Below are 104,284 nucleotides of genomic sequence, written 5' to 3'. Positions count from 1 at the left end.
GCAGGAAGATCTGAAACTGTTGCTGTGTTTCCAACTTCTACATTAGCATTGTTTTTCCATGAATAAGTTAATGTTCCTACAGCATTAGTTACCGTTCCTGCTGTTACAGAACCAGTACTTGTACCAAAGCAGGAAACATCTGTTTTAGAAGAATCCGCAAGAGCTAGAGCTGCGTTTGGTTGAGTTATTGTTACAGAATTAGATACAGAAGAGCAGGAATCTGTCACTGTCAAAGTATAAGTTCCGGCAGGAAGATCTGAAACTGTTGCTGTGTTTCCAACTTCTACATCAGCATTGTTTTTCCATGAATAGGTTAGTGTTCCTACAGCATTAGTTACCGTTCCTGCTGTTACAGAACCGGTACTTGTACCAAAACAGAAAACATCTGTTTTAGAAGAATCCGTAAGAGCTAAAGCTGCGTTTGGTTGTGTTATTGTTACAGAATTAGATACAGAAGAGCAGGAATCTGTCACTGTCAAAGTATAAGTTCCGGCAGGAAGATCTGAAACTGTTGCTGTGTTTCCAACTTCTACATTAGTATTGTTTTTCCATGAATAAGTTAATGTTCCTACAGCATTAGTTACCATTCCTGCTGTTACAGAACCGGTACTTGTACCAAAGCAGGAAACATCTGTTTTAGAAGAATCTGTCAGAGTTAAAGGTGCACTTGGCTGTAAAACACTAATAGTTAATGTTCCCTGGCAGCCATTTGCATCTGTTGCAGTGACCTCATAGTTTCCAAAACCTAAATCATTTAATGTTTGAGAAGTACCAGCGTAAACAGTACCATTCTTTTTCCATGAATAAGTATAAGGTGCAATTCCTCCGGAGGCATTATTTACAGTAATTGATCCTGTAGACTGATTGAAGCATTTTACATCTACATGTGAATCTGTTAATTCAGTTATTGTAATTGTACTTTTCGTCACAACTACAGGTTTTATATCATAGCAATTAGAAACATTTGTTCCTTTGATGTAATACGTACCAGGAATGGCAGTGTTAAAATTTGGATATGGACTTGTTGCAGCCGCATCTGTCCAATAAGTATAAGTTAATCCCGTTGCACTTCCGTCAGTAATGCCTGAAGCACTTAAATCTACTGAGGTTGCCGGTGCACAAATAGGAAGAGGATTAGTTATTGTAAGTGTTGGTTTTGAGTTTACATTTACTACAATTGCTTTTTTAGGACCAATACACGCGTTTGTTTTTCCTTCAGCTACATAATAAGTAAATTGTCCAGCTGTTGCAGTGGAAGGAATTATAGATTGTTGCGCTGTTGAAGTCATTGTTTGGTAGTAATACAATGTGTATTCCGGTTTAGTTGGTACGGCTGTTAAAGCAAGTGCAGTTTCGCCTACACAATAATTTAAAGGACTTGTAACCGAAGGAGTACTGGCAATACTTTCAATAGTTATGGTAAATTGAAAATAACATCCACCGGTTGCTCCGGGAGGAATTGCGTAATAAGTAGATGTTCCTTCTGTAGCAGGGAATGGATTGTTAATTGAATATTCAGTTGTTGTTCCTGCTACTACCGGATAAGCATTATAAAATGTAGATCCTGTAGGGAATGAACCGGTTACATCTGTAACGGGAATTGAAGATGATCCGTTACAAAAAGTAAAAGCAATCGTAGGAGAAGTAGCTGTACAATTCGTGTTCGTATAATTAGTTGAATTTATTGTTGTCTGAAGCGGTGCAGAAATGGCCGTTCCTGTACAGCTTCCGGATAAATTATATCCTAAGATTAAAGATTTATCACTTATTGATACGCCGGAATTAGCACCTTTTCCAGTTAGTGAACCATTGACCTGAATGACATTGCTACAGTTCGTATTTTTAAGCAGGGCACAGTTTTCAGTTGATTTCAATTTGAATGTTAATTCTGCTAAAACAATACTTGGGTCAGAAGGTAATGGTAAAGTACCAAGATCCCAAACAATCGATCCGTTTGCACCCATTGTAGGTTCGTACGTCAAAGCATTTGGAGAAGGAAGCGGACTAAAACTTACTGTTTTTGCTAAACTTCCATCTACAAATGTAGCATTGTAAGGAATTGGAATAACCAGCTTGCTATTTTGTATAGGTTCAGATCCTTTATTTTTTATTTGCACTTTGTAGCCAAGTTCCTGACCAGGTAAGACAGTATATGGCCCTGCTCCAGCCGGATTACCGTTAATGGTAGTGGCTGTAAGAACACCCTCAATCTCCGGAACATAAGCATCAACGGCCATTACAATAGAAAAAATTGTATAGCTGTCAATTGAAGACCCATATCTGAAAACGGTAGAAGTCTGATTGTTTCCAATGATATCTTTATTTTCATTGGGCAGATTAAACATACTAATATCAATTCCTGTATTGTTAACCAAATTAGGATTTCGGGCATTTCCCCCCGTACTGATAGATGAATTAAAGAAATTGGTAATAGTGTTTCCAGGATGGCTTAAACTTAAAAACTGGTTAGAATCTAATTTTTGAATCTGAAAATAATCTCCGTCATAATTAACGTCTCCTTCACCAGCCATAACGCCAAGTTTAATTCCAACTGGTCCTGAAGGCACAGAATTAAAACCGGAAACAAGAAAACCATAAGTAACATTAACCTGATTTTTTACAAAGGCATGACCGTCAAAAACGGTAATATCTCTGTTTTTCATATTAGAATTTTCATAAATCACTACAAGTCCCCATCCGGCATATTTTCCTATTGATCCGCCATTCGAACCTTCAGTTGCCGCAATATCAGCTGCAAAATATTCTCCAACACCATTTGTTCGAACATAGTCAGTTACTTCAGTGTAAGCAGTAAACATATTATTGTCCGCATTTTCAGGGAAGTAAATGTCTGTTGCAGTAAATTGATTATAAGACCCACTATTTGGACCTTTAAACAAGATTTTTCTTTTATCTAAAGTTTTGGTTGCTCCATTTTTAGTTGCAGAAAAAGAGTTTGGACTAGTACTTGCATCAGAAACTCTTCCGGTCCAGTACAATCCTGCATAGATGATGTTGTAGCAGTTGGTTAATTTTACCCCACTGTCATCTCGTAAATCTAAAGTTGCAGAAGAAGAGTTAAAAGTTTGAGAATCATTGTCCTTGTCCACATAAATCATCGCATTTGTCCCATTGGTTCTGTTAGGTGCGTAATTCTGTAAAGTCAGATTGGTATTTCCTATCATCGTAAAATCTCCTTTAATTTTATAAATTGTTTTAGCAGGAGAATAAGAAGAAGTTCGTTCTTTAAACGGTTTTATCACTTGCGCATTTCCTTTACTAATACCCATAATTAGCAATAAAAAGAAGTAAAAAATCGCAAAATTTTGAGAGTAGATTTTTTTCATAATAATAGCTTTTTTAATTATTGGCCTATAGCAATTTTATAAAGAAGAACGTATTTTGAAGTGTCATTTTTTATAAGACTATTGATAACAGAAGGATTGGTGTCAATTTCAGAAGTGATGAAAATGTATTTTAATTTTTCAAAGCCGGTAAAAGAATTCAGATCAATTGAATTATTTAAATCCGTTATTTTTTCGATCCTGATGGTTGCAATTTCAATATCGTTTTTTAATGAAACCAGAGTATTAAGATTGTTGACAGAACTATTATCGGTGAATAAAGCTGTTGGCTGATCCCCATAAACATTTATTTCACCTGAAGAAGCATAAACTGCAGATTGCAAATCGTACAGGAGATGTTTAAGATGGCTAAGCTTAGAATCCTGTGCCGAGTTTTCTAAGTTTGTTAAGTACGAATCCACATTTTCACTTTGAGAAAATGAAAAAGTTGTTGTCAAAAAAAACAGCATTAAAAAAATGTTTTTTTGAAAGATGTTCTTTTTAAAGGAAAAAATAAACTTACAATTATTAACAAATTTTACTGCTTTTTCAAGAGGAGATTTAGTTCTCATAACTTAAGGATTTTGTTTTAATGTATTTAAAGTATTTTAACAGAATCAAAGTTATATAGTCCGTTTATTTTTGATTTTTTTTCTCTGCAACTAACCTAAAAACTCGTTGAAATGATGTTTTTTAACAAAAAATAGCGTTAAAAAGCATTTTTTTTAACCTAAAAAAGCATTTTTTTAATGCAATTTTTTTGCTTTTTTAGCGAAAATAGCTTCATTTGAAATATTGTAAATTACTAAAAATCAAATATTTAGTTAAAATATTGCAGAATTGGATAATATCGATAAAATACTAATTTCATAGATGAAGAGCATAAAATCAAAAAAAAGAAGGAATTATATTTTATGTAAACGTTAACCTTTTAGAAAACATTCTTTCTTGTTAAAATTTTCATTTAATGTTAACAGAATTAAAAAATAGAAAAGGTTTAAAATATCTTTTGTACATTAGAAGTTAAATAAAAATATAAGCCTGCTTTTTGGGTTTTAAATTTACTGCTTATGAAAAATCTTATTTTAATACGTCATGCTAAATCAAGTTGGGAAGCACCTTTAAAAGATTTTGATCGTCCACTAATGAAAAGAGGAATCCTGGATGCGCATGATGTTTCATTAAATATATCCGAATACCTTCCTAAGACTTATATAATTTGGAGCAGTACTGCCGCCAGAGCCTCAGAAACTGCTTTAATTTTTGCTCAAAATATTTCATATCCTCTGGAAAGCATCATTTTTAGGGATGATTTATACACTTTCGATGAAAGACAGCTGGAAAAAGTTATTAAATCGTGTGATAATAGTTTAGAAAGCGTTATTCTTTTTGGACATAACGAGGCTATTACAAATTTTGTTAATAAATTTGGAGATGTTTTCATCGAAAATGTTCCAACATCCGGCTTTGTCTCTTTACAATTTGATGCCGACAGCTGGAGCACTATAGATAAAGGCAAAACACATAAAACCATTTTCCCCAAAGATTTAAAATAATAAATAACAGTGTACGAACAGAAATATATCGATAGAGAAAAAAGTTGGTTAGCGTTTAATGCAAGAGTACTTCAGGAAGCTGGAGATAATACGGTTCCACTTTTAGACAGACTGCGTTTTGTTGGAATTTTTTCAAACAATTTAGATGAATTCTTTAGAGTTCGGTACGCAGCCATTCGAAGATTAAGTCTCTCAGGCATTTCTGGCGAAAAGTATTTAGGCGGTATTTCTGCTCATCAATTAATTAAAGATATTACCGAAATCGTAATTCAGCAGCAGTCTGAAAGTTTACGTATTCTTGGAAATATTGAAGCAGAGCTGGAAAACGAAAATATTTTTATTATAAATGAACATCAGATTACGCCTAAGCAGGAATGTTTTTTGAAAGATTTTTATAATCAAAAATTAAGTCCGGAACTGGTAACCATCATTTTGAATGATTTAGCCGTTTTTCCGGTATTAAAAGATACTTTAGGGTACTTGGCAGTTCGTTTGGAATTAAACAATGATGAAGTTCGTTATGCTTTAATTGAAATTCCGAAAAACATAAACCGTTTTGTAGTATTGCCTTCTGAAGATGATAAACAATATGTTATTTTGATTGATGACGTTATTCGTTTTAAGCTGAAAAATATCTTTAATATATTCGATTATAAGACCGTTTCGGCCCATATGATCAAAATTACACGTGATGCACAGTTAGATATTGACAGTGATTTGAGTAAAAGTATGCTCGAAAAAATTGCTTCCTCGGTAAAAGACCGTCGTATCGGAGAACCCGTTCGCTTTATTTATGACAGTTTAATCGAAGACGATACACTACATTTCTTTTTGGATAAAATGAAAATTGTAGAAACAGATAGTATAATTCCAGGAGGAAGATATCATAATCGTCGTGATTATATGAGTTTTCCAAACTTAGGACGTTATGATTTGCTGTATAAACCAAATGAGCCTCTGCCAGTGCCGGGCTTAAGTCTGGACGGAAGTATTTTGGAAAAAATCAGTAAAAAAGATTATTTGGTACATGCTCCGTATCAGTCATTTTCTTATTTGACTAAGTTTTTACGTGAAGCGGCCTTAGATCCCAAAGTAACAAGCATTAAAATAACATTATATCGTTTAGCAAAAAATTCCCAGATTATCAGTTCGTTGATTAATGCTGCTAAAAACGGTAAAAGAGTAGTAGTACAAATTGAGCTTCAGGCCCGTTTTGACGAAGCTTCGAATATTTCTTATGCGGAGCAGATGCAAACAGAAGGAATAGAATTGATTTTCGGAATAAAAGGTCTTAAAGTCCATAGCAAAATTTGTGTTATTGAAAGAACCGAAGAAGGTAAAAACCGCCGTTACGGATTTATTTCTACAGGGAATTTCAACGAATCGACCGCTAAAATTTATACTGATGTAACACTTTTAACCTGTCATCAGGGAATATTAAAAGATACTTCAAAAATATTTGAATTTTTCGATATCAATTACAGAGTTCACCGATACAAACATTTAATTGTGTCTCCACATTACACCAGAACAAAGTTTATAAAACTAATTGATCGTGAAATTCTACATGCTTTGGCAGGCAGAAAAACACACATAAAGTTAAAAATGAATAGTTTATCCGATTTTAAAATGATCGATAAATTATATGAAGCAAGTAATGCAGGAGTTAAAATTCAACTTCAGGTAAGAGGAATTTGCTCTTTAATTCCTGGAATTCCGGGAATGAGTGAAAATATTGAAGCGATTAGTATCGTCGATAATTATTTGGAGCATTCGAGAGTTTATATTTTTGGAAATGCAGGACTTACAGAAGTATATATTTCTTCGGCCGATTTTATGACCAGAAACCTTGACGGAAGAGTTGAAGTGACCTGTCCGATTTATGACCTTGAAATTAAAAAAGAACTAATAGATAATTTCAACATTGCCTGGAAAGGAAATGTAAAAGTAAGATACCATTCTTATAAACTAGATAATAAATATAAACCTAAAAATCATCATGCCCCATTTAGAGCGCAATTTGAAACTTATAAGTATTATCAGAACAAAATCGCAGCAATCGATGAGGTTCCTCAAAAAGTAAATTAATAATAAATACCAATTTCAAAATCATATAGTGAGCATGATTAATATTAGGAAGTTTGCAGCAATAGATATCGGATCAAATGCCATGAGGCTTCTGATAGCTAACGTTGTAGAACAAGATGGAAAAGAACCGCAATTTAATAAAAGTTCCCTTGTTCGTGTACCAATTCGTTTAGGACAGGATGCCTTCACCGTTGGGGAAATTTCACCAGAAAATATAGATCGAATGGTTGATGCCATGAAAGCATTTAACCTTTTGATGAAAGTACATAAAGTAGAACGATATATGGCTTTTGCAACTTCTGCAATGCGTGAAGCTTATAATGCAAAAGAAGTTGTCGCTTTAATTAAGAAAAAAGCCGATATAAAAATCGAAATCATTGACGGAAAAAAAGAAGCGGCAATTATTGCTTCTACTGATTTACATCATTTAATTAAATCTGACGAAACGTATCTTTTTGTGGATGTTGGAGGTGGAAGCACGGAGTTTACTCTTTTCTCTTCCGGAAAAATGATTACTTCAAGATCTTTCAAAGCCGGAACGGTTCGTTTGTTGAATAATATGGTTCATGATGTGGTTTGGGACGAAATTGAAAAATGGATTAAAACCAATACAGCAGATTACGAAGAGGTTACACTTATCGGATCTGGCGGAAACATCAATAAGTTGTTTAAAATGTCTGGAAAACAACAGGAAAAACCGCTTTCGTACATTTATATTAATTCGCAATATGCTTTCTTAAATTCATTGACTTACGAGCAAAGAATTGCCGAATTAGGATTAAACTCTGACCGTGCCGACGTAATCATTCATGCAACAAGAATTTATCTTAATGCGATGAAATGGAGTGGTGCTCGCCAGATTTATGTTCCTAAAATTGGACTTTCTGATGGTATCGTGAAAGCAATGTATTACGGGAAAATTTAATTTTTTTTTAGCCACGAATTACACGAATTTACACGAATTGTTTTTCAAACTTTGCGAATAAAAATTAGTGTAAATTCGTGTAATTGGTGGCAAACTTTTTTATGAAATCAATTTTTCAGTCAATCCAGAATTTTTCAAAAGAAGAATTAGATCTTTTAGATGATTTAATAACTTTTCGTACGTTGAAAAAAGGAGAACTTTTATTGACTGAAAGTCAGGTTTGCAATGAAATTGTATTTATAAGAAAAGGAATTTTGCGTTCCTTTTTTTTTAATCATAAAGGTGATGAAATTACCAATTGCTTTGCCTTTGAAAATGAATTTATGGCTTCTTTTGCCAGTTTTATAACGGAAGAAAAGGCAGAAGAAAACATTCAAGCTCTTGCTGATACCGAATTGCAAATTTTAAATCGTAAAGCCTTGGAAAAACTGTATCAATCAGGTTTTAACTGGCAGGAAACAGGCCGAAAATTAACGGAATTAGAATTTGTAAATCTGCACAAAAGAATGGTTTCTTTTCAGAAGTTATCAGGAACACAGCGTTACGAAGAATTATATAAAAATCACCAAAAGTATTTACAGTTAATTCCGCTGCAATATTTAGCATCTTACTTAGGCGTAACTCCAAGACATTTAAGCCGAATCCGAAAAGCAATTTTGTGATTTTTTTTTCCCGCAGATTCAGCAGGTTTAGCTGATTTGGAGGGAAATTTTTAAAAATAATCTGCCGAATCTGCAAAATCTGCGAGAGGATTAATTTCAGTGTTTTTCAGGACATTTGTCCAGTAAAATAAAAACGGCAAAAAGTATTTTTGAAAAAAAACATAAAGATGAAAAAAATACTAATTATAAACGGGCATCCAAATTCTGAAAGCTTTAATTTCGGAATTGCCGAATCGTATAAAAAGGGTGCAGTTGCTTCCGGAGCGCAAGTCGAAACAATCACAATAGCAGATTTGAAATTCAATCCAAATTTACAGTTTGGCTACCAAAAGAGAACCGAATTAGAATCGGATTTACTCGAATCCTGGGAAAAAATAAAAAGAGCCGATCATTTAGTCTGGATACATCCCGTTTGGTGGGGTGGACTTCCCGCGATTACAAAAGGTTTTATAGATCGTTTATTTCTGCCGGGAATGACTTTTCAGTACAGAGAAAATTCCGTTTGGTGGGATAAATTATTGAAAGGGAAAACAGCGCATATTATGACAACTTTAGATCAGCCGGGTTGGTATTACAGATTGCTTTTCGGAAGACCAAGTGTCAATCAATTAAAGAAATCAACTTTAGAATTTTGTGGAATAAAACCAGTAAAAGTTAGCTATATCGGAATTATAAAAGGTTCTAATGACTCACAAAGAAAAAAATGGCTGGAGAAAGTCTACAACTTCGGACTGCAGAATAAATAGAATAGTAATCATGTAAAATCTAATCCAAATGTAGAACGTAAAAGCTCAATGTTTGGATTAATTTCTAAGAAGCGATTATATCGATCTTGATCATTAAAAGCTCTTATTGTTTGAATTTCTTCGTTTACAATTATTTCAATGGTGATATTATGGTTGTGTAAATGTCCTTTTAAATACCCTAATAATCCATTCATTTGGTTTTCAAAATCTAATTTAGAACCTTCATTTGGAAGTTCATAACTAATTGTTGTCCCATTTAATACCGGATCACTGATCAATAGAATTGATTCCATAATCTTAAGCCCCTTTTGGCCTAAACGTTCTGCATATTTGTTCCAATGGAGACGCATATCAGTTTCGTTAAATTCTTCCGTTAAAAAAGCAGTAGTAGGTTTAACGTACGATTTACTGCTAGCCTCCATTTCTTTTTTCTTGCGAATACTGGCAAGAGAAAAAGCAGAAACCTTAGGCGTATTATCTGTTTCTGTCTTTGGAGATTCCGGAGCCTGAACTTTTGGAGTTTCCACAGGAGGAGTTTGAGCTGTATTTGAAATATTTACAGCAACAGGATTATCATTGCCATTTTGATTGACATTGACATTGCTGTTTGTTTTTTCTTCCGAACTTGGATTTTGGGATTTTACACTAGGAATTTCAACAATAGAATAACCTCCGTTTTTAAAGTAAACGGGTGGAATTATGAATTGCTCAACTTTTTTTTTTCTCCATCAAAGTTGATAGAGGCCAATTGCATCAAGCATAATTCAACTAAAAGACGTTGATTTTGACTTAATTTGTATTTCAAATCACAGTCGTTTGCAATATCAATTCCTTTTAATAAAAATTCCTGAGAACATTTTTGAGACTGCGCGGCATACATTTGTTGTGCCTGTTCACCAACTTCCAATAATGCAATAGTCGAAGGTGTTTTGCTTACTAACAAATCTCTAAAGTGAGAAGCTAGTCCCGCAATAAAATGATGTCCGTCAAAACCTTTAGCCAGAATGTCATTGTAAGCTAGTAAAAGCTTCGGAATTTCATTTTCTAAAAGTAAATCGGTAATCGAAATATAAGTTTCGTAATCTAAAACGTTAAGGTTTTCGGTTACAGCCTGACGCGTTAAATTAGTACCACAGTAGGAAACTACGCGGTCAAAAATAGACAAAGCATCACGCATCGCACCATCTGCTTTTTGAGCGATAATGTGTAACGCGTCATCTTCAAAATTGATTCCCTGACTTTCAGCAACATCTGCTAAGTGTTCTTTAGCGTCTTTTACTGTTATCCTTTTAAAATCAAAGATCTGACAGCGAGATAAAATCGTTGGAAGGATCTTATGTTTTTCTGTAGTAGCTAAAATAAAAATAGCATGTTTCGGCGGTTCTTCTAATGTTTTAAGAAAAGCATTAAAAGCGGCCGAAGACAACATATGAACCTCGTCAATGATATATACTTTGTATTGTCCGGTTTGTGGCGGGATTCGAACCTGATCAATCAGGTTACGAATGTCATCAACAGAGTTGTTTGATGCAGCATCCAGCTCAAAAACATTAAAAGCAAAATCTTCAGTAGGATCATCATATCCCGGCTGATTTATTTTTCGGGCCAAAATACGGGCGCAGGTTGTTTTACCAACTCCACGTGGTCCTGTGAATAAAAGAGCAGAAGCCAAATGGTTGGTTTCAATAGCATTCAACAAAGTGTTGGTAATGGCTTTCTGGCCCACAACATCTTTAAATGTCTGAGGACGATATTTACGCGCCGATACTACAAATTGTTCCATATTCTTTTTTATTCGATAGCAAATATATGACTTTTGTTTCGTTGTTTAAAACCGATTTTAGTTATTTGGAGAAATTCTTTTTCTTAAAAATAATAAAGATTAAACTTAGCAATAATACAATGTTGACAACCAGAGAAATGATGATATATTGGTCGCAAGTTTCTAGTTTATCATTAGTTTTTTCTTTTTCAATAATTTCAATTTCATCTTTTTTATATGCTCTTAATTGTTCTAATTGATAAAAAAATGTAGTAAGAGTTTCATTTTTGATCTTTAAATTTAGTATATCATTTTCCAGTGAGTCTATCTTTGTAATTTTTTCGTAATAATTTTTTACAATAGGGACAGGAGGCAAAAATCCTGGAGGTATTTCCATTGTTTGTGAAGGAGAACAATAACTAAGGTTTATGGTTTTGTTTCTGTTTAATTTAGCATAGACAATCCATAAATCTTTTTTGAAAGGATTAATTTCACAATTATTTTCTCGTCTTTTTCCATGTATTATTTTAGATTGATATTCTCCTTTGAAAAGTTCAATTATTCTGAAATCGTATGTGTTTTGAATAGTATCAATTTTTATCAACTCTCCATAAAATACAATATCAGCATATCTAAGTCCCTTTTTTACTAATGTTTCTTTTTTATGTGGAGGACATTCACAAGCAAACGAATTGTTTAAAAAGAAAATGCTTAATAAAAATAATATACATTTTAATTTCATAAATTAGATTTTAGTACAATTATAATCATTATGGCAGTATATTTCAATATTATAATCCCGTTTGAAAAGTTTATTTCTGAATTGAAAGATATTATCGATAAAAATTCGGTTAAGCTTTATGCAGAATATTTGAATGATAAGAAGGGATTTTACTACGAACTTATTGACCCGAAAAGCGAAAACATAAACTTTTTATCTGAAAAGGATTATCGCGGTTTTTTCTTTTCTTCTAAAGTTGTAGAAGTAAAAGATGGAAATTTAGTTTTAGGCAAAAGCAGTAAAAAAAACAGAATTAGTTTTTACGATGACGAACTTTTTGATTATTGTATTGAAGGTAAAGGAGGAAGGGAAGATCAGGATAATCTTGAAATAATTAAACTAAGAATTATTAGTAAAAATCCAGATAAGCAGATTGCTAAATTTTACAATGCTTTGCAAAACATTTTGAAGAAACTGGAAAACGTAGAAAAAGGGTTATGGATTGCAAACTATTTTGATGACAAAGTATTCTACTATAAAACGGATAAACATATGCTTTCTGATTTCAGTAAAAAAGAAACACAATACCTGAAGCCAGATTAATTTTACTGGGAAAGTTATAAAACCACTCGTATATCCTATAATGTTTTGGAATATAAACTGTTTAATTTTAGATACTTAATTATTTAAAAGGAAACGTTATGAAATTCAAATCAATCTTATTAGGAATGACTCTGTGTGTCGCTTTGGTATCCTGTAAACCCAATGACGCAGATATTGAAAAAGTAATCAGCGAAAAATTAAATGATAGTCCGGAAATTCAGGTTACAGTTCATGATGGTGTAGCAACTATTACGGGTACTTGTGAAGACGAAATTTTCAAGAAAAATATCGAAAAAAGTGTACGATCAGTAAAAGGTGTAAAATCTGTTGTAAATACCTGTGAATTGGCAAGAGCCAATCAGGAACCTGCAGCAGCGGCTGTTGTTATTAATCCGGATAATGAATTAGATCAATCTGTTCATAAAGTGGTAGATGCTTATGATGGTGTAAGTGCAACAGTTGTTGGAGGCGTAGTAACCCTTTCGGGCGAAATAAAAAGAGATAAACTACAACCTCTCATGCAAAGCATTCAGGAATTGAAACCGAAAAAAGTGGATAACAAATTAATCATAAAATAAGTTGTTATGAGTTTACAAGATAAATACAAAGAATTGACAGATTTGGCTTCTCAACTGGGAGCAACAAATTTAGAAGTCAGAGAACAAGATAATGTGTTGTATATCGATGGAATCGTAAAGTCGGCAGAAGACAAAGAAAAACTTTGGAATGCGTATGGAACAATTGATCCTGATTACAGATCTGCTGATGTTGTAATGGATATTAAAGTTGCAGAAGGGGCTTCAAAAGAATATATCGTTAAAAGCGGTGATTCGCTTTCGAAGATCGGAAAAGAATTCGGTGTTTCGTGGCAGACCATCTTCGAAGCTAATAAAGATGTGATTTCAAACCCTGACTTAATTCAGCCTGGCTGGAAATTGAAAATACCAACAGTGTTATAGTTTTTACTGTTTTGAAAGCCCTCTTTATGACGGGCTTTTTTTTATGCCACGAAAATTATCAATAGTTTAAGAATATAAGTTACCAATTTTTGGTAATATTGTAATATTAAAAAACATATAATGGGAAGAAATACTTCAATATCACTTGGATCTCATTTTGAAAATTTCATTGAAAATAGTCTTTCAGAAGGAAGGTACAAGAACGCCAGTGAAGTGGTGAGAGCTGGATTGCGTCTTTTGGAAGAAGAAGAAAGTAAATTGCTTGTTTTGAAACAGGAAATTCAATTAGGCATGCAAAGTGGACGCGCAGAAAACTTTGACCCTAAAAAATATCTTGAAAGTATAAAAGCAAAAAGAAAAAATGGCTAAATATCATTTGACAAAAAAAGCTGTCGAAGATTTAACTCATATTTGGAATTATACTTTCGATGAATGGTCAGAAAGACAGGCGGATAAGTATTATTTTTTGCTTTTAGATTCGTGCCAGGAAGTTGCTGGGAATCCAAATCTTGGAAAGAAATATGAAAATGTTTCCGAAAAATTATTAGGTTATAAATCGAATGAGCATATTCTTTTTTATCGAATCATTTCGGAAGATGAAATTGAAATCATTAGAATTCTTCACGGAAGAATGGATTTGAAAAGTAAATTTTAATTTTATCATTTCGACGAAAATACTAATTATCATTTTCGTCGAAATGATAGAATTGAAATAGTATAAAACTATCTTCCCTTAATACTTAACTGAAATAAAAATTGTGCCGTTTCCTGATCTGAATCTGCAGAAAAACCAGCTACATACACTCCTTTTTTGCCGTTAACGGACTTAATTCCGTATACAACTGCTTCATCCGCCGGGTCCGATTCCCCTTCGTATCGATACACATGAACAATTTCAAATTTCTCAGGATTTTTTTTAATCAGGTCAGCATTTCGATTAAAATCACATGTAAATCCTTTTTCATTCAATTGATCTAAAGCTTTTGAAACAGTTGCGTAATGATACATTCTTCTCATGATAACTGAATTTAAAAATTAATGGAATTTTAAAGATAACTATTTTAAAATTAAAAAGTTAGAATAAATGCTGTAAAAACTGAAATTTAAAACCAATATAGTTAAGGGATAAAATTGTACTTTTGCCCCGCAGACCGCCTTATCGTCGTCCGCCACGGCGGAGGGAGGAAAGTCCGGACACCATAGAGAAGCATAGCGGGTAACGCCCGTCGGTTCTCTCGTTTTTTGGAACGAGAGGATTAGGACAAGTGCAGCAGAAAGTATGTACAGGTAATGCTGTAGTGAAACCAGGTAAACTCTATGCGGTGAAATACCAAGTATATCGGCATTTAAGGGCTTCTCGTTCGTTGCCGAAGGGTAGGTAGATTGAGTCCCGAAGTAATTCGGGATCTAGATAAATGATAAGGTATTGTTTTGTTGTAAAATGAGACAAGAACAGAATCCGGCTTACAGGTCTGCATTTTTTATATATTTGTGAAACTATCTTAACCACTTTTCATGAATATTACTACTCCAAATCCTTCTTCGGGAAATAAAAAGAGTATTCTTAAAATCATATTAACCAACCTGACCTTTTGGGTTCTGATATCTATTATTGCCGGAGTTTTACTTGGACATTTTTCTCCTGAAAATGGAGTGAAAATGGAGGTTTTAGGAAAAAGATTTGTTGATTTAATCAAACTTTTTATTGGACCAATTATTTTTTTGACCATCGTTTTAGGAATTTCCGGAATGGGGAATTTGAAGAAAGTTGGAAGAATTGGTATTAAAGCATTAACCTATTTTGAAGTGGTTTCCACTGTCGCATTGGCTATTGGAGTGGCGGTCGCCTATTTATTTCAGCCTGGAAAAATAGATAAATCCAGTTTGACTTTAGGAGATGCCAGTCAATATACAAATGGGAGTGCAAAGGATTTTTCCTGGTTGCAATTCTTCTTTTCTAATTTTACTCTACAGGTTCTACTAGCCGCTATAATCTGCGGAATTGCTTGAATTTTTATCAAAAAAGAGAACAGACTATTTTAGTTTTAGAACGATTTTCAAAAGTGGTTTTTACCTGTTTAAAATACGTAATGTATCTTGCCCCAATTGGTGCTTTTGGAGGTATGGCATTTACAATTGGAAAATTCGGATTACAGACTTTAATTCCGCTTGGAAAGTTGATGCTTTGTGTGTATTTAACAATGGCACTTTTTGTGTTTCTAATTTTAGGAAGTATTCTGAGATATTATAAAATAAGTATCCTTTCAATTTTAAAATACATTAAAGAGGAACTTTTACTGGTTTTAGGAACGTCATCTTCAGAAGCAGCCCTGCCAAGTATTATGGTAAAATTAGAACAAATGGGATGCAGTAAATCGGTTGTAGGTTTGGTAATTCCAACTGGATATTCTTTTAATTTGGACGGAACGTCGATTTATCTTTCGATGTCGGTGATATTTCTGGCGCAATTATATGATGTGCATTTGAGTTTCTTCGAAATTTTAACTGTAATAGGAATTTTAATGATTACCTCAAAAGGCGCTGCAGGAGTTACGGGAAGCGGGTTTATTGTTTTGGCATCAACCTTAACAGCGTTACATAAAATTCCAGTTGAAGGTCTGGCTTTTTTATTAGGAGTTGATAAATTTATGAGCGAAGCCAGAGCTATTACAAACTTGATTGGAAATACTGTAGCAACAATTATTATTTCGAAAACAGAAAGAGATTTCACAGAGCTGAATCTTGATCCTGTTTCGGAGTAGTTTTGCCACAAAGGCGCTAGGCCACAAAGTTTTTATTTTTCTATGAGCTTAGAATTGCTCGCAGAGTCGCAAAGATTATTTTAATTTTTTAAAACTTTGCGACTCTGCGGCTTTGCGAGATAAAAAAACTTTGAGACTTGGTGTCTTTGTGGCAAAAAAAGCTATGATTCGTCTTTAGTCGTTCGCACTAAACTAATTCCCGACATAAAGAAAACAATTCCCAAAATGCCGTAAATAATTAATGATTTTATGTCTCTTGTTTCTCCGGAAGTATTGGAGAAAATCACTGCGGTATAAATAAGTCCTACAATTCCGAGGATTGTCAGCAATCCACCGAAAAATCTTTTTAGGTTCATGATGTTAGATTTTTAAAGTTTACATCAAATTTATAATCACAAAGTCTAATTGCTGTTATACAATTGTTTGGTAAAATTATATGATTTGCAGTGATTGAAATATTGAAAGTTTATTGTAAGAAAATAATTTAAAGTTTAATAGTCCAATATATTTTAAATACTATTTTTGTCGCAATCAATTTAGCTAACCAATTATGATAAAAAACTACCTATTTGTATTTCTTTCTATTCTTTTTATTAATGCTGTTCAGGCACAAGATGATACTCCGGTCTCTGTAGAAAAACATCAATTTAAAATCAATCCTTTACTTTCTCCAGGTTTTGTTTATGAGCATGGATTTTCTGCAAAAAATACACTTTATTCAGAAGCTAGTCTGATAATTGGATATCGACACAATAGTTTTTATGACGAATCGACTTGGTATTTTGTTCCAAGAATTACAGAACAATTCAGGCATTATTATAATTTGGAGAAAAGAGCTTCAAAAGGAAAAAGAACAGCTCATAATTCTGGAAACTTCTTCGCATTGTATGCCGATTATAGCTTTGAATCTATTTCTACTAACAAACTGTTTAGCGAATATTGCCCTTCTTTTACAGTGGGACCAGTTTGGGGACTGCAAAGAACTTATAAAAAAAGATTTAATATTGATTTAAATGTAGGTTTAGGAGTCGCTACGGATCGAAATGAAACGGAAGTGCTTCCAATAGGAAACTTTACAATAGGCTGGGTTATTGGAAAATAAATCTCAGTATAAAATAGAAAAACCTTGACAAATCAAGGTTTTTCTATTTTAAATTCTAAGCCAATATTGCGGACACTTTCAATTTTGATTTTTGGATCTGAATTGAAATATTTTCTAAGTCGGCTAATAAAAACATCCATGCTTCGGCCTGAGAAATAATCGTCTTTTTTCCAGACAGACATTAGAATTTGATCTCTTTTTAAAAGCTGGTTATGATTTAAATATAAATATTCAATCAGAGAAGCTTCCATTTCTGTAAGTTGCTGCACATGATTTTTATTGTTAAGAGTTAACCTTTCGTTATCAAAAACATACGAGCCAATTTCAATTATGTTGTTTCCGTCCAGACTTCTCTTTTGTTCAATTCTTTTTAGAATATTCTGCAAACGCAGTACCAGTTCATCTACCTCAAAAGGTTTTGCGATATAGTCATCCGCACCCAATTTTAAGCCAATAAGTTTGTCTTCTTTTAACTTTCTTGCCGTCAGGAAAATAAACGGAATTTCGGGATTGATTGTGATGATTTTTTCTGCCAAGGAAAATCCGTCCAATATTGGCATCATGACATCAAAAACGCAAATATCAAAAGTCTGTTTTTTAAAATAATCCAAAGCGATTTCGCCATTTTCTGCCCAGGTTACTTCAAATTGGTGCAATTCTAAATACTGTTTTAGAATCGTAGCGAAATCAAAATCGTCTTCGGCTAAAAGTAATTTTTTCAAAATAAAGGATTTAAACTTTTAATAAAATAATAAACTCAGTTCCTTTTCCTAAATCGCTCATAACGCTAACAGAACCCTGATGCGCTTTTACAATTTGAGCGACGTAATACAAGCCTAAACCTAAGCCTTTTGTGTTGTGCAGGTTGCCTTGTTCAACACGGTAAAATTTGTCAAAAAGTAGTGATTGTTTGTTTTTTGCGATGCCAATTCCATCATCTTCAATACTTATAGAAAACTGGTTTTCGACAATTTTTGTTTTGATTGTGATGATGCGGGATCCATATTTTACGGCATTTTCCAAAACATTTAAAAAAGCGGTCGTAAGATGAAATTTATCTAAAACTAAAATTGTTTTCTGTGTTTGAAAATCGGTTTTAAGATTGATTTTCGGAAACGTAATTTTAAAATCATTGATAATAGAAAGCAGGAAATCTTCGGTTTCGATTTTTTCTTTCTGTAATTCCAGTTCATTTTCTGCCAGTGAATTGGCCATAACCTGATCAATTAAATTCTGTAAACGATTATTCTGACGTGAAATCGTATTAACTATCGCATTGAAATTTTCGTCGTTATCACGAATGTTTTTTTGCTCTAAAATCTTTGTTGAAATTCCTAAAGTAGCTAAAGGCGTTTTCAGTTCGTGTGTGATATTATTGATGAAATCGGTTTTAACATCGCTCACTTTCTTTTGCTTAATCAAAGCTTTTAAAGCAATGACAAAAAGCGTTATTAAAGTGAGAATCGATAATAAAGAAAGGATCAGAATAAAAGTCATTCTTTGTAAAATAATCATTTCCCAATCGATAACCGAGACGTACATAGAATCTTCTGTCAGTAATTTATAATTCTGATTTTCAAAAGTCCCGTTTGTAATGCCGACATAACTTCTAACCAAAAAAGCCTGATGTAAAGAATTCAGATTTCCATAAAGTTTGTTTTCAATGAATGGTTTTTCAGAAAAAATGGTATCGTTTTTTTTGGCGTTTTGATACAGGATAAATTTGTTCAGAACAATAGCAAAATCAATTTTGAAATAAGGTAAATCTTTTTCAAACTTTCGCTGAATTTGTTGTGTTACGGCACTTTGATATTCATTTTTCAAAACACCAATTTTAATATCCTGTTTGGTGTTTTTTCCTTTGATGTAATTTTCAGATAAGCTTTTGTAAAGTGCTTCTTTTTTAGCCACTAATTCTGAATCAATATCACTGTAATTATTTGTGATCTTGCCAATTTCATTTTTAATCTGTGTATGAAACTGCGCCACTTTGTATTCGTAAGCCGTTTTTACCAAATAACATTGCACTGTCATAAGCACAATAAGTGCGATTACAGAAAACGTAATTAGTAAATTGATTCTTTGTTTCATTTTTTATTTGAAATTATGATACACAGATAATTTCTCTCTCGCAGATTTAGCAAATTTGGCAGATTTTTTTTATCTCCAAAATCAGCTCAATCTGCGGGAGCTTTTTCTTTGTTTCATTTTTGTTTGAAAATATATTACGCAGATATTTTTTTTCTCGCAGATTTAGCAAATTGAGCAGATTTTTTTATCTCCAAAATCAGCTAAATCTGCAGGAGCTTTTTAAAATCAGTTTAATACGTAAATCAGCATGCTAATTTTCTGTTTCAAAAATAATGCTTTTAATGCATAAAAAGCCCGTTAACTCAGCATTAACCTTCAATTAACTTTCGCAATAGGTTTTTCAGAGCATTTTTGCAACGTTATAAACCAAAATCCTATAAAATGAATATCTATTTGCCGTTAAAACTTTTAATTGCATTATTGCTTTTCTGTCTTTCATTTGTTGCTAATGCGCAAAATGAAACATCAAAAGACTCTATTTCTAATGAGGAATTAAAAGAAGTTGTCATCGCTCAAAACAAAAAGACTTTTACCAATACGAATGGAAATATAAAAGTAGATGTTGCTAACTCGGTTTACAATTCAATTCCAAATCCGGTCGATTTGCTTTCGAAACTTCCTAATGTACAAGTTAGTGCAGATCGTGAAAGTATTTCGATTGTAGGCAAGGGAAATCCGCTTATTTACATCGATAATCAGAAGGTGGGAATGAACGATTTGAATGCGCTGTCTGTTGATGATATTAAAACAATAGAGATTATTCAGAATCCGTCTTCAAAATATGAAGCTGAAGGTCGTGCGGTGATTTTGATTACACGAAAATTAAGCAGAAAAGACGGATTTAAAACTAATGTTTCTGAAACCGCTTCTTTCAAAAAGAATTACAATAATTATTTAGGTTTTAATTCAAGTTTTAAAAAGAATAAACTGGAATGGAAAGCCAATTTTAATTTCAATAAATTAAATCCTTGGGAAAATCACAGCATTGCGTATCAGATTCCGCAAGCCAAAATTGTTTCAGATTATGATGTTACGGCTGTTACTTACAGAAAGGAATATGTTTTTGGAGGAGGAATGTTTTATAAAATTAATGAAGAAGATTATTTCTCTGTCAATATAAACGGTAAGAGACGCAGTGATACTTTCGATATCAACACTTTTACTTTTAACAAAAATCAAAACGAAGAAAATAACGTTTATACTTTCAGCGATAATTCGAGTTCAAAGAATTTTATTAATTCGTTTGTCAATTATTCAAAGAAAATAAAAGCTATCGATACCAAGTTGTTTGTTGGTTTTCAGGGTTCCAATTTCAATCAGCATTTGTGGAGTCTAGTGCAGAATAATTTCAATGAAACAGAACTGGAATTGTCGCAAAATCGCAATCAAAAGTTTAATGTCGATGTTTTTTCCGGAAGAATTGATTTAGAAAAAAAGTTTAAAAATGAATGGAACTGGGAATACGGAGGATTATATTCAAGTGCCAAATCGAAATCGGATTATGATGTTTTGGATTATGATAAAAATGAAAATACAACTTTCGATTATAATTTTAAAGAAGCTAATTCTGCTTTATATACGCAGCTTTCAGGAAAAATTAAAAAAATTAATTTCTCAGTTGGACTCAGACTTGAAAACACGAATGTCAGCGGAAAATACAGTACAGATAATGCTTTTCTAATTGATAAAAACTATACTAATCTTTTTCCGAAAGCTCAGTTTTCATTCGCAATCGACAGTACTAAAAATTTAAGCGTAGATTATGCTAAAAGTATTTCAAGACCTAATTATTCTTCTTTGAGTATGATTGCGACTTATATCAATCCGTATTTTATTTATGGAAGCAATATCAATTTGGGACCGACTTTTACAGATGTGGTTTCGACTGTTTTTCAATATCATGACAAATCAGTAAAGCTAACTTTGTATCAAAACAAAAATCCTACTTACCAGGATTTTGCATTTGATGATCAGAACAATGTTTTGACTTTTACGGAGAAAAACTTTCAAAAAGAATCCGGTTATAATATCGAATTTACATTGCCTTTTACTTATAAATTTTGGACAAATATGAATTCTTTAATTTTTGCAACTAATAAAATTGAAGATGAATCGGCCGTATTTAATTCTTCGAAAACCTATTTGTATTACTATTCCAACAATACATTCAAGCTGCCAAAAGATTTTACTTTTGTTTTGTCTTTTTGGGGTGCGACCAAACAAAGAGAAGGTGTTTTTGAACGAAATGCAAAACTGATTTTTGATCTGTCGTTGGCTAAAGCTTTTGGTAAAAACTGGACTTGTACTCTAAATTACAATGATATTTTTAGGAATACTATTTATTCAGAACGTTTTACAATCAATAATATAAGTTCAAGAGCCAGATATTTGGTTGATGCCAACGAATTTTCGATTACGCTCCGTTATTCTTTTGGGAAAATAAAAGAAAGTGAATTTAAAGAAAAGAGCGTGAATGAGAATGAAAGTCGAATCAGATAAAGAATATAAATTCCAAAAAAAAGTCCCAAATTCCAATTGTCAAATTGGAATTTGGGACTTTAAATATTTAAATATTAATTCAGACTATCCTTCGTCTTCTTCAACAATTTTTAATGGAGATTCACCCGGAAGTTCTTCATCGTCGTCTGTAGAATGCAGTTCAAAGAAGCTAAAAAACGAACCTCCATAACTTTTTTGAAATGAAAAATTACTTAAATGTTCCATTTTAGTATACTTCGAATGTTCGATAATCATCATTCCATCTTCTTCTAACAAGCCTTTTTCAAAGACAGTTAAAACAATCTTTTCAAAAGTGGCCTGATCCAATCCGTATGGTGGATCTGCAAAAATGATATCGTAAGTCGTTTTAGCATTATCTAAAAACTTGAAAACGTCACTTTTAGTGGCTGCAATATCAAAATCAAATTCTGATGAAACTTGTTTAATGAATTTTACGCATCCAAAATCGCCGTCTACAGACGTAATTGGGGCGCTTCCGCGTGAAGCGAATTCAAAACTGATATTACCGGTTCCTGAAAATAAATCCAAAACCTTTAAGCTGTCAAAATTGAAATGATTATTCAAAACATTAAACAATGCTTCTTTACTCATATCAGTCGTTGGTCTTACAGGCAGATTTTTTGGCGGATTAATTCGGCGCCCTTTGTATTTTCCTGAAATGATTCTCATGATTGAAATAAGATATAATGTTTTTGATTTTGAGCGGTTGTAAAGCTGTTTTTTTCCTTAACCGTGGTAACGTCCAGAAAGGAAATATGACGAATATATTTATATGCAATTTCGTAAAACGGGTCACTTTCTGTAATAGTTCCTAATAATTCTAATTTAAAACTTTCAGGATTCATACTCAATTGTTCTGCGGTAAACAAAATGTAATAAATAAAATCTTCCGGTGTCTGATATTCAAAAGAATTGAATAAAAGTAACTTCTGATTTTGAACTACAATAATTTCGAAATTCCCGGAATTAAAATTAACAACCATTTTTTTATCGTCATTATTACGGGAGTTGTCCAGAATTTTTTCGACTAGAATACTGTTGGCGTGTTTGTAGTTAAAAGACCCCACATTATCAATTAGGAAATTGTTTATATTCACATATGGAATATAAACGGTATTCATTTGATAATTTGGAATTCGGTCGAAAGTAAAAAAGTCGGTTTCAAACACTTTTGTAGTGTATTGCAAATAACTTCCTAAGTAATTTTCGTCAAACAAAGCCGTTGGTACAAAAGTCGAAAGATTGTTGGTGTGAATAACCATTACATCATCATAACTCTCTTTTAATTCAGGATTGTTTTTGAAAGCATTGCTGAACAGATCTTCAATTTTAGCTGTTTTGCCTGAAGTATCAAACTGAATTTCTTTAAACGAAGTAATAAAGTTATTTAAAGTATCAAAACAGCAATATGAAAATCCACTCAGGGAAACCTGAATAGAAAGTTTTTTGTAATTTTTTGAAGTAATGTTAGTGTTTTGTAATGACATAGTTGATTTACAATTCGTTACCTGTTTTAAATCAAGAAAGAATTTAAGCGACCACAAACTTACAAATAAAAAAAATAACAATGTCAATTTCAATATCAATGAAAAAGACTTAATTGAGATGCAATTTCAAAATTTAATATTACAAGAAAGTTAGCAGAATATTATCATTTTGTTTATTATGAGCTGTTTAAGATTGTAAATAAATTTAAGTTTTAGAAATCACTTCTAATTTTGAGATTAAAATTGTTTTTTGCCATTGCCATTGAATTTTGCACTTCCTATTGAAATTGATTTTTGCTATTGCTATTGATTTTTGAAATTTGAATTTGCCATTTAAAAAAGCGACCTTTGCGCCTCAAATTTTCCTTATGAATTCAGCACTCTTTTATAGTATTTTACAAAAACGATTTCCTTTTGCACCAACACTCAAACAGGATATCTTTTTTCAAAAAATCGCTATTTTTTTAACCGAACCACAAAACGACACTATTTTCGTTTTGAAAGGATATGCCGGAACAGGAAAAACGACAGTGATCTCCACAATTGTAAATAATTTAGGAGACATCAATAAGAAATATGTTTTGCTGGCGCCAACAGGACGTGCGGCCAAAGTAATTTCTAATTATTCGAATACAGCTGCTTTTACAATTCATAAAAAAATATATTTCCCTAAAAAATCATCGGGTGGAGGAGTGGCTTTTACGAAACAAGTCAACAAACACAAAAACACTATTTTTATAGTCGATGAGGCTTCGATGATTTCAGATAGTACTCTGGACAGCGGTTCGCTTTTAGACGATTTAATCAATTATGTGTATTCTGGACAAAACTGTAAAATGATTCTTTTGGGAGATACAGCGCAGTTACCTCCTGTGAATTTAGATGTTAGTCCGGCTTTGGATATTGATACTCTTGGTTTTCATTACAGTAAAGAAATCGAACATATCGAACTCGATGAGGTAATGCGTCAGGAAGAAAGTTCCGGGATTTTGTATAATGCTACAGAATTACGTGAATTATTAAAAGAAAGTTTTATTACGGAGTTCCGATTTAATGTAAAGAAATTTAAAGATATTGTTCGATTAACGGATGGTTACGATATTCAGGATGCTATCAATATGGCGTACAGCAATTATAGTATTGAAGACACAGCATTTATTGTTCGTTCCAACAAAAGAGCGAATCAATACAATGAACAGATTCGAAGCCGAATTTTATTTAAAGAAAGTGAACTTTCTGTCGGTGATTTTTTAATGGTTGTAAAGAATAATTATTTCTGGCTCAAAGAAACCGATGAAGCCGGATTTATTGCCAACGGAGATATTATTGAAGTTTTAGAATTATTCGGAATCAGAGAATTGTACGGATTTACTTTTGCTAAAGTAAAAATCAGAATGGTGGATTATCCCAACCAAAAACCTTTTGAAACCGTCTTGATTTTAGATACTTTAAAAAGCGAATCTCCTTCTTTAACTTACGAAGAATCAAATCGTTTGTATGAAGAAGTAATGAAGGATTATGAAGATGAAACTACAAAATACAAGAGATTTCAAAAGGTAAAAGAAAACGAATATTTTAACGGATTGCAGGTTAAATTCTCTTACGCAATCACTTGTCATAAATCGCAGGGTGGACAATGGAACACCGTTTTTGTAGAACAGCCGTATCTACCAGACGGAATCGACCGAGATTACATCAGATGGCTTTATACAGCAATGACGCGTGCTAAAAATAAACTATATTTGATAGGCTTCAAAGACGAGAGTTTTGAAGAATAGTTTTTTTAGCCACGAATTTCACGAATTACACTAATTCAAGGCTTTTATAAAAATTTGTGCTAATTCGTGAAATTCGTGGCGAAAGAAAATGTTTTGCAATAATAGCGCAACGACTTATATTTGATTTTTGAGAATAAATAAAAGAATAAAATGAAAATAATAGCGGTAATTCCGGCACGATATGCTTCCACACGTTTTCCTGCAAAGTTAATGCAGGATTTAGGAGGTAAAACAATAATTTTAAGAACGTACGAAGCGGCAGTTTCGACAAAACTATTTGAAGATGTTTTTGTAGTAACCGATTCTGATTTGATTTTTGATGAAATTGTTTCCAACGGCGGAAAAGCGATAATGAGCATCAAGGAACACGAATCCGGAAGCGACCGAATTGCTGAAGCTATTGCAGATCTTGATGTAGATATTGTAGTAAATGTTCAGGGAGACGAACCTTTTACAGAAGCTGAACCTTTAGCACAGGTCTTATCGGTTTTTAAAAATGATCCCGATAAAAAAGTTGATTTGGCTTCGTTAATGCGTGAAATTAAAAATGAAGACGAAATCAATAACCCGAATAATGTTAAAGTGGTCGTAGATCAGTCACAGTTTGCTTTGTACTTTTCCCGTTCTGTAATTCCGTATCCGAGAGAGCAAAATGTTGGGGTGCGATATTTTCAGCACATCGGAATCTATGCTTTTAGAAAACAAGCTTTATTAGACTTTTACAGTCTTCCAATGAAATCTTTGGAAGCTTCGGAAAAGCTGGAACAATTACGTTATTTAGAGTTCGGAAAAAAAATTAAAATGGTCGAAACAACTCATGTTGGAATTGGAATTGATACGGCTGAAGATTTGGAAAGAGCGAGAGCGATGTTGAAAGATATTTGATTAATTGATAACCATTATCCACAATCTTGTCATCCCGAGGAACGAGGGATCTCCGCAAGAAACTCGACAAAGATTACGTAAAGAACTTTGTCAAAGTTTCAAACTTTGACAAAGTTGACAAACATAGAAAACAAAAAAAAGCTCCAAAATTTTGGAGCTTTTTTTATTATATAAAACATTCTAAATTACTGGTATAAAGCAGGATATTTAGAAGGGTTAACTTCGTGCATCATCTCGTAAACTTTCTCGTAGATATCTTCAGCAGAAGGTTTTGAGAAATAATCACCATCAGTTCCATATGCAGGTCTGTGTGCTTTTGCAGCAAGAGTCTGTGGTTTACTGTCTAAATATTTGTAAGCGTCCTGTTCTTCTAAAATCTGCTGTAAAATGAAAGCAGAAGCACCGCCAGGAACATCTTCGTCAATTACTAAAAGACGGTTTGTTTTAGCGATACTTTTTACAATATCCTTGTTAATGTCAAACGGAAGCAAAGATTGAATATCAATAACTTCACAATCAATTCCTTTTTCGGCTAATTCATTAGCCGCTTGTTGTACAAGTCTTAAAGTTGATCCGTAAGAAACTAAAGTGATATCAGCACCTTCTTTTAAAGTTTCTACAACTCCAATAGGTGTTTTAAATTCACCAAAATTCAAAGGTGTTTTTTCTTTTAAACGGTATCCATTCAAACATTCAATGACTAAAGCAGGTTCGTCACATTCTAACAAAGTGTTATAAAAACCGGCCGCTTGTGTCATATCTCTCGGAACCAAAACATGGATTCCGCGGATAGCGTTGATAATCATTCCCATTGGGGAGCCAGAATGCCAGATACCTTCTAAACGGTGTCCACGGGTTCTGATAATTAATGGTGCTTTTTGTTTACCAACAGTTCTATATTGTAATGTAGCTAAATCATCACTCATGATCTGAATAGCATACAATAAATAATCTAAGTATTGAATTTCAGCAATTGGACGCAAGCCTCTCAATGCCATTCCAATTCCTTGGCCTATTATGGTAGCTTCACGAATTCCAACGTCAGCAACGCGAAGTTCTCCGTATTTTTCCTGCATTCCTTCCAAACCTTGATTTACGTCTCCGATGTTTCCAACATCTTCCCCAAAAATTAAAGTTTCCGGATATTTGGCAAATATGGCATCAAAATTATCGCGAAGAATCATTCTTCCGTCTAGATCTGGTTTTGCATTTTCACCATATTCAGGAAGTACTTTTTCTACAGAAAATACATTTTGAGGAGATTCAGAATGTAAGTTACTGCTGAATTTTTCCTGAGTTTCACTTAAGAATGTTTTAATCCAGTTCGACAAAATAACCTTGCTGTTTGGAACTTCAATAAAACGAAGAATTTTTCTGGCGTAAACTAATAATTCTTTCTTTAAAGGCGCTTTGATTGCACTTAGTTCAGAAATTAATTTCTTAATTCTGTCTTTGTGATTAACGCTTGCTTCTGCAATTTGCCCTAATAATTCTAAAAGATTTTTTTGCTCCTCAATAATTGGATTAATGAACGAATTCCAGGCCTCTTTTTTAGCTTCCAAAACCTCTTTCTTCAATTCAAAATCAAGTTCTGCCAGTTCTTCAGGAGATGCAATGTTAATAGCGATCATCCATAAACGCATTTGACGGATACAGTCAAAATCTTTTTCCCAAGCAAGTCTCTCAGCACTTTTGTAACGTTCGTGAGAACCAGAAGTAGAGTGTCCTTGTGGTTGAGTTAACTCGTTCACGTGAATTAAAACCGGTATATGTTCTTCGCGTGCAATTGCTCCGGCTCTTTCATAAGTCGAAACCAATTCGGCATAATCCCAGCCTTTTACTCTAAAGATTTCATAACCTTTAGCATCTTCATCGCGTTGATATCCTTTTAAGATCTCAGAGATATTTTCTTTTGTAGTTTGGTGTTTAGCGTGAACAGAAATTCCGTATTCATCATCCCAAACACTCATTACCATTGGCACTTGTAAAACTCCTGCAGCGTTTATTGTTTCAAAAAACAAACCTTCAGAAGTACTTGCGTTACCAATTGTTCCCCAAGCCACTTCGTTCCCATTTACAGAAAACTTGTCTTTGCTTGTAATTCCGTCAACATTTCTATAAATTTTAGAAGCCTGTGCTAATCCCAATAATCTTGGCATTTGTCCTGCAGTTGGCGATATATCTGAGCTTGAGTTTTTTTGTTTCGTTAAATCTTTCCAGGAACCGTCTTCGTTTAAACTGTGCGTTACAAAGTGTCCGCCCATTTGTCTTCCTGCAGACATTGGATCATAATCTAAATCGGTATGACCATATAAACCTGCAAAGAACTGTTTAGCGTCTAATTCGCCAATAGCCATCATAAAAGTCTGATCGCGATAGTATCCAGAACGGAAATCCCCATTTTTAAAAGCTTTAGCCATTGCCAGCTGCGGAACTTCTTTTCCGTCGCCAAAAATTCCAAATTTAGCTTTTCCTGTTAATACTTCTTTTCGACCTAAAAGACTACATTCACGACTGATTACAGCAGTTCTGTAGTCATTCAATACCTCAGTTTTGAAATCTTCAAATGTCAGTGTAGTATTGTTTATTTCTTTTATCATAATCTTGAAGGGTCATGTTTATGTCGCGAAATTACTTAAAAACAATCAATAATCATAATTCTTTAAACTAAATATAATTTAATTATTTGTATTTAAAATCAAAAAACTACGTATTTTTTTTAAGTGATTTTTATGTAAAATTTAACTTTATTGATAATTTCGCAAGTTTTTGTTTAAAATTTATTTGATTAAAACCATTTTCGGGTAAAAAGAGTGACTAATGTTTTTGGTGAGAAAGTGATTATAAATCGTATTTTTTCATTGTATTTCGGCTGTGAAATTTCCCATCCGTTATTAGAATAAACAGGGAAATAAAGTTCAAAGTAGTCCGGAACTAAGTTTAGACGTACTCCGGTATCGTAAGCAAAGTACTCGCTTTGATGTTTATTTTTCATAAAACCAATGTCTCCATATAATTCTACCCAATTCCAAACAGCATAACTGGCATTTAAAGTCGTCATCCATTGATTGGCGTAGGAAGGTTCCAATTGAGACTTAAAACCTCCTTCTGCAATTACATATTGCTGACTGAAAAAACCTGTGCTCTCTGATCTTCCAAAAAGATTATAATCAAATAAATAATCAGTAGGACGGTCTAAACCAAAACTAAAATAATCTGAATTTGTTTTATTATAAACGAAACTTCCGGCAAATAACCTTAAGTTTAGTTTTCGGTTATTTTGAAATAATCTTCTGTATTCAATTTCTCCGGATACTTTTCCAAATCCACTCGAAAATTGTATGTCGGTCATGAAATTAAAATGATCGATTAATTCTGTTTTGGTATTGGAATATCGAGCGTTAAAAATCGAATAATTTGGTTTTGAATTGTCTGTAATGTAAGTACTTGCTTCCCGATTTACAATAACCTGACGGAATAAAAACAATTGTTTGCGATTGTCTCTAAAATCTTTTTCACGGATACGAAACTGGACCATTGGATTTAGTCTTAAATAAGTTGCATCAGGAGCGTAGTGAAAATAATTTTGACTAATAGAATAGCGGACATTGTATAAAGTGCTGTTTCTGTAATATTCGTTCCAAGAAAAAGCTGAGGAACCGGAGAGTGTTCCTGCCTTGATAGAATAAGCTGGATTTATATCAAAATTAAAAGGTTTGTCCAGAATGGTTTTATTGTGAAAACGCATTCCTGGTGTAAAACCATCGTAATAATTGTAAGTAAGCGTCGGAATGTATAAAATCTGATTGTAAAATGGATCTTCTAAATCTTTCGCAAAATTAAATTTAATCGGACGATTGGTAATAACGAGGCTTTTTAATGATTTCCAGTTGTTTCTTTGATTGTATTCCGGAACTTCATTGTCATAGTTTAAAACAATTTTATCTGCATTTTTTCTCTCAAATTCATAAACAGAATCTTTGTTTTTAGGTTCAATCCATTCTTTAAAAACGACTTTGTTTTTTTTAAGTCCGTAAACCGGAATTGGAGCGTAATTTCCAGTTTTGTTTTTAATTGAAAAACTAACACTATCTGTAGTTCTGAAAACATGCGTGAATTTATAATCAATAATTTCTCGGGAATCGATTACGGTATTAAAAAACCAATCTAAATTTTTCGGAGTTTTTTTTATTAATATTTTTTCCAGGTCATAACGATTCGTCTGCTGTATTTTGTTCAGATTGTAAAATTCTTTTACGCTTTCCGGAACAATATCATGATTTAAATAATCATCTAAATAGCTCAGACTTAAACCGGCACGATACTTACTTGCAATTTGCTCATTAAATTTGATCAAAGTATTTTTTGGATCTCCTAATGGCTGATCCAGATTTTTACGTGCCATAAGCATATAATAATAGCTGTACTGCTCGTTAAAAGTCAGATTGGTAATATTATAACTTTTAAAAAGTTTCATGTCCGAAAGTCTTCCCAGCATTTTTTTATCCAGATGATTTTCTTCCATATATTTCATCATGGCATAAATCTGAATTCCGTCATAAACCCAATTGTCTTTTCGGGAATCCATGCGTAAACTGTTCTTGAGATAATTGTTTAAAAATGTTTTTAAAAACTGAATTTCAAACATAAAATCATCTGAAAACGGACTTATAAATGACGGTAGCTGATTTAGTCCATAAAAAGGATTTCGGTCATAATCTGCCTGAGAAACAGTTATTTTTTCGTGCGGATATTTACCAATAAAATTTGTAGCAAAAGAAACTACACGATCAATAATTATTGCTTTCTGAATTTCGTCAATCTTCTTATTTTTTAAATTGGTTTCAACTTCTGTTAAACCATTGTCATAAGTCCTGAAAGAGTTTTGTTTTTCGATATAAAGGCTGAAATCAGTTCTGTTTTTTCCAGAAAAGGAATAAATGCTGTAATCGTTAGGAGAAATATCTTTGGAAACCGAATTTAAATCGGTTGTAATAGCATATTGATTCGGAATTTTGATTTCAACTTCATAATCTGCCGTTGCATTGGCAATATCATCCAGGTTAAAGTTATTGTATTTTATAAACTCATGATTTTCGAAACGTGCGGGACTTAAAAACCAGTTTTTTAAAGCCATACCACCATTTTGATCAAAGCCAAAATGAGTGAATTTGTCATTAGGAATTTTAGCAATATAAGTAAGATGGAGATCAATTTTTTCGCCTGGGAGCAATTTTTGATTTAATCTGACAATAATATAATCTGGATTTTCACTGGTTCTTTCCCATTCAAATGTAGTTGTATTGTTGTCAGTAAGGCTTAAAATAGTTGTTTTTCCTCTGTCGACTGCTTTCGCTAAATGAAAACCTCTATAGAATTCATCTGAAAAACGTCTCGCCAACGGGGTGTTTTTATCTACAAAAGCATGATTCCAGTCGTTTAGAACAACAGAAGTTAAAGTGTCGTTTGAAATATTATGATACGTTAAATCCTGTTTTACATTCAGTGTTTTTAGTTCGAGATTTATCGCCACCTCCATCTTAGAAAGATGTTGTGCTGAAAGTTTTATTGAACTGAATAAAACTAAAACCGTGCAGATAATTTTAAAAAACAATTTCAAGAATGGCGCAAAATTTATCAGATATACTTAAGTTACGTACATAAAGTTACTTCGGATTTTTGTAAAAATAGCATAAAAAAAGCTGTTTAAAAAAACAGCTTTCAATTTTTACGATATTTAATAAAATTTAACCATATAAGTTATGTAAGTGTATTTGAATTACGATACTTCAAGAGCAAACTTACAATTTCTTATATCGCTTATATGGTTTAAGAATATTTAGAAATTCGGACTTAAATCGTATTTCTTGTAGAATTTATCCAAAACATCTACTACTTCATCTTCTGTATCCACAATCTTGAATAAATCTAAATCTTCCGGACTCACAGTATGCATTTTTTCTACTAAAACATTTTTTACCCATTCGATCAAACCAGACCAAAATTCAACACCAACCAGAATAATTGGGAATTTTCCAATTTTCTTAGTCTGAATCAAAGTGATGGCTTCAAACATTTCGTCCAAAGTTCCAAAACCACCAGGCATAACCACAAAACCTTGAGAATATTTGACGAACATTACTTTTCTCACAAAGAAATAATCGAAATTCAGGTTTTTATCGTGATCGATATAAGGATTAAAATGCTGTTCAAAAGGCAGTTCAATATTCAGACCAACCGAAGTTCCGCCTCCTAAATGAGCGCCTTTGTTTCCGGCTTCCATAATTCCGGGACCACCGCCTGTAATTACGCCGTAACCCGCTTTGCTAATTTTATAAGCAATTTTTTCAGCCAATTGATAGTATTTATCATCTGGTTTTGTTCTTGCAGAACCAAAAATAGAAACACATGGACCAATACGTCCCATCGCTTCGTAGCCGTTTACAAATTCAGACATAATTTTAAAAATTGCCCAGCTGTCATTGGTTCTAATTTCATTCCACGTTTTTTGTTTTAAACGGTCCTGAATTACTTTATCTTCATCATTATCAAAATCTTCTAATCTCATTTTAGGTATTTTAATTTATTATGTTATTCTATATTTTTTTATCGTATTTGAAATGAGGAGCTCGTTCCTGCTGTCCGCTATATCTTTTGTTTTGAACCCCAAAACAAAAGGATGCCGCTTCCATCAGGGCTAGGGCAGTTGGTTTCAAATAAATAATTGGTTTAATTGAAAGATCTCTCTTTTAACCTTGAATTTTTCAAAAAAAGCGGACACTAAATTAACTCTTTTTTCCAGAATTGTTATGGAAAACAGTAATTATAATCTAAATCTAATGTTACGATAATGACGAATTTGAGTTTTTCGTTTCATTATCAATGAATTAAATTAGATTCGACATTAATTATGAATTTGAAATAGGATGTTCCGTAATTTCAATAAATGATTTGATTGTCGGCCTTTTATAAAGAAAATTTACTATTTCAAGTTTTCTATTGTAATAGTACGGAACGTATCGCAATAGGTATTTTTAGGAACATTATTTCTTTTACCAGGTTCTATTATTTCATTAAAAGATAATATAACACGATCAATTTCGTCTTTAATGACTTTGTTTGGTGCGATAGAATTTACGTTTACAATTTTTCCTTTATTATTAATTGTAAATCGTGGTCTGAATATGATTTCGCCTCTTAATTCTTGATTGTTTAGTGTTTTTAATGAAATGTTTTTTAGGATGTAATCATATAATTTATCATAAAGACATTTGTTAAGTTGCCAGTATAACGACGCATCTTCACATCCTTTTAGTGTTGGAGGTACATCAACTACAGCAAATTGGCTTGCTTTTACAACAACTTCATTATCTTCTTTAGTAAATAACTGCACACTGATTTTCCCTGATTTATCACTCTCTTTCAATCCCAGTTTTTCTAATGGAAACTTTTTGAAAACTTCAATAATTTTTTTCTCTAATTCTTTGTCCTTCGCATTGATATGGCAGTTTGTTGCTTTCCCCGTTTTACTTAATTCAAAAGTTAATCGAACGCTAAGAGTAGTTTTATTCTTTGAAATTTCTTTATAAAAAGTAGACCATTTAATTGTAGAAAAGTCTATTTTTTTGAGAAGTTTTTTCTCCAGATAAATCTTAAAATGATTTGCTAAATCACTGTTTTCACTTGGCTGAGCCAAAGCCAGGAAGGTATTGATTTCGTTTTTATAATTGTCTTCGAGTTCTTGCTGGCTGTAATAAGGATTATCAGATTGATCTTCCTTTATGTTTTTAATTCGTTCTCGGACAACTTTATTGAGGCTGTCTTTTTGAGACTGAGAATAGGAGTTAAGTGAGAATATCGATATTATAATAAATAATACGGTGGTTTTCATATTTCGCTTTTTTGAAGCTAAAATATAAAATAATTACTGTTAAATTATTGAAATGTGTAAATCTTTGTCAAAGTTTAAAACTTTGACAAAGATGTTGTTTCTACTCTAGTTCTTTTTTCAAAAACTTCGCCGTATAACTTTTTTTATTCTTAGCGATTTCTTCAGGAGTTCCCTTAGCTACTAATTGTCCGCCGCCTTTTCCGCCTTCCGGACCAATATCAATAATATAATCGGCAAGTTTGATGACGTCCATATTATGTTCGATTATCAAAATTGTATTTCCTTTATCCACCAGTTTATTGATGACTTCCATCAAAACGCGAATGTCTTCAAAGTGTAAACCTGTTGTAGGTTCGTCCAGAATGTAAAATGTATTTCCGGTATCTTTTTTTGATAATTCTCCGGCCAGTTTAATACGCTGTGCTTCACCTCCGGAAAGTGTTGTACTTTGTTGTCCAAGCGTAATATAGCCCAAACCAACATCCTGAATCGTTTTGATTTTTCGGTGAATCTTTGGAATGTTCTCAAAAAATGGAACTGCCTCATCAACTGTCATATCCAAAACATCCGAAATAGATTTTCCTTTGTATCTAATTTCCAATGTTTCTCTGTTAAAACGTTTCCCTTGACAGGTTTCGCATTCTACATAAACGTCCGGTAAAAAGTTCATTTCGATGGTTCTTACTCCAGAACCTTCACAAGTTTCACATCGTCCGCCTTTTACGTTAAAACTGAAACGTCCTGCTTTATAACCTCGAATCATACTCTCTGAAGTCATCGTAAAAAGATTTCTAATTTCCGAGAAAACTTCAGTATAAGTTGCCGGATTAGAACGCGGTGTACGCCCAATCGGACTTTGGTCAATATCGATAACTTTATCAATATTTTCTAAACCTTCAATCTTTTTATAAGGCTGTGGTTTCTTTACGCCATTAAAATAATAAGCATTTAAAATAGGATAAAGTGTTTCATTAATCAATGTCGATTTTCCACTTCCCGAGACTCCCGTTACACAGGTCATTTGTCCTAACGGAATCTCAATGGAGACATTTTTTAAGTTATTTCCTGTTGCTCCAGTTAGTTTTAAGAATTTTCCGTTTCCTTTACGTCTTTCTTTCGGAATGTCAAATTTCATTTTACCATTCAGATATTGAGCGGTAATTGTGTTTGATTTTAAAGTTTCTTTTGGAGTTCCTATACTGATAATTTCGCCTCCATATTTTCCGGCTTTCGGACCAATATCAATTACATAATCGGCTGTTTCGATCATGTCTTTATCGTGCTCAACAACAATAACTGAGTTTCCAATATCACGTAATTGTTCTAATGACTGAATCAGTTTTTCATTATCCCTTTGATGTAAACCAATACTCGGTTCATCCAAAATATATAAAACGCCAACCAGTTGAGAACCAATTTGTGTTGCTAATCTGATACGCTGTGCTTCACCGCCGGAAAGTGATTTTGAACTTCGGCTTAAAGCCAGATAATTCAACCCAACATTCATTAAAAAGTTCAAACGGTCTTTGATTTCTTTTACAACCTCAGAAGCAATTAAAAGCTGTTTGTCGGTTAAATGATTGTTTAAATCTAAAAACCAGGTTGTCAGGTCTGAAATATCCATATCACACAATTCAGTGATATTTTTTTCATTAACCCTAAAAAATAAAGCTTCTTTTTTAAGACGGGAACCTTCACAAACCGGGCAAGGAATTTCATCCATAAAATCTTTTGCCCATCGTTTGATACTGGTTGTAGCACTTTCATCATATTGATTTTTGATGAAATTAGAAATTCCTTCAAAATCAATTTTGTATTCTCTGGTTACACCAAGATCTTTTGAGTTGACGGCAAATTTATCTTTTCCGCCATACAAAATCATAGTCATGGCTTCTTCAGGAATCTTCTCGATTGGATCGGTAATTTTAAATCCGAATTTTTCTCCAATAGTTTCTAATTGCTTGAAAATCCAGGAAGATTTATATTCACCAAGCGGAGCAAAACCACCACTTTTTATTGATAATTTCGGGTTTGGGATAATCTTTTTAACATTGATTTCATGCACAGTTCCCAATCCGTTGCAATGCGGACAAGCTCCTTTTGGAGAGTTAAAAGAAAATAAATTCGGTTCCGGATTTTGATAAGAAATTCCAGTTGAAGGACACATCAAATTTCGGCTGAAATAACGAACTTCATTAGAATCCTGGTCTAAAATCATCAGGACATTTTCACCATGATGCATCGCAGTATTGATACTTTCAGCCAATCTTTTCTGATTGTCAGGTGTATCTTCAATCTGCATTCTGTCCACCACAATTTCTATATCGTGTGTTTTGTAACGGTCTAATTTCATTCCGGAAACCAAATCCTGAACTTCGCCATTTACACGGACTTTTAAAAATCCTTGTTTGGTAATTTGCTGGAATAATTCGGCATAATGTCCTTTTCTCGCTTTAATAACCGGAGCCAAAATATTGATTCGTTTTCCTATATAATCCTGAATAATCAGATCTTTAATCTGCTCATCAGAATAGGAAACCATTTTTTCTCCAGTATTGTAACTGTAAGCGTCTGCTCCACGAGCGTACAAAAGCCTAAGGAAATCGTAAATTTCAGTAATCGTTCCAACAGTCGAACGCGGACTTTTGCTGGTTGTTTTTTGTTCAATCGCAATTACTGGCGAAAGTCCGTCAATTTTATCAACATCAGGACGTTCCAATCCACCAAGGAATTGTCTGGCGTATGCCGAAAAAGTTTCAACATAACGACGCTGGCCTTCAGCATAAATGGTGTCAAATGCCAAAGATGATTTTCCTGAACCTGATAAACCGGTAATTACAACCAGTTTTTCACGCGGAATAGAGATGTCTATATTTTTAAGATTATGAACTCTTGCACCAAGAACTTCAATAGTATTGTCTTTTTCTAACATAATTTTGAGCAAAACGCAAAGTTACCACTTTGATTTGTTCTTTTAGTGCTCGATAGCAAAACTTTATGTTACAATTAGTAACAAAAAAACGCTGACTTAGATTGGCCAGCGTTTTTTCAATATTAAAGTTTTTTAGTCTTCCATTCCAATTCCTAATACTTGTAATATCCCGACAATCCACGTGATAGGTTTCCATAATACAATAAAACCAATTAAAGATGAAGTTGAAAAGACAAACCAGAACAAGAAACCTCCCTCATGTGTAAAAACGGGAAAGTATTCGTTTAAAAACATATAAATACCGAATGGTATTGCGGCTAACACAAAAAGTATCCAAACAACACATTTTATGATAAAAACGATAAAATTTAATAATAATTGAAATAACATATTTTAAAGGATTTTAAGACTTGCGTCCGGTTATTTTTTACTTTTTGATAAATGATGATTACATTAGTTTTTTGAATTCTCCACCAAAGTTTCTTCATCTAAAGCGGTTATTAATCCTGTTACTAATAGCGAAAGACCAACACCAATAAGGCCTCCGGTTTGCGGGTTTTTACCAAGATGATTTGCAATAGCTATTCCGGCAGTGGCTCCTGAAGTTATAATGGGAGTTAAATTGCTGAAATCCATTTCTGTGTTTTGTTTTTTGAAAAGATTTTTCATACTACTTATTTTAAATTTAGGCTGTAAAAATATAATTCAGTACTGTCAAATTGTGTCAGTACTAAATAAGGCCACAACGACAGTAATTGTCAGTTTGTTTTTCTATTTTTGAAGTATGAAAAAAGAAAACAAAGAGCAGAAACCTCTTAATTCAACACAGGTAGCACAAACTAGTATTTTGATTGATACCTTAACGAAGAGGCCTTATCAAAAAATAGGACAATTAGTTATCAAGTTAGGTATTACAAAACCTGAAATTAGTGAGCGCACTTTTTATAGACTTATTGATAAATTATTTATTATTTATGGGATAAAAATTACATTTGATCATAAAATTGGGGGTTATTTTATTGACGAAAGAGAAAGTAGTAATACGGAATCTTTTTTAAATCATATTGAAATATTAGCATCAGCTGAGCTTTTTACGTCTAATTTTGAAGATAAAGTAAATCCACTCTCATTAGTTGAATTTGAAACAAAAGCTATAACAGGATCTATTCGCAATTTTAAAATTGTTTTAGAAGCTATTCAAAAAAACTTGCCTATAAGTTTCATTCATGAAAGTTTTTATCATCTTAAAAAAGAAGAATATTTACTTAACCCCTATTTCCTGAAACAGTATCAGAACAGATGGTATGTGGTTGGTGAAACAAAAAAAGGATATCGAACTTTTGGAATTGACAGAATTGAAAATATCAAGTTAGGAACTAAGAAGTTCAAAGAGAAAACTCAAGAAGCAAAAGAGAAATTTAGAAATGTCGTTGGTCTAAATTATGCGGATCATAAATTACAAACAATAAAACTTTCATTTCATATCTCGCAAAAACCTTACGTGCTTTCACTTCCTATACATAATTCTCAAAAAGAAATCAATAAGGATTGTTTAGATACTTTTGATATTGAGTTACGTATTCATCCTAATTTTGAGTTTAACCAACAAATCTTAAAATATGGTAGTCTGGTTAAAGTGATAGAACCAAAATGGCTTGCAGATCAGATTAAGGAGGAGTTGAGAAATGGGTTTGAGAATTACTGAATTAGTTATAAAAGAATAAAGACTTTATTTATGTAAGTCTTTATTCTCTTGGTGAACTTACAATATTATTGAAAGCTGTTGTTAAAAATGTTATGCTTTTGCCTCCTCATTTTCTCTTTTATACATTTCATATTTTTCTTTAAATATTTTACCAACTTCTCCTAGATCGAGGACCATTCCACTTTTGTAATAAGCATTAGATGCCCAGCCAAAAGCATATGTCAATGAGGCAGCAATTGTTGCAGCAATTGCTGAAATTGCAACTTCTAAAAGCTGAGCGCCTGGAATCCAACCGGCTAATTTTAAGGCAGTTATTCCCCATCTAACAATTTGTTTTCCAATGCTACCGGTAACTGTTGCTGCAACAAGAGTCATTATATCTTCTTTTGTAGGCTTAATGTCATAAATATATGCTATTTTAAAGGCTAGACCTGTTTGTAATGCTGACAGTGCTACTATGTCAGAACCTGGAATTGGTAATGCTCCAATTCCAAAAGCTGTAGCAGTTGCAGCATTAATCCACTTTTTTACAGATTGCTCTTTAAATTTAGAAATTTTTAAGAACATTAAATCTTTTCCATTTGTTTCAAGGATTTTGACTATTTCATTATTTAGATTTTCAATACCTTCTCCAGTTTTTGATGAAATTGGAATTGGAAAAATACCAAACTCTTTTTTTACTTGGTTAATTACGTCGGTAACTTCATTTTTCTCTAAAGAATCAATTTTATTTAAAACAATTAATGATTGTTTTCCTAAGGAGGAAATCTCTTCGAAAGCTTTTTTATCGTGCTGAGTAGCTCCAACACCTGCGTTTAAAAAGTATAAAACTATGTCGGCACTATTCGCTACAAAATCAGAAGCTTTTTTACTTACATCAGTATTAATGTCAAATAATCCGGGAGTGTCAGCTATATATACGCCTTTATTTAATTCATAAAGCGAAACTTCTTTAGTCCAGCCTGCATGTGCTTTTACTTCTGTGTAGTCAATTCCAGTTAAAACATTTATTGTTTTTGATTTTCCAGCATTTACGCTACCAATAAGGCTGATAATTAATTTTTGATTGGTAATTTTTTCAAATTCTGCATGTTTTTCATCAAATGATTTTTTGAATGCATCTTCATAACCTTGCTGATCGAACTCTGTTTCCATTTATATTTTATTTTAAAATGTTAATAATTGTTGCAAATTATCTTTTTAAACTGACAATTGTTGTCAGTATTGAATTATTTATAGACATACTATATTTTTTTATAGAATTCATTTTTAGTTGGTCGATTTTGTGTTACTTTTATAAAAGCAATCGCAATAAAAATTTGACATACTTTAAATTTTTATAATTAAAATTCAAAAATAAAATAACCATCGATTTTTGATATTTTAACTTATAAAGGCATCTTTATTTAAAACCAAAATACCTTTTTAGTTTATAAACAAAAAAAGCACCTGTCAAATAACAAGTGCTTTTCAATGAAGATTAAAAAATATTAAACCAGTAACAAAATAGTTACAATTGTTCCCTGATTTTCTGTAAAGGAAATTTCTATAGAATTGTTCTTAGAATCCTGCAAAAGAGAAAGCCGCTCTTTGGTTAACTGAATTCCTTTTGATTGATGGAGTTTGTTTTTTTTGGAAGCATTTAAACTCATTCCGTTGTCTATTATTTTACATTCCAGAATAGTTTCTGAAATCATTTGAAACGAAATGATCAATTTCGGAGCGATACTGGATTCGTTGAAAGCGTGTACAAAAACATTTTCAACAAAAGGCTGTAAAAGCATTGTTGGGATTTTTGTAAAACAAGTATCAACTTCTTCCGAGATTTTAATTTCAAAATCTATCCTATTGTCAAAACGCATGTTTTCGATCGTGATGTAGGCTTCCAGATATTCTATTTCTTCGTCGATCGTAATGAGTTGTTTGGATGAATTTTCCAGTGTTTTTCTAATTAATTTTGAAAATTCACTTATATAGAGTAACGAGTTGTCAATATCGCTGCTTACAATAAAATCCTGAATGGCATTCATAGCATTAAAAGTAAAATGCGGATTCATTTGGCTCAATAATGCTTCAAGTTTCGTTTCTGCAATACGACGCTGAATGATGATTTTTTCATTCGATTTCCTTTTTATCCGAATAAAGATATAAATCAATACTCCGGATAAAACAATAATTACTATGGTGATAAACCACCAGCTTAACCAGAATGGAGGCTGAATTTTTATTTGCAGGATGCTGAAAAATCTTGATTTTCCGGCATTCATATCAAAAACTTCAATATCTAAATTGTAGTTTCCGGAAGGAAGATACGGTAAAAATAAATTGGTCTTTTCGCTATAAGGGCTCCAGCGATTATTTTCATTTAATCGATACCTAAATTTTAATTTGTTAGGAAATGAATGCCCTTTGGGAACAAAATCTATTGAAAAAGAATTGTGTTTGTAATCTGAAATTAACTGCTTTGGATTGTATCTAAACCATTTATATGCTGAAGGTTTTAATGGAATGTTATTGATTGCTATTTTGCTGATTCCGATTTCAGAAACGGTCAATTGAGCGGCAATCAAACGGTTTAAATCTATGGTATAATAACCTTTTTTTGTTCCAAGCCATAAGGTATTGTCAAAAATTTGAGACGTTGTAATGCTGCAATCTTTTAAACCTTGCTCTTTATCAATTAGTCTGATAATACCATCTTTATAAATATTGATTCCTTTTTCGGTTCCTATCAGAATAAAATCTTTATAAGATTCGAGAAACAAAATGGTACTTCCGATAATCTGTTTTTTCGAAATCGTTTTTAAGACTTTAAAAGATTTGGAATCGTCAACGACAAAAACATCACCAAATTCAGCCGCTAAAATAAGTTGACCTTTATTGTTTTTTGTAATGTGCTTAAACTTTTTTTCTTTCCAGATTCCGTCAGCTAAATACGATTGGAATTCACCATTTCTATAGACGTATAAGCCATTAAAAACAGATAATAGATACGTTTTGTTATTGTTCGTCAGGATTTTTACGATGTATTGCGGAGTGTTTTTTTCGAACTTTGAATAATGAGTGTTTTCTAGTGTTTTTAAGTTTTCATAAACTCGGGTTCCTGCATAGGTAATAGTTTCGATTAGTTTATTATCGTATGTAAAACCAATTTTTAAACTGTGTTTAGGTAAATAATTAATTAGTTTATAGTTTTTATCAATTTCAAAAATTCCAATATTGCTGTTAATCCAAAAAGAGTTTTGATTTTTTACAATTTCGTAAAATTCAATTTCATTTGCCGGAATATTAAAATTCAATTCAAAATCTCTTGATTCTGGTGATTGTTTACTAAAAATATTTTTTCCTTTTTTATAAAAACTCATTTCAGTTTTCTTAAAATCTTCAAGTGAAATTGATTTTATAATCTGTTGTTTTGAGTTTAGAACTTTTATACCTCGGGTTTCTAAAACTAATTTAGCATCGTTGAAACTTTCAAAATCTATAATGGCTGAACTTTCAAAAGAGTTGTAGTTGATAATTCTATTCAGTCTTACCTGATAAATTCCATTATTGTTAGAACCAACATAAAGTATATCGTTAAATTGATCGTAGACAACATTTAATAATACTTTAGAATCAATTCCGTATGCGACAGAAACATCCGTCATTTTATTTTCTCCAATAGTATAAAGTCCTCCGTCAGGTGTATATACGCCCCAAGCTGCTGCAAAAATGGTATCTCTTTTATCTTTTGCAAATTGCCACACAAAAGATTTTCCAAAATTTACAGCCGATTTGTCACCTTTTGAAATTTTTTCAAAGTCAAATTTGTTAATATGACCTTCGTTTCCGCTATAAAGTGTGGAACCAAAGAGACCTAACGAATACGAGTTTTTATGCAAAATGACAGGTACAATACGAGGAACGGAAGTTGATTCATCAATTTTAAATAAACCTTCAAAGGTTGAAGTAAAATATACGATACCATTATATTCAACAAAGGCTATAGAAATAAAATCTTCTTTATGCGGCGGAACTTTTGGAGTTATAAGTTTGTTTGTTTTGATGTCAATTATAGATACGCCTTGTTCTGTACCAACATAAACTTTGCCTTTAAAAGGGAAAACTTTTCTTGTTTTATTTGCAAGAAGTCCATGTTTGGTTGTAAAAACCGTAAACTTTTTACCATCAAATTTACTTACGCCTCCGCCATAACTGGCGAACCACATATTTCCATCAGAATCTTCACTAATATCCCAACAACTATTATGTCCCAAACCGTTGCTTTCATCAATGGTGGTAAAAGTTCCGTTTTCCATTCTGGAAACACCATTTTCGGTGCCGATCCATAAAATGTTTTTTGAATCCAAAAACAGAGAACGAACCGCATTATTAGGCAAGCCATCTGAAGTTGTGAAATTTGTAGATGGAAAATATTGACCAAAAGTAAATAATGTACTAAAAAGAAAAAAGAGCTGAAAAAGAATCTTATTTGGTGATGGCATCAATAAGCTCTTTTTTATTAAATGATTTGTCTGAAACAGGAATTTCGTCGCCGGAAGTCATTTCTAAAACATAAACATCAGACTTGAAATTCTTTACATATTCGGTATTAATCAAATAGCTTCTGTGTACTTTTAGAAAATTGATTTCAGATTCTAATAATTCACCTACTTCTTTAAAGGATTTTGAGGTATAGTGTTGTTGTTCTGTGGTTTGAATGAAAGTGTAAGAGCCATCAGATTTACAGAAGATAATTTGATTTATATGAATTATTTCAAAACCAGTTTTGTTAGGAAATGCAATTCTTTGTTTCCCGGAAGTAGGCTGACTTAAATTTTCAGCCAATAACTGATATCGGTTTGTGTTGAGCTTTTTTTCTAAAACAGATTCAAGCCTGTTAATAGCTGTTTTAAGATCTTGAAAATTAATTGGTTTTAAAAGATAATCTAAAGCACTTTTGCGAATTGCTTCAATTGCAAATTCTTTATGAGCTGTCGTAAAAATGATTTCAAAAGGAATGTTCTCAAATTGAGAAAGCAATTCGAAACCGTTTTCATCCGGCATTTGAATATCCAGAAAAACAAGATGTGGATTTTTCTCTTTTATCGAAATTAAAGCCGAAGCAACAGAATTACACTCATCAACGATTTCGATTTTATCTGATAAATAACGATTGCATAATTTTTTTAACAAACGACGACCGCCTGATTCATCATCAACAATAATGGCTTTAATTTTCATAATAGACTTTGGTGGTATTTGGTTTATTGTTTTTGGAAAGAAAAGAAATTATTGATTTGGGGTTATTAAATTAAGTCTTATTCAATCGTCATAGCTCTAAGTTTGGTTCGATAAGCCTCAAGCGCTATAGATTTGGAAATGAAACCATAATATTTTCCATTTCTTAAAACCGGAAGAAATGCCGATTTAGATTTTTCGAATTTACTCATTACAATTTCCATGCTGTCAAAAGAAGAAATGGTAGCAAGAGGTGTTTTCATCACATCTTTTATCAGCGTATATTTTACTCTGTAAGAATTAAAGATAATCTCTCTGATATCATTAAAATGGACTACGCCAACCAGTTCTTTTTCATTGTCAACAACTGCAAAAACGACTTGATTGGAATGTGAAATAAGATCAACCAGTTTGCTTAGATTTTCTTCAGGATGAACCGTCAGATAATCGCACTGAATAATAGTATCAATATCTAAAGTCGATAAGATATTGGAGTCTTTGTTACTGGTAAATGCATGACCTTTTTTTGCCAGTCCTTTTACGTCAAGCGAATATTTCTCATAGCGTTTAGAAATCGCAAAACTGATAGAAGAAACAATCATAAGCGGAATCATTAATCCGTAACCTCCTGTAATTTCAGCAATTAAGAATATCGCAGTTAATGGAGCATGAAATAAACCACTTAGAATCCCGGCCATTCCAACCATTGTAAAATTGGTAATCGGAAGTTTAGATAAACCAATCATAGTGATAAATTTAGAAAAGAAGTATCCTAAATAAGAACCCAAAAATAGAGAAGGAGCAAAGTTTCCTCCATTTCCACCGCTTCCAAGAGTTAGTCCTGAAGCAAAAACTTTCATCATCATAGTGGCACCAACAAAAAGCAGTAAAACCCACTGATTGTTTCTAAAATCTGCGAAAAGGGTATTGTCTAATAATTTTCCGGGATCGGTTTCAGATAAAGTTCGAATACTTTCGTAACCTTCACCAAATAGAGTTGGAAAAACAAAAATCAGTAATGCTAAAAGTGACGAACCAATTAAGGCTTTTTTATAAGGATTGATTTGTTGTTTGGAGAAATAATGCTCAACTCTTTGGAAATTTCGGGAATAATAAATCGCTGTAAGTCCTGTAAGTACTCCTAATATTACGTAAAAAGGAATATTGTGATAATCGAAAGTTTCTTGTTTTTTAAAACTTAAAAGGATGCTTTCATCCAGAACAATAGCAGAAACTAATGCACCGGTTGCAGCAGAAATCATTATAGGAGTAAAAGCAGAAATACTGACATCAACCAATAAAACTTCAATAGCAAAAAGAACACCGGCAATAGGAGCGTTAAAAGCAGCAGCGATTCCGGCAGCAACTCCGCAACCGATCAATAAAGTTCGGTCTTTATACTGCATCTTATAATTTTGAGCATAATTGGAACCAAATGCAGCTCCTGTAATTACAATCGGGCTCTCAAGACCTGCGGAACCTCCTAAACCAACCGTCAACGAACTCGTTACAATTTGAGCATACATTTGTTTTCTGGGAATTATACTTGCTTTTTTTGCTACAGCATAAAGGATTTGGGAAGTACCTTTTTGAATGGTTCCGTTTAAGACTTTTTTAACCACAAAAACGGTTAACAGAATTCCGACAATAGGCAAAATACTATTGATGAAACTCAGTTTAAGGATTCCGTTAATATAAGTTGCAAAAGAAAAAACGCTGTGTGCGAAAGTTTTAAGTACAATAACAGCAAAAGAACAAGATATTCCGATAAGAACGCTCGATAAAAAGAGAAACTGCTTTGGTGTCAGTAAGGATTGTGCCAAAGCAATGATGCTTTCTAGTCGTCTAAAATATTTTTTGAGCATTCTGTTTTAAAATTATCGTTCTTACAAAATTAGACTATAATCTTAGATTAAAAAAATAAAAACTCAGTTCTGTTAGAAACCTACAGCTTTGTCATCTCCTCTAAAGTCGGCTCCTCCTTCTAATTTGTTGTCTGGTAAAACTAAAATAGCATCGACTTTTCCAATAATTGGAGTTGGTTTTTCATTGATTAAATAATTTTTAGCTTTAAGCTGATCAATTGTTTTTGACTCAAAAGTATTAGGTTCAAAAGTGATTAAATCAGGTAACCACTGATGATGAAAACGAGGTGCATTTACGGCTTCCTGCATGCTCAGATTATATTCGTAAACATTTAAAATAGTTTGCAAAACCGAAGTAATAATGGTAGAACCTCCAGGAGTTCCCACAACCATAAATAATTTTCCGTCTTTTTCTACAATGGTTGGTGTCATCGAACTTAACATACGTTTTTGCGGTGCAATGCTGTTGGCTTCATTTCCAACCAAACCAAACATATTGGGAGAACCCGGTTTAGCGCTAAAATCGTCCATTTCGTTGTTCAAAAAGAAACCTAATTCGTCACAATAATATTTTGAACCGTAACCGTCATTTAAAGTTGTTGTTGCTGCAATGGCATTTCCAAATTGATCGACAATAGAATAGTGTGTGGTTTCTGTACTTTCGGCGTAATTGACTTTTCCTTCTTTTATTTCTGTAGATAAAGTGGCTTTTTCAGGATTAAAACTGGACATTCTGTCTTTTAAATAATTTTGATCAAATAATTCCTTAATCGGAATTTTTACAAAATCAGGATCTCCCAAAAAGTAACTCCTATCTGCATAAGCTCTTCTTTCAGCTTCCACAATAACCTGAATGGCATCGGGAGAATTATGTCCCATTTTGGCTAAATCGTAAGGTTCAAGCATTTTTAGAATTTGTGCCAGACAGATTCCGCCGCTGCTTGGTGGAGACATTGATGTAATTTTTAAATTCTTATAAGTAAACTGTAGTGGTTTTCGCCATTTTGCTTCATATTTGGCTAAATCCTGCATCGTTATAATACCCCCTTTTTTCTGAAGATAATCTACCAGAATTTTTGCTGTTTCTCCTTTATAAAATTCGTTTCTTCCTTTCTTTTGAATTCTTCTTAAAGTCTTAGCCAGTGCCAGATATTTGATCGTATCATTTTCTTTGAAAGTTCCTGATAAAAGAGAATTTTCGCCATTAATCTTTACAATTTTATCATGATAATCATTTAGACTTTTTTCTTGTTTTTTCGTCACTACGACACCTCTTTCCGCCAAAGCAATTACAGGTTCTAAAATTTTAGCAATAGGCATGGTTCCGTACTTTTTATGAACAGCAAAAACTCCGGCGATAGTTCCGGGAACTCCAATCGCAAGCGCTGTTTCGGTGCTTTTTCCTTTTATAACATTTCCTTCACTGTCTAAAAACATATCTTTTGTTGCAGCCAATGGCGCTTTTTCACGATAATCCAGAGAACCGACTTCGCCATTTGCTTTTCGGTACACCATAAAACCGCCGCCGCCAATATTTCCTGCAAAGGGAAAAGCAACTGCCAATGCTAATTCTGTTCCAACCATAGCATCAAAAGCATTACCACCTCGTTTCATAATGTCTGAACCAACTTTTGAAGCTTCTTCACGAGCTGAAACGACCATTGCTTTGGTTACAACTAATCCTGTGGGATTTGCCTGCTGAGCATTAGCATTAATATAAATAAGAGCTACTAGGAGCGTAATTTTTTTCATGTGTAACGAATTTATAATGGAAAACAAAGTTGTTAAAGCGTAATCAATTTTGCTTTGGCTTGTATTTTTATTTCTTCAAAAAAGGAGGTGAATTCTTCTTCAAAATCTTCATAAAACTCATTTAGCTCTTCTACCGCAAATTGCATTTTAGAAATATTTTTAGATCTGCGGTCCATTTGAGTCAGAATTTGATGGATTCCTTCGGTTGTACGATAACTTAAAAGCCAGTTTCTTTCAATCATGTACGGCATTAGTCCCTGGGTTTTTTCCGTTAGAATATCGTAATTATCATGTAATGAATTGTAGAAACGATTAATAAAACTTTCTAACTTTTCATCAGAATAGTTGGTCCAGTTTTTCGCCAGAAAATGATCGTAAACAATATCCACAATAACTCCTGAATAATGATGGTATCTGTCGTGTAGTCTTTTGGTGCTTTTTCTGAAAATATCGTGAGAATCGGTATAAGTGTCAATGAATCGATGCAGTAAAATTCCTCTTTGAACATCTTCGGGAAAATGTTCAAATTGTTTTCCGCGAATTCCATCGGCCATAAAATTCCCGATTTTAATCAAATCATTTTCTCCAGAAAGATATATATGGGCTAAGAAATTCATTTTCGTATAGAGTTGCTGAGAATCCTAGTGGCTAAGTTTCTAAGTTATTTTAGTAAATGTATAAAAACTTTTTTAAATCATTTTGTTATAAAAACACGCAATGAAAGTGCTTTCTTATAAGTTAAAATTGAAATCTTAGAAACTTAGTACCTTAGTAACCCGGTAACTTTTTTATATTTGTAAAAAATAACCCTAACTCACAAAAATGACTCTAATAAAATCTATTTCTGGAATCCGTGGGACGATCGGAGGAAAAGTAGGAGATAATTTGACTCCTGTTGATGCAGTGAAGTTTGCATCGGCATACGGAACTTTCTTAAAAAATAATATTGCTAAAGATAAATTGACCGTTGTAATTGGGCGTGATGCCAGAATTTCAGGGCCAATGATTCATAATTTGGTTGTAAATACTTTAATTGGTTTAGGAATCAATGTGATTGATCTTGGTCTTTCTACAACCCCAACAGTTGAAGTGGCTGTTCCGTTAGAAAAAGCAGATGGCGGAATTATCTTAACAGCTTCTCATAATCCAAAACAATGGAATGCCTTAAAATTATTAAATGCTAAAGGAGAATTCTTAAGCGGTGCTGATGGCGCTAAAATTTTAGAAATTGCTGAAGCAGAAGCATTCGATTTTTCTGACGTTGATAGTTTAGGAGAAATTATTTCGAATGATGCTTATATGGATATTCATATTGACGAAGTTTTGAACTTGCCTTTGGTTGATATTGAAGTTGTTAAAGAAGCTAAATTTAAAGTGGTTGTTGATGGAGTAAATTCATCAGGAGGAATTATTATTCCAAAACTTCTGAAACAAATGGGCGTGGAAGTAGTAGAATTATATTGCGAACCAAACGGACATTTTCCTCACAATCCAGAACCTTTAAAAGAACATTTAACTGATATTTCTGAATTGGTTGTAAAAGAAAAAGCGGATTTCGGAATCGTAGTAGATCCGGATGTGGATCGTTTGGCTTTTATCAGCGAAGATGGAGAAATGTTTGGTGAAGAATATACACTGGTTGCTGTAGCAGATTATGTTTTAAGTAAAACTCCTGGAAATACAGTTTCGAACATGTCATCTTCCCGTGCATTGAGAGATGTTACAAAAGCCCACAACGGAAACTACGAAGCAAGTGCAGTAGGAGAGGTAAATGTGGTTGAATTAATGAAGAAAAACAACGCTGTAATTGGAGGTGAAGGAAACGGTGGAATTATCTATCCTGAATTACACTACGGACGTGATAGTTTGGTTGGAGTTGCTTTGTTTTTAACACATTTGGCAAACAAAAAAATGTCAGTTGCTGCATTGAGAGCTTCTTACCCGGAATATTATATGAGTAAAAATAAAATCGAATTGACACCACAAATTGATGTTGATGCTATTTTAACTCAAATGACAGAGAAATATAAAAATGAAGATATTTCTACCATTGATGGTGTAAAAATTGATTTTGCGACAGAATGGGTTCATTTAAGAAAATCAAATACAGAACCAATTATCCGTATTTATACAGAAGCTCCTTCTCAGGATGCGGCAGATAAATTGGCACTTCGTATTATTGACGAAATTAAAGTAATTGCCGGAATCTAAGATTCTGGTGTTTAAATAAGAAAAGCCTTTTTAGATTGATTTCTAAAGAGGCTTTTTTAGTTTTTAGTATTCTAAAAATTATTACGCAATACGATGTTTCCATCTTTTATGCGTCCATAAATAGAACTCCGGTTTGGCAAGAATTTGTTTTTCTACTTCTTTTAAATACATTTCTGTAATCTCGAAATCTTCAAAATCCTTTGGATTATCAGCAAGAGATAAAAAGGTTGCTTCATAAAAACCTCTCTTAACTTTTTCGACTTTGACCATTATGACTGCCAGATCATATTTTTTTGCCAGCATTTCTGCTCCCGTGTGTACAGGAACTTCAACTCCCATAAATTTCATTGAGTGAAAAATTCTATCCAATTTTGGTGATTGATCACTTGCCAGACCATACATACTTAAAACTCCGTTACGCTGGTTTTGAGCCATGGTTGGAATTGCTTTTCTGGTTTCGATCATTTCGGTATTGTATTTTGAACGGATTTTTCGAACCAATTTATCAAAATAAGGATTCGCTAATTTCTTATAAACCGCAACTCCCTGAAATCCAAGTTTAGGATTTATAGTTAAAAGCCATTCATAACTGGCATAATGAGAAGCTACAAGAATAACGCTTTTGCCTTTTTTAGCATAATCCAATACCAAATCAATGTTGGTTACGTGGAATCTTCTTTCCATTTCTGCAGGAGACATGCTCATTGTTTTAACCATTTCCAAAAACATATCACACATATGTTTGTAGAATTTTTTTTCAATGTCTTTTCTTTCAGCTTCACTTAAATGCGGTAAAGTAAGTGCCAGATTTTCGCGGACTACTTTTTTACGATATCCAATAACTCTGTAAATCAGAAAATATACAAAATCTGAGAATAAGTAAAATATCGGGAAAGGTAATATAGAGATTAGCCAAAGTAAGGGGTAGGCCAAAATATAAACAAGAAACTGCATGTAAATTTTTTTTACAAAGATAAATTAAAAATGATTAACGATTGATAATTTGCTTTCGTGCTAACTTATCTTTAAGAATGATTATATTTACAATTCACAATAATTTTGATTTATGAATATCATTTTAGTCGGTATTATCGTTGCCAACGCTATTATTAGTTACAAAGGTTTTAATGATCTTTCTTTTTTTAGAAAGTACGAATTTCATGTAGGAAGTATTCGTTCGGGAGAGCAATTTAGAATGCTTTCTTCCGGTTTTCTGCATGTCGATATGATGCATTTGATCTTCAATATGCTGACACTTTACTTTTTTGCTCCAGTTGTGCTGGAGTGGCTTGGAATTTTTTCTTTTGTCCTTATTTATTTTGGAAGTTTGATTTTTGGAAGTCTTCTTACGATGCTTTTTCATAAAAACGATTATAGTTATCGTGCTGTTGGTGCTTCCGGAGCTGTAACAGGAGTTTTGTATTCTGCGATATTATTAAGACCTGACATGATGCTTGGAATATTTTTTGTAATTCCGATGCCGGCCTATATTTTCGGAATTTTATATTTATTGTATTCTATTTACGGAATGAAAGCTAAAAATGATAATATTGGTCATACAGCTCACTTTGGTGGCGCTATAGGCGGTTATGTCATTACTTTAATAAAACAACCTTCCTTATTTGCAGACCAAACTATGATGGTAATTCTGCTTGCAATTCCGATTGTGATTCTTTTTGGAATGGCAAAATTGGGAAAATTGTAATGCTGGCATAACTTTTGAAAAGCCTTTAGTAAATATTAAAATTTAACAAAAATGAAAAAACTAGTATTATTTTTAACAATCATGTTTATGACTATGTCTTACGGCCAGGAAATCAAACAAATACCTCTAATCAATGTGAACGGGGAAGGAAAAGTAAAAGTAGCACCTGATCAGGTTTGTATTTCAGCTACGGTTGAAACAAAAGGGAATAATGCTAAAGACGTTAAAAAACAAAATGACGAAAAGATGGATGCTGTTTTAAAATTCATCAAAAAAATGAATGTACCAACAGCAGATTTCAAAACAAAACAAGTTTCTCTAAATCCGCAATATGATTATGAGAAAAAGAAAACGTCTTACAACGCTACACAAACGGTAGAAATTGTGGTAAAAGATTTGTCTAAATACGATGAATTAATGGAAGGTTTGGTTCAACAAGGAATTAACCGAATTGACAGAGTTTCTTTTGAGTCTTCTAAATTAGCACAATACCAATCTGAAGCCAGAAAACTAGCGATGAAAGATGCGAAAGTAAAAGCAGAAGAATACGTTTCTGTTTTAGGGCAAAAAGTAGGTAAAGCGTTTACTATTTCAGACAATTCACAAGTTTATCACCCACAGCCAATGTATGCTGCTATGAGAATGAAAGAAGCAGATTCCATGGGAGCTTCAAATGAAACTCTGGCAATTGGAGAAATTGAAATTACTGCAAATGTTAGTGTAAGTTTTGTTTTAGACTAAACGAATATAAAATTCCAATATTTAAAAATCCAAATTCCAGGTTTTCCGGGATTTGGATTTTTTGTTTTTAAAGCCACATTGATTTAATTTTACAATCAAAACCATTTTATGAATAATCCAGAACAATTTTTAAGAACGCATATAGAAAAAGTAGTTCCTCTGACAGATGAAGAAGCTGCTTTTGTAATAGCTCATTTTGTTTTGGAGAATTTTAGTAAAGGCCAACTTATTATTGAAGAGGGTAATGAAGTTCACAATGTATATTTTCTAACATCAGGACTTGTCAAATTAGTTTATGAAGATAGAGACGCTAAAAAACACATCGTTTCATTTGCGATGGAAGATTGGTGGGAAACTGATTTTCAGGCTTTTTACATGCAAAGTAAAGCCACACTGTCATTAGAATGCATTGAAGATACGATTGTATATAGTATTTCATTTGAAAACTTCGAAAAGCTTTGTAATGATTTACAGAAAATGGAGCGATTTTTTCTTAGAAAATCCATTGCAGGACATATTGGTTCACAAACCAGAATATTATCCTTTTTAACTTCAAATGCAAAAGAAAGATACGAACAGTTGCTTCTGAGAAATCCATCTTTATTACAGCGTGTTCCTAAAAGTTATTTAGCCTCTTATTTGGGAGTTTCCAGAGAAACGCTGAGCCGTCTTTTTTAAAGTTGTGATATTTATCACGCCATTAAAATAATTATCCTGCTGATTTTTGCCTCTGTTAATTTTAAAAATGTAAAGATGGAAAAAAGAGTAATAAATCCGTGGAAATGGCAGGATGCCAGAAATTATGTTCAGGCCGTTGAAGTTACAAATGTTCAGGGCACGTTGTATGTTTCCGGACAAACTGCGATTGATGAAAATGGAATTTCGAGCGATGCACCTATGAGAAGTCAATTGGAACAAACCTTGAAAAATCTGGAAAAAGTAATTTTTGAGGCAAATTACGAACTCAAAAACATTGTTCGATTGAATATTTACACGACAAACAGCGTAGCATTATTTGAAAATTTTGATGTTGTGCAAAATTGGATTCAAAATAATGATATAAAACAATCCAGTACTGTTTTGGAAGTAAAAAGTCTTTTTGAAACTTTACAGGTGGAACTGGAAGCAACAGTGGTAAAGTAATATTTAAAAAAATCCCTGATTTTTCATTTGATGAAAGATCAGGGATTTTTAAATTAATTATTTTTTATTGTTTAACAAACTTGAAGTTTTGTACAGGTTTTCCTGTTGCTGTTACTTTGATCATGTAAACTCCATTTGCCAGTCCGTTGATTGGTATTTCTGAACTAATCATGTCTTCTACCACAATAGATTTTTTCGACAGTTCTTTACCGCCCGCATCAAATATTGAAACCGTAGCCGAACCATTGATTGGATTTTCAAATTTAATCCTGAAAGCTGTTGAAGCCGGATTAGGAAAAATATAGTTGGTTGAAGCTGTTCTCCAATTGAAATTTGGAGTACTTAATACTGAACCGTCATATATTGCATATAAGGCAGCATCAGCCTGTGGTAATTGTACATTTAGTGTTCCTTGCGTCGTACTTGTAGTACCGGAGAATAATTCTTTAACATTGTAATTTCCGGAACCTAAGCCTAAACGACTTAGATTGATATTATTAACTACTGCGGCATTACTGTAATTAAATACAGCGACATAGGTAATATTGTCGTGTGTTGCCGAAAAAACGTTAGCAGCATTGTATCCTGTATTTCCATCAGCAGGAAGAAAATGTACATCATTACGTGCGGCATCCATGACATCATTATTTTGTAAAAGAGTCTGTGCTTTTGCTTTCCACGCGCCTGCTACAGAGAAATCATCACCACTGGTAACTGTTCCTGTTACTACGCTGCTTAATAATCTTGCACGATTTTCGCCTATTGAAGCATTGCCAAAAACAACATGATCAGCATCCAGATAATCATAAATCTGATTCTGCCACCAACCGTAAGTTGTACTGTTCAAAGTATAATCAGTATCGCTGATAGTTGCATAGGCATCACAGGCAATACGACGAACGTGTACAAAAGGACCTGTTGAGAGATTTGGAGAAATAGCAGCCTGTACCAGCATGGTTCCGTTGATTTGATCTATTAAATATTTCATCCCTTCCTGATAAGCCTCCATTCCCGTATGCACTTGATAATTTACAAAACTGTCTGCTTCGATACTGGCATGTGTTAGAAAATCAATTTTTACCATTTCAAATCCAGCAGTTTTGAAACGGTTTATAAAGTAGTTTATTCTAGCCTTAGTTCCCGGACTTGTTGGATCCATAGCATAAGCACCATCAAGTTCAAAAGGACTTCCATTAACCATAGTCCAACACTGATTGTATTGGTACGAACTTCCTTCAACCTGACGATTGTATTTGCCCCAATCTACAAAAGGAGCCCAGTAAATTCCGGCTTTAAAACCTTTGCTTTTTGCGTAAGTAACAAATTGTGCCAGCTGCGCATCTGTCATATTATCCCAATAAGAATCTAAATCGATAAATAATGTATTGTCTTCTGTTTTGTATGCCGGACAATCATCATGAAAAAAGTCTACTACTGCTTTGGCTTTAGTTAAGTTGATACTCGTTTGCATGGCACCCCAACTGTTCCAACCAATAGGTTTTGGAGCAGTCCAGTCAAAAATATATTTTGGCTGCATAGCGGCATTTGCCTGCGCAAATTCCTCAAGGCCAGTTCGCCAGTCGTCATTAGAACTAATCAATATTTTAGGAGACGGGCAGCTGGTTTGTCCAACGTTTACCCAGCCATGACCACGAGTGTCTCTGGTAACTTCTTTTTTGGTCCATCCCGCAATAACAGAAACATAAGCAGATGAAGAACCTCCGCCATTAACTATAATACCGGTTTTCCATTTGGTATGTTCAACAGAACCAATAGCCAAACCTTTACGGTTGGTATTGTTATAAATGCTGGTTACTTCTGAAGCCGTAAAATCTGCAGAACTAAGCGGATACGCATTGTAACGAACCCAGGCGTCATTGTCATAAGGCACAAATAATGCCCGGGAATCACCGCTTCCAAAATTTGGAGTTACTTCATAACTGGTTAAAGGAGACATTTTATAACAATTGGATCCATTTCCTGTAAGCGCAACTTGTACGGCGAGAGAGTTTTTAGCATTATAAGTGTAAAATATCTGCTGCATTCCAAGACTATAATTGCCGCTAAGAGTAAAAATATGTTTAGTACCGCTTCCGATATTATCTGTAAAGGATTCTGAAGTATAAACCGCTGTTGCAAAATTACTGCTAATATATTGCTGGTCACTATTGGCATAAGCAGACGCATTGGCAATTACAGTATTTCCGTTGAATTTAATGCTGTAAGTTTTAGTACCTAAATTATAAACTATACTATTGTTGGTACCAAAAGGAATAGTTTGAAGATTAGAAGAACTTATAGGGCTTAAAATAAACTTATCTAAATTGGGTGCCCATGAATTAGGATTATCCCAAAGTAGCGTAGTGGTACCGCTATTTAAATATACGCTTAAATTTTTTGAAGCTGCGGTACTCCAGCCACCACTGGGATCACAAGGAATGGCTATTGGTGTGGCTGAACCCGCAGTTAAACGAATTGTTCTTGGGTCTCCGGTGCAATAAAATAATTGAAGATTGTACCAGCCTGAAGAAGCTACGGTAGCATTGACAGATACACTGCTGTTACCGCCCAGATTACCAACAATTTTTCCGGAACAGGAATCGCAGTTTTGAATGTCGGCATTGTTGGTACGGGTGCCGTTTTCAAATTCGTAAGTTTGAGCCGAACCATAAACTGTCATTAAGAGGAGCAGAGCAGTAAAGATCCGTTTAATTGATAATTTTTCTTTTGTAATTTTTTCTTGCATAATAATTTAGGTTTAGATAGTTAAAATGCAGTACTATACTATACTGTGCTACAATGATAAGAAAAATAGCAATATATTGTTAAAAAAATGAATCTTTTTATTTCTTAGAATATTATAATTCCACTTTTCATTTTTAAATAATCTGTAAAAAAGAAGAATTCATTAAAGAAAATATTAGGCTAAAAATTTAATGAATTATAAAGGTTAGATTGTTTTTGGAAAGAAGAACAGGAATAATTAATCGAGACTGACTGCTGTATTTTTTGAAATTATTAGAATAAATTGTAAAATTCACAATTAATTCAGAAATAAAAATTTCCCTCTGATTCTTTAGTTTTGAACAGAATAAATTTGAACTAAATGCTTTATTATTAGATATAAAACTATGTTCTAATCCTTTTTTAAATTCTGAATTTAATTTTTTTTAAAGGCTTATTACTCAAATATTTCATTAAAATTTTTTTGAAGTGCTTGCGAAATAAATTATAATTTGTATCATTGTAGTATAGAATAGTATAATAACCGAAAAACATATTTAATGAAACACTATCCTTTTTCTATAAAAAAACTGTTTTTATCCATTTTTACAATGACTTTTTTCTGCATTTCGGCTTTCGCACAAAAGAGCTTTAAAATGGAATTTGGTAAAAACGGAATTATAATTTACAATTCAAAACAAAAAACAATTGAGGTTAGCCAATCTGGAAAAACTGTATTTAGCGGAGCAAAAGCTTCTGCTATTGTTAACGGAAAAGCGATAACTGCAGATTCATATCCTGATGCTGTTTTCGCAAAACAAACTATTAAAGATGATTTAGGAAACGGTTTAAAATATACCCTGACTTATAAAGAGAAAAATAACCCAACATTAATCCAGAGTTTTTATACATATAATAACAAGCCTTACTTTATAACTCAAATAGAAATAGTAAGCAACGGAACTCAAATTGAAACCAATTATATTTCACCATTAGATTTAGGTAAACTTGCTTTCGATAAAACTGAAAATCTGCATACCGTATTTGTTCCTTATGATAACGATGCTTTTATAAGTTACAATTCTAAAAAACTAGATACGATTTCTCAAAATACAAGTGCAGAGGTTGGAATTATATTCAATAACAATTCACGAAATGGCTTTATTGTAGGTTCGCTAGAACATACAGTTTGGAAAAGCGCTGTTAAAACAATCAATAAAAATAAAGAAGCACAATTTTCTGCCTGGGCCGGATTTTCAGAAAAAGAAATAACTCGTGACGAAATTGCGCACGGAATAATAAAAGGAGAAAAAGTTTTGTCTCCTAAATTCTTCGTTGGATATTACTCTGATTGGAGAGAAGGAATGGAAGAATATGGAAAAACAAATCGTATTATAGAAAAGCCTTTTGTTTTTGAATGGGATAAACCAACTCCCGTTGGCTGGAACAGCTGGGGTGTTTTAATGGAAAAAATCAATTTTGAAAACGCGACTAAAGTTGCCGATTTTTTTGCAAAAGAAATTCCGCAGTTTAGAGTAGGGAATACAGCTTTTATTGACTTAGATTCTTTTTGGGACAATATGGTAAAAGGCGGTTTTTCAGGAGATTTCAGTAAATTAAAAGAATTTGTAGACTACTGCAAAAGCAGAGGTTTAGAACCTGGAGCCTATTGGGCACCTTTTACAGATTGGGGTTGGAAAGACGGTCCAAACCGAAAAGCAGAAGGAAGTGATTATACTTTTGGAGAAATGTGGACGAAAACCGGAGATACTTATTTTGATTTTGACGGTGCCCGCGCAATTGATCCTACGCATCCGGGAACTCTTAAACGCGTTGATTATGTAATCAATAAACTGAAAGCTTGTGGTTTTAAGATGATAAAAATTGACTTTTTAGGTCACGCTGCAGCCGAATCGACTTCATTTTATGATAAAAATGTTACTACAGGAATGCAGGCTTATAAAATGGGAATGGAACATTTAGTAAAAGCACTAGATGGGCAAATGCTTATTTATGCTGCAATTTCTCCTAATATGGCCACAGCACGTTATGCTCACGTTCGCCGAATTGCCTGCGATGCCTGGAAAACAATTGAACAGACACAATACACCTTAAATAGTGTGAATTATGGCTGGTGGCAAACTTATTCGTACGATTATATAGATGCAGATCATGTCGTTTTTGCAGATGTTACAGAAGGAGAGAACCGCGCAAGATTAATTTCGTCAGTTATTACAGGAACATTAATCACAGGAGACGATTATAGCAAAGATGGAATCTGGAGCAAGCGTGCAAAAGAGTGGCTTCAGAATCAGGAATTGCTTAAAATTGTTGCCAATGGAGTGGCTTTTCGTCCTGTTGAAGGAAATACAGGAAAACAAACAACTGAAGTTTTCGAACAAAAAATAGGAAACGATTGGTATGTAGCGATTTTGAACTACGGATCTACCCCTAAAAACTATGCACTTCCATTAGAAAGGTTAGGGGTTAAGAAAGGAAATTACAAACTTCAAAATCTTTTTACTGCTAAGAATACAGAGGTGAAAAACAATATCATAATTTTAAGTTTGGGTTCCAAAGATGCGGGCTTATTTAAAATAGTAAAACGTTAATTTAAAGATTTATGAGAAAACATTTTTTTAAGAAAACGGCTTTAGTGTTTACCTTATTTATTCTTTCATCAAATGCAATAAGTGCTGCAGTTTCATTACCATCTTTCTTTACAGATAATATGGTATTGCAGCAAAAAAGTGCAGTTCCGTTTTGGGGAGAAAGTAATGGTAAATCAATAACTGTAACAACTTCTTGGGATAAAAAAACATATAAAACAAATGTTGTAAACGGTAAATGGAATGTGGTTTTGAAAACTCCTGTTTACGGTGGTCCTTATAGTATTGCAATAAACGATGGAGATTTAAAGACACTTCAAAACATTTTAATTGGAGAAGTTTGGCTGTGTTCCGGACAAAGTAATATGGAAATGCCTTTAGAAGGCTGGGGGAAAATCGATAATTATAAAGAAGAAATTGCAAATGCCGATTATCCTCAAATACGATTATTACAAGCCGAACATATCGAAAGTACTTTACCATTAAATACACTAAAAGTACAACACGATGGCTGGAATGTCTGCAGTCCTAAAACTATTGCCGATTTTAGTGCAACAGCTTATTTTTTTGCCAGAAAAATTTATCAGGAAAAAAAGATTCCAATCGGATTGATTCATTCTTCTTGGGGAGGAACATTAATAGAAGCATGGACAAGTTCTGGAGCGTTAAGTACCATTCATGATTTTGATGCTCAGATTGAAGCCATGAAATCAGAAGGAAGCAGAGAAACTTTAGAGAAAAAATACAATGCTGATTTAGCAGTTTGGCAAAAACATCTTACTAATGCAGATAAAGGATATCAGAACGAAAAAGCAATTTGGGCTTCAGTTGATTTTGACGATACTTCATGGAAAACAATGAAAGTACCTTCTTTTTTTGACAGCAACGGATTAGGAAATTTTGATGGCGTAGTTTGGTTTAGAAAAAAAGTAAATATTTCAGATACAAGTAAAGATTTTAATCTGAGTTATTTTGCTGATGATGACGATATAATTTGGGTTAACGGAAATTATATTGGAGAAACCAAAGGTTATAATGTAGAACGTCATTATATTATTCCGGCCAAATATTTGAAAAAAGGTGAAAACGTAATTGCCATTAGAGTTTTTGACGGATCAGGAAATGGAGGAATTTACGGAGATGAAAATATTGCTTTAAAATCAGAAAAAGAAACGATTGCATTATCTGGAGACTGGAGATACAGCATTGGTGCCGACAGCAAAGATTTGCCTGCAAAACCGTATTTGGCTCAAGGCCAAAATCGACCAAGCGCGATATACAATGCCATGATTGCGCCTTTGTTAGATTATAAAATAAAAGGAATAATCTGGTACCAGGGTGAGAGTAATGCCGAAAGAGCGCATCAATATCAAAAATTAATGCCTCTCTTGATAAATGATTGGCGAGATAAATTCAAAGATAAAAATCTTCCATTTTTCTTTGTACAGTTAGCTAATTATAAAGAGAAGAAAAAACAGCCAGGAGATTCAGATTGGGCAGAATTGAGAGAAGTACAATTTCTGACTTTAAAAGTTCCAAACACAGGAATGGCCGTTACAACCGATATTGGAAATGGAGAAGATATTCATCCGAAAAATAAACAAGATGTGGGAGGACGCTTGGCGAATATTGCTCTGGCGAAAGTGTATAATACCAAAATTGATTATTCAGGACCTCTTTATAAATCATATAAAATTGAACAAAACAGCATTATTCTGGATTTTGATTTTAATACAGGAATTAAAGCTAAAGAAGGTGTGCTGAAAGGATTTTCAATTGCAGGATCTGACCAGAAGTTTTATTGGGCAGAAGCAAAAATAGTGGATGGAAAAGTAGTGGATGGAAAAGTAGTGGTTTATGCTCAGGAAGTTTCAAATCCTGTGGCTGTAAGATACAATTGGGCAGACAATCCAGAAGGAAATTTAATCAATGCGTCAGGATTACCAGCTTCATCATTTAGAACAGATAATTGGAAAGGAATTACAGAAGGAAAAAAATAAAGAAATAATACATAATAAAATGAAAAAACAAAGTATCAATTTAAGGCAGTCTTTTGCGATAGCAATTTTTATTCTCACGAGTTATTGCAGTTCAGTAACAGCGCAGCAGATTATTGCTGTAAAAACAAAATCTAACGCATTAGTTTTACAAGTAACACCAGGAAAAGAAGTTAACACCATTTATTTGGGTGAAAAACTAGCAAACGATTCAGATTATTCTAAAATACAAGGTCAGTTTCGTCAGGGAACAGATTATTCAGGAATTTACAATGCGGCTTACACTGCTTCTGGATCAAAAAATTTATTAGAACCTGCCATCACAGTAACCCATGTTGACGGAAATACTTCTTTGGATTTGTTATATGTAAGTCATAAAACGAATACTGTTGGTACAGGAATTTCTCAAACAGAAATTACGCTTAAAGATCCTGTATATCCTGTTGAAGTTCATTTGTTTATTCAGGCTTATTTCGATACAGATGTTATCGAGCAATGGACAACTATTCAGCATAATGAAAAAGGAAGCATCACTTTAAACAAATACGCTTCGGCTAATTTGTATTTGAAAGGATATAATAATTTCTATTTAAACCAATATCATGGTGACTGGGCAAAAGAAATGCAACCGGAAGAATCTAAATTAACTCACGGAATCAGAGTTTTAGATACTAAATTAGGTTCACGTACCAATTTATTCCAGCCTTCAGTATTTATGGTTTCATTGGATAAACCGGCAACTGAAGACGAAGGAAAAGTTTTATTTGCAGGTTTAGAATGGTCAGGTAATTTTAGAACCGATTTAGAATTAGATCCATTGAATAATCTTCGTATTATTTCGGGAATCAACAATGCGGCAGCGGCTTATAAATTGGCTAAAAGCGAAGTTTTTACAACGCCTAAATTTTGGTACACTTTATCATCAAAAGGAAAAGGAACGGCAAGTCGTAATCTGCACGATTGGTCAAGAAATTACAAAATCTTAGACGGAAAAGAAGATCGTTTGACATTATTAAACAATTGGGAAGCAACCTATTTTAATTTTGATGAAGAGAAATTGAAAGTTTTAATCGCCGATAGTAAAAAACTAGGAGTTGATATGTTTTTGTTAGACGATGGTTGGTTCGGAAATACGTATCCTCGTAACAACGATGATGCTGCTTTAGGAGATTGGGATGTCAACAAAAAGAAATTGCCAAACGGTATCGGAACTTTAGTAAAAACTGCTAAAGATAATCAAGTGAAATTTGGAATCTGGATTGAACCGGAAATGGTAAGTCCGGCAAGTGATTTGTATAAAAAACATCCTGATTGGGTTATCAAACAGCCGGGAAGAGCAGAACACTATTTCCGTAATCAATTGGTTTTAGATTTAGCAAATCCAAAAGTTCAGGATTTTGTTTATGGAGTTGTAGATAATCTTTTTACTGAAAATCCAGAATTGGCTTATATTAAATGGGATTGTAATGCTGTGATTTATAACGCTTATTCTAATTATTTAAAAGACAAACAAAATAATTTTTACACCGATTACGTAAACGGATTGTACAAGGTCTTGGAGCGTATTCGCGTAAAATACCCAAAAGTGCCAATGATGCTTTGCTCTGGCGGAGGAGGAAGAGTAGATTACGGTGCTTTGAAATATTTTACTGAATTCTGGCCAAGTGATAATACAGATCCTTTAGAGCGTGTATACATGCAATGGGAATACTCGTATTTTTATCCTGCGCTTACTATCGCGGCACACGTTACAGACTGGGGAAAACAGCCTTTAAAATACCGTACAGACGTAGCTATGATGGGAAGATTAGGTTTTGATATTGTAGTAAAAGATTTAAATGACAAAGATTTAGCGTTCACTCAAAAAGCAATAAAAAACTATAACGAATTAAGTAATACAATCTGGCAGGGAGATCAATATCGTTTACAAAATCCGTGGGGTAATGATGCGGCTTCGGTGATGTTTGTTAATAAAAATGGTAATGAAGCAGTAGTTTTCAGTTATTCAATTAATTCTAGATATGAAGCAGGAACACATCTTCCAATTAAATTAAAAGGACTGCAGGCAGGACAAAATTATAAAGTAGAAGAAATCAATGTATATCCGGATAAAAAACCAGTGGTAGAAACTGCTGTATATTCGGGCGATTTTTTAATGCAGGTTGGGATTAATCCGAATGTTACTGCATCAAACAGCAGTGTAGTTTTAAAAATTACTAAGGCCTAAACTAAATTTCAAACATTAGTATATATTTGTAATACAATATTTTCTAAATAAATACCTATTAAAACCGTTTATGAAGCAAATTATTCAGCAGATCAAAAATCTTGAATCTATAAATTCCTTATCTAAACATGAGCAATTGGTTCAGGGAATAATTAATGCAATTGATGAAAAGGTAGTCGTAAAGGGCGATTTACTGCCTTCTGTAAATACTTTTATTAGTGAATTGGGTTTTGCAAGAGAAACCATCGCAAAGGCTTACAAAGAACTCGTACACAGAGGAATTATCGAATCAAAAAACCGATTGGGTTATTTTGTGGCGACCAATGATGTAAAGCAAGAATTAAAAGTGGCATTGCTGATATTTGCTTTTGATATTTTTCAGGAAATGTTTTACGAGAATTTTAGAAAAGGACTTGGTAAAAATGTGCAATTGGACATTTTCTTCCATCATAATAATTTTGATACTTTCGAGAATATTATTCAAAGTATAAAAGGTAAATACGGAATGTTTGTTATCGCTCCAATTCCGAACAAAAAAACACCTGCTGTCTTAAAACAATTGCCAACAAACAGAGTTTTGTTGGTGGATCGTTTTATAGAAACAGATGAAGATTATAATTATGTTGCACAAGAGTTTGGAGATTCGTCTTACAATGCTTTTGTGCAGCTTAAAGATAAAATTAAAAAGTATGATGAACTTGTTTTCTTCTTCAAGCCATCGTCTGCAGAACCTAATGAAATCTTGAATTCTTTTAAGAGATTTATGAAAGATCATGACATCAAAGGTGTAATCAAAGAAGAATATACATCGGGTTCTCTGGAAAAAGGAAAGGTGTATTTTACCATTCACAATCTGGAACTTTGGGAAATGCTGAAAGATTCTAAAATCAAAGGACTTAAGATCGGTAAAGACATTGGTTTTATTTCGCACAATGATGATATCGTAAAAGAGATCATTTTTGATGGAGTAACCACATTTTCGACAGATTTCTCAGAAATGGGAAGAAGAGCAGCCGATTTTGTGTTGAACAGAAAAAAAACACAGGAAATTATTCCAACAGTTCTTATTGATAGAAATTCGCTGTAATTTATGAATGTTTTATCCATTGTTAGTTTCTTACTGATTACGGGTTTAGTTGCCGTTATTTCAGCAATAAAAACTCGAAAAAAAAAGGTACAAACCACAAGCGGACTTTTTTTTGCAGATCATAACAATAACTTTTTTATAGTTGGAGGTGCTTTGCTTCTTAGTAATATAAGCGCCAATCAGTTTATAGGCGAAAACGAATCTATTTACACCAACAACATGAGCGTTATGGCATGGGGCGTGAGTTCTGTGCTGGCAATGCTTTTGGTTGCTGAATTTTTTCTTCCTATTTATTTTCGAACCGGTGCAATGACAATTCCTGATTATTTGGGAAAACGTTACGATCAATCGACAAAAAGACTCGTGTCAATCATATTTTTATGTAGTTATATCGTTAATCTGCTTCCTGCTGTATTATACGGCGGTGCAGTAGCGCTGACTGGAATGTTTAATTTTTTAGGTCCGTTGCAATTAACGTATTGGCAGAATATCTGGATTATGGTCTGGCTGATTGGTCTTACAGGTTGTGCATATTCCGTTTTAGGTGGTTTACGAGCCATATCGATTAGTGATACCGTTTTGAGTGTGGGTTTATTGACTATTGGTATTGCTTTTCCTTATTTCGGTTTTAAATTTCTAGGTAACGGAGATTGGTTTAAAGGCCTTCATATTTTACTTTCAGAACACAAAGAACACTTAAATTCAATTGGAGGTCCGCACGATGAAATTCCGTTAAGCACCATTTTTACAGGAATGTTTATTATGAATCTGTATTATTGGGGAATGGAACAGTTTATTGTGCAGCAGGCACTTTCGGCAAAAAGTTTATCTCATAGTCAGAAAGGAATGGGATTGGCTTGTTTAGGAAAATTGTTATGTCCTTTTATAATTAATATTCCGGGATTAGTTGGCGTACATCTTTATGAAAAATTAGAAAATACAGCAGAAGTTTTTCCTCTTGTTATAAAAGATACACTTCCTGGTATTATGATTGGTCTTACGGCAGCCGTAGTTCTTGGAGCGGCAATAAGTACTTTTAATGCTGGACTTAACAGCAGCAGTACTTTGTTTGTTTTAAATCTTTACAAACCTTATCTGGAGAAAAGAAATAAGGAAGTCACTGAAAAACATTTGGTTTACACTGGTCGTAAATTTGAAATTATCGTTTCGGCTTTAGCTATGTTTTCGGCACCATTTATCATTTTTAGTAAAGCAGGTTTTTATACTTATTTACAGCAATTAGGGGGTATGTTTTGTGTGCCTATTTTTACCATTATTCTGATAGGATTTGTGTTTAAGAAAGTACCGCCTCAGGCAGCCAAAATAGGTATGATCTTTTTTATTCTGAGCTACATTATTTTTAATTACGTATTAGATATTAAACTGCATTATCTGCACATGCTGGCTCTTCTTTTTGTATTTACTTCAATATGTATGCTGTTGGTTTCAAGGTTTTATCCGACCTATAACTATGCTGAAATCAAGTTGGAATCAGTTGAATTATCTCCCTGGAAAAATCGTTATTGGTATTTTGGAGCTTTAATAATTGGTATGATTAGCATTTTTGTGCTATTCTCTAAATGGGGGATAGCTTAGTTTTGAAGGTACTGAGGTACTGAGATGCTGAGGTTCTAAGGTTTAAAGGCGCAAAGGTTCAGAGGTTCAAAGATTTAAAAGTACTATTAGAGACGTACGCTGTGCGTCTTTTTTGCGTTTAGTAGAAACCTCTCAGGTTTAATTGATTGTAATTTAATAAATAAACCAACAGAATCAATTGTTTGTTTTTTTGTTTTTGGAGAGATTGATTTTATACTGATTTTCTTTGTTTTAAATCAAAATGAGGATCGATTTTGTCTGAGATTTCTTCAATTTGTCACAACTTTTATTTTCTTTTTCCTTTTTTACCCGCTGTATTTATAGGAAACCCGAAATAAATCATTAAAAAAAATAGCAAATTCTTAAAACATAAATTTGGATGTAATGAAAATATTTGTATGTTTGTAATGTTATAGTATAGGATAGTATAAGTCAATTTGTTTTCTCCTATTTTCATGCTCAATAAATAACAAAAAACTAACTCACTAATTTATTAACTAAAAAACCAAATTATTATGAGAATTGCAATAAGATACTTATGCTTCTTAGTAGTTATGTTGTCTGCCGGTACACTTTACTCCCAAACCATTACCGGTAAAGTGAAGGATAATCAAAATTTACCTTTACCAGGGGCAACCATTCTGGTAAAAGGTACTCAGAACTCTACAGTAACGGACATTGATGGTAGTTACAAATTATTAAACGTAAAATCTGGCTCCACACTGGAATTTAGTTTTATAGGATTTGATACTCAGACTGCAATTGCAAATAAATCCGAAATTAATGTTTCAATGACTCCAAATACTCAGGAACTGACTGAAGTTGTAATTGTTGGAGCTACAATGAAAAAAGGAGATTTAACGGGTGCTGTAAGCAGTGTTTCCGGGGATAAGCTTAGAGAGGTTCCTACTCCAAACGTGGTACAGGCCTTGCAAGGGCGTGCTTCTGGGGTATATATTCAACAAAGTGCTGTACCGGGGCAAACGGGGTCGATAAGAATTAGAGGGAATAATTCACTAAACTTTGGCGGTAACCCAATATTTGTAATCGATGGTTTGGTTACAGACAGCAATTTTGAAAACATCAATCCTGATGATATTGCAAGTATGGAAGTGCTTAAAGATGCTTCTGCTACTGCATTATATGGTTCAAGAGCTGCTAATGGAGTAATCGTAATTACAACCAAAAAAGGTTCAAGATCAGGAGAAGCAAAAATACAGTATGATACCTGGACAGGTGTATCTGAGTTTGCAAGAAACATCCCTTTGATGAATGGTCAGCAATTATTTGATTTAAGAGTTGATGCGTATGCAAACCGTTATATGGATGAGAATCCAGGGGCTGATCGTGCTGCTTATATTAATCAGATTAAGTCAGATGGTTCGACTGTATTTGCGCCTTATGAATTAGAATCTTACAGAACCGGTAAAAGTTACAATTGGCTAGATCAGGTAACGCGTTCTGGTTTTCAAACCAATCATAATTTAAGTTTTAGCGGAGGAGGAGAAAAAGGAACTTATTTTGTGAGTTTTAATTATGTTGATCAGAAGGGACTTCTAAAAAACTCTGATTTTAAAAGATATAATGGAAAAATTAACCTTACGCAGGATTTAAAATCATGGCTGCAGTTTGGTACCAATACTACTTTTTCAAGAAGTGAAAGCAATTATCAGGAAGGTAGTGCTTTTGGAGTAGCATTGGGAGCAAATCCACTTTTGCCTATAGATTCTAAGGCAACTTATCTTCGATATGGCGAAGTATTTGACCAAAATCTTTATAACCCGATAAAAAGTCTTGATATCATAAATTCAAGCACGCGTAACAGACTTACAAGCAGTAACTTTTTAAGTGCTAAACCAATAAAGGGACTTGATGTCAGAACTACTTTTTCTGTAGATGTTACAGATCAGGCAAATTTTGATTATGTGCCAAGTTATACGGGACAGTCACTTAGAAATTCTATGAATGGGGAGGCGCATCATTATAGATATTCACAGTTCAATTATCAGTGGGATAATACCGTAACTTACAGTAAAGTTTTTGCTGAAAAGCATGACGTAAGTGTAATGGGAGGATTTTCTGTAATGAGTAATTCAGGTAATAGTACCGATGTAAGAGCTCGCGGATTTGTTAGTGATGATTTGACATACATGGCTTTATCAGGTGCATATCAAAAAGATAATGCACAGTTAGGTTCGAATTTTACAGATTATTCAAACGAATCGTTTTTTGCAAGAGCAAACTATACTTTTGATGGGAAGTATAACATAACTGGAACAATTAGAAGAGATGGTTCGTCTAAATTTGGCCCTAACAATAAATGGGGAACCTTTCCTTCAATAGCCGGAAGTTGGGATGTTGCCAAAGAAAATTTCCTTACTGGATTTGAAAAATTAAGTCAGCTTAAATTTCGTGTAGGTTATGGTGTTGTGGGGAATCAAAACGTAGATGCTTACAGATACTTCGCATTATACAATGCACAGGTTAGTAATAACTCAGGAACTTATGTGTCTGATAATTATATTGACAATTTTGATTTAAGATGGGAAAAACAAAAACAATTTAATGTTGGACTAGATTTAGGTTTCTTTCAAAACAGGCTGACAGCAAGTGCTAATTATTTTCATATAAATAATGACGATCTTTTAATGTTGCGTAACATGCCGGTTTCTTCAGGATATAAATATAAGCTGGATAATATTGGAGCTACAACAAATAAAGGTATAGAATTAGAACTTAGTGGAGACATTATTAAAAACAAAGACTTTAAATGGAATGTTGCTGCCAATATCTCGTCAGCCAAAAATAAGGTTACAAAATTGTATGGAGATGCTACAGAAATATACAGTCTAGGTGGTTATAGCAATAATGAAATCCAGCGTACCGGAAACTTTTTCTTAGGGCAATCGGTAAACACAGTTTATGTATTTCAATATGATGGTATAGCGCAGCAAGGTGAAGACCTTAGTAAAGTAAATTATGGAAGCCGTACAGTTCAGGCTGGTGATATTAAAATTAAAGATCGTAATGGCGACGGTGTAATAAACGATCAGGACAGGTATGTAGTTGGCGATTTGAATCCGGATTATTATGGTGGTTTTTCTACAGATCTTAACTATAAAGGTTTTGGATTAAATGCAGTATTTGCGTATTCAATAGGAGGTAAGAGACCAAGCGGAACCTACGAAAGTTATATGAACTCAGGAGGGATGAGTGCAGCACATACAGACCTTTTGGATCGTTGGACTCCAACCAATACTGATACAGATGTGCCAAGAGCCTATTATGGAGGAGGAAGATACACTTTAGGTGAGACAGATAAAGCGATCCAGGATGCTTCATTCCTTAGATTAAATGCACTTACATTATCTTACACATTGAAAGATAAAGTTGCAGAAAGTGTTTTTCTTAAAAATGCGAGATTTTATGTAACGGGATCAAATTTGTTCATTATAACTAAATATAAAGGATATGATCCTGAGGGAGGAGATTCTTACCCTATATCCAGAGCTATAGTTATGGGATTAAATGTATCTCTTTAATCAAATTAATTTTAAAAATTATTTTTATGAAAGCAAAAATTATAGCCTTTATGGCCGTAGCAATATTATCAGCTTCCTGTTCATCAGATTTTTTGGATGAAGAGCCTAAAAGTTCATTAACTGCTGCTCAGGCATATGGTAGTTTAGGTAAAATAGAGCCTGTGCTTTTGGGAGCCATAACAAATTGGAGAAACATGCAAAAAGACCGTGCTGGACTTTACACTTCTCTCGGCACAGACGAAGCACAACAAGGTGCTTTGCAGGTAACAGGAGATGCAAACCAGGCAGGACTTGATTTGTACAATGGTTTCTTAAGCCAGGAGAATCAGGCAATTGGACAATTGTGGAATGACAGATGGCCAGTAATTGAAGTAGCGGCACAATCTATTAGAGCATTAGGAATTAATACTGAAGAAGATAGTGCAAAACGTGATCTTTTAATGGGCGAAGCTAGTTTTTTAAGAGCAACATTAATGTTTGAGCTTACGCAATATTGGGGAGAAATACCGATTAATGATAAAGCAAAATCGGCAGAATTCGGTTTAAAGCGTCAGCCTTTGGATTTGGTTTATTCTTATATAGTGGCCGATTTAGAGAGAGCAATTGAAAAACTGCCAGCAACTCAGAGCAATCCTGCATTTCCTGCAAAAGGTGTGGCTCAGGCTCTTTTAGGAAAAGTATATTTATACGCTCCGGAAGCGTCAGGATACCGTGATTATACTAAAGCAAAACAATGGTTTGGAGAAGTTATCAGCTCTGGAAAATATAGTTTACTACCTAATTACGCAGATGTTTTTAATCCAGATCGCGCTAATTCTTCAGAGTCATTATATGAATGGCAGTATAATAATAACTGGCCGGATAACAACCAGATACAATGGCAGACAGGTTCAAGAGTTTTAGCAAACATAGATCAATATGCTTATTTTGGAGGTTATGATCTTATTCTTCCTACTCAATATTGCTATAAAGATAAAGCTGACGGAGGATTATGGGAAGCTGGTGATGTACGTAAAAATGCGAGTATCCGTTATGATTTTACTTATAAGGGCGTTAAACCAACACTTCCTGCCGGTTTTGGAGGTGATGAGCTGGATCCACACATTAAAAAATATGAAGATATTCGTGTGGATGGAAGACAGTCATTCTGGAATTCAGGTAAAAATAAAGCCTATATCAGATACTCTGATGTATTACTTAACTACGCAGAATGCTTAAATGAATTAGGAAGTACCACAGAAGCGGAAGGTTTTGTTAATCAGGTTCGTACAAGAGCTTTTGGAGGAACATTACCTGACGCGATGAAATGGAGCGGACTTTCTCAAGCTCAGTTTAGAGTTCAAATTTTGGATGAGCGTATGCGTGAATTAGCTTTTGAAGGCTGGAGAAGAATGGATCTTATTCGTACAGGAAAATTGGTAGAATTAGTTGGGGCACGTAACAAATGGGCTAAACAAAACGGTACAATTGCAGCATTTCATAACCGTTATCCTATTCCTATTGGAGAGATCAAGCTTAATGATGAGATTAATCCCGAAGATCAAAATCCCGGGTATTAATATTCTCAATAATACTATAATGTAATTTTTTATTTTTTTGGTTCATGTGATCTGGTTAATGTCACATTTTGATTTGTAATGCCATTTTGGGTATAGGTAGTAACAGTACTGAGATCTTCTGTTCGAAAAAAACTTATTCCAAAATGGCATTCTTATTTTTTATAATTCAATTTTTTAATCATTCAAATAACAGTATGAAATTTTATACGTATCAGGTTTATATCTATTTATTTGTTTTAAATGCCATTTCATTCAATTTTTATGCTCAGAATAAAGTAAGTCTTAACTCTTCTGATATTGTTTGGAAGGTAAAACCACAAGCAGAAATAGGAAGAGACAGCCTTAAAATGTTTACTCCAAATTATGCCGATACCGACTGGGTAAAAGCAGTTGTTCCAGGCACAATCTTCAACTCTTATGTTGTTAGCGGATTAGAAAAAGACCCCAATTTTGGCGACAATATATATCAGGTCGATAAATCAAAATACGATCGAAGTTTTTGGTATCGTTCGGAATTTAGTATTCCGGAGAACTTCACCAAAGAAATCATCTGGCTCAATTTTGAAGGAATAAACCGCGAAGGAGAAATTTATCTTAATGGAAAAAAAATAGCCGTTTTAAGCGGGATGATGCAGCGCGGTAAATTTGATATTACAAAGCTTGTAAATCGTAAAGCAAAAAATGTCTTAAACATTTTAGTAAGCATTCCCAAACAGCCATTAAATAACTACGGAAGTCCAACTTACATTTCAAGCGCCGGATGGGACTGGATGCCTTATGTTCCGGGATTAAATTCAGGAATTACCGATGATGTTTTTTTAACCAATACAGATAAAGTCACCATTGCAGATCCTTGGATTCATACCAATCTACCAACCAATGCACGAGCAGATTTAGAAGTAAAAGTAGATTTGAAAAATACCTCTTCACAAAATCAGGAAGGAGTTCTAACCGGAGTGATAATGCCTGGAAACATAACGTTTTCAAAAAAAATAAATCTGGATGCTGACGGAATTACAACTGTAAAACTGACCAAAGAACAGTTTCCGGAACTTTCTATCCAGAATCCTAAATTATGGTGGCCAAATGGTTATGGCGATCCTAATTTATATACCTGCCAGTTTACTTTCAAAATTGGAAATGTAGTTTCAGATAGTCAAAAAATAACTTTCGGAATTAAAAAATATACTTACGATACAGAAGGTGGCGTTTTACATATTGCCATAAACGGAAAACGTGTTTTCTTAAAAGGAGGAAACTGGGGAATGAGCGAATATATGCTTCGTTGCAGAGGTGAAGAATATGATCTTAAAGTAAAACTTCACAAAGAAATGAATTACAATATTATTCGCAACTGGCTGGGTTCAACAACAGATGAAGAGTTTTACGAAGCCTGCGATAAATACGGTATTATGGTTTGGGATGATTTTTGGCTCAATGCCAATCCGAATTTGCCATTGGATATTCATGTTTTTAATAATAATGTAATCGAAAAAATAAAACGCGTTAGAAATCACGCCAGTATTGCCATTTGGTGTGGGAATAATGAAGGTCTTCCGCAGCCACCATTAAATGGCTGGATTGCCGAAAACATCAAAACTTTTGACAACAACGACCGTTATTATCAGCCTTGTTCCAATACTGGAAACTTAAGCGGAAGTGGACTTTGGGGGAATAAAGATCCGAGGTTTTATTTTACAAAATATCCGGAACCATACGCCGGAACTGGCGACGGGCCAAGCTGGGGTTTAAGATCTGAAATTGGTACAGCTGTTTTTCCTAACATTGAAAGCTTTAAAAAGTTTATTCCGGAAAAAGACTGGTGGCCAAGAAACGATATGTGGGACAAACATTTCTTTGGACAAAAAGCCTTTAATGCAACTCCGGACAATTATGATAAAAGCATTACAGAACGTTACGGTAAACCAAATAATCTGGAAGAATACACTAGAAAAGCACAGCTGTTAAACATAGAAACCAACAAAGCCATGTACGAAGGCTGGTTGGATCATATGTGGGAAGACGCTTCTGGAATTATGATCTGGATGAGCCAATCTTCGTATCCAAGTATGGTTTGGCAGACTTACGATTACTATTATGATTTAACGGGAGCGTATTGGGGTGTAAAATCGGCTTGTGAGCCTATGCACATTCAGTGGAGTCCTGTAGACAATTCGGTAAAAGTAATCAATACAACCGGAACCGATTTTAAAAATCTGAAAGCCGAAGTCGTTGTGTATAATTTAGATGGAAAATCGGTAGCAAAGTACAAACAAAATGCAGCAGTAGATTCTTATTCTAATACAGCAGTAGAAAGCTTTGTAATTCCGTTTTATTCCAATCAGAAAGATTTGGCTTTTCAAAAAAATGTTACTGCATCCTCTACTGATGGCGGAAACACAAGAGATGTTGCAGACGGAGATTCAAATACACGCTGGGCAAGTAATTCGACGGATAAGGAATGGATTTATGTAGATCTTGAAAAGGACTATATTATCAATCGTGTCGTTTTAAATTGGGAAAATGCTTATGGCAAAGAATACAAAATCCAAATCAGTTCCGATGCACAAAACTGGACAGATGTCAGTATTATTAAAGACGGAAAACAAGGACTTCAAACTATTTCATTTGATGAAACAAAAGGCCGTTACGTTCGAATGTTAGGAATAAAACGTGGTTCTGGTTGGGGGTATTCATTATACGATTTCAAAATTTTTGGTGCAGAAACCAATGTTGATACTTCCGATTTAAGTCCAGTGCATTTTATCCGATTAAAACTAAAAGATGCTTCGGATAAATTAATCAGTGAGAATTTTTATTGGAGAGGCACCAATATGAAAGATTTTACAGAACTGAATAAACTGCCAAAAGCAAACGTAAATGTTTCCAGTAAAGTCATAAAACAAAACGGGAAGTACTTGATAAAGGCTAAAATTTCAAGTCCGTCGGGAATCGCTTTTGGAATTCAGATTCAAGCGTTGAATGAAAAATCTGGAACTCAAATATTACCGGCAATCATAAGCGACAGTTATTTCACTTTACTAAAAGGCGAAAGCAAAGAAGTGACAATTGAATTTGATGAAACACTTTTAAAAAATGGTGAAAAACCAATTGTAAAAGCGATTCCCTATAATAAATAATCAGTTTAAAATCCTGCAAGGTTTCTAAAACCTTGTAGGTAAATTTATTTTAAAGATTTTTATCATAAACAAACCTGTCAGGTTCAATCGTAACGGAGAAAAAGATATAAGTTACCACAGATAATCTTTTTAATCTGTGGCAAAAAACAAAATACCATGAATATCAAGAAATACAAATTATTACTAGTACTACTAATACCCATTTTAGGTTATTCACAAAATAATCAGCTGGAACTGTGGTACACTAAACCCGCGTCTCAATGGGAAGAAACATTGCCCTTAGGAAACGGACGTTTAGGAATTATGCCCGATGGTGGAATTGAAACCGAAAAATTAGTCCTAAATGATATCACGCTTTGGAGCGGATCTCCGCAAGATGCTAATAATTATAAAGCCTATACTTTTTTACCTCAAATTAGAGAATTGTTATTAGCCAATAAAAACAGCGAAGCAGAACAGCTTATTAATCAAAATTTTGTTTGTACAGGTCCGGGTTCAGGAAGCGGGGACGGAGCAAACGTACAATTTGGATGTTATCAGGTTTTGGGAGATATGACTTTAAAGTTTGATTATAAAACCAAATCAAAAGCTATAAATTATAGTAGAAACTTAAATATTCAAACTGCACTTGCATCAACTCAATTTACCATTGACGACGTAATCTATAAACGAGAATATTTTGCAGGTTTTGGAGATGATGTTTTATTTATAAAACTGAGTTCAAGCAAAAAAGGAAAACTCAATTTTACAGTTCAGCTGGACAGACCGGAACATTTTAAAACTATCAACGGCAGTGATAATTCCTTAGTGATGACAGGTCAGTTAAACAACGGAATTGACGGAAAAGGAATGAAATATAAAGCCAAAGTAAAAGCCAAAACAGCAGATGGAAGTGTTTTATATACTAACAATACAATCGAAGTAAAAAACGCAACAGAAGTGGTGCTTTATGTTTCGGCAGGAACAGATTTTAAAAATCAGAATTTTGAAACTGTTGTAGATAAAACTTTGGAAACTGCTCTGCAGAAAAAATATGCAGATCAGAAGAAAATCCATATCCAAAACTATCAAAAGTTATTTAATCGAGTAGCTTTGAATTTTGGAAAAACAGCAAAAAACACATTGCCTACAAATGAGCGTTTAGATGCTTTTATGAAAAATCCGGATTCAGATACAGGGCTTCCGGTTTTGTTTTATCAATATGGACGATATTTAAGTATCAGCAGTACAAGAGTCGGTTTGCTTCCTCCAAATTTGCAAGGTTTATGGGCGCATCAGGTACAAACTCCCTGGAACGGAGATTATCATTTGGATGTCAATGTTCAGATGAATCATTGGGCTTTGGAAACGGGAAATCTGTCTGAATTAAATCTTCCTCTAAAAGATTTGGTTAAAGAAATGGTGCCTTACGGCGAAAAAACAGCCAAAGCCTATTACAATGCTGAGGGTTGGGTAGCTCACGTTATAACCAATATTTGGGGATTTACAGAACCGGGAGAAAGCGCCTCTTGGGGAATTGCAAAAGCAGGCTCCGGATGGCTTTGCAACAATCTATGGAATCATTATTTGTACACGAACGATCAAGCTTATTTAGCAGAAATTTATCCCATTATAAAAGGCGCTGCGCAGTTTTATAATAGCATGCTGGTAAAAGATCCGGAAACGGGTTGGCTCGTAACTTCTCCGTCTGTGTCGCCGGAAAATTCATTTTTTCTGCCTAACGGTCAGGATGCACATGTTTGTATGGGCCCAACAATAGATAATCAGATTGTTCGTGAATTATTCAATAATGTAATTACAGCCTCATCCAAATTAGGATTGGATAATACTTTAAAAATCGAGCTTGAAAAACGACTTAAATTACTGCCTCCTCCCGGAGTAGTTTCTCCCGACGGAAGAATTCAGGAATGGTTAAAACCTTATAAAGAGCCAGACGCACAGCATCGTCATGTTTCCCATTTATACGGACTTTATCCAGCGCCTTTAATCACACCAGAAAGCACACCGGAACTTGCGGAAGCAGCTAAAAAAACACTTGAAGTTCGCGGAGACGACGGTCCAAGCTGGTCAATCGCCTATAAGATGCTTTTTTGGTCTCGTTTAAAAGAGGGTAATAGAGCTTATAAATTATTAAAAACAATATTAAGACCAACATTAGCAACCAATATCAATTATGGAGCAGGAGGAGGAGTGTATCCAAATTTACTTTCTGCAGGGCCGCCATTTCAAATTGATGGAAACTTTGGTGCATCTGCAGGAATTGGTGAAATGTTAATTCAAAGTCATGCCGGTTTTATCGAATTACTGCCTGCTATGCCAGATGTTTGGCTAAAAGAAGGCGAAGTAAAAGGGCTTAAAGCCGAAGGAAATTTTACTGTAAACATGAAATGGAAAGATGGAAAAGTAATTCAGTACGAAATAAAATCTCAAGTTCCTGTTAAAGTGAAAATCAAAGTAAATAGTGAATTAAAAGAAATCATTTCATCTAAATTATAAGTTCGAGCATTACTCCTGCAAGGTTTTCAAAACCTTGTAGGTTTAATTTTTTATATCATTTCTAAATATAACACCTACAAAGTTTTGAAAACCTTGCAGGAGTAAAATAATAATATGAATTGCCTCCAGCTTTAGCTGGAGGTCAAAGAAGTCTATCACAAAGGGCTTTAGCCAAAACATCGCGATTTTGGCTAAAGCCCTTCTAGAATCCAATCTCAACAACCTACAGCTAAAGCTGTAGGCAATTCAAAAAATAATGAAATCATGTTTCATAAATCTTTATTCTAAAATGAAATTCAAACAAATACTATACTCTTGTGCCATAATAAGCTCATTAAGTTTAGGAGCACAAACTGCAGAAAAAACAACGTCTCATGTAAATCCGTTTATTGGAACGGGAGCAGCACACGGTTCGCCGCTTTCAGGAAATAATTATCCTGGTGCTACAGTGCCATTCGGAATGGTACAGCTAAGTCCGGACACCCGAAACACACCAGATTGGAGCGTTGCCTGTGGCTATAATTATAACGATACAACAATAGCAGGTTTTAGCCACACGCATTTAAGCGGAACGGGAGTAGCCGAATTATTTGATGTTATGCTAATGCCTTTCAGTGGTGCTATTGTAAAGGAAGAAACAGGGCAGAATGCTTATCAATCTAAGTTTACGCATGATAAGGAATCTGCAAAACCGGGTTATTACAGCGTGGAACTTTTAGATTATCAGATTAAAGCTGAATTGACTGCAACAACGCATGCGGGTTTTCATAAATACAGTTTTCCTAAAAATAAAGAAGCGCACATCATTGTTGATTTAGAGCATTCGATGAAAAAATCGGATTGGAATACTCGAATTATTGCGTCTCAATTATCATTTCCAAATGATCATACTATTGAAGGATTTCGAATTATTACGGGTTGGGCGCCTATGCGAAAAGTTTATTTTCATGCCGAATTTTCACAGCCTATAATTCGTAATCATATTACAGACGGGAATAATGTTTATGATAATGCAAAAGTGGTTAATGGCAATGCAATTAGGGCAATATTAGATTTTGATACTTCAAAACAGCAGGAAGTTTTGGTAAAAGTGGGAATTTCTGCCACAAGTATCGAAAATGCACGTTTGAATGTACAAACTGAAATTCCAGCTTGGGATTTTGACGGAACAATTAACAATGCCGATGCCGTTTGGGAAAAAGAATTAAGCAAGATAAAAATTGACGGCACAGAAGAACAAAAGCAGATTTTTTATACCGCTTTGTACCATACATTCATTCAGCCAAATACATTATCAGATTTGAGTGGAGATTATCCAACAGCCGATTTTACAGTTAGAAATTCATCCAAGCCTTATTATACGACATTTTCTTTGTGGGATACTTATCGTGGCGCACATCCGTTGTACACTTTGATTCAGCCCGAAAGAACCGCTGATTTTGTAAATAGCATGCTGGCATATTACAAAGTTTTTGGCTATTTACCAATCTGGCAGTTATGGGGACAGGAAAATTACTGTATGATTGGCAATCACGCGATTCCGGTTATTGTGGATGCTGTACTGAAAAAAATCCCGGGAATCGATGCCGAAGAAGCCTTTGAAGCCGTAAAGAATTCATCGTTGCGAGAACATCCCGGATCGCCATTCAATATTTGGGAAAAGTACGGATATATTCCGGAAAACTTAAAATCACAGTCAGTTTCATTGACTTTAGAAATGGCTTATGACGACTGGTGTGTAGCTGAATTGGCAAAGAAATTGGTTAAAATAGATGATTTCAATCATTTTACAAAACGTTGTCAGTTTTATAAAAATCTGTACGATAAAGAAATAAGTTTTTTCAGGGCAAAAGATGACAAAGGCAATTGGATTGGTCCTTTTGACCCGCTGAAATATGGAGCCAATGGCGGTTATCCGTTTACTGAAGGAAATGGATGGCAGTACTTTTGGTATGTTCCGCAAGATGTAAAAGGACTTATAAATTTGGTTGGAGGAGATCATGCTTTTACCAAAAAACTAGACACTTTTTTCACACTAGAAGACAAACCAGAAGAAGTAAATGATAATGCTTCGGGTTTTATTGGTCAATATGCGCACGGAAATGAGCCAAGTCATCATATTGCTTATTTATACAATTATGCAGGTCAGCCTTGGAAAACGCAAAAATACACTGCAGAAATACTAAATAAAATGTACAATACAACTTCTTCAGGCTATTCCGGTAATGATGATTGCGGTGAACTTTCGGCTTGGTATATTTTCGGCGCAATGGGGTTTTATCCTGTTAACCCAGCAAGCAGTACTTATGTTATAGGCTCTCCGCTGTTGAAAGAAGCTTCTATTGAATTGAAAAATGGAAAGACTTTTAAAGTCACTGCTAAAAATGTTTCAGATGAAAACATTTATATTCAAAGTGCTAAATTAAATGGTAAAAGCTATACAAAGACTTTTATTCACCAATCTGATATTGATAATGGCGGTGTTTTAGAATTTGTAATGGGATCGAAACCAAATAAAAATTGGGGAGTTAAACGAGACGATAAACCGATTAATTAGAAAAAAGTGAACTAAAAAAGTACACTGATGACACTGATTTACTTCGTAAAGACGCGGATTAAAACGGATTTCTACTTAAATTATTTAGAAAGATTAATTGAAAATCCGTTTTAATCCGCGTCTTCGCGTTAGCGAATCCGTATCATCTGTGTACTATTTCAAGATTAGTAAAAGCAAATAAGCTCCAGAGGAACGAAATAACCAGCATTGTAAAAAGATGTCGCTCCGCTGGAGCTTTGTCCTCAATAATAAATACAATTACTATAAATATTTCGCTTCTCCGAAGCTAATCTTTAGTTCCTATTTAAAATACTAACTTAAACTGAAACCGATTCCTTATTTTTTAATAATGAAAGGTGTATCGTAACGCCTGAATGGCTTTTTTCTTCAGACAGAACACTATTAAATGACTGCTCAGCTTCGGCTTTTTTATCAAGACCTAGAAGACCTAATCCTTTCATGTACAAGCAGTGAATTTTGTTTCGCTTATCTAAATCATCTTCCCAAATCATAAGATCTGGAAGTGAAACTGCAAAATAATCAATCGTAACATGATCGTTTACATGTTTTTCTGCATAAGCAACGAACTTTTCAAAACGTTTATTGGCTTCTGCAATATTGTTTAATTTTAAGAAAGCCAATCCTTGATAGAAAATTTTGTCCGGCTGCTGATCATTATAAAAAATCGCTGCTGTAGGTTCTTCTAATCCCTGAGTTGCTTTTTGCCACCAGTTTTTAGCTTCTTCCAGATTGTTTTTCTTTTCGAAAGCTACTCCAAGCCAATAATGGATATCATTTTCCTGTGCGCCCGGTAGTTTTCCTTCACCTAAGTTTTCAGGATATGTTTGTGCCTGCTCTAAAAGTGCTATGGCTTTATCATAGTTGCCTTCAGTAATGTGCTGTTTAGCAATTTCAGTCAAAGAAATCAGGTATTGACCGCTTACTTTTCCTTCGCCGCCTTCCCAAGGATGGAAAATTCTATTTTCTATTAAAGTCAGTGCTTTATCGTGCTTGCCCAATAAATTGTATAAAGCCGCTCTCTCTAAATACACATCATCTCTTTGAATAACCAACTCCAAATGCTTTTCTAAGAAAGCAAGTCTAAAGACTAAATCTCTGTTCAAACGCTTGTACAATTGGTCTAATTCCATTAAAATTCTGGAATCTTCTGTATCCAGAGAAAATGCTTTTTCCAAACTAGCCAGTGCTTTTTGTTCATCATTCAATTTATTATAATAAGCCAATGACAAGTTTCTATGAACTGTTGGAAACGTATCATCTATTGCCACCGATTTTTCCCAGCAGGAAATAGCATCATCATAGAATTTAGAAGCATACCAAAAGTTTCCTAAATAATACAACGCTTTTGCATCATTAGTTTGTTTTTCAATTACTTCAGAAAGCACTAAAGCGGCCTCAATCTGATTTGGAAAACAATAATCCGGTTTTGCATGAGAAGCCATTTGGAAACATTTTTCGGCTTGACCGAAATCATTTAATTTTTCATAAAATGAACCTGCAAAATACCACGCCATCGGATAGGTATTTTCATCTTTAAGGCCTTCATTTAGTAATCCTGCAGCTTCTTCATATAAACCAGCCGCATTGTAATCTAAAGCATATTCAATATAAGTATGAATATTATTTCGGATCAATGCATTTAGGTACGTCAAATCTTTTTTATCAGTACTTAAAAGATACTTTTCGTATAGCAATCCAAAATTAAACGAATCATTCTGTAAATAATGGCCTGCAAGCTGAAGCGCTTTTTCTTTTTGATTTAATTTTCTAAGAAATGCCACTTGCAAATGCAGTGCTTTATGATCTTCGGTATTTTTAGAAATAGCTTTTTGAATGTGTTCCAAAGCCAGTTCAAAATCACCGTTTAATGCATCAAGCTGTGCTACGTAGAAATAACCCTGATTTTGCCAGGCTGCATTCCAGGTCGATTTGTAAAAAGCATCGTAAGCTTCTTTGTTTTTGTTTTGATATTTAAGACATAATCCCAAATTGAAATAAGCTTCACCATCATACGGATTTGGATTTCGCTGTGTCAATGTTTTTATAGCTGCTCTGAAATACGGCTCACTTTCTGTGAATTTTGCTCTTCGCATCAGCCATAATCCCATTGCATTGTTGGAACGAACATCGCCAGAATCACGTCTAATTGCTTCTTCGTAATACGGAATCGGACTGTAAGTAGCGTGTCTGTATTGTTCTAAATGCTGAGCCGTCAGGAATAATTGCTCGTTATTTTCGATGTCTTCCGGAGCAAGTGCAGGTTTTGCTGCTTCCGGAATTTCGTCTTCGTTTTGTGCTTCGTAATTCCAATCAACTAGAACTTTATCATCTGCATCGGTCACAGAAATTGATAAACCTTCTAAAGAAGTGTTATGATCAAAATCGATAGTTTCTTCAAATGAATTATATGGAGATGCATCATACTGTTTTTGAAATAAAACAATATCGCTGTTTTTTAAAGTAACGGTTGTTTTTGGATAAACACCTGTTGTGTAAGCTTTAATAACAAGTTTGTTGTCAATACTTTCCAGATTAACCATCGCGTTTTTAGTAGCATTTTTTACAACTCCTAAATCACGATATGGCATAAAATATTGTGTAAATTCTTTTTGTTCACCCGGCATAATCCAGGTAAAGTCAGGCTGATTATCGGTATAAACACCACACATCAATTCGATATAAGGACCGTCTTCATCGGTAAGATTGCGATCCCAAGCACGACCGAAATCGCCGTGTCCCCAAGTCCATTGTTTTTTTCCAGGAGAAACATGATGATTGGCAACGTGCAATAAACCGCCTTTTGAATCATTTTCGTAACCGCCAACAAAATTATATTTGGAAGCAATCGCCATATAAGAAGTTGGAACGGGAATATTTTTGTAACGAGAAATATCAGTTCCTGGCGAATAATCTACTTTATAATACGTTCCTTTTGCAATTGGAAAAGACGAAACATCACGTTTACCATGATCAAAAACAGCATTTACATCTGGCGGAAAAACCGATTGATAATCATCATTTACTTTTACAGCAGGATTGGCCCACCATAAAAAAGTCTGCGGGAAAGAGGTTCTGTTATATAATTGCGCTCTAATTTCTAGATAAGCCTTATCTGGATACAGTCGGAAACCGGCCATACCTTTGGTTCTAAACATACGTTCTACCTCACTGCACCAAACAGTTGCACTGCCGTCTTCATGTTGTTCTATAGTAAAATCAACAGGATCAAAAGTGGTTGGTCTATGGTGCTGAGGCCAGTTAAACTCGATTCCGCCAGAAATCCAAGGTCCAGTAAGCCCAACTAACGCAGGTTTTACCACTTGATTGTAATATACAAAATGACGTTCTTTGGTTTTGTCATAAGCCATATGAACACGCCCGCCAAGTTCTGGAAGAATCATTATTTTGACAAACTCATTTTCAAGATAAACGGCTTGGTATTCTTTATTGGTTTTTTCGTCAGCGATTTTTTCAATAACCGGATAAGGATATACAGATCCGTTACTTCCCTGATAAACTCTTTTCTCAATAAATACAGGATTTTTTTCAGGTTTGCCCACCTCATAAGTTGGCAGGATTATTTTTTCCTTCCAAACATTTACTTTTTGCATGATGTAATGAAATTTAAATTATTGAATATTCTTTGATTCTTTATCAGAAACCATCAGTTTTTCAATCTCTTCGAGACTTTTGTTTTTGGTTTCAGGAAGTTTTTTGAGTACAAACCAAAATCCTAAAGCACAGATAATTCCGTAGATCCAGAAAGTTCCGGATGTGCCTAAGTATTCGTTGAAGATTGGAAATGTTTGTACCAAAAGTGCAGATGCAATCCAGAGTGCAAATGTGGCAACAGACATTGCAACACCTCTGATTCGGTTAGGGAAAATTTCAGATAAAATAACCCAGGTAATAGGAGCAAGGGACATGGCGTAAATAGCAATAGCTAATAATACCAGTAATAATAAAGGGAAACCAGTAACATTGGTATAGTAAAAATACCCAAGTAAGGCGTAAATTATAGCAAGTCCAGCAGAACCAAAAAGCATTAGTTTTTTACGTCCCAATTTATCTACAGTTCCCATGGCAACCAATGTAAAAACAAGATTGATACTTCCTGTAATTACGATATTCATAAACAAATCGTTAATGCTATAACCTGCTGAAACAAAGATTTCCTGAGCATAGTTAAAAATGATATTGATACCGCACCATTGCTGGAAAGCAGCTAATACAATTCCGATTAATAGAATGGGTAAAGCTCTTTTATCAAGGAGCATTTTAAAATCAGTTTTTTCGGTTTCTTCTGTAAAAGTTTCTTTGATGGTAGCAATCGCTTCTTTGGCGTAAGCCAATCCTCCAATTTTGGTTAAAGTATTTTCTGCTTTGTCATGACCGCCTTTTTTTGCAAGGTAACGAGGGCTTTCAGGAATCAAAAACATTAGAATAAAGAAAAGTACTGCCGGAAAAAATCCTGCCCAAAACATCCATCTCCAGCCTGTTTGACCATTCCATGAAGCTAAAATCTGCTCATGCGAATAATTGGGCGGAATAACATCAGTAATTAACATATTGGTGATCTGCGCAGCAAGAATTCCAATCACAACCGTTAACTGATTGATAGAAACAAATAATCCTCGGGTTTCCTGAGGCGCAATTTCTGCAATGTATAAAGGAGAAATAGTAGAAGCGATTCCAATTCCGACTCCGCCTATAATTCGCCAGATAATAAATACGGTAAAGGTTTCAGAGGCTCCTGTTCCAAGAGCACATAAGGAGAATAATACGGCAGCAACGATTAGAATAGGACGTCTTCCGTAACTGTCGGCTAATTTTCCGGCAACGGCTGCTCCCGCAACGCAGCCTACAAGCGCACTGCTCATTGCCCAGCCTTGTAAAGCCGGAGAATTTGTAATGCCAAAATAAAGTTCGTAAAATGGTTTTGCACCGCCGATTACAACCCAGTCGTAACCAAAGAGTAATCCGCCCAATGCCGCAACAAGGCTAATTGATAGTAAAAAGGTATAATTATAGTTTTTCATAAAAAGGTTTTATAGCTTTTGTAAAATTAGCGGAATAGGAACCTTTGATTTATGGATATTTTTTTTGAATAGATGGATTATAATCTGATTTTTGGGTATTGAATGCTTAAATACGAAAACAATTGCGTTACTGCTTGTATTCGGTTCGATATTGTATAGGCGAAGTACTCATGATTTTTTTGAACAAACGAGAGAAATACAAAGGGTCATTAAACCCTAAATTAAAACTGATTTCTTTTATGCTCATAGTCGTAAAACTGAGATATTGACAGGCTTTCTGCATTTTTAGATAATTGAAATAATGTATAGGAGAGTAGCCGGTCTGCTTCTTAAATAGTGTAAAAAAATGAGAAGGAGAATAGTTAAAATAAGCGGCAACATCATTAATTTTTAAGGAAAGATCAAGATGTTTTTTCATATAGTCAATAGCCGATTCTATAGTATTATCCTCTGAAAATTTTCGGTTCTTTTGAATGAAGAATTTTTCATACAAAAAGGTATTTAATAACTGCCATAACGATAGATTGGCAAATTCGAGATTACTGGCGCTATAACCGTCTTCCATAACATCAAGAATGTTTTCAAAAAGTTCAATTCGTCTTTCTTCAAGTGATAATTGAGGTGCAGTGTCAGGATGTTCGGCAATGAATTTATCATAGAAAAAAGGTGCCTGAATTCCTGTAAAATGAATCCAGTAAATACTCCACGGATTTTGTTTTAAAGCATAATAATCATGTGCCACTTCAGGAGGTATTATATAAAAGGTATTGGCTTTTAATGTTATCGTTTTATTTTCTTTGCTTATGATACCTTCTCCTTTATAACAATAAATTAAAATGTATTGCTTGCTCCCATGTTTTCGTTTCATGGAATGATGGCTTGCATTAGGAAACACACCAATATCCGTAAAATACAAACCAGCAATCAGCGGATTCTTTTTTATGATAGAAAGGATGTTTTTTGGAATTACAATCATTCGTTGTCCCAGAAAACCTTCTTTGACTTTTGTTTTTTCCTTTTGAGATGCATTTTTCATTTTTCCTGAATCTGGTTTTTCAAATATCGTAATTTAATCCATGCTTTCACAAAAAATGTCCATTTTGAGAACAATAATCAAAACTAAATTTGAAATTCTATACTAACACTACAGATTTTAACCTTTTTGTAAAACTATATGAATCCTACAAATAATATTGTTTGTGAGTCTTTTGGCTGGCATGGTGAAAAAGAAATCTTCAAATTTCAGATCACAAATAGTCACGGCAACTATGTCGAACTTATTAATTATGGTGCCATAGTAAAATCCATAGTGGTGCCGGATAAAATGGGAAACAAAGAAAATGTGGTTTTAGGATTCCCAACTTTAGAAGGATATCTAAAAGATCAATCTTATATAGGAGCAACTGTTGGGCGTTTTGCCAACAGAATTCATAATGCGGCATTTTCTATCGAAAATAAAATCTATCATCTCGATAAAAACGATGGTAAAAACAATAATCATAGTGGTTCGGCTGGATTTAATAACAAAGTATTTGATTTTATTGTAGAAGAAGATGCCGTAATTTTTTCTCTTGAAAGTAAAAATGAAGAAGGCGGTTTTCCGGGGAATTTAAAAACAAAAGTGACCTATAAATGGACGGATCAAAACGAACTCAAAATTGAATTTTTGGCGGAAGCCGATGAACCAACTCCACTAAACTTTACCAATCATGCTTATTTTAATTTATCTGCTTGTAAAGAAAAAATACAACATCATCAGCTTAGTATTCAGGGATCTAAAATTCTGGAAAGTACAGCCGATTATATTCCGACCGGAAAAATTTTACTTGCCGACGAATATTTGTTTTTGAAGGATAAGCTAAAAGATGTAATGCAAAATGGCGGACTTAATCTCTATTATATTTTTGATAGAAATACTAAAAATGAAAATCCTGTCTGTGAGTTGTACGATGAAAAATCGGGAAGAATAATGCGGGTTTATACTTCTTATCCTGGAGTGCAATTATACACGGGAGATTATTTGAATTGTGATAGTATCGGAGAACATAATAAATTATACAGCCCTTTTGATGGACTTTGTTTAGAATGCCAGTACTATCCTGATAGCCCAAATCATGAACATTTTCCGAATACGATATTCCAATCGGGACAAGTTTACAACGAAACTATTGTTTATGCTTTTGATGTAATCCAATAAAAAAAAGAACTATCACCTCTAATAATTATATAAATGAAAAAAATGTTTCTTAACCGATCTTTAAGCGTGCTGATACCCGCCGTATTTTTGATGCTGACGAGCTGCGTAGCACAAAACGAAGAACTTTCTCTTAAGTCTAAGGACAATCAAAATAAGATTGAGCTGTCTTTAAGCCAAGACGGGAAATTGTCTTATAAAGTTACCCGCAAAGACCAGGCGATAATTTTAGATTCGCCTCTTGGATTAAATTTCGAAAATAATGATTTTACTTCAGGACTATCTGTTGTAAAAGTTTCGCCAATTGAAGAAAAGCGCGAAAAATACGAACTTAAAGTTGCGAATAACAAAGTTGCAGATCATGTTTTTAAAAGCAAAAGCATTACGTTCAAAAATAGCAAAGGCGCTTTAATGACAATAGATTTAATTGCAGGCCAAGAAGGTGTTGCTTTTAGATATAGGTTTCCAGAGCAGGAAAAACAAACTAGAATACTTAAGAATGAATTGACAGGTTTTCATATAGCTCAGAACGCAAAAGGATGGTTACAGCCTTATAACAAAGCAGGAGATTATACGCCAGGTTATGAGGATTTTTATATTAATGTAAAGCCTGGAGATCCTATAAATGGTGCAAGAGGTGAATCTGTAGGTTGGTGTATGCCGGCGCTTTTTAATGTAAATAATACTCAAAATTGGGTTTTAATTGCAGAATCAGGAACAGACGGTTCGTTTCCGGGCTGTCATTTAAATCCGGATTATAAAGACGGAATTTACAGCATTGCTTTTGCTAAAAATGATGAAAAATTCACACTGCCTTTAGCCGATAAAGGAATTGCTTATCCTGAATCAAGCTCGCCTTGGACAATGCCATGGAGAGTAATCATGATTGGCGATAAAGCAGGAGATATTTTGTTATCAACGATGATTACCGATTTAGCTCCGGCTTCTAAAATTACGGATACTTCATGGATTGAAACAGGAAAAGCGGCCTGGTCATGGTGGTCGCATCCTGAAGATTTTACACCGGAAATGTATAAAAAGTTTACTGATGTTTCGGCTTCATTCGGATTTAAATACACGCTTTTTGACGCTGGATGGGAAAAGGCAAACAAAGAAGGAAAAATTATCGATCACGCTTTATCTAAAGGAGTTAAACCTTTAGTTTGGGGGTATTCTTCAGAATATTTCGATCCTGAAAAAAGAAAGAAAAGGTTCAAAGAATTGGCTGATATGGGCGTAAAAGGGGTTAAAATCGATTTTTGGTGTTCAGACAGACAAGAAGTAATGGCAACCCTTCAATCGGTTTTTGAAGATGCGGCTAAAGAACATCTTTTGGTAAACCTTCACGGTACGACCATGCCAAGAGGCTGGCATAGAACATGGCCAAATTTTGTAACAGCAGAGGCTATTTTAGGAACCGAAAGCTATTTTTATGAGCCAAGATTCCCGGAAAAAGCGGCAGAACAAAATACTGTACTGCCATTTACAAGAAACGTTGCAGGGCCAGCCGATTATACGCCTTTTGCTTTGACTTTTAGAAAATATAAACGTTTAAACACAGCGGCACATGAATTGGCTATGACCATGATTTATACTTCAGGAATTATCCATTTTGCCGATTCAGAAGAGGTTTTTGCTTCGCTTTCAGACGATCTTAAAAATCTTTTTAAAGAAATGCCTGCGACCTGGGATAAAACAGAATGTATTATTGGTGAACCAGGTAAGGCATTAGTGTTGTCGCGTCAAAAAGATAATCTTTCTTATGTTGTTGGTATCAATGGGACTAATACAAATCAGTCTATAACAATTGATCTGAAAAAATACGGCAAAGGTTTTTCAAAATTCAGAATTATCTCTGAAGGAAAAGATCCTTTAATGGATTTTAAAGTAGAAACTTATCCTGTAACTTCAAACTGGAAGTATAGTTTAGCGCCTAAAGGAGGATTTATTATACAATTTATAAAGTAAAGCCCTGAATATAAAAATAGCCCTAATGAAAATTAGGGCTATTTTGTATATAGAGTGTTCGTTAAATCAGAATTTGCTTTGCATTTTATAAAGTAATATTGGTATTCAGCCAATGATTCACATCATCAAACATTTGTTTGTTTACAGTATGTCCTTCTTCGTAAGAGTGAAACTCAGGATTTAGGTTTTTGGTTTTAAGAAATTCTAAAGCATCTGTAGCATATTGGTAATTTAAAACCGGATCTTGTTTTCCATGCGAAATAAAGATTTTAAGCTTTTCCAGACGTTTTTCATCTGCAATTAAAGGTTTGATTTCCGGCAGAAGTCTTCCGCTCATAACAGCAATTCCTTTTACTTTTTCAGGAGCTGTAAGGGCAACGCTGTAACTCATTATACCACCCTGACTAAATCCCATTAAATAAACTTCTTTAGCATCAAAAGTGATTTCGGTTTTCAGGTCTTCAATAAAATCGATTAGCATTTTTCGGGCATTTTCGGCTTGTTGCTCATTTATTTGAGGTTTTCCTGAAGAAAAATCAACCTGAAACCAGGCAAAACTGTTTGCTCCAAAAGTAAGCGGGCCACGTGCTGAAACTACTACGAATTTTTCAAGTAAATCGGGAGCAAACGAAAAAAGATTTTGTTCGTTTCCGCCAACACCGTGCAATAAAATCAGTAGTGGAGGGTTTTCTGTTCTAATTTTAGGCTGTCTGATTAAATAGTGCAGCTTTGTATTTTTTATATCTGAATTCATAAGTGTAAAACTGAAGATTGTAATTGAAATAAGGATTCCAAATGAAATCCAAAACCATTTGTTTAAACTCATGCTTTATCTATTTTAACTGACATCATGTTCAATGATCCTGCTAAAATGGCATCGTTAAAAATAGTGGCTTTTTCATCTTTTTCTCTAAGAGATAAAGTGTATAGCAAGGGCATATAATGTTCCGGAGTAGGTACGGCCAGTTGAAACTCTTTTCCTTGTTTATCAAAGTTTACCAGAGATTGATGATCGTTTTCCAAAATCATCTTTTTCATTTTTTCATTGGCAATATGAGCCCATTCAAAAGCGTAACCCGGAACCGTCATTTTGTCCCATGCAGCAAGTCGTAAATTATGAACGGAGTTTCCGCTTCCCACAATCAAAATTCCTTTACGTCTTAAAGCAGCCAGTTCTTTTCCTAATTCGTAATGATAAGAGGCTGGTTTGGTATAATCGATGCTCATTTGAATAATCGGAATATCAGCATTTGGATAAAGGAATTTTACCACTGTCCAGCAGCCGTGATCAAGACCCCAGTCATTACTTAATCCAACAGAAGCTGAAGTAATCAGTTTTTGTGTTTCCAAAGCCAGTTCGGGACTTCCGGGAGCAGGATACTGAACGTCAAAAAGAGCCTGTGGAAAACCGCCAAAATCATGTATAGTTTCGGGTTTTTCCATAGCAGTTACAAAAGTTCCTTTGGTTTCCCAATGTGCTGAGATACACAAAATCGCTTTTGGTTTCGGAAGCGTTTTGGCTATGTTTTGAAAACCCTGCGTAAAGCTATTATCAGCAAGAGCATTCATCGGATTTCCGTGTCCAAGAAACAGCACGGGCATTCTTTCTGTTGCGGCGAAAGAATCTGAAACAGTTTTAAGAGAGCTCAATTTCATTGCAGCAGCTCCAATTGGTAGTATTGCCATAGTTTTTAGAAAATCTTTTCGATCCATTTTATATTGTAATTCGTTCTTTTAAGAGTATCTTTTTTTTGTAATTACAAAGTTCAGATTAATAAGAAAGAATGTGGTAACGATTTTCGGAAGAAAGGTTGTGTTTTTAAGAAAGGAGTTTCTTCATTTCTTCTCTAAATTCAGTAGGAGTCATACCGGATTTACGTTTAAAAGCATGTGTAAAATAGGTTTTTTCGTTAAACCCTAATTCATAACCAATCTCCGCGATATTTTTATCTGTAGTCATTAAAAGGTTTTTGGCCTCGGTAAGTTTTCGGGTTTCTATTATTTCAGAGACGCTCTGTTGTAAAATATTCTGACAGATGAGGTTTAAATTGCGGGAAGTCATAAAGAGTTTTTCTGCGTAGAAATTAACGTCTTTAGAGTCCTTATAGTGTTCTTCTAATAATCTTAGAAAGTTTTTAAAAGTGGAACTCTGGATTTTGTTAGATTCGTCATTATTAAGGTTGAGTTTGCGCCTTTCCGATTCTATAATTGTAAATAAGGCACTTAATAACTGTCTTACAACAGCAAGATCAGGTGCTTCCTGAGTATGTTCATCATGAATCATTTTGCAGAGAATGTCCAGCTTCTCGAAACACTGATTACTCTGCATACTGATGTTTGCCTTGTCATGAAAAGAGGCATAAAGACTAAAAGTGGTTTCGGCAATAAATTCGCTTTTAAATCGTAAAACCCACATATCGCATTCTCCATCTTTTATAAGAGGTTTGGCACGATGAATTTTTCCCTGGGTTACAAAACTGATAAAAGGGGCATCGATTAATTTGGATTTGAAATCTATAAAATGTTCCAGCTGGCCTTTGTTACCAATAATAAGTTCTTCAAAATTATGCGAATGAGGTTCATTTACAGACTGCATTATTTTTTCAGATTCTGATGCAGTTATGCGAAATATTTTGAAAATTTCTGTCATTATTTATTCTTTACAGACAAGTTATAAAGGTAACTATTTATGACAATTATATACTTTAGTATTTGCGTAAATTCAAATCTGTCATTTTCTGTACTTCCGTTTTTTTAATTTCATAAAAATGAAATAAATACGAAAGTTCTAAAATGATGTATCGATGTATTTTCTTAGCTTTGTAATACGCACCGTAAAAATCTTTTATTATGCCGATAATTGAACAATCAGAATATAACTTTCCTTCTATTATTCATCGCAACAGGCATGTTTCTACCATTTATGCTGCTTTGATTAAAAAGTTTGAAGCTCCTGGTTACATCAGGGAAAAACTGGAGTTAAAAGATGGTGATTTCATTACTGTCGATTTTGTTCTAAACAATTCTAAGAAGGCTGTTATCTTATGCCATGGTTTAGAAGGAGATTCGCGCAGGACTTATAATAACAGTTGTGCGGCTTATTTTCTGGAACAGGGTTTTTCAGTTTTTGCCTGGAATAACCGGACTTGTGGCGGAGAAATGAACCGATTGCCCAGACTTTATCATCATGGAGCAGTAGATGATCTTAATGAAGTAGTTCAGTTTACATTGCAAAAAGGATTTGAAGAGGTTTATCTTATCGGATATTCGATGGGTGGTGTTCAGCTTTTGAATTATTTAGGATGGACCAAAATTGATTCTCGTATCAAGGCTGCTGTTTCGATTTCTGTGCCAACACATATTGCAACAAGTGCCGAAGTACTCAAACAAGGTTTTAACAAAGTCTATTTAAAAAACTTTACAATTGATATTAAAAAAAAGCTGAGATATAAAGCAATTCAGTTTCCGGATTTTATAAACCGTGATCAAATAGAAAAAATTTCTACTTTTGATGAAGTCGATCAGTATTTTACTGCGCCGCTTCATGGTTTTGCGAGCCGTGATGACTATTATCAGCGCGTTTCCCCTGAATTTTCACTTAAAGATATAACTACTCCCGTTTTAATTATAAACTCACTTGACGATCCTTTTTTAGGTGAAAGATGTTATCCAAGAGCTATAGCAAAGGACAGCGAATACGTTTATCTTGAAACTCCAAAATATGGAGGTCATTGTGCTTTTCCGTTGCGTAACTCCACTTATTCTTATGCAGAGAAAAGAGCTTATGAATTTTTTAAATCCTGTCAAACTTCCTTTATAGCTTAATACTAAATAATAGTTATTCAAAAAAAATGATAAATCTCCCGTAAAAAACTTACAGGTTCTCTTTAATAACCGATTTTAATTGGTTTTTGTTTTTAACTTAACATACAGTTTGTAATTAAATAAACTTCCAATTGTATCCTTGTCAGTTAAAATAAAAACGATGACCAGGATATTACTATTTTTTTACTTTTTCACAATATATTCATTTGGACAACAGGTAAAATTTGAAAATTTTACTACCAATCAGGGATTATCCAATAATTCGGTAGTCGATATAGAAAATGATAAAGACGGAGGATTATGGATTGCTACCTGGGACGGTCTGAATTACTTTGACGGTTATCATTTCAAAATTTTCAAAAAGAGTTTTGAGGATCCAAAAACCATTTCCAGCAACTACATAACTAAGTTAGAAAAAGATTCAGAAGGAAAAATCTGGCTCATTACAAAAGAAGGGCATATTAATAAATATCTCGGTAATGATGAGTTTCAGGAGTTTAAATTCAAAAGCCTTCCAACGGATATTTATTTATCGCAAAAAGGTAATATTGTTGTAGAAACGGGTAAAAAATATTTTGAGTTTAAAGACAAATCTTTTGTGGAGACTGCCAGCAATAATGTTAAAGCAACAGATTATAAAAACCTCAAAAATATTTTACTAAGAAAGTATCCAACGTTAATCATCAATGATATTTTAAAAGATAAAGCAGGAAACATTTGGTTTGCAACCCGAGAAAACGGATTGTACATCATTACAAATGAATCTGATGAAAATAATATACAGCATTTTACAGCCGATTTATATTCGCCTTATTCCCTTAAAAACAATGAAATAGAAGTAATCCACGAAGACTATTTCGGAAATATTTGGTTGGGGCAGAAAGACGGAGGATTGAGTATGGCTTTTGGCGGTTCTGAAAAAATAAATTCAGTTATGCCACATCCGCTTAAAGAACCAAATCTTCCAAATGAAACCATCAGGGCTGTAACCAAAGACAGCAAAGGAAAAATATGGCTCGGTTATTATACAAGAGGGCTTTACTATTATAATGATGGGAGTCATTCTTTTCAAAAGTTTAAAATTGATAAAGCAGCTTCAAGCCCGGATTGGGAACGCATTAGATCTTTATTTACGGCTAGTGATGGCAGTATTTGGGCAGGAACTTACAAAGGAATTCTGCATATTTCAGATCAAAAAAGTACAAGTTATGATAGCGGCACCGCAGGAATGCCTATTGAAAGATGTTATTCTATCTGCGAAGACCAAAACAAACAGCTCTGGATGGGATGCTGGAACGGAATGGCAAAATTTAATATGATAACGGGAAATTTCGAAAAGTTTAAAGGACAGGAATTACTCAGTAAATTTCATATAAGATGTGTAAAAAAGAGCAATCAGAATCTGATACTGGCAACCGAAAACAGTGGTGTTGTGGTCTTTAATTTAACGAATGGGACTTTAAAAAAAATAACAACCAAAGAGGGAATTTTAGGCAACAGTATTTATTCTGTTTTTATGGATCATGAATCTGATAATTACTGGATTGCCTCTTTGGGTGGCGTTACTATCTACAATAAAAGAAAAGGTGTCGTTAAAAATATTGCAGAATCTGACGGACTGCCAAGCCACATGGTTTATGGTTTGATAGATAACGGAGATAAAGTCTGGATCAGCACTACAAAAGGAATTGCTTCGATTGACAAAAAAAACTATTCGGTTACTTCTTATAATCCCGATTACGGATGGCAGGCACTCGAATTTTCAGAAGGGGCTTATTATCAGGATTCAAAAGGGAATTTATTCTTTGGAGGTGTAAACGGACTTAATTATTTTAATCCAAACACGCTTCAAATCAACAATTCAAAAGCAAAAATTAAATTGAAAATTGATGGAAATGAAAATTATCAAACTGCTTTTGAAAAAGGTTTCAGCGATAATGAATTAAAAATTGAAGTAATTCCGATTTTATTTCCGGGCAGTAAAAAAAACAATATTTATTACAAACTGGAAGGAAGTGATGAAGATTGGACTCTGCTTCCTGAAGACAATAAAATAGAATACAGCGGATTATCTTCCGGAGATTACAGTTTTTTAGTAAAAGAAGGAAATGATGGCATTGCTGAGCCTGCTTTCTTTACACTTCATATTACAGAAGCTTTTTACGAATCGATTTTGTTTTATATTCTGTTATCGGGTTTGATATTATTTGGATGTATAATGGTGATTTATGCTAAAAATAAAACCGCTCTTGCACAGCAGAAATATCTGGAAGAGCTGGTAAAAGCACGTACCGCTGTTATCGAAAATCAGAAGAAAAACCTGGAAGAAATTAATGCAGAACTGGATCAAAAAAATAAACAGATAATTGAACAGAAGGAAAAACTTTTAATTCTTCACAGTAATTCAAAAAATGGAAATTTTGAAATTGAAAAGTTCAAAACATTCATGCTGGCTGAGTTTCAGGAACCGATATCGAGAATTATTAAAGCTTCAGGTTCTTTAAAAAAAGACACAGAAACGCAGCGCGCTCTATTATCTGAATCCGGGAAATTGGTCAATCTTATTTCAGAATGGAATTATCTGGAACATGTAAAAGATCTTGGACCGGTAAAGAAAACAGCGGTGAATTTATTTCCTGTTTTAAAAAATAATGTAGAGAAACTAAAAAAAGATTCTCAGCTTAATGAAGTAAACTTTAACTGCGAAATAGACAATACGGATTGTTTTGCTGCCGTAGATGTATTGCGTTTAAAACTTTCGCTGCAATATTTTTTTAATGATTTAAATAAATACTCCGACAAAGACAGTACGCTCAATATTGCAATTGTGTATGAAAGTAATTGTATAGAAATCAAAACAATTTCGGATAGTATTATTTTAAAAAATAACTGGGAAACCATTTTACATTACAGTCCTTATTTTAGAGCCTTACAAATTTTACTGCAGGATTTGAATGGAGAAATTATTTCTTCATCTAATGAACAGTTTGAAGCTAAACTGCGGATTCCAATAGAAATTGTGGATTCGAATGTTAACTTCAAAGAAACCATTTCGTGGAAAAATTTTAATTATCAGGATCAGCTTGCTGCTGATAAAAAATGTCTTTTGGTTTTTGGAGATGCCTATAACGGTCCGGCTGCGAATCAGATTTTAGAAAACGAAAACTATAATTTAATTTTTGAAAGTTCTGTTTCGAATCTAAATGCCATAATTAAACAGATTGAAATTGCTGCTTTAGTTTTTTATCAGGCAGAATTCTCCCGTGAGCTCATTAATTTTCTAAAACAAATTAAAGAAAACAGCACGGTAAAAATCCCGCTTATTTATATCTCTGAAAATAGTAACTACGAACAGGAAGAGCAATTACTGGAACTGGATATTGACACACATATTAAACTCCCTGCAAGTTTATCATTCATTAGTAAAAAGATTGACCGATTGATCAATCAAAACAGCGAGCCTGTAAAAGAATATAAAATCCAGCAGAAAATCTTTGAAATCCTGACAGAGAATAATGAAAATATTACACCAAACGAAAAGCTTTTAAAAAGAGCTTTAGAAATCATTAAAGAAGAATTGCAGAATCCGGCATTTAATGTTGAAATGATGGGAGAACAATTAGGCATTTCCAGAGTAAAATGCTATCGTTTATTTAAGGAGACTTTAAATCAGTCTCCTTCAGATATTTTAACCTCGCTACGCTTACAAAAAGCAGAATTATTATTAAAAACCAAAAAATTAAACATCTCCGAAATCAGTTTTGAGTGCGGTTATAATGATCCAAAATATTTTGGACGTTCTTTTAAGAAGTATTTTGGCAAAAGTCCGAAAGAATATAAAGAATATTCACTTTAGGTTTTCTGTTAGCCCTGTATTTGCAGAAAGTTAGCCTAATGTTAATGAACGAATTTCACCCTTTTTCGGTATTAATTCTCTCCTAAATTGCATTAAAAGTCCTCCTTTGAAAAACAAAAATCCTCCTTTTGGAGGAACCGTTAAAATACTTTTGGCAAAACAAAAAAAGTAATTTAAATGAAAAAAATTTATGCATTGCTAATTCTTGCCTTCGGATGTATGTCATACTCCTTTGCGCAGGGAAGTGTATCAGGAGTTGTGGTTTCTGATGTAGAAAAAGTACCGGTTCCTGGTGTCTCTGTTTATATTAAAGGAGAACCAAAAGGAGCTGTTACAACAGATTTCGACGGGAATTTCGTAATTAAAGCACAACAAAAAGAAGGTGTTTTGGTTTTTTCTTATGTTGGGTTTCAAACAAAAGAAGTTTCTTTCTCAGGTACTCAAAAACTGACTGTTTCTTTAGCAGAAGAAGTTAGTACTTTAAATGAAGTAGTAGTGGTTGGTTACGGTACTCAAAAGAAATCGGACGTAACCGGAGCTATTGGTTCTGTAAAAAGCGAAAATTTTAATAAGGGAGTTGTTGCCAATGCAGGTCAGTTAATTCAAGGTAAAGTTGCCGGAGTTAATGTAACGGCATCAAGTGGTGAGCCTGGGGCAAATCAAGACATTATTATTCGTGGAGCAGGGAGTTTGCGTTCTGGAACAACACCACTTTATGTAGTAGACGGATTTGCATTAGACAATTCTGGAACTGGTGTTGCATCAAACCCAATGAACTTTATTAATCCACAGGATATCGAAAGTATTGAGGTGCTTAAAGATGCATCTGCTTCAGCAATTTATGGTTCAAGAGCTGCTAATGGTGTAATTGTAATTACAACTAAAAAAGGATCTAAAGGACAGACTAAAATAAATCTTTCCATGACTACTGGAATTTCAACATTAACGAATAAAGTGGATGTTTTTAGCGCTGATGAATTTAGAAGACAAGTAACAGCGGTAAATGGAACTTTACAAGATGGAGGAGCAAATACAGACTGGCAGGATGAATTAACTAGAACTGGTATTTCTCAAAACCTTAATTTGTCAATGAGCGGTGGAACAGATAAATCAACTTATGCAGCATCATTAGGGGTAGATAATCAACAAGGTGTTTTGCAAAATAGTGATTTGAAACGCTACTCAGGGCGTTTAAACTTAAATCAAAAAGCGCTTAATGATAAGTTTAATGTTGCTTTTAATTTGACGGCTACAAAACTTGATAATTCAAGACCAGATGCTAGAACTGTAGTAGGCAACATGCTTACAATGAATCCTACGGATGCAGTGTATGTAAATGGAGAACCAAATCTTAATTTAAGCAACGATGTTTTAAATCCTATGATTAGTCAGAGATTATATTCTGACGAAACAATCAACAACCGTATTTTAGCTAATATTTCTCCATCATACGAGTTTGTAAAAGGATTAACTTATAAGTTCAATCTTGGTGTTGATTATTCAATGTCACAAAGAGATATTCAGGTTTTGCCGTATGCATCAGCCACCAACACGACTTTAGGTTCTTTGAATAATATTGTAACGAACAATAACAATATTTTATACGAAAATACATTAACGTATAATTTTAATAAAGGAGCTCATAGCTTCACAATTCTTGGAGGTCAGTCTTACCAAAAAATTCAAGTAAATCAAAAAACTTTTAATTTATCTGGATTCCCTGATAATGGAGTTGAACCAAAAAATCAAATTGGAGCAGCAAGCGAGCGTACGACACAATCTTCATCTGCTATAGAAAATGAACTTCAGTCTTTCTTTGGTAGAGTAAATTATGGGTATGATAATAAATACCTTCTTACTGCAACGATGCGTGCCGATGGTTCTTCTAAATTTGGTGAGAATAATAGATATGGATATTTCCCTTCTGTAGCTTTAGGATGGAATATTACAAAAGAGGATTTCTTAAAAGAATCTGAAACTTTGAATAATCTTAAATTAAGAGCAAGCTGGGGACAAACAGGTTCTCAGGAGATTCCTTCTAAAATTACAAAAGCTAGTTATACAGAAAGTAACACAGGAAATAATACTTATCCGTTAGATCCATCTGCAATAGATTTGGGAGGTTATCCATACGGAACAATATTTACACGTTTGGCTAGTCCGGATATTCAATGGGAGGTTTCTACACAGACCAATATAGGTTTAGATTTTAGTTTATTTAATAATAGATTATCTGGAACTGTTGATTATTTTAACAAAGTTTCAAGCAAACTATTACTGCAAATAGCTCCAACAGATCCTATTCAGCCTGTACCAATGTATTATACAAACATTCCAAATATGGAAATTAAAAACAACGGTATTGAAGTTGCTTTAGATTACAGCAGTGACAAAAGTCGTGATTTCTCATACAGTATTGGTGGTAACGTATCTTTTACAAAAAACAGAGTAGAAAATTCGGCTTACAAAATATTAACAACTGGAGGTGCGCAAGGTGGCGGGCAATCTGGAGCAACCATAAACGGAATTATCAACAATCAGCCAATTGGTTCTTTTTACATGCTTGATTTTACAGGAATTGGTGCTGATGGTTTAAATCAGTTTGCAGATACAAACGGAGACGGACAAATTCTTGATGATGACCGTATTGTTGCAGGAAGTGCATTACCAGATTATATCTATGCTTTTTACCTGAATTTAAGATATAAGAATTTTGATTTTGGAGCTAATTTTAATGGAGTTAGTGGAAACAAAATTTACAACCACGTTGCTATGACTTCATTCAATAAAGGTCAGCTTGCGAATTCATTTAATACAACCGACAGAGCTTCACAATATTTAAATGAAGCTTCTACAAACTCTAATACGGTTTCAACAAGATATTTAGAAGACGGAAGTTTCTTAAGATTAAATAATGCTACACTGGGTTATAATTTAAGTCCAAAATTGATCGGACTTGGCGATGTGATGGATAATATTCGTCTTTCTGTAACAGGACAAAACTTATTTGTAATCACGAAATACAGTGGTTATGATCCTGAGTTAAATATGGGAACTTCAATTGGAGAAATTCAGTCTTTTGGAATTGACTACTTCAGTTATCCAAAAAGCAGAACTGTCGTATTTGGCTTAAACGTAGCATTCTAATCAAAAAAAATATAACATGAAAAATAAAATAATAATAGGAGCGCTGGCATTCAGTTTATTCTTTGCTTGGAGTTGTACAGACTTAGAAGAGAAAGTATTAGATGAATCCTTAAACGGAATTGGACAAGCAGAGGCGGTTGCCGGAGCAATCGCTCCAGCTTATGGACAGCTAAAAGCAACTTGGATTCACACCAACAATTTTGGTCTTCAGTTAATTGCTAGTGACGAAGGTATTTTACCTTACAGAGGAGGAACAGATTGGTATGACGGAGGTAAATATTTAGCAGTTCATGCCCATACAACAACACCAACAAATGACTTGGTTACCAGTACTTGGAATGAACTAACAATAAACCTTTCCAGAACATTAACAGCAATTGAAGTATTAACTCCTCTTGCAGAAGCTGGAAATACAGAAGCACAAGGGGCGCTTTATGAAATGAAAGCCTTAAGAGCTTATTTACACATGATGACCTTGGACAGCTGGGGACTTGTGTTTAAAAAAGAATCATCGACAATAAACTCTCAGATAATTCGCGGACAAGAAGCTGTTTCTTATATAGAAAGCGAATTGTTATCTGTAGCTGATGTGATTAATAAAGATAAAGGTCCAGGTAGAATGACGCAGGCTGCAGTTTGGGGACTTCTTTCCAGATTGTATTTGAACGCAGCAGTTTATCGTGATCCTTATGGAACACCATCATTTACAGCAGCAGATATGGATAATGTTATTAAATACACAAATAACATTATTAACTCAGGTAAATTCAGTTTTTCTCCTGAATACTTTGATTTGTTTGACGACAATAACAATTCAAACAAAGAAGTAATTTTTGCAATGGATCAGCGTGGAGTTTTAAGAGACGAAAATAACCGTTGGGCTTATTGGTCTATCCCGGGATCAATGTTTCCTAGACCTGAATATATTAATGCAGATGGTACAGACGGACCGGCAATTACTTCAGATTTTTATCAAACATGGGTGCAGGCTTACGGATCTGTAGATCCTGCAGAAGCTGATTCTAGATTTTATAAGAACAATGCAAAAGTGCCAGCTCATTTAAAAGATCTTACTGGATTTTCTCCTTTAAATGATGAAAACCATTACTACTGTGTAAAAGCGGAGGAGTTTGAAATTGATAGAGGAATTATGAGAGGTATTCCTTGGGCAGCCAGAAAAGATGCTAACGGAGCATTTTACAAATGTGACGGAGGATATAGAATTTACCCAGTAAAACAAATTAAAGGAAACGGACCTGACAAGAACGTAGGTTATGTTAATTTGACTGAGAAAGTTGATTTTACAAGAGAAGGAAGTATGCACTATTCTGGATACAGAGTATCTAAATATCAGTTTAGCCATACTTCTCCAGATGGAAACTACTTCAGTAGTGTAGATATGGTGCTTTTAAGATACGCTGAAATTTTTATGATGAGAGCCGAAGCTAAATTAAGAAAAGGAGATAGTGCAGGCGCTTTAGCTGATATGAATGCAGTTAGAACATCAAGGACAGCTCGTGCCCCAATTCCTGCTGCGCTTCCTGCAATCAATTTAGATATTTTGTACAGAGAATATGGTTTCGAATTTTACTGGGAAGGTTTAAGAAGAAACACTCAAATCCGTTTTAGCCATTTTGAAGATAAATGGACTGAAAAAACAGATACAGATGTAAACCATAGATTGTTTCCAATTCCTCAAAAAGCAATTGATGGAGCTTCTAATACGCCTGGATATTTAGTACAAAATAAAGGATACTAGTTTAAGTTTGTTTTTTTATACGTTGAATTTAAGACTGCCGATTTTCTATCGTACGCTATTGTAAAATAGGCAGTCTTTTTGTGTTAGTTGTTGAAAACAGGGTAGTTTTTGAACCTTTTAAGAAAACACCCTGTTTTTTTTTAATCCCAAATTTATTTTTAAGCATTTTTTTTTGGCTGATAATCTTAGCCAACAGCCCTTTTTTGCCCCACTGCCAACCTGCTATTTTGTTCATTCAAAATCCATCAATTTATTCCAAATGAAAACATCATTTTTATTCATCTGGCTATCCCTGTTTTTCTGGGGAGCAGGTGATCAGTTATATTCTCAGAATTCCGTTACAGTACATTCTCATAACGATTACAATCAGGCAATTCCTTTTTGGAACGCTTATGCAAATGGAGCTTCCTCTATAGAAGCCGATATTTTTTTGAAAGATAATATGTTATATGTTTCTCACGATCAAAAAGAAATTTCTGCATCAAGAACTTTAGAAGATTTGTATTTAAAACCGTTAGAAACGGCTCTAAAAATGAATTATAAAAAAGAGCACAAATTAGTTTTACTGATCGACATTAAAACAGAAGCCGAAGCTACTTTGAATAAGCTTATTGCTGTTCTGAAAAAATATGAAAGCATAACAAAAAACAAGGATATTAAAATCGTTATATCAGGAAATAGACCGGATGCAGAAACGTACAAAAAGTATCCTGATTTTATCTGGTTTGATTTTCAGGAAATAGACAAAACGATTTCAAAAGAAAATTGGGAAAAAGTGGCTATGATTAGTGTTGATTTCAAAAAATATTCGGTTTGGAATGGTTTAGGAAGGTTAACGCATGATGATAGTAATCGTGTAAGTTCAGTTATTACTAAAGGAAAAAACTTAAACAAACCGTTTCGTTTTTGGGGCTGTCCGGATACCAAAACCGCATGGAAAGCCTTTTTAGAACTAGGAGTTGATATCATTAATACCGATTCTCCTTATAATTGCGTTCAGTATCTGCAGTCTTTACCGAAGAGATTGGTTACAGCAACAAACTCTTCAAAAGTGTATGTTCCAACTTATAAAACAGATCAAAAAGAGACTCCTGTAAAAAATGTGATTCTTTTAATTGGAGACGGAAATGGTTTATCACAAATTTCTTCAGCTGTTTTGACTAATAATGGTGCTTTGTCGGTTACACAAATGAAAAGCATCGGATTTATAAAAACACAGTCGGCAGATGATTTCACCACCGATTCAGCTGCTGCGGGAACGGCATTGGCAACCGGTCAGAAAACAAACAACAGAGCCATTGGAACAGATAGTTTAAGAAAGTCTATTCCAAATATTTTAGAAGTATTGCAAAAGCGAAATTTCTCTACAGGAATTATTACAACAGATGAAGTTACAGGAGCAACTCCAGCTGCTTTTTACGCCCATACAGAAGAAAGATCAAACACAGAAATAATAGCGCAGGATTTATTAAAAAGCAAATTGAATTTGTTTGTTGGAGGTGGCGCTTCTACTTTTAAAAATATAGCATTGGCTCCTAAATTCAAATTATTGAATACGGTGCAGGAAATGCAGGCAGAGAATAATGATGCAGTAGGTGTTTTCATTTCGCAGCATAGAGTTCCGTCAGTTTTAGAAGGAAGAGGAGAAGTATTGGCCGATGCCGTAAAATACAGTTTGGAATTTTTAAACAAAAAGAACAAACCTTTCTTTCTAATGGTAGAAGGCGCACAGATCGACAGTTTTGGTCATGTGAATAATGCCGCAGGAATCGTAGCTGAAACCATAGATTTTGATACAGCCATTACTCAGGCTTTACTATTTGCAGATAAAAATGAAGGTACATTGGTTATCGTTACGGCTGATCATGAAACGTCTGGTTTTGCTATTCCACAGGGAAATGTAAAACAGCATAAAATTGAAGGTGATTTTATCACAATTGATCACACCGCTACAATGGTTCCTGTTTTTTCTTATGGACCGCATTCACAGGATTTTCAGGGAGTGTATGAAAACAATGAAGTTTTCAATAAAATACTTTCAGTATTAAAATAAGTTTCCCTTTAGCGAAAGCAATCCGGAAACTAACGATTTCAAAATCGAGTAACATTTTAAAGAACAGCCCCCATCTGTTCAAGCAGCCCGCCAGTTTTAATTAATGATGGCGGGCTGCTATTTTTATATACATTTCTTAAGAGTCCAAAAAGTTCGAAATACTTTAAATTCCCCTTTAAACGCATTAAATGACAGATTACTTGATCTGGTTAGTTTGTAAAAGACATTTGCAACAAAAGAATCTGTCTATATTTTTGATTGATTAATCCATCTTTGGAAGAAACAATATGTATAATTTTATTTTCGATTCAGGAATCAATTTCTTCATTCTGAATTTATAGAGTAAGATTGTTAATTATTAGTAATAAATTTTTGTTAGGTTTTTATTTGAGTTGGGAGATTAATAAATAATTTAATCTCCCTTGTTTTTGTTAGGCTAAAATGAATTAAGACAATTTAATAATAGGTTATTTATATGAAAAGTGAGAATTTTAAAATTGAAAAGTACGATTCCTTAAAAATGGCTGTAATGGTTTTTATGCTGCTGTTTTTGGGTTCTTTTAAAGCACATTGTCAAAGCAGCGAAAAAACAAAAAGTGCTTTGGGGGTAATAGAAAGACTAGTAGGAAATCGCGCCAATGAGTTTGAGTTAAGCATTGTCGAAAATCAAACCAATAACAAATCAGATTGGTTTGAAATTGAAACTGCTAATAATAAGGTAAAAATAAAAGCATCAAACAATACTGCAGTTTGTTATGCGGCATACAATTTTTTAAGAGATATCGGAGCCGTTTTAGTAAGCTGGGAAGGAAACAGAGTTAATCTGCCTAAAACCTGGCCGAAATATTCCAAAAAGGGAGATACGCCATTTGAATACAGAGAATATTTAAATGCCTGTACTTTCGGTTACACTACTCCGTGGTGGGACTGGAAACGCTGGGAACAGGAAATCGACTGGATGGCATTACACGGAATTAATCTTCCAACCGCAATGGAAGGTCAGGAAGCCGTGTGGCAGGAATTATGGAAAGAATATGGTTTAAGTAATTCTCAGTTAGAATCTCATTTTGCAGGACCGGCTTATTTGCCTTGGCAGCGTATGGGAAACATTAATAGTTTAGAAGGTCCGTTACCACAAGAATGGTTTGTTAAAAAAGAGGCACTTCAAAAGAAAATTTTAGAAAGAATGAGAGTTTTGGACATGCATCCTGTTGTACCGGCTTTTAGTGGTTATGTGCCAAAGGCTTTCGCCGAAAAACATCCGGAAGCCAAAATAACCGAATTAAAATCCTGGTCAGGTGGAGGTTTTGCAAGTACTTTTCTGTTAGATTCTAAAGATCCGTTATTCAAACAAATTGGAAAACGCTTTATTGAAATTTACACCAAAATGTACGGCAAATCTAATTTCTATTTAGCCGATTCTTTTAATGAAATTGAACCGCCCGTTACCGAACATAATAAATATGAAGAACTTTCTAATTATGGAAGCGCTGTTTACGAAACTATAAATGAAGCGGCTCCTGGTGCAACCTGGGTTATGCAGGGATGGCTTTTTGGCGACAACAAAGAATTCTGGACCAAAGAAGCGACAAGTGCATTTTTAAGTAAAGTTCCAAATGATAAAGTGATGGTTCAGGATTATGCCAACGATAGATATAAGGTATGGGACAATCAGGAAGCTTTTTATGGTAAACAATGGACGTATGGATATGTACATAATTATGGAGGA

Annotated in this window: 71 protein-coding genes, 1 other RNA gene and 1 pseudogene (1 of these 73 only partly in view); 40 read left to right on the top strand and 33 right to left on the bottom strand. The window is 33.9% G+C overall.

The features are described from left to right. Both ACFS3A_RS18290 and ACFS3A_RS18285 read right to left on the bottom strand, forming a co-directional pair. On the bottom strand, positions 1–3,347 hold a 3,347-nt coding region (locus ACFS3A_RS18290), incomplete at its 3' end, for a hypothetical protein (RefSeq protein WP_379827010.1). Positions 3,348–3,364: 17 nt separating this feature from the next. After that, a complete protein-coding gene (locus ACFS3A_RS18285) occupies positions 3,365–3,814 on the bottom strand; it encodes a hypothetical protein (protein ID WP_379827009.1) in 450 nt (149 codons plus the stop codon). Between the two features lie 600 nt (positions 3,815–4,414). Here ACFS3A_RS18285 and ACFS3A_RS18280 point away from each other — a divergent pair. The 5 genes from ACFS3A_RS18280 to ACFS3A_RS18260 all read left to right on the top strand — a co-directional run bounded on the left by ACFS3A_RS18280 (position 4,415) and on the right by ACFS3A_RS18260 (position 9,321). Further along, positions 4,415–4,900 carry a SixA phosphatase family protein gene (locus ACFS3A_RS18280; protein ID WP_379827008.1) on the top strand — a complete coding sequence of 162 codons (486 nt, stop codon included), beginning with the start codon at positions 4,415–4,417 and terminating at the stop codon, positions 4,898–4,900. 9 nt (positions 4,901–4,909) lie between these two features. Continuing rightward, positions 4,910–6,988 (top strand): polyphosphate kinase 1, encoded by a 2,079-nt coding sequence (gene ppk1 / locus ACFS3A_RS18275; protein WP_379827007.1) that lies wholly within the window; start codon positions 4,910–4,912, stop codon positions 6,986–6,988. A gap of 34 nt (positions 6,989–7,022) precedes the next feature. Next, positions 7,023–7,913: a Ppx/GppA phosphatase family protein gene (locus ACFS3A_RS18270; protein WP_109194131.1), complete on the top strand. Its 891-nt coding sequence runs from the start codon at positions 7,023–7,025 to the stop codon at positions 7,911–7,913. A 101-nt stretch (positions 7,914–8,014) separates the two neighbouring features. Next, positions 8,015–8,575: a Crp/Fnr family transcriptional regulator gene (locus tag ACFS3A_RS18265; protein WP_379827006.1), complete on the top strand. Its 561-nt coding sequence runs from the start codon at positions 8,015–8,017 to the stop codon at positions 8,573–8,575. 167 nt (positions 8,576–8,742) lie between these two features. After that, the gene (locus ACFS3A_RS18260; protein ID WP_379827004.1) at positions 8,743–9,321 is read left to right on the top strand and encodes an NAD(P)H-dependent oxidoreductase; all 579 of its coding nucleotides are present in this window, start codon (positions 8,743–8,745) and stop codon (positions 9,319–9,321) included. An 8-nt stretch (positions 9,322–9,329) separates the two neighbouring features. Here ACFS3A_RS18260 and ACFS3A_RS18255 read toward each other — a convergent pair whose 3' ends face one another. The 3 genes from ACFS3A_RS18255 to ACFS3A_RS18245 form a co-directional block, all read right to left on the bottom strand. Next, a complete protein-coding gene (locus ACFS3A_RS18255) occupies positions 9,330–9,848 on the bottom strand; it encodes a DNA polymerase III subunit gamma/tau (protein WP_379827003.1) in 519 nt (172 codons plus the stop codon). A 170-nt stretch (positions 9,849–10,018) separates the two neighbouring features. Further along, positions 10,019–11,104, bottom strand: coding sequence for a DNA polymerase III subunit gamma/tau (gene dnaX, locus ACFS3A_RS18250; RefSeq protein ID WP_091493057.1), 1,086 nt, complete (start codon positions 11,102–11,104; stop codon positions 10,019–10,021). 61 nt (positions 11,105–11,165) lie between these two features. After that, positions 11,166–11,825, bottom strand: a complete 660-nt coding sequence (locus tag ACFS3A_RS18245; protein WP_379827002.1) for a hypothetical protein — start codon at positions 11,823–11,825, stop codon at positions 11,166–11,168. A 30-nt stretch (positions 11,826–11,855) separates the two neighbouring features. On the opposite strand from ACFS3A_RS18245, the gene ACFS3A_RS18240 reads away from it, so the two are divergent. From ACFS3A_RS18240 to ACFS3A_RS18220, 5 genes are all read left to right on the top strand, one after another. Then, positions 11,856–12,407, top strand: coding sequence for a hypothetical protein (locus ACFS3A_RS18240; RefSeq protein ID WP_379827001.1), 552 nt, complete (start codon positions 11,856–11,858; stop codon positions 12,405–12,407). 98 nt (positions 12,408–12,505) lie between these two features. Beyond that, a complete protein-coding gene (locus ACFS3A_RS18235) occupies positions 12,506–12,985 on the top strand; it encodes a BON domain-containing protein (RefSeq protein ID WP_379827000.1) in 480 nt (159 codons plus the stop codon). Between the two features lie 6 nt (positions 12,986–12,991). Beyond that, positions 12,992–13,366, top strand: a complete 375-nt coding sequence (locus ACFS3A_RS18230) for a LysM peptidoglycan-binding domain-containing protein (protein WP_379826999.1) — start codon at positions 12,992–12,994, stop codon at positions 13,364–13,366. A gap of 120 nt (positions 13,367–13,486) precedes the next feature. Further along, on the top strand, positions 13,487–13,735 hold the full coding sequence (locus ACFS3A_RS18225) for a type II toxin-antitoxin system ParD family antitoxin (RefSeq protein ID WP_379826998.1): 249 nt from the start codon (positions 13,487–13,489) through the stop codon (positions 13,733–13,735). Then, entirely contained in the window at positions 13,728–14,021 is a 294-nt protein-coding gene (locus ACFS3A_RS18220) for a type II toxin-antitoxin system RelE/ParE family toxin (protein WP_379826997.1), read from the top strand. Before ACFS3A_RS18225 ends, ACFS3A_RS18220 begins: the two co-directional genes overlap by 8 nt. 68 nt (positions 14,022–14,089) lie before the next feature. Here ACFS3A_RS18220 and ACFS3A_RS18215 read toward each other — a convergent pair whose 3' ends face one another. Further along, a complete protein-coding gene (locus tag ACFS3A_RS18215; RefSeq protein WP_379826996.1) occupies positions 14,090–14,383 on the bottom strand; it encodes a hypothetical protein in 294 nt (97 codons plus the stop codon). Between the two features lie 126 nt (positions 14,384–14,509). Here ACFS3A_RS18215 and rnpB point away from each other — a divergent pair. Together rnpB and ACFS3A_RS18205 are read left to right on the top strand one after the other, a co-directional pair. After that, positions 14,510–14,849: RNase P RNA component class A (gene rnpB, locus ACFS3A_RS18210), an RNA gene on the top strand. 32 nt (positions 14,850–14,881) lie between these two features. Next, a pseudogene (locus tag ACFS3A_RS18205) lies at positions 14,882–16,128 on the top strand (cation:dicarboxylate symporter family transporter). Positions 16,129–16,289: 161 nt separating this feature from the next. Here the strand turns inward: ACFS3A_RS18205 and ACFS3A_RS18200 are convergent. Continuing rightward, a complete protein-coding gene (locus tag ACFS3A_RS18200) occupies positions 16,290–16,484 on the bottom strand; it encodes a hypothetical protein (protein ID WP_379826995.1) in 195 nt (64 codons plus the stop codon). A gap of 194 nt (positions 16,485–16,678) precedes the next feature. Here ACFS3A_RS18200 and ACFS3A_RS18195 point away from each other — a divergent pair, with 194 nt between their 5' ends. Then, positions 16,679–17,230, top strand: coding sequence for a hypothetical protein (locus ACFS3A_RS18195; RefSeq protein ID WP_379826994.1), 552 nt, complete (start codon positions 16,679–16,681; stop codon positions 17,228–17,230). Positions 17,231–17,262: 32 nt separating this feature from the next. Here ACFS3A_RS18195 and ACFS3A_RS18190 read toward each other — a convergent pair whose 3' ends face one another. Both ACFS3A_RS18190 and ACFS3A_RS18185 read right to left on the bottom strand, forming a co-directional pair. After that, positions 17,263–17,952, bottom strand: coding sequence for a response regulator transcription factor (locus ACFS3A_RS18190; RefSeq protein WP_379826993.1), 690 nt, complete (start codon positions 17,950–17,952; stop codon positions 17,263–17,265). Between the two features lie 10 nt (positions 17,953–17,962). Then, the gene (locus tag ACFS3A_RS18185; RefSeq protein WP_379826992.1) at positions 17,963–19,321 is read right to left on the bottom strand and encodes a sensor histidine kinase; all 1,359 of its coding nucleotides are present in this window, start codon (positions 19,319–19,321) and stop codon (positions 17,963–17,965) included. Between the two features lie 381 nt (positions 19,322–19,702). On the opposite strand from ACFS3A_RS18185, the gene ACFS3A_RS18180 reads away from it, so the two are divergent. After that, positions 19,703–21,820, top strand: a complete 2,118-nt coding sequence (locus ACFS3A_RS18180; RefSeq protein WP_379826991.1) for a TonB-dependent receptor domain-containing protein — start codon at positions 19,703–19,705, stop codon at positions 21,818–21,820. Between the two features lie 84 nt (positions 21,821–21,904). Here the strand turns inward: ACFS3A_RS18180 and ACFS3A_RS18175 are convergent, their stop codons facing one another. Both ACFS3A_RS18175 and ACFS3A_RS18170 read right to left on the bottom strand, forming a co-directional pair. Continuing rightward, positions 21,905–22,510, bottom strand: coding sequence for an RsmD family RNA methyltransferase (locus tag ACFS3A_RS18175; RefSeq protein WP_379826990.1), 606 nt, complete (start codon positions 22,508–22,510; stop codon positions 21,905–21,907). Beyond that, positions 22,507–23,328 (bottom strand): DUF3822 family protein, encoded by an 822-nt coding sequence (locus tag ACFS3A_RS18170; protein WP_379826989.1) that lies wholly within the window; start codon positions 23,326–23,328, stop codon positions 22,507–22,509. Before ACFS3A_RS18170 ends, ACFS3A_RS18175 begins: the two co-directional genes overlap by 4 nt. Positions 23,329–23,696: 368 nt before the next feature. Here ACFS3A_RS18170 and ACFS3A_RS18165 point away from each other — a divergent pair, with 368 nt between their 5' ends. Beyond that, entirely contained in the window at positions 23,697–25,106 is a 1,410-nt protein-coding gene (locus ACFS3A_RS18165) for an ATP-dependent DNA helicase (protein WP_379826988.1), read from the top strand. A gap of 150 nt (positions 25,107–25,256) precedes the next feature. Beyond that, positions 25,257–25,991: a 3-deoxy-manno-octulosonate cytidylyltransferase gene (gene kdsB / locus ACFS3A_RS18160; RefSeq protein WP_379826987.1), complete on the top strand. Its 735-nt coding sequence runs from the start codon at positions 25,257–25,259 to the stop codon at positions 25,989–25,991. Positions 25,992–26,176: 185 nt separating this feature from the next. On the opposite strand, the gene ACFS3A_RS18155 is transcribed toward kdsB, so the two are convergent. The 7 genes from ACFS3A_RS18155 to ACFS3A_RS18125 form a co-directional block, all read right to left on the bottom strand. Beyond that, the gene (locus tag ACFS3A_RS18155) at positions 26,177–28,591 is read right to left on the bottom strand and encodes an alpha-ketoacid dehydrogenase subunit alpha/beta (protein ID WP_379826986.1); all 2,415 of its coding nucleotides are present in this window, start codon (positions 28,589–28,591) and stop codon (positions 26,177–26,179) included. Between the two features lie 188 nt (positions 28,592–28,779). Next, positions 28,780–31,530: an aminopeptidase gene (locus ACFS3A_RS18150; RefSeq protein WP_379826985.1), complete on the bottom strand. Its 2,751-nt coding sequence runs from the start codon at positions 31,528–31,530 to the stop codon at positions 28,780–28,782. Positions 31,531–31,830: 300 nt separating this feature from the next. Continuing rightward, positions 31,831–32,559, bottom strand: coding sequence for an LOG family protein (locus ACFS3A_RS18145; RefSeq protein WP_379826984.1), 729 nt, complete (start codon positions 32,557–32,559; stop codon positions 31,831–31,833). Between the two features lie 414 nt (positions 32,560–32,973). Next, positions 32,974–33,882 carry a hypothetical protein gene (locus ACFS3A_RS18140; RefSeq protein WP_379826982.1) on the bottom strand — a complete coding sequence of 303 codons (909 nt, stop codon included), beginning with the start codon at positions 33,880–33,882 and terminating at the stop codon, positions 32,974–32,976. A gap of 100 nt (positions 33,883–33,982) precedes the next feature. Continuing rightward, positions 33,983–36,814, bottom strand: a complete 2,832-nt coding sequence (uvrA, locus tag ACFS3A_RS18135; protein WP_379826981.1) for an excinuclease ABC subunit UvrA — start codon at positions 36,812–36,814, stop codon at positions 33,983–33,985. A gap of 132 nt (positions 36,815–36,946) precedes the next feature. Beyond that, positions 36,947–37,108 carry a hypothetical protein gene (locus tag ACFS3A_RS18130; protein WP_379826980.1) on the bottom strand — a complete coding sequence of 54 codons (162 nt, stop codon included), beginning with the start codon at positions 37,106–37,108 and terminating at the stop codon, positions 36,947–36,949. Between the two features lie 159 nt (positions 37,109–37,267). Continuing rightward, complete coding sequence (locus ACFS3A_RS18125; protein WP_379826979.1) at positions 37,268–37,483, bottom strand: hypothetical protein; 216 nt, start codon at positions 37,481–37,483, stop codon at positions 37,268–37,270. Positions 37,484–37,598: 115 nt separating this feature from the next. On the opposite strand from ACFS3A_RS18125, the gene ACFS3A_RS18120 reads away from it, so the two are divergent. Further along, the gene (locus ACFS3A_RS18120) at positions 37,599–38,519 is read left to right on the top strand and encodes a helix-turn-helix transcriptional regulator (RefSeq protein ID WP_379826978.1); all 921 of its coding nucleotides are present in this window, start codon (positions 37,599–37,601) and stop codon (positions 38,517–38,519) included. 90 nt (positions 38,520–38,609) lie between these two features. Here the strand turns inward: ACFS3A_RS18120 and ACFS3A_RS18115 are convergent, their stop codons facing one another. The 6 genes from ACFS3A_RS18115 to ACFS3A_RS18090 all read right to left on the bottom strand — a co-directional run bounded on the left by ACFS3A_RS18115 (position 38,610) and on the right by ACFS3A_RS18090 (position 47,976). Continuing rightward, positions 38,610–39,674: a GTPase gene (locus ACFS3A_RS18115; protein WP_379826977.1), complete on the bottom strand. Its 1,065-nt coding sequence runs from the start codon at positions 39,672–39,674 to the stop codon at positions 38,610–38,612. A 335-nt stretch (positions 39,675–40,009) separates the two neighbouring features. Further along, a complete protein-coding gene (locus ACFS3A_RS18110) occupies positions 40,010–43,006 on the bottom strand; it encodes a sensor histidine kinase (RefSeq protein WP_379826976.1) in 2,997 nt (998 codons plus the stop codon). Next, on the bottom strand, positions 42,990–43,745 hold the full coding sequence (locus tag ACFS3A_RS18105; RefSeq protein ID WP_379826975.1) for a LytR/AlgR family response regulator transcription factor: 756 nt from the start codon (positions 43,743–43,745) through the stop codon (positions 42,990–42,992). The genes ACFS3A_RS18110 and ACFS3A_RS18105 overlap by 17 nt, the downstream gene beginning before the upstream one ends. Positions 43,746–43,822: 77 nt before the next feature. Then, positions 43,823–45,607, bottom strand: a complete 1,785-nt coding sequence (locus ACFS3A_RS18100; RefSeq protein WP_379826974.1) for a chloride channel protein — start codon at positions 45,605–45,607, stop codon at positions 43,823–43,825. A 72-nt stretch (positions 45,608–45,679) separates the two neighbouring features. Then, entirely contained in the window at positions 45,680–47,359 is a 1,680-nt protein-coding gene (gene ggt, locus ACFS3A_RS18095) for a gamma-glutamyltransferase (protein ID WP_379826973.1), read from the bottom strand. Positions 47,360–47,391: 32 nt separating this feature from the next. Beyond that, positions 47,392–47,976 (bottom strand): acyl carrier protein phosphodiesterase, encoded by a 585-nt coding sequence (locus ACFS3A_RS18090; RefSeq protein ID WP_379826972.1) that lies wholly within the window; start codon positions 47,974–47,976, stop codon positions 47,392–47,394. Between the two features lie 205 nt (positions 47,977–48,181). On the opposite strand from ACFS3A_RS18090, the gene glmM reads away from it, so the two are divergent. Continuing rightward, positions 48,182–49,570: a phosphoglucosamine mutase gene (glmM, locus tag ACFS3A_RS18085; protein WP_379826971.1), complete on the top strand. Its 1,389-nt coding sequence runs from the start codon at positions 48,182–48,184 to the stop codon at positions 49,568–49,570. An 81-nt stretch (positions 49,571–49,651) separates the two neighbouring features. Here glmM and ACFS3A_RS18080 read toward each other — a convergent pair whose 3' ends face one another. Further along, positions 49,652–50,524, bottom strand: coding sequence for a lysophospholipid acyltransferase family protein (locus ACFS3A_RS18080; protein ID WP_379826970.1), 873 nt, complete (start codon positions 50,522–50,524; stop codon positions 49,652–49,654). Positions 50,525–50,636: 112 nt separating this feature from the next. Between ACFS3A_RS18080 and ACFS3A_RS18075 the strand changes: the two genes are divergently transcribed. The 4 genes from ACFS3A_RS18075 to ACFS3A_RS18060 all read left to right on the top strand — a co-directional run bounded on the left by ACFS3A_RS18075 (position 50,637) and on the right by ACFS3A_RS18060 (position 53,159). Further along, a complete protein-coding gene (locus tag ACFS3A_RS18075) occupies positions 50,637–51,275 on the top strand; it encodes a rhomboid family intramembrane serine protease (RefSeq protein ID WP_379826968.1) in 639 nt (212 codons plus the stop codon). A gap of 51 nt (positions 51,276–51,326) precedes the next feature. Continuing rightward, positions 51,327–52,016 carry an SIMPL domain-containing protein gene (locus ACFS3A_RS18070; protein ID WP_179005101.1) on the top strand — a complete coding sequence of 230 codons (690 nt, stop codon included), beginning with the start codon at positions 51,327–51,329 and terminating at the stop codon, positions 52,014–52,016. 108 nt (positions 52,017–52,124) lie between these two features. After that, on the top strand, positions 52,125–52,694 hold the full coding sequence (locus ACFS3A_RS18065; RefSeq protein ID WP_379826967.1) for a Crp/Fnr family transcriptional regulator: 570 nt from the start codon (positions 52,125–52,127) through the stop codon (positions 52,692–52,694). A 75-nt stretch (positions 52,695–52,769) separates the two neighbouring features. Continuing rightward, positions 52,770–53,159: a RidA family protein gene (locus ACFS3A_RS18060; protein ID WP_379826966.1), complete on the top strand. Its 390-nt coding sequence runs from the start codon at positions 52,770–52,772 to the stop codon at positions 53,157–53,159. 64 nt (positions 53,160–53,223) lie between these two features. On the opposite strand, the gene ACFS3A_RS18055 is transcribed toward ACFS3A_RS18060, so the two are convergent. Further along, on the bottom strand, positions 53,224–55,905 hold the full coding sequence (locus ACFS3A_RS18055) for a T9SS type A sorting domain-containing protein (protein ID WP_379826965.1): 2,682 nt from the start codon (positions 55,903–55,905) through the stop codon (positions 53,224–53,226). Positions 55,906–56,539: 634 nt separating this feature from the next. Between ACFS3A_RS18055 and ACFS3A_RS18050 the strand changes: the two genes are divergently transcribed. The 10 genes from ACFS3A_RS18050 (at position 56,540) to ACFS3A_RS18005 (ending at position 78,693) form a co-directional block, all read left to right on the top strand. Further along, entirely contained in the window at positions 56,540–58,495 is a 1,956-nt protein-coding gene (locus ACFS3A_RS18050; protein ID WP_379826964.1) for an alpha-galactosidase, read from the top strand. An 11-nt stretch (positions 58,496–58,506) separates the two neighbouring features. Beyond that, positions 58,507–60,492 carry a sialate O-acetylesterase gene (locus ACFS3A_RS18045; protein ID WP_379826963.1) on the top strand — a complete coding sequence of 662 codons (1,986 nt, stop codon included), beginning with the start codon at positions 58,507–58,509 and terminating at the stop codon, positions 60,490–60,492. Positions 60,493–60,511: 19 nt separating this feature from the next. Beyond that, positions 60,512–62,716 carry an alpha-galactosidase gene (locus ACFS3A_RS18040; protein ID WP_379826962.1) on the top strand — a complete coding sequence of 735 codons (2,205 nt, stop codon included), beginning with the start codon at positions 60,512–60,514 and terminating at the stop codon, positions 62,714–62,716. Positions 62,717–62,786: 70 nt separating this feature from the next. Then, a complete protein-coding gene (locus tag ACFS3A_RS18035; RefSeq protein WP_354592016.1) occupies positions 62,787–63,803 on the top strand; it encodes a GntR family transcriptional regulator in 1,017 nt (338 codons plus the stop codon). A 3-nt stretch (positions 63,804–63,806) separates the two neighbouring features. Then, positions 63,807–65,399, top strand: coding sequence for a solute:sodium symporter family transporter (locus tag ACFS3A_RS18030; RefSeq protein ID WP_379826961.1), 1,593 nt, complete (start codon positions 63,807–63,809; stop codon positions 65,397–65,399). A 515-nt stretch (positions 65,400–65,914) separates the two neighbouring features. Further along, positions 65,915–68,941, top strand: coding sequence for a SusC/RagA family TonB-linked outer membrane protein (locus tag ACFS3A_RS18025; RefSeq protein WP_379826960.1), 3,027 nt, complete (start codon positions 65,915–65,917; stop codon positions 68,939–68,941). A gap of 26 nt (positions 68,942–68,967) precedes the next feature. Further along, positions 68,968–70,500, top strand: a complete 1,533-nt coding sequence (locus tag ACFS3A_RS18020; protein WP_379826959.1) for a RagB/SusD family nutrient uptake outer membrane protein — start codon at positions 68,968–68,970, stop codon at positions 70,498–70,500. Between the two features lie 194 nt (positions 70,501–70,694). Continuing rightward, positions 70,695–73,640 carry a discoidin domain-containing protein gene (locus ACFS3A_RS18015; protein WP_379826958.1) on the top strand — a complete coding sequence of 982 codons (2,946 nt, stop codon included), beginning with the start codon at positions 70,695–70,697 and terminating at the stop codon, positions 73,638–73,640. A 156-nt stretch (positions 73,641–73,796) separates the two neighbouring features. Further along, a complete protein-coding gene (locus tag ACFS3A_RS18010) occupies positions 73,797–76,136 on the top strand; it encodes a glycoside hydrolase family 95 protein (RefSeq protein WP_379826957.1) in 2,340 nt (779 codons plus the stop codon). Positions 76,137–76,425: 289 nt separating this feature from the next. After that, positions 76,426–78,693, top strand: a complete 2,268-nt coding sequence (locus ACFS3A_RS18005) for a GH92 family glycosyl hydrolase (RefSeq protein WP_379826956.1) — start codon at positions 76,426–76,428, stop codon at positions 78,691–78,693. A gap of 317 nt (positions 78,694–79,010) precedes the next feature. On the opposite strand, the gene ACFS3A_RS18000 is transcribed toward ACFS3A_RS18005, so the two are convergent. The 3 genes from ACFS3A_RS18000 to ACFS3A_RS17990 all read right to left on the bottom strand — a co-directional run bounded on the left by ACFS3A_RS18000 (position 79,011) and on the right by ACFS3A_RS17990 (position 84,789). Beyond that, positions 79,011–82,325 carry a DUF5107 domain-containing protein gene (locus tag ACFS3A_RS18000; protein WP_379826955.1) on the bottom strand — a complete coding sequence of 1,105 codons (3,315 nt, stop codon included), beginning with the start codon at positions 82,323–82,325 and terminating at the stop codon, positions 79,011–79,013. Between the two features lie 18 nt (positions 82,326–82,343). Further along, positions 82,344–83,753, bottom strand: coding sequence for a sugar porter family MFS transporter (locus ACFS3A_RS17995; protein WP_379826954.1), 1,410 nt, complete (start codon positions 83,751–83,753; stop codon positions 82,344–82,346). 127 nt (positions 83,754–83,880) lie between these two features. After that, on the bottom strand, positions 83,881–84,789 hold the full coding sequence (locus ACFS3A_RS17990) for an AraC family transcriptional regulator (RefSeq protein WP_379826953.1): 909 nt from the start codon (positions 84,787–84,789) through the stop codon (positions 83,881–83,883). A 138-nt stretch (positions 84,790–84,927) separates the two neighbouring features. Here ACFS3A_RS17990 and ACFS3A_RS17985 point away from each other — a divergent pair, with 138 nt between their 5' ends. Beyond that, on the top strand, positions 84,928–85,950 hold the full coding sequence (locus tag ACFS3A_RS17985) for an aldose epimerase family protein (protein WP_379826952.1): 1,023 nt from the start codon (positions 84,928–84,930) through the stop codon (positions 85,948–85,950). A 33-nt stretch (positions 85,951–85,983) separates the two neighbouring features. Next, positions 85,984–87,915, top strand: coding sequence for a glycoside hydrolase family 97 protein (locus ACFS3A_RS17980; RefSeq protein WP_379826951.1), 1,932 nt, complete (start codon positions 85,984–85,986; stop codon positions 87,913–87,915). A gap of 85 nt (positions 87,916–88,000) precedes the next feature. Here ACFS3A_RS17980 and ACFS3A_RS17975 read toward each other — a convergent pair whose 3' ends face one another. The 3 genes from ACFS3A_RS17975 to ACFS3A_RS17965 form a co-directional block, all read right to left on the bottom strand. Next, a complete protein-coding gene (locus tag ACFS3A_RS17975) occupies positions 88,001–88,741 on the bottom strand; it encodes an alpha/beta hydrolase (RefSeq protein ID WP_379826950.1) in 741 nt (246 codons plus the stop codon). Then, positions 88,738–89,571, bottom strand: coding sequence for a 4,5-DOPA-extradiol-dioxygenase (gene ygiD, locus ACFS3A_RS17970; RefSeq protein ID WP_449267444.1), 834 nt, complete (start codon positions 89,569–89,571; stop codon positions 88,738–88,740). Before ygiD ends, ACFS3A_RS17975 begins: the two co-directional genes overlap by 4 nt. Positions 89,572–89,734: 163 nt before the next feature. Next, complete coding sequence (locus ACFS3A_RS17965; protein ID WP_379826948.1) at positions 89,735–90,565, bottom strand: helix-turn-helix domain-containing protein; 831 nt, start codon at positions 90,563–90,565, stop codon at positions 89,735–89,737. Positions 90,566–90,765: 200 nt separating this feature from the next. Between ACFS3A_RS17965 and ACFS3A_RS17960 the strand changes: the two genes are divergently transcribed. From ACFS3A_RS17960 to ACFS3A_RS17945, 4 genes are all read left to right on the top strand, one after another. Then, the gene (locus ACFS3A_RS17960) at positions 90,766–91,740 is read left to right on the top strand and encodes a YheT family hydrolase (protein WP_379826947.1); all 975 of its coding nucleotides are present in this window, start codon (positions 90,766–90,768) and stop codon (positions 91,738–91,740) included. Positions 91,741–91,900: 160 nt separating this feature from the next. Further along, entirely contained in the window at positions 91,901–95,596 is a 3,696-nt protein-coding gene (locus ACFS3A_RS17955) for a two-component regulator propeller domain-containing protein (protein WP_379826946.1), read from the top strand. Positions 95,597–95,773: 177 nt separating this feature from the next. Further along, entirely contained in the window at positions 95,774–98,743 is a 2,970-nt protein-coding gene (locus ACFS3A_RS17950) for a SusC/RagA family TonB-linked outer membrane protein (protein ID WP_379826945.1), read from the top strand. A 16-nt stretch (positions 98,744–98,759) separates the two neighbouring features. Further along, complete coding sequence (locus tag ACFS3A_RS17945) at positions 98,760–100,502, top strand: RagB/SusD family nutrient uptake outer membrane protein (RefSeq protein ID WP_379826944.1); 1,743 nt, start codon at positions 98,760–98,762, stop codon at positions 100,500–100,502. Between the two features lie 55 nt (positions 100,503–100,557). On the opposite strand, the gene ACFS3A_RS17940 is transcribed toward ACFS3A_RS17945, so the two are convergent. After that, complete coding sequence (locus tag ACFS3A_RS17940; RefSeq protein ID WP_379826943.1) at positions 100,558–100,737, bottom strand: hypothetical protein; 180 nt, start codon at positions 100,735–100,737, stop codon at positions 100,558–100,560. 24 nt (positions 100,738–100,761) lie between these two features. Here ACFS3A_RS17940 and ACFS3A_RS17935 point away from each other — a divergent pair, with 24 nt between their 5' ends. Both ACFS3A_RS17935 and ACFS3A_RS17930 read left to right on the top strand, forming a co-directional pair. Further along, entirely contained in the window at positions 100,762–102,555 is a 1,794-nt protein-coding gene (locus ACFS3A_RS17935) for an alkaline phosphatase (protein WP_379826942.1), read from the top strand. A gap of 475 nt (positions 102,556–103,030) precedes the next feature. Further along, positions 103,031–104,284 carry the 5' portion of an alpha-N-acetylglucosaminidase gene (locus ACFS3A_RS17930; RefSeq protein ID WP_379826941.1) on the top strand. Its footprint extends 921 nt past the window's final position, so 1,254 of the gene's 2,175 nt are visible here — the first part of the coding sequence; the start codon lies at positions 103,031–103,033; the stop codon falls past the right edge of the window.

Source organism: Flavobacterium notoginsengisoli, assembly GCF_042686225.1.
Classification (GTDB): Bacteria; Bacteroidota; Bacteroidia; order Flavobacteriales; family Flavobacteriaceae; genus Flavobacterium; species Flavobacterium notoginsengisoli.
The sequence above is the reverse complement of the archived record's forward strand: the minus strand, read 5'-3'. Positions and strand labels throughout refer to the sequence as shown.

Coding starts and splice junctions, on each gene's coding strand:
- ACFS3A_RS18155 (WP_379826986.1), bottom strand. CDS start 28,591: ATGATAAAAGAAATAAACAATACTACACTGACATTTGAAGATTTCAAA.
- ACFS3A_RS18120 (WP_379826978.1), top strand. CDS start 37,599: ATGAAAAAAGAAAACAAAGAGCAGAAACCTCTTAATTCAACACAGGTA.
- ACFS3A_RS17940 (WP_379826943.1), bottom strand. CDS start 100,737: ATGAACAAAATAGCAGGTTGGCAGTGGGGCAAAAAAGGGCTGTTGGCT.
- ACFS3A_RS17990 (WP_379826953.1), bottom strand. CDS start 84,789: ATGAAAAATGCATCTCAAAAGGAAAAAACAAAAGTCAAAGAAGGTTTT.
- kdsB (WP_379826987.1), top strand. CDS start 25,257: ATGAAAATAATAGCGGTAATTCCGGCACGATATGCTTCCACACGTTTT.
- ACFS3A_RS18020 (WP_379826959.1), top strand. CDS start 68,968: ATGAAAGCAAAAATTATAGCCTTTATGGCCGTAGCAATATTATCAGCT.
- ACFS3A_RS18220 (WP_379826997.1), top strand. CDS start 13,728: ATGGCTAAATATCATTTGACAAAAAAAGCTGTCGAAGATTTAACTCAT.
- ACFS3A_RS18030 (WP_379826961.1), top strand. CDS start 63,807: ATGAATGTTTTATCCATTGTTAGTTTCTTACTGATTACGGGTTTAGTT.
- ACFS3A_RS18230 (WP_379826999.1), top strand. CDS start 12,992: ATGAGTTTACAAGATAAATACAAAGAATTGACAGATTTGGCTTCTCAA.
- ACFS3A_RS18200 (WP_379826995.1), bottom strand. CDS start 16,484: ATGAACCTAAAAAGATTTTTCGGTGGATTGCTGACAATCCTCGGAATT.
- ACFS3A_RS17935 (WP_379826942.1), top strand. CDS start 100,762: ATGAAAACATCATTTTTATTCATCTGGCTATCCCTGTTTTTCTGGGGA.
- ACFS3A_RS18125 (WP_379826979.1), bottom strand. CDS start 37,483: ATGAAAAATCTTTTCAAAAAACAAAACACAGAAATGGATTTCAGCAAT.
- ACFS3A_RS18070 (WP_179005101.1), top strand. CDS start 51,327: ATGAAAAAACTAGTATTATTTTTAACAATCATGTTTATGACTATGTCT.
- ACFS3A_RS17965 (WP_379826948.1), bottom strand. CDS start 90,565: ATGACAGAAATTTTCAAAATATTTCGCATAACTGCATCAGAATCTGAA.
- ACFS3A_RS18180 (WP_379826991.1), top strand. CDS start 19,703: ATGAATATCTATTTGCCGTTAAAACTTTTAATTGCATTATTGCTTTTC.
- ACFS3A_RS18060 (WP_379826966.1), top strand. CDS start 52,770: ATGGAAAAAAGAGTAATAAATCCGTGGAAATGGCAGGATGCCAGAAAT.
- ACFS3A_RS18080 (WP_379826970.1), bottom strand. CDS start 50,524: ATGCAGTTTCTTGTTTATATTTTGGCCTACCCCTTACTTTGGCTAATC.
- ACFS3A_RS17960 (WP_379826947.1), top strand. CDS start 90,766: ATGCCGATAATTGAACAATCAGAATATAACTTTCCTTCTATTATTCAT.
- ACFS3A_RS18280 (WP_379827008.1), top strand. CDS start 4,415: ATGAAAAATCTTATTTTAATACGTCATGCTAAATCAAGTTGGGAAGCA.
- ACFS3A_RS18115 (WP_379826977.1), bottom strand. CDS start 39,674: ATGGAAACAGAGTTCGATCAGCAAGGTTATGAAGATGCATTCAAAAAA.
- ACFS3A_RS18165 (WP_379826988.1), top strand. CDS start 23,697: ATGAATTCAGCACTCTTTTATAGTATTTTACAAAAACGATTTCCTTTT.
- ACFS3A_RS17975 (WP_379826950.1), bottom strand. CDS start 88,741: ATGAGTTTAAACAAATGGTTTTGGATTTCATTTGGAATCCTTATTTCA.
- ACFS3A_RS18260 (WP_379827004.1), top strand. CDS start 8,743: ATGAAAAAAATACTAATTATAAACGGGCATCCAAATTCTGAAAGCTTT.
- ACFS3A_RS18270 (WP_109194131.1), top strand. CDS start 7,023: ATGATTAATATTAGGAAGTTTGCAGCAATAGATATCGGATCAAATGCC.
- ACFS3A_RS18245 (WP_379827002.1), bottom strand. CDS start 11,825: ATGAAATTAAAATGTATATTATTTTTATTAAGCATTTTCTTTTTAAAC.
- ACFS3A_RS17980 (WP_379826951.1), top strand. CDS start 85,984: ATGAAAAAAATGTTTCTTAACCGATCTTTAAGCGTGCTGATACCCGCC.
- ACFS3A_RS18035 (WP_354592016.1), top strand. CDS start 62,787: ATGAAGCAAATTATTCAGCAGATCAAAAATCTTGAATCTATAAATTCC.
- ACFS3A_RS18100 (WP_379826974.1), bottom strand. CDS start 45,607: ATGCTCAAAAAATATTTTAGACGACTAGAAAGCATCATTGCTTTGGCA.
- ACFS3A_RS18065 (WP_379826967.1), top strand. CDS start 52,125: ATGAATAATCCAGAACAATTTTTAAGAACGCATATAGAAAAAGTAGTT.
- glmM (WP_379826971.1), top strand. CDS start 48,182: ATGACTCTAATAAAATCTATTTCTGGAATCCGTGGGACGATCGGAGGA.
- ACFS3A_RS18145 (WP_379826984.1), bottom strand. CDS start 32,559: ATGAGATTAGAAGATTTTGATAATGATGAAGATAAAGTAATTCAGGAC.
- ACFS3A_RS18130 (WP_379826980.1), bottom strand. CDS start 37,108: ATGTTTTTAAACGAATACTTTCCCGTTTTTACACATGAGGGAGGTTTC.
- ACFS3A_RS18170 (WP_379826989.1), bottom strand. CDS start 23,328: ATGTCATTACAAAACACTAACATTACTTCAAAAAATTACAAAAAACTT.
- ACFS3A_RS18010 (WP_379826957.1), top strand. CDS start 73,797: ATGAATATCAAGAAATACAAATTATTACTAGTACTACTAATACCCATT.
- ACFS3A_RS18195 (WP_379826994.1), top strand. CDS start 16,679: ATGATAAAAAACTACCTATTTGTATTTCTTTCTATTCTTTTTATTAAT.
- ACFS3A_RS18185 (WP_379826992.1), bottom strand. CDS start 19,321: ATGAAACAAAGAATCAATTTACTAATTACGTTTTCTGTAATCGCACTT.
- ACFS3A_RS18045 (WP_379826963.1), top strand. CDS start 58,507: ATGAGAAAACATTTTTTTAAGAAAACGGCTTTAGTGTTTACCTTATTT.
- ACFS3A_RS18175 (WP_379826990.1), bottom strand. CDS start 22,510: ATGAGAATCATTTCAGGAAAATACAAAGGGCGCCGAATTAATCCGCCA.
- ACFS3A_RS17950 (WP_379826945.1), top strand. CDS start 95,774: ATGAAAAAAATTTATGCATTGCTAATTCTTGCCTTCGGATGTATGTCA.
- ACFS3A_RS18055 (WP_379826965.1), bottom strand. CDS start 55,905: ATGCAAGAAAAAATTACAAAAGAAAAATTATCAATTAAACGGATCTTT.
- ggt (WP_379826973.1), bottom strand. CDS start 47,359: ATGAAAAAAATTACGCTCCTAGTAGCTCTTATTTATATTAATGCTAAT.
- ACFS3A_RS18285 (WP_379827009.1), bottom strand. CDS start 3,814: ATGCTGTTTTTTTTGACAACAACTTTTTCATTTTCTCAAAGTGAAAAT.
- ACFS3A_RS18000 (WP_379826955.1), bottom strand. CDS start 82,325: ATGCAAAAAGTAAATGTTTGGAAGGAAAAAATAATCCTGCCAACTTAT.
- ACFS3A_RS17995 (WP_379826954.1), bottom strand. CDS start 83,753: ATGAAAAACTATAATTATACCTTTTTACTATCAATTAGCCTTGTTGCG.
- ACFS3A_RS18075 (WP_379826968.1), top strand. CDS start 50,637: ATGAATATCATTTTAGTCGGTATTATCGTTGCCAACGCTATTATTAGT.
- ACFS3A_RS17985 (WP_379826952.1), top strand. CDS start 84,928: ATGAATCCTACAAATAATATTGTTTGTGAGTCTTTTGGCTGGCATGGT.
- ACFS3A_RS18240 (WP_379827001.1), top strand. CDS start 11,856: ATGGCAGTATATTTCAATATTATAATCCCGTTTGAAAAGTTTATTTCT.
- uvrA (WP_379826981.1), bottom strand. CDS start 36,814: ATGTTAGAAAAAGACAATACTATTGAAGTTCTTGGTGCAAGAGTTCAT.
- ACFS3A_RS18025 (WP_379826960.1), top strand. CDS start 65,915: ATGAGAATTGCAATAAGATACTTATGCTTCTTAGTAGTTATGTTGTCT.
- ACFS3A_RS18110 (WP_379826976.1), bottom strand. CDS start 43,006: ATGCCATCACCAAATAAGATTCTTTTTCAGCTCTTTTTTCTTTTTAGT.
- ACFS3A_RS18015 (WP_379826958.1), top strand. CDS start 70,695: ATGAAATTTTATACGTATCAGGTTTATATCTATTTATTTGTTTTAAAT.
- ACFS3A_RS18225 (WP_379826998.1), top strand. CDS start 13,487: ATGGGAAGAAATACTTCAATATCACTTGGATCTCATTTTGAAAATTTC.
- ACFS3A_RS18050 (WP_379826964.1), top strand. CDS start 56,540: ATGGAATTTGGTAAAAACGGAATTATAATTTACAATTCAAAACAAAAA.
- ACFS3A_RS18090 (WP_379826972.1), bottom strand. CDS start 47,976: ATGAATTTCTTAGCCCATATATATCTTTCTGGAGAAAATGATTTGATT.
- ACFS3A_RS18235 (WP_379827000.1), top strand. CDS start 12,506: ATGAAATTCAAATCAATCTTATTAGGAATGACTCTGTGTGTCGCTTTG.
- ACFS3A_RS18105 (WP_379826975.1), bottom strand. CDS start 43,745: ATGAAAATTAAAGCCATTATTGTTGATGATGAATCAGGCGGTCGTCGT.
- ACFS3A_RS18215 (WP_379826996.1), bottom strand. CDS start 14,383: ATGAGAAGAATGTATCATTACGCAACTGTTTCAAAAGCTTTAGATCAA.
- ACFS3A_RS18005 (WP_379826956.1), top strand. CDS start 76,426: ATGAAATTCAAACAAATACTATACTCTTGTGCCATAATAAGCTCATTA.
- ACFS3A_RS17955 (WP_379826946.1), top strand. CDS start 91,901: ATGACCAGGATATTACTATTTTTTTACTTTTTCACAATATATTCATTT.
- ACFS3A_RS18140 (WP_379826982.1), bottom strand. CDS start 33,882: ATGAAAACCACCGTATTATTTATTATAATATCGATATTCTCACTTAAC.
- ACFS3A_RS17945 (WP_379826944.1), top strand. CDS start 98,760: ATGAAAAATAAAATAATAATAGGAGCGCTGGCATTCAGTTTATTCTTT.
- ACFS3A_RS18150 (WP_379826985.1), bottom strand. CDS start 31,530: ATGGAGGTGGCGATAAATCTCGAACTAAAAACACTGAATGTAAAACAG.
- ACFS3A_RS18265 (WP_379827006.1), top strand. CDS start 8,015: ATGAAATCAATTTTTCAGTCAATCCAGAATTTTTCAAAAGAAGAATTA.
- dnaX (WP_091493057.1), bottom strand. CDS start 11,104: ATGGAACAATTTGTAGTATCGGCGCGTAAATATCGTCCTCAGACATTT.
- ACFS3A_RS18040 (WP_379826962.1), top strand. CDS start 60,512: ATGAAAAAACAAAGTATCAATTTAAGGCAGTCTTTTGCGATAGCAATT.
- ygiD (WP_449267444.1), bottom strand. CDS start 89,571: ATGAAATTGAGCTCTCTTAAAACTGTTTCAGATTCTTTCGCCGCAACA.